This is a genomic window from Nesterenkonia natronophila, from assembly GCF_003595215.1.
GTDB classification, from domain to species: domain Bacteria; phylum Actinomycetota; class Actinomycetes; order Actinomycetales; family Micrococcaceae; genus Nesterenkonia; species Nesterenkonia natronophila.
In genome coordinates, this window is the sequence record NZ_QYZP01000003.1 from 57,672 (window position 1) to 173,014 (window position 115,343).

General features: G+C 62.0%; 105 protein-coding genes and 2 pseudogenes (2 of these 107 cut by a window edge). 80 read left to right on the forward strand and 27 right to left on the reverse strand.

The features are described from left to right. The 3 genes in view from D3250_RS09305 to D3250_RS09315 are tightly spaced (each overlapping or abutting the next) and all read left to right on the forward strand, a layout consistent with a single transcriptional unit that may run on beyond the window. On the forward strand, positions 1-192 hold the 3' portion of the coding sequence (locus D3250_RS09305; protein WP_119903125.1) for a glycosyltransferase. Its footprint begins 1,011 nt before the window's first position; only the last 192 of its 1,203 coding nucleotides appear in the window; its start codon lies off the left edge, out of view; its stop codon occupies positions 190-192. Beyond that, complete coding sequence (locus tag D3250_RS09310) at positions 189-1,922, forward strand: asparagine synthase-related protein (protein WP_119903126.1); 1,734 nt, start codon at positions 189-191, stop codon at positions 1,920-1,922. The genes D3250_RS09305 and D3250_RS09310 overlap by 4 nt, the downstream gene beginning before the upstream one ends. Next, positions 1,915-2,427 carry a hypothetical protein gene (locus D3250_RS09315; RefSeq protein ID WP_119903127.1) on the forward strand — a complete coding sequence of 171 codons (513 nt, stop codon included), beginning with the start codon at positions 1,915-1,917 and terminating at the stop codon, positions 2,425-2,427. The genes D3250_RS09310 and D3250_RS09315 overlap by 8 nt, the downstream gene beginning before the upstream one ends. Here the strand turns inward: D3250_RS09315 and D3250_RS09320 are convergent. Both D3250_RS09320 and D3250_RS09325 read right to left on the reverse strand, forming a co-directional pair. Further along, a complete protein-coding gene (locus D3250_RS09320) occupies positions 2,424-3,599 on the reverse strand; it encodes a sugar-transfer associated ATP-grasp domain-containing protein (RefSeq protein ID WP_119903128.1) in 1,176 nt (391 codons plus the stop codon). The two genes, D3250_RS09315 and D3250_RS09320, sit on opposite strands and share 4 nt — an antisense overlap. 59 nt (positions 3,600-3,658) lie before the next feature. Beyond that, positions 3,659-4,882: an MFS transporter gene (locus D3250_RS09325; RefSeq protein ID WP_119903129.1), complete on the reverse strand. Its 1,224-nt coding sequence runs from the start codon at positions 4,880-4,882 to the stop codon at positions 3,659-3,661. A gap of 183 nt (positions 4,883-5,065) precedes the next feature. On the opposite strand from D3250_RS09325, the gene D3250_RS09330 reads away from it, so the two are divergent. From D3250_RS09330 to D3250_RS11730, 4 genes and pseudogenes are all read left to right on the forward strand, one after another. Continuing rightward, positions 5,066-8,359, forward strand: a complete 3,294-nt coding sequence (locus tag D3250_RS09330; RefSeq protein ID WP_119903130.1) for a chromosome segregation SMC family protein — start codon at positions 5,066-5,068, stop codon at positions 8,357-8,359. A gap of 404 nt (positions 8,360-8,763) precedes the next feature. Then, a pseudogene (locus D3250_RS12205) lies at positions 8,764-9,003 on the forward strand (ATP-binding protein); the annotation flags it as partial. A gap of 1,050 nt (positions 9,004-10,053) precedes the next feature. Further along, complete coding sequence (locus tag D3250_RS12050) at positions 10,054-10,398, forward strand: hypothetical protein (protein ID WP_225973316.1); 345 nt, start codon at positions 10,054-10,056, stop codon at positions 10,396-10,398. A 73-nt stretch (positions 10,399-10,471) separates the two neighbouring features. Next, a complete protein-coding gene (locus tag D3250_RS11730; RefSeq protein WP_147383517.1) occupies positions 10,472-11,476 on the forward strand; it encodes a hypothetical protein in 1,005 nt (334 codons plus the stop codon). Positions 11,477-11,551: 75 nt separating this feature from the next. Here the strand turns inward: D3250_RS11730 and D3250_RS09345 are convergent, their stop codons facing one another. Together D3250_RS09345 and D3250_RS09350 are read right to left on the reverse strand one after the other, a co-directional pair. Beyond that, complete coding sequence (locus D3250_RS09345; protein ID WP_147383518.1) at positions 11,552-13,501, reverse strand: acylphosphatase; 1,950 nt, start codon at positions 13,499-13,501, stop codon at positions 11,552-11,554. Positions 13,502-13,565: 64 nt separating this feature from the next. Further along, positions 13,566-14,414, reverse strand: a complete 849-nt coding sequence (locus D3250_RS09350) for a hypothetical protein (protein ID WP_119903134.1) — start codon at positions 14,412-14,414, stop codon at positions 13,566-13,568. A 705-nt stretch (positions 14,415-15,119) separates the two neighbouring features. On the opposite strand from D3250_RS09350, the pseudogene D3250_RS12210 reads away from it, so the two are divergent. Beyond that, positions 15,120-15,917: pseudogene (locus D3250_RS12210) on the forward strand (CapA family protein); the annotation flags it as partial. A gap of 270 nt (positions 15,918-16,187) precedes the next feature. Then, positions 16,188-18,152: an acetate--CoA ligase family protein gene (locus D3250_RS09355; protein WP_225973305.1), complete on the forward strand. Its 1,965-nt coding sequence runs from the start codon at positions 16,188-16,190 to the stop codon at positions 18,150-18,152. Positions 18,153-18,351: 199 nt separating this feature from the next. Here D3250_RS09355 and D3250_RS09360 read toward each other — a convergent pair whose 3' ends face one another. Then, on the reverse strand, positions 18,352-19,791 hold the full coding sequence (locus D3250_RS09360; protein WP_119903136.1) for an ATP-binding protein: 1,440 nt from the start codon (positions 19,789-19,791) through the stop codon (positions 18,352-18,354). A 323-nt stretch (positions 19,792-20,114) separates the two neighbouring features. Here D3250_RS09360 and D3250_RS09365 point away from each other — a divergent pair, with 323 nt between their 5' ends. The 3 genes from D3250_RS09365 to D3250_RS09375 all read left to right on the forward strand — a co-directional run bounded on the left by D3250_RS09365 (position 20,115) and on the right by D3250_RS09375 (position 23,739). Continuing rightward, on the forward strand, positions 20,115-21,350 hold the full coding sequence (locus D3250_RS09365; protein ID WP_225973257.1) for an MFS transporter: 1,236 nt from the start codon (positions 20,115-20,117) through the stop codon (positions 21,348-21,350). A 189-nt stretch (positions 21,351-21,539) separates the two neighbouring features. Then, on the forward strand, positions 21,540-22,685 hold the full coding sequence (locus D3250_RS09370; RefSeq protein WP_158583119.1) for an ATP-binding protein: 1,146 nt from the start codon (positions 21,540-21,542) through the stop codon (positions 22,683-22,685). Next, positions 22,678-23,739, forward strand: a complete 1,062-nt coding sequence (locus D3250_RS09375; RefSeq protein ID WP_147383520.1) for an ATP-grasp domain-containing protein — start codon at positions 22,678-22,680, stop codon at positions 23,737-23,739. The genes D3250_RS09370 and D3250_RS09375 overlap by 8 nt, the downstream gene beginning before the upstream one ends. Before the next feature lie 135 nt (positions 23,740-23,874). On the opposite strand, the gene D3250_RS09380 is transcribed toward D3250_RS09375, so the two are convergent. Beyond that, positions 23,875-25,113 (reverse strand): ammonium transporter, encoded by a 1,239-nt coding sequence (locus tag D3250_RS09380; RefSeq protein WP_119903140.1) that lies wholly within the window; start codon positions 25,111-25,113, stop codon positions 23,875-23,877. Positions 25,114-25,469: 356 nt separating this feature from the next. On the opposite strand from D3250_RS09380, the gene D3250_RS09385 reads away from it, so the two are divergent. Then, complete coding sequence (locus D3250_RS09385; protein WP_119903141.1) at positions 25,470-26,792, forward strand: mechanosensitive ion channel; 1,323 nt, start codon at positions 25,470-25,472, stop codon at positions 26,790-26,792. Between the two features lie 109 nt (positions 26,793-26,901). On the opposite strand, the gene ftsY is transcribed toward D3250_RS09385, so the two are convergent. The 3 genes from ftsY to D3250_RS09400 are packed head-to-tail and all read right to left on the reverse strand — an operon-like array spanning position 26,902 to position 29,358. Continuing rightward, complete coding sequence (ftsY, locus tag D3250_RS09390) at positions 26,902-28,092, reverse strand: signal recognition particle-docking protein FtsY (RefSeq protein WP_119903142.1); 1,191 nt, start codon at positions 28,090-28,092, stop codon at positions 26,902-26,904. Between the two features lie 23 nt (positions 28,093-28,115). Beyond that, positions 28,116-28,805: a hypothetical protein gene (locus tag D3250_RS09395; protein ID WP_119903143.1), complete on the reverse strand. Its 690-nt coding sequence runs from the start codon at positions 28,803-28,805 to the stop codon at positions 28,116-28,118. Between the two features lie 10 nt (positions 28,806-28,815). Further along, the gene (locus D3250_RS09400; protein ID WP_119903144.1) at positions 28,816-29,358 is read right to left on the reverse strand and encodes a hypothetical protein; all 543 of its coding nucleotides are present in this window, start codon (positions 29,356-29,358) and stop codon (positions 28,816-28,818) included. A 107-nt stretch (positions 29,359-29,465) separates the two neighbouring features. On the opposite strand from D3250_RS09400, the gene ffh reads away from it, so the two are divergent. From ffh to trmD, 5 genes are all read left to right on the forward strand, one after another. Then, on the forward strand, positions 29,466-31,052 hold the full coding sequence (gene ffh / locus D3250_RS09405; protein ID WP_119903145.1) for a signal recognition particle protein: 1,587 nt from the start codon (positions 29,466-29,468) through the stop codon (positions 31,050-31,052). 202 nt (positions 31,053-31,254) lie between these two features. Continuing rightward, positions 31,255-31,677: a 30S ribosomal protein S16 gene (gene rpsP / locus D3250_RS09410; protein WP_119903146.1), complete on the forward strand. Its 423-nt coding sequence runs from the start codon at positions 31,255-31,257 to the stop codon at positions 31,675-31,677. Next, the gene (locus D3250_RS09415) at positions 31,674-31,931 is read left to right on the forward strand and encodes an RNA-binding protein (protein WP_119903147.1); all 258 of its coding nucleotides are present in this window, start codon (positions 31,674-31,676) and stop codon (positions 31,929-31,931) included. Before rpsP ends, D3250_RS09415 begins: the two co-directional genes overlap by 4 nt. 20 nt (positions 31,932-31,951) lie before the next feature. After that, positions 31,952-32,515, forward strand: a complete 564-nt coding sequence (rimM, locus tag D3250_RS09420; RefSeq protein WP_119903148.1) for a ribosome maturation factor RimM — start codon at positions 31,952-31,954, stop codon at positions 32,513-32,515. Positions 32,516-32,530: 15 nt separating this feature from the next. Beyond that, complete coding sequence (trmD, locus tag D3250_RS09425) at positions 32,531-33,259, forward strand: tRNA (guanosine(37)-N1)-methyltransferase TrmD (protein WP_119903149.1); 729 nt, start codon at positions 32,531-32,533, stop codon at positions 33,257-33,259. Here trmD and D3250_RS09430 read toward each other — a convergent pair. Then, entirely contained in the window at positions 33,247-33,687 is a 441-nt protein-coding gene (locus D3250_RS09430) for an SseB family protein (RefSeq protein ID WP_119903150.1), read from the reverse strand. The genes trmD and D3250_RS09430 overlap by 13 nt on opposite strands. Positions 33,688-34,076: 389 nt before the next feature. Here D3250_RS09430 and rplS point away from each other — a divergent pair, with 389 nt between their 5' ends. The 9 genes from rplS (at position 34,077) to D3250_RS09475 (ending at position 41,645) form a co-directional block, all read left to right on the forward strand. Next, positions 34,077-34,472, forward strand: coding sequence for a 50S ribosomal protein L19 (gene rplS, locus D3250_RS09435; protein ID WP_119903151.1), 396 nt, complete (start codon positions 34,077-34,079; stop codon positions 34,470-34,472). Positions 34,473-34,506: 34 nt separating this feature from the next. Next, on the forward strand, positions 34,507-35,208 hold the full coding sequence (gene lepB, locus D3250_RS09440; protein ID WP_119903152.1) for a signal peptidase I: 702 nt from the start codon (positions 34,507-34,509) through the stop codon (positions 35,206-35,208). After that, positions 35,205-35,924, forward strand: coding sequence for a signal peptidase I (gene lepB, locus D3250_RS09445; RefSeq protein WP_225973258.1), 720 nt, complete (start codon positions 35,205-35,207; stop codon positions 35,922-35,924). The genes lepB (D3250_RS09440) and lepB (D3250_RS09445) overlap by 4 nt, the downstream gene beginning before the upstream one ends. Beyond that, complete coding sequence (rnhB, locus tag D3250_RS09450) at positions 35,921-36,607, forward strand: ribonuclease HII (RefSeq protein WP_225973259.1); 687 nt, start codon at positions 35,921-35,923, stop codon at positions 36,605-36,607. Before lepB (D3250_RS09445) ends, rnhB begins: the two co-directional genes overlap by 4 nt. 160 nt (positions 36,608-36,767) lie before the next feature. Continuing rightward, complete coding sequence (locus tag D3250_RS09455) at positions 36,768-37,139, forward strand: YraN family protein (RefSeq protein ID WP_119903153.1); 372 nt, start codon at positions 36,768-36,770, stop codon at positions 37,137-37,139. Next, complete coding sequence (locus tag D3250_RS09460; RefSeq protein WP_119903154.1) at positions 37,136-38,692, forward strand: YifB family Mg chelatase-like AAA ATPase; 1,557 nt, start codon at positions 37,136-37,138, stop codon at positions 38,690-38,692. The genes D3250_RS09455 and D3250_RS09460 overlap by 4 nt, the downstream gene beginning before the upstream one ends. A 15-nt stretch (positions 38,693-38,707) precedes the next feature. Continuing rightward, positions 38,708-39,997 (forward strand): DNA-processing protein DprA, encoded by a 1,290-nt coding sequence (locus D3250_RS09465; RefSeq protein ID WP_119903155.1) that lies wholly within the window; start codon positions 38,708-38,710, stop codon positions 39,995-39,997. Between the two features lie 77 nt (positions 39,998-40,074). Beyond that, positions 40,075-41,001, forward strand: coding sequence for a tyrosine recombinase XerC (locus tag D3250_RS09470; protein ID WP_119903547.1), 927 nt, complete (start codon positions 40,075-40,077; stop codon positions 40,999-41,001). A gap of 140 nt (positions 41,002-41,141) precedes the next feature. Beyond that, positions 41,142-41,645, forward strand: coding sequence for a DUF3145 domain-containing protein (locus tag D3250_RS09475; RefSeq protein WP_119903156.1), 504 nt, complete (start codon positions 41,142-41,144; stop codon positions 41,643-41,645). A 57-nt stretch (positions 41,646-41,702) separates the two neighbouring features. Here D3250_RS09475 and fabF read toward each other — a convergent pair whose 3' ends face one another. From fabF to aceE, 6 genes are all read right to left on the reverse strand, one after another. Then, a complete protein-coding gene (gene fabF / locus D3250_RS09480; RefSeq protein ID WP_119903157.1) occupies positions 41,703-42,947 on the reverse strand; it encodes a beta-ketoacyl-ACP synthase II in 1,245 nt (414 codons plus the stop codon). Between the two features lie 123 nt (positions 42,948-43,070). Next, positions 43,071-43,316: an acyl carrier protein gene (locus D3250_RS09485; RefSeq protein WP_119903158.1), complete on the reverse strand. Its 246-nt coding sequence runs from the start codon at positions 43,314-43,316 to the stop codon at positions 43,071-43,073. A 56-nt stretch (positions 43,317-43,372) separates the two neighbouring features. Next, positions 43,373-44,425, reverse strand: coding sequence for a beta-ketoacyl-ACP synthase III (locus D3250_RS09490; protein ID WP_119903159.1), 1,053 nt, complete (start codon positions 44,423-44,425; stop codon positions 43,373-43,375). 24 nt (positions 44,426-44,449) lie between these two features. Next, positions 44,450-45,388, reverse strand: a complete 939-nt coding sequence (locus D3250_RS09495; protein WP_119903548.1) for an ACP S-malonyltransferase — start codon at positions 45,386-45,388, stop codon at positions 44,450-44,452. 108 nt (positions 45,389-45,496) lie between these two features. Further along, positions 45,497-46,672: a PucR family transcriptional regulator gene (locus D3250_RS09500; RefSeq protein ID WP_119903160.1), complete on the reverse strand. Its 1,176-nt coding sequence runs from the start codon at positions 46,670-46,672 to the stop codon at positions 45,497-45,499. A gap of 41 nt (positions 46,673-46,713) precedes the next feature. Then, on the reverse strand, positions 46,714-49,455 hold the full coding sequence (aceE, locus tag D3250_RS09505) for a pyruvate dehydrogenase (acetyl-transferring), homodimeric type (protein WP_119903161.1): 2,742 nt from the start codon (positions 49,453-49,455) through the stop codon (positions 46,714-46,716). Positions 49,456-49,628: 173 nt separating this feature from the next. Here aceE and D3250_RS09510 point away from each other — a divergent pair, with 173 nt between their 5' ends. The 8 genes from D3250_RS09510 (at position 49,629) to D3250_RS09545 (ending at position 56,790) form a co-directional block, all read left to right on the forward strand. Next, positions 49,629-50,063 carry a DUF3052 domain-containing protein gene (locus tag D3250_RS09510; protein ID WP_225973260.1) on the forward strand — a complete coding sequence of 145 codons (435 nt, stop codon included), beginning with the start codon at positions 49,629-49,631 and terminating at the stop codon, positions 50,061-50,063. Positions 50,064-50,074: 11 nt separating this feature from the next. Continuing rightward, complete coding sequence (locus D3250_RS09515; RefSeq protein ID WP_158583120.1) at positions 50,075-50,557, forward strand: redoxin domain-containing protein; 483 nt, start codon at positions 50,075-50,077, stop codon at positions 50,555-50,557. Positions 50,558-50,578: 21 nt separating this feature from the next. Further along, positions 50,579-51,580 (forward strand): DNA polymerase III subunit delta, encoded by a 1,002-nt coding sequence (gene holA, locus D3250_RS09520; protein ID WP_119903163.1) that lies wholly within the window; start codon positions 50,579-50,581, stop codon positions 51,578-51,580. A gap of 254 nt (positions 51,581-51,834) precedes the next feature. After that, the gene (rpsT, locus tag D3250_RS09525; RefSeq protein WP_119903164.1) at positions 51,835-52,095 is read left to right on the forward strand and encodes a 30S ribosomal protein S20; all 261 of its coding nucleotides are present in this window, start codon (positions 51,835-51,837) and stop codon (positions 52,093-52,095) included. Between the two features lie 92 nt (positions 52,096-52,187). Then, a complete protein-coding gene (gene lepA, locus D3250_RS09530) occupies positions 52,188-54,047 on the forward strand; it encodes a translation elongation factor 4 (RefSeq protein WP_119903165.1) in 1,860 nt (619 codons plus the stop codon). A 27-nt stretch (positions 54,048-54,074) separates the two neighbouring features. Further along, positions 54,075-55,361, forward strand: a complete 1,287-nt coding sequence (gene hemW, locus D3250_RS09535; protein ID WP_119903166.1) for a radical SAM family heme chaperone HemW — start codon at positions 54,075-54,077, stop codon at positions 55,359-55,361. 52 nt (positions 55,362-55,413) lie between these two features. After that, positions 55,414-56,037: a SatD family protein gene (locus D3250_RS09540; protein WP_119903167.1), complete on the forward strand. Its 624-nt coding sequence runs from the start codon at positions 55,414-55,416 to the stop codon at positions 56,035-56,037. Between the two features lie 24 nt (positions 56,038-56,061). Then, positions 56,062-56,790, forward strand: a complete 729-nt coding sequence (locus tag D3250_RS09545) for a type III PLP-dependent enzyme domain-containing protein (RefSeq protein WP_119903168.1) — start codon at positions 56,062-56,064, stop codon at positions 56,788-56,790. A gap of 10 nt (positions 56,791-56,800) precedes the next feature. On the opposite strand, the gene D3250_RS09550 is transcribed toward D3250_RS09545, so the two are convergent. Then, positions 56,801-57,202, reverse strand: coding sequence for a DUF4870 domain-containing protein (locus D3250_RS09550; RefSeq protein WP_225973261.1), 402 nt, complete (start codon positions 57,200-57,202; stop codon positions 56,801-56,803). 118 nt (positions 57,203-57,320) lie between these two features. Then, complete coding sequence (locus D3250_RS09555; protein WP_119903169.1) at positions 57,321-58,196, reverse strand: DUF3097 family protein; 876 nt, start codon at positions 58,194-58,196, stop codon at positions 57,321-57,323. 51 nt (positions 58,197-58,247) lie between these two features. Between D3250_RS09555 and hrcA the strand changes: the two genes are divergently transcribed. From hrcA to era, 7 genes are all read left to right on the forward strand, one after another. After that, on the forward strand, positions 58,248-59,282 hold the full coding sequence (gene hrcA, locus D3250_RS09560; RefSeq protein ID WP_119903170.1) for a heat-inducible transcriptional repressor HrcA: 1,035 nt from the start codon (positions 58,248-58,250) through the stop codon (positions 59,280-59,282). A gap of 12 nt (positions 59,283-59,294) precedes the next feature. Continuing rightward, a complete protein-coding gene (dnaJ, locus tag D3250_RS09565; protein ID WP_119903171.1) occupies positions 59,295-60,413 on the forward strand; it encodes a molecular chaperone DnaJ in 1,119 nt (372 codons plus the stop codon). Then, complete coding sequence (locus D3250_RS09570) at positions 60,410-61,192, forward strand: 16S rRNA (uracil(1498)-N(3))-methyltransferase (RefSeq protein ID WP_119903551.1); 783 nt, start codon at positions 60,410-60,412, stop codon at positions 61,190-61,192. Before dnaJ ends, D3250_RS09570 begins: the two co-directional genes overlap by 4 nt. Positions 61,193-61,253: 61 nt before the next feature. Next, complete coding sequence (locus D3250_RS09575; protein ID WP_225973306.1) at positions 61,254-62,279, forward strand: PhoH family protein; 1,026 nt, start codon at positions 61,254-61,256, stop codon at positions 62,277-62,279. Continuing rightward, positions 62,276-62,776 carry an rRNA maturation RNase YbeY gene (gene ybeY, locus D3250_RS09580; protein WP_119903173.1) on the forward strand — a complete coding sequence of 167 codons (501 nt, stop codon included), beginning with the start codon at positions 62,276-62,278 and terminating at the stop codon, positions 62,774-62,776. The genes D3250_RS09575 and ybeY overlap by 4 nt, the downstream gene beginning before the upstream one ends. Next, entirely contained in the window at positions 62,773-64,149 is a 1,377-nt protein-coding gene (locus D3250_RS09585; protein WP_119903174.1) for a hemolysin family protein, read from the forward strand. Before ybeY ends, D3250_RS09585 begins: the two co-directional genes overlap by 4 nt. 9 nt (positions 64,150-64,158) lie before the next feature. Beyond that, positions 64,159-65,151 carry a GTPase Era gene (gene era / locus D3250_RS09590; RefSeq protein WP_119903175.1) on the forward strand — a complete coding sequence of 331 codons (993 nt, stop codon included), beginning with the start codon at positions 64,159-64,161 and terminating at the stop codon, positions 65,149-65,151. Positions 65,152-65,207: 56 nt separating this feature from the next. On the opposite strand, the gene D3250_RS09595 is transcribed toward era, so the two are convergent. Further along, positions 65,208-65,924 (reverse strand): helix-turn-helix domain-containing protein, encoded by a 717-nt coding sequence (locus D3250_RS09595; protein WP_119903176.1) that lies wholly within the window; start codon positions 65,922-65,924, stop codon positions 65,208-65,210. Positions 65,925-66,149: 225 nt separating this feature from the next. Here D3250_RS09595 and cynS point away from each other — a divergent pair, with 225 nt between their 5' ends. From cynS to D3250_RS09630, 7 genes are all read left to right on the forward strand, one after another. Further along, positions 66,150-66,602 (forward strand): cyanase, encoded by a 453-nt coding sequence (gene cynS / locus D3250_RS09600; protein ID WP_119903177.1) that lies wholly within the window; start codon positions 66,150-66,152, stop codon positions 66,600-66,602. Beyond that, on the forward strand, positions 66,599-67,843 hold the full coding sequence (locus tag D3250_RS09605; protein ID WP_147383521.1) for an ABC transporter substrate-binding protein: 1,245 nt from the start codon (positions 66,599-66,601) through the stop codon (positions 67,841-67,843). Before cynS ends, D3250_RS09605 begins: the two co-directional genes overlap by 4 nt. Next, on the forward strand, positions 67,840-68,703 hold the full coding sequence (locus D3250_RS09610; protein ID WP_119903179.1) for an ABC transporter permease: 864 nt from the start codon (positions 67,840-67,842) through the stop codon (positions 68,701-68,703). Before D3250_RS09605 ends, D3250_RS09610 begins: the two co-directional genes overlap by 4 nt. A gap of 19 nt (positions 68,704-68,722) precedes the next feature. Beyond that, the gene (locus D3250_RS09615) at positions 68,723-69,544 is read left to right on the forward strand and encodes an ABC transporter ATP-binding protein (protein WP_119903180.1); all 822 of its coding nucleotides are present in this window, start codon (positions 68,723-68,725) and stop codon (positions 69,542-69,544) included. Between the two features lie 307 nt (positions 69,545-69,851). Next, complete coding sequence (leuA, locus tag D3250_RS09620) at positions 69,852-71,597, forward strand: 2-isopropylmalate synthase (RefSeq protein ID WP_119903181.1); 1,746 nt, start codon at positions 69,852-69,854, stop codon at positions 71,595-71,597. A gap of 168 nt (positions 71,598-71,765) precedes the next feature. Further along, on the forward strand, positions 71,766-72,515 hold the full coding sequence (gene recO / locus D3250_RS09625) for a DNA repair protein RecO (RefSeq protein WP_119903182.1): 750 nt from the start codon (positions 71,766-71,768) through the stop codon (positions 72,513-72,515). A gap of 21 nt (positions 72,516-72,536) precedes the next feature. After that, positions 72,537-73,355 (forward strand): isoprenyl transferase, encoded by an 819-nt coding sequence (locus tag D3250_RS09630; protein ID WP_119903183.1) that lies wholly within the window; start codon positions 72,537-72,539, stop codon positions 73,353-73,355. A gap of 4 nt (positions 73,356-73,359) precedes the next feature. Here D3250_RS09630 and D3250_RS09635 read toward each other — a convergent pair whose 3' ends face one another. Continuing rightward, positions 73,360-74,424 (reverse strand): alpha/beta hydrolase, encoded by a 1,065-nt coding sequence (locus D3250_RS09635; protein ID WP_158583121.1) that lies wholly within the window; start codon positions 74,422-74,424, stop codon positions 73,360-73,362. A gap of 60 nt (positions 74,425-74,484) precedes the next feature. Here D3250_RS09635 and D3250_RS09640 point away from each other — a divergent pair, with 60 nt between their 5' ends. After that, positions 74,485-75,576 (forward strand): quinone-dependent dihydroorotate dehydrogenase, encoded by a 1,092-nt coding sequence (locus tag D3250_RS09640; protein ID WP_119903184.1) that lies wholly within the window; start codon positions 74,485-74,487, stop codon positions 75,574-75,576. Positions 75,577-75,608: 32 nt separating this feature from the next. Here D3250_RS09640 and D3250_RS09645 read toward each other — a convergent pair whose 3' ends face one another. Continuing rightward, complete coding sequence (locus D3250_RS09645) at positions 75,609-76,229, reverse strand: DUF3043 domain-containing protein (RefSeq protein WP_119903185.1); 621 nt, start codon at positions 76,227-76,229, stop codon at positions 75,609-75,611. 108 nt (positions 76,230-76,337) lie between these two features. On the opposite strand from D3250_RS09645, the gene D3250_RS09650 reads away from it, so the two are divergent. From D3250_RS09650 to def, 5 genes are all read left to right on the forward strand, one after another. Beyond that, complete coding sequence (locus D3250_RS09650; RefSeq protein WP_119903186.1) at positions 76,338-76,742, forward strand: HesB/IscA family protein; 405 nt, start codon at positions 76,338-76,340, stop codon at positions 76,740-76,742. A gap of 244 nt (positions 76,743-76,986) precedes the next feature. Then, complete coding sequence (gene ctaC / locus D3250_RS09655; protein ID WP_225973262.1) at positions 76,987-77,880, forward strand: aa3-type cytochrome oxidase subunit II; 894 nt, start codon at positions 76,987-76,989, stop codon at positions 77,878-77,880. A 2-nt stretch (positions 77,881-77,882) separates the two neighbouring features. Beyond that, positions 77,883-79,607, forward strand: coding sequence for an aa3-type cytochrome oxidase subunit I (gene ctaD / locus D3250_RS09660; RefSeq protein ID WP_119903187.1), 1,725 nt, complete (start codon positions 77,883-77,885; stop codon positions 79,605-79,607). After that, entirely contained in the window at positions 79,607-80,008 is a 402-nt protein-coding gene (ctaF, locus tag D3250_RS09665; RefSeq protein WP_119903188.1) for an aa3-type cytochrome oxidase subunit IV, read from the forward strand. The genes ctaD and ctaF overlap by 1 nt, the downstream gene beginning before the upstream one ends. A gap of 67 nt (positions 80,009-80,075) precedes the next feature. After that, positions 80,076-80,687: a peptide deformylase gene (def, locus tag D3250_RS09670; RefSeq protein WP_119903189.1), complete on the forward strand. Its 612-nt coding sequence runs from the start codon at positions 80,076-80,078 to the stop codon at positions 80,685-80,687. Between the two features lie 6 nt (positions 80,688-80,693). Here def and trpD read toward each other — a convergent pair whose 3' ends face one another. Next, a complete protein-coding gene (gene trpD, locus D3250_RS09675) occupies positions 80,694-81,734 on the reverse strand; it encodes an anthranilate phosphoribosyltransferase (RefSeq protein ID WP_119903190.1) in 1,041 nt (346 codons plus the stop codon). A 203-nt stretch (positions 81,735-81,937) separates the two neighbouring features. Here trpD and ctaE point away from each other — a divergent pair, with 203 nt between their 5' ends. From ctaE to qcrB, 4 genes are read left to right on the forward strand one after another with little or no spacing between them, the layout of a single operon-like run. After that, positions 81,938-82,585: an aa3-type cytochrome oxidase subunit III gene (ctaE, locus tag D3250_RS09680; protein ID WP_438830146.1), complete on the forward strand. Its 648-nt coding sequence runs from the start codon at positions 81,938-81,940 to the stop codon at positions 82,583-82,585. A 60-nt stretch (positions 82,586-82,645) separates the two neighbouring features. Continuing rightward, positions 82,646-83,443 carry a cytochrome bc1 complex diheme cytochrome c subunit gene (gene qcrC, locus D3250_RS09685; protein WP_119903192.1) on the forward strand — a complete coding sequence of 266 codons (798 nt, stop codon included), beginning with the start codon at positions 82,646-82,648 and terminating at the stop codon, positions 83,441-83,443. Positions 83,444-83,503: 60 nt separating this feature from the next. Then, entirely contained in the window at positions 83,504-84,598 is a 1,095-nt protein-coding gene (gene qcrA / locus D3250_RS09690) for a cytochrome bc1 complex Rieske iron-sulfur subunit (RefSeq protein WP_119903193.1), read from the forward strand. Continuing rightward, the gene (qcrB, locus tag D3250_RS09695; protein ID WP_119903194.1) at positions 84,595-86,328 is read left to right on the forward strand and encodes a cytochrome bc1 complex cytochrome b subunit; all 1,734 of its coding nucleotides are present in this window, start codon (positions 84,595-84,597) and stop codon (positions 86,326-86,328) included. The genes qcrA and qcrB overlap by 4 nt, the downstream gene beginning before the upstream one ends. Positions 86,329-86,384: 56 nt before the next feature. Here qcrB and D3250_RS09700 read toward each other — a convergent pair whose 3' ends face one another. The 4 genes from D3250_RS09700 to hisS form a co-directional block, all read right to left on the reverse strand. Next, the gene (locus tag D3250_RS09700; RefSeq protein WP_119903195.1) at positions 86,385-87,758 is read right to left on the reverse strand and encodes a replication-associated recombination protein A; all 1,374 of its coding nucleotides are present in this window, start codon (positions 87,756-87,758) and stop codon (positions 86,385-86,387) included. Positions 87,759-87,821: 63 nt separating this feature from the next. Next, the gene (locus D3250_RS09705; protein ID WP_119903196.1) at positions 87,822-88,499 is read right to left on the reverse strand and encodes a DUF4287 domain-containing protein; all 678 of its coding nucleotides are present in this window, start codon (positions 88,497-88,499) and stop codon (positions 87,822-87,824) included. A gap of 57 nt (positions 88,500-88,556) precedes the next feature. Then, the gene (aspS, locus tag D3250_RS09710) at positions 88,557-90,335 is read right to left on the reverse strand and encodes an aspartate--tRNA ligase (RefSeq protein WP_119903197.1); all 1,779 of its coding nucleotides are present in this window, start codon (positions 90,333-90,335) and stop codon (positions 88,557-88,559) included. A gap of 11 nt (positions 90,336-90,346) precedes the next feature. Next, entirely contained in the window at positions 90,347-91,693 is a 1,347-nt protein-coding gene (gene hisS / locus D3250_RS09715; RefSeq protein WP_119903198.1) for a histidine--tRNA ligase, read from the reverse strand. A gap of 96 nt (positions 91,694-91,789) precedes the next feature. Between hisS and D3250_RS09720 the strand changes: the two genes are divergently transcribed. The 21 genes from D3250_RS09720 (at position 91,790) to D3250_RS09820 (ending at position 114,884) form a co-directional block, all read left to right on the forward strand. Then, on the forward strand, positions 91,790-93,076 hold the full coding sequence (locus D3250_RS09720) for a DUF349 domain-containing protein (RefSeq protein ID WP_119903199.1): 1,287 nt from the start codon (positions 91,790-91,792) through the stop codon (positions 93,074-93,076). A gap of 93 nt (positions 93,077-93,169) precedes the next feature. Then, positions 93,170-95,065, forward strand: a complete 1,896-nt coding sequence (locus D3250_RS09725) for an endolytic transglycosylase MltG (protein WP_147383523.1) — start codon at positions 93,170-93,172, stop codon at positions 95,063-95,065. Continuing rightward, positions 95,065-95,994: a shikimate dehydrogenase gene (locus tag D3250_RS09730; RefSeq protein ID WP_119903201.1), complete on the forward strand. Its 930-nt coding sequence runs from the start codon at positions 95,065-95,067 to the stop codon at positions 95,992-95,994. The genes D3250_RS09725 and D3250_RS09730 overlap by 1 nt, the downstream gene beginning before the upstream one ends. Positions 95,995-96,004: 10 nt before the next feature. Then, the gene (gene aroC, locus D3250_RS09735) at positions 96,005-97,252 is read left to right on the forward strand and encodes a chorismate synthase (RefSeq protein WP_119903554.1); all 1,248 of its coding nucleotides are present in this window, start codon (positions 96,005-96,007) and stop codon (positions 97,250-97,252) included. Further along, complete coding sequence (locus D3250_RS09740; RefSeq protein ID WP_119903202.1) at positions 97,252-97,770, forward strand: shikimate kinase; 519 nt, start codon at positions 97,252-97,254, stop codon at positions 97,768-97,770. The genes aroC and D3250_RS09740 overlap by 1 nt, the downstream gene beginning before the upstream one ends. Next, the gene (aroB, locus tag D3250_RS09745) at positions 97,767-98,897 is read left to right on the forward strand and encodes a 3-dehydroquinate synthase (RefSeq protein ID WP_119903203.1); all 1,131 of its coding nucleotides are present in this window, start codon (positions 97,767-97,769) and stop codon (positions 98,895-98,897) included. Before D3250_RS09740 ends, aroB begins: the two co-directional genes overlap by 4 nt. A gap of 91 nt (positions 98,898-98,988) precedes the next feature. Continuing rightward, positions 98,989-99,552 (forward strand): elongation factor P, encoded by a 564-nt coding sequence (efp, locus tag D3250_RS09750; RefSeq protein ID WP_119903204.1) that lies wholly within the window; start codon positions 98,989-98,991, stop codon positions 99,550-99,552. A 4-nt stretch (positions 99,553-99,556) separates the two neighbouring features. After that, positions 99,557-99,964 (forward strand): transcription antitermination factor NusB, encoded by a 408-nt coding sequence (gene nusB / locus D3250_RS09755; RefSeq protein WP_119903205.1) that lies wholly within the window; start codon positions 99,557-99,559, stop codon positions 99,962-99,964. A gap of 83 nt (positions 99,965-100,047) precedes the next feature. Further along, positions 100,048-100,611 carry a bifunctional pyr operon transcriptional regulator/uracil phosphoribosyltransferase PyrR gene (gene pyrR, locus D3250_RS09760; protein WP_119903206.1) on the forward strand — a complete coding sequence of 188 codons (564 nt, stop codon included), beginning with the start codon at positions 100,048-100,050 and terminating at the stop codon, positions 100,609-100,611. Continuing rightward, a complete protein-coding gene (locus tag D3250_RS09765) occupies positions 100,608-101,603 on the forward strand; it encodes an aspartate carbamoyltransferase catalytic subunit (protein ID WP_119903207.1) in 996 nt (331 codons plus the stop codon). Before pyrR ends, D3250_RS09765 begins: the two co-directional genes overlap by 4 nt. Positions 101,604-101,651: 48 nt before the next feature. Continuing rightward, a complete protein-coding gene (locus D3250_RS09770; protein WP_119903208.1) occupies positions 101,652-102,992 on the forward strand; it encodes a dihydroorotase in 1,341 nt (446 codons plus the stop codon). Further along, the gene (locus D3250_RS09775; protein WP_225973263.1) at positions 102,989-103,552 is read left to right on the forward strand and encodes a PH-like domain-containing protein; all 564 of its coding nucleotides are present in this window, start codon (positions 102,989-102,991) and stop codon (positions 103,550-103,552) included. Before D3250_RS09770 ends, D3250_RS09775 begins: the two co-directional genes overlap by 4 nt. Continuing rightward, positions 103,549-104,790 (forward strand): glutamine-hydrolyzing carbamoyl-phosphate synthase small subunit, encoded by a 1,242-nt coding sequence (gene carA, locus D3250_RS09780; RefSeq protein ID WP_119903209.1) that lies wholly within the window; start codon positions 103,549-103,551, stop codon positions 104,788-104,790. Before D3250_RS09775 ends, carA begins: the two co-directional genes overlap by 4 nt. Further along, entirely contained in the window at positions 104,783-108,085 is a 3,303-nt protein-coding gene (gene carB / locus D3250_RS09785) for a carbamoyl-phosphate synthase large subunit (protein ID WP_119903210.1), read from the forward strand. The genes carA and carB overlap by 8 nt, the downstream gene beginning before the upstream one ends. Further along, complete coding sequence (gene pyrF / locus D3250_RS09790; RefSeq protein WP_119903211.1) at positions 108,082-108,921, forward strand: orotidine-5'-phosphate decarboxylase; 840 nt, start codon at positions 108,082-108,084, stop codon at positions 108,919-108,921. Before carB ends, pyrF begins: the two co-directional genes overlap by 4 nt. Before the next feature lie 117 nt (positions 108,922-109,038). After that, positions 109,039-109,359: an integration host factor, actinobacterial type gene (mihF, locus tag D3250_RS09795; protein ID WP_119903212.1), complete on the forward strand. Its 321-nt coding sequence runs from the start codon at positions 109,039-109,041 to the stop codon at positions 109,357-109,359. After that, positions 109,359-109,943 (forward strand): guanylate kinase, encoded by a 585-nt coding sequence (gene gmk, locus D3250_RS09800; protein ID WP_119903213.1) that lies wholly within the window; start codon positions 109,359-109,361, stop codon positions 109,941-109,943. Before mihF ends, gmk begins: the two co-directional genes overlap by 1 nt. Positions 109,944-109,952: 9 nt before the next feature. Continuing rightward, positions 109,953-110,219, forward strand: coding sequence for a DNA-directed RNA polymerase subunit omega (gene rpoZ / locus D3250_RS09805; protein WP_119903214.1), 267 nt, complete (start codon positions 109,953-109,955; stop codon positions 110,217-110,219). A 14-nt stretch (positions 110,220-110,233) separates the two neighbouring features. Beyond that, positions 110,234-111,520, forward strand: coding sequence for a bifunctional phosphopantothenoylcysteine decarboxylase/phosphopantothenate--cysteine ligase CoaBC (gene coaBC, locus D3250_RS09810; protein ID WP_119903215.1), 1,287 nt, complete (start codon positions 110,234-110,236; stop codon positions 111,518-111,520). A gap of 72 nt (positions 111,521-111,592) precedes the next feature. Further along, on the forward strand, positions 111,593-112,786 hold the full coding sequence (metK, locus tag D3250_RS09815) for a methionine adenosyltransferase (RefSeq protein ID WP_119903216.1): 1,194 nt from the start codon (positions 111,593-111,595) through the stop codon (positions 112,784-112,786). Between the two features lie 115 nt (positions 112,787-112,901). Then, on the forward strand, positions 112,902-114,884 hold the full coding sequence (locus D3250_RS09820; protein ID WP_119903217.1) for a primosomal protein N' family DNA-binding protein: 1,983 nt from the start codon (positions 112,902-112,904) through the stop codon (positions 114,882-114,884). Positions 114,885-114,909: 25 nt separating this feature from the next. Here the strand turns inward: D3250_RS09820 and D3250_RS09825 are convergent, their stop codons facing one another. Next, on the reverse strand, positions 114,910-115,343 hold the end of the coding sequence (locus D3250_RS09825; RefSeq protein ID WP_158583122.1) for an alpha/beta fold hydrolase. Its footprint extends 469 nt past the window's final position; the window shows 434 of its 903 coding nt (coding positions 470-903); the start codon falls outside the window, past its right edge — the gene reads right to left on this strand; it ends in the stop codon at positions 114,910-114,912.

Below are 115,343 nucleotides of genomic sequence, written 5' to 3' on the forward strand. Positions count from 1 at the left end.
GGTTATCTGAGGGAGATCTTCGGCGACGCCGCCCTCTACGCCGAACCGGAAGAGATCAGGGATGTGGTGGACCAGTATTGGCAGGACAGGGAAGGATTCTTGGAGCAGACGCGGCGCGGCCAGCAATTCGCTATCGACCATGGCCCGGGCAGGCATGTGGAGCGTCTGCGCTGGCGCGGAGTCACCCCATGACAGGTGAGCAGATGCTGCAGCCCACTGCCGTGTGCGGGGTCCTCGGACGGATGACGGAGGCGCACCGGCGCCGCGCGGACAGCATGGCGGAACTCGCCGAGGAGGAGGGCATTACATGGCAGCCCTCGTACCTGTTGCCCGGCCTCACTTTGCGCGTCACCAACACTGCGGTGGTCCAGCGCGCCGAACGCAGCGTCAGCGCTGCGTGGAACGCCGCCGGACAGATCGCCCCCCAGCTGCTCGACCAGCCGTGGACGAGCACTGCGCGGGAGGCTGATGCCTGCGGACTGCGCACCAACGCCCGGGGATCCGGCACGGTGCACGGCAGCGTCTCCGGCTGCCAAGTGCTCTACGTCCACACCGCCGAATCCGCAGTATTCTTCTCCACCCGGCTGCGATGGTTGGCTGAGACAGCCGAAGAACTCACTCCGGACTGGCAGGCATGGAGCGAGATCCTGGCCTTCGGGGCTCCACTGGCCGGGCGAACAACATTCACCGAGATCCGCCGCCTGATGCCCATGGAGTACGCCGAAGTCACCGACTCCGGCGCCGTGCGCGTGAGTCAGCAGCACTGGCCGTGGGAGGACTACACGCCGCAGGCTCCTCCGAACCTCGCTGAGGTCACCCAAGAGACCATTGCGGTGATGGCCGATCACATGCGGCCTCATCTGGACGGTACACGCGCTGGCGGTGCTGCCAACCCGATGCTATCCGGAGGCCGCGACTCGCGGATGCTCACCGCTCTGGCCGCTCGGGAGAGCGCGCATCCGCAGCAGCTGACGGCATGGTCCACCAGCTCCGACGCCGGCTCAGCCCTGGAAGAGCTTGTCGCCGCAGAGGTCGCGGAAACCCTGAGTGTAGAGCACCGCATCATCACCGGACGCTACAGCGCGTTCGGAGAGGACTTCGCTGACTACGCCGAGGCGGTGGACTTTCAGGCCTCATTCCACTTCTGGCTGATGCCGGTGGTCCGCGCGCTGCGCACCAGCCCCGGGGCCATCTTCGACGGCATTGGCGGGGGAGTGCTGCTGGGGGGAGGATTCGCTGACCCAGCGGACGCTCGCCCCAGAACCCGACGCGACCTGCAGCTCAGCCGCATCCAGGCGCGCTCGCGGTACCTCACTGAGGCGCGGAAGGTCCTGCAGGACAGCGTCTCCGTCGCCGTGGAAGAACGCGCCTACAGTGGGGCATGGCCGACCGCCGAGCGATACGCGGACCACCCCAACGCCCACACACTCACCTCCTACCTGCTCAGGACGGTGCCGGGAATTTCGCCAGCACCAGCCAAAGTGCTCGGCAGCGCACAGCCGACCGTCATGCCGATGGTGACTGACCAAGTCGCCCAGCTGGCCTTGAAGCTTCCGCATCAGGCCAAAGCCGACGGCGCCTGGTACCCTCGCTTGCTGACCGCCGCTGACCCTGCGCTGAGGGGAATGCCCACCGCTGATGATCTCACCGGCACCCGGCACCACAAACGGCGCATCGCCAGCCGGGAGGGTGCGCGGTACCTGGCGAATCTGATCCGCAGCGGTCCCGCAGCGGGGCTGCTCTCAGCCGAGTTGGCCGCCGCGGATCCGGCCACCGCTCACGGGGTGGTCGTGTGGCAGAAACTGCTCAACAGTCAGCGCTCGCAGCACCTGATCCGCGGTCTGGCACTGCTCACCCTGTGGTTGGAGCAGTACGGCACCAGGGTCACAGCCGCCGACCCGCTAAGGATCCAACATGCCTGATAAGCCCCTGGACAACACGTGGGTCGGCACTCGGGTGCTTCCCGCGGCCCGGCGAGCCAAGCGAGCCGGTCGGCGGATCGGCCGCAGAGCCCGCAGCGCTGTTGCACCGCGCATCGGCGCCCTGGGCGCTGCGGCGTTGAACGCTGCCACCACTGATCTGACCATCCCCAGCTCCGGCGCTGAGCAGGTACGGCGGTGTGGCGTCGTCGTGCTGGGAATTCCAGACTATCCCCGGATTCCTCCGCTGTGGCGGGAGAAGCTGATCCAGGCGGAACGGCACAGTGTCCCCACCGTGCTGATGGTGCGCTCACCGGAGGACATCGAACACCCATTAGCCGCTGTGGTCACACACCTGGTGACCACAGACCCGCAGCTCCTGGCGGCGGTGCGGGATTTCGCCGGTGCGGAACGCACTGGGATGGTGGATTCGTTGGCGAGCGGGCGCGAACAGACTTCCGCGCTGTTCGCCCTCACCCGGGTGCACACCCCGGTGGAGAAAACCTAGACCACGCCTCGTGCCCGGTAATATGCTGCGGCGCGCGGATCAGCCAGCAGCGGCCCATGTACCTGGAGGACGTTCATCCCTGAGTTGATGTTGGCCTCCAGAATGACCGGCCCGTCTTGGGTGATGATGATGTCCCAGCCGATGTACTCCATGAATGCCAGTCGCTGCGCAGCGTCCAGCACCAGTTGTTTGGTCTCTTCCCAGAACGGCACCTGATGGCCCTGGATGCGCGCCCCGGAGTCGGGGTGCTCGGCGTACCACTGGAGGTCATTACCCTCGGGCAGCTGCGCGGCGGCGGAGAGTTTGCCCGTTTCCAGATCCACGTTGGCCGAGAGCCCGCCCTTGGTCCAGTTGTCGATGTGACCGGAGCGGACAGAACCGATCCGCTGCGAGGCGCGGGCGATGAATGGCGTGTGGTCGTCGGTGACGTCCGGCATGGTCAGCAGCCGGATGGTGTTGGTGGAATGCGGGTTGAGGTAGGCCTGGGAGTCGTGCTGGGTGATGGCGGCCTCGAAGAGCACCGGGCGGGGGAAATCCCGGACCCACTGGGCCATCTCCTCGATACTGCTGGGTTGCCCGTCCATGCGGTATTCGCCGTCCGCGATTTTCATGGAGCGCACCCCGTTGGCCTCAGCGCCGTGCAGAGGCTTGACGAAGATGTGCTGGCGCTCACTGAGGATTTCGGCGAGGAACTGGTCGACGGGAATGCGCCTGCTCTGCGGGAACGGGTGGACATGGCCGCGGGTGTGCAAGCCCAGCAGGTCCACCACATCGGTGTCGAGTCCCAGATTCTTCACCAGCAGGAAGAAGGAGAACTTATTGTTCAGCACTTCCTGCAGGTGCGGGTTGACCATCCGCTTGGTGCGGAAGTAGCGCTGAACGTCGTTGATGTAGAGCGAAGGGTCATTGTCGGGCAACTGGTAGAGGGTCACTGACCGGGACAGGAACCCTCGGCGCCACCAGTCGGGCTTCCGGTTTCCCCATTCGGTCTCCCAGCGGAACTCCTTGCGCAGGAACCGGCGCGCGGCACCAAACTGACGCCGGCGGTACCGGTAGGTCTTAGCGGTGCGTTCCGGTATCCCCAACGGGTCTTTGGCATTCCGCAGCAAGCGCTGGGCCAGCCGAACCGGGTAGATGGGCTTCTTCGGTGAAGGGGCCTGGTCAAGAGACATATGAGCGATGGTACCGGGCACACACTGCAGTTCCGGTCCCGGACTCGCGGGAGCTAAGCTCAACGCCGCCGCTGCACCGCGAGCAGCGCTGCGGCCAGGACTGTGCACGCCATGTACACCAGCGCCACCGCGCCCCACCCCAGGGGAAATCCACCGGGGGAGCTCACCGCGGCACCCATCACCGCTGGGCCCAGTGCGAAGCCTGCAAACATGCCTGCAGTGGTGATCCCACTGGCTGAGGCCATCAGGTTTGACGGAATCGAGCGCACCAGGGCGCTCATCACCACCACAGAGACGCCTAACGCTGCGGTGCCGTGAAGGCAGACCGCCAGCCACAGCAGCGCGGCCCCACCGGTTGCCCAGGCCCCATAGAAGGCTAGTGCTCCCAGCAGAGCCAAACTGGCCAGAACAATCAGCACCAGCGGACCCGAGGCTCCGCGGGCCATCACTCGGGCCCACCCGATGCGTGCGGCGACACCGACGACTCCGGCTACTGCAGCGGTGACACCACCGAGCACCAAGGAGAAGTCCAGCTCACGCACCGCGAACAGCGGCATGTACACGTTGGTGGCCTGAACACCGATGCCGTTGAGCATCCCGAAGGCAGTCAACCCCCACACCATCCCTGGGTAGCGTCGCCTGTTCGGGGCCGCCGCCGAATCGGAGGCAGCGGTTGCAGCCGTGGATGAGGCCTGCGCCTCGGGAAGCAGCGGAACCGTTCGCAGTGACCGCCAGCTGAGTACCAGCAGGACCAGCGGCAGCAGGGTGATGGCTGCAGCGGCTCCGCGCCACCCCACCGCCAGTGCCAGAAGGGGGAAGGTCAGGCTTGCGGTGAGCTGACTGACCTGCACGCCGGACTGCTTGATGCCGACCCAACCGATCCGTCGCTTCCAGGTGACTCGTTCCAGCAGGATCCTGTTGGTCACGCCGTTGGGGAAGGACTGCGCCACCCCGGAGATGCCTACCGCGATCAGCAGCAGCCCGTATCCGGCGGGCACGGCGGCCAGCAGCAGAGCCGAGGCCGCCAACAGAAAGACCACCGTCATCAGGAAGACGTCGGAGTGCCGGTCCGCCATACGGGCCAGGGTGGCATTGCCGATGGCAGCGGAGGCAAAGCACACGGTGGCCAGCAGGCCGAACTGTGCTTCGTTTATGCCCAGGTCCAGGATGACCCGGTCACTGGTGGCGCTGAGCCCGTACAGCAGGAGGGGGCCCACGCCCACCGCTCCTAGGAGGACGCTTAACAGACCGGGCCCTGCCTTGCCCTCAGGTGCACTGCCCATGGATGTCCCTCCGTCAACTCGCTCCCGATCAGCGAGTTTCCGCCGCCGACTCCACCAGAACCTTATGGCATGTGCTGGGCATTGGTGTCTGTGATTCCCACCAGGTGAGATGTGCAGGACCACGGGCTAAGCTGATCGGGTGAACCGGCAGCCCGCAAGCAGCCGAGAGGAGAAGCCCGCAGCATGCACCTGAAGACGCTGACTGTGCGCGGGTTCAAGTCATTCGCTTCGGCGACCACGTTTGAGTTCGAACCTGGGGTGACCGCCGTGGTGGGTCCCAACGGGTCGGGAAAGTCCAATGTGGTCGACGCCCTGGCCTGGGTGATGGGGGAGCAGGGCGCGAAGTCGCTGCGCGGTGGGTCTATGGAGGATGTGATCTTCGCCGGGACCTCCGCCCGTCAGCCGCTGGGCCGTGTCTCGGTGAGCCTGACCATCGACAATTCCGATGGCCTGCTGCCCATTGACTACACCGAGGTCACCATCTCGCGGACCATGTTCCGCTCGGGGGGTTCGGAGTACACCATCAACGGCACCAAGTGCCGGCTGCTCGACATCCAAGAACTGCTCTCTGACTCCGGGTTGGGCCGGGAGATGCACGTGATTGTCGGGCAGGGTCAGTTGGACCAGATTCTGCAGGCGACACCCGAGCAGCGGCGCGGTTTCATTGAAGAGGCCGCCGGAGTGCTCAAACACCGCCGCCGTCGGGAACGGTCCGTACGCAAACTGGAGTCGATGCAGGCCAACCTGGAGCGCCTCGAAGACCTCATTGGGGAGATCTCCCGACAGCTGGCACCCTTGGGTCGTCAGGCGAAGGTTGCACGCCGGGCGCAGCGGATCCAACACGATGTGCGCGATGCGCTCTCCCGTCTGATCGCTGACGATTTGGTGCAGGCAGCCACCGCACTGCACTCCTCTTCGCAGGGTGAGCACGCCGACCGTGCGGACGCGGACCGGCTGAAAGCCGCGCTCGCCGACTGTGACGCCCAGGTAGCGGCACTGAACTCCCAGGTTGAGGAGCATCGGTACCGTGCCGAGCAGCTCTCCGACGGCCACCACCGCCTGTCCCAAATCCAGGAGCGACTGCGCTCGGTGGTCTCGTTGGCCGAGGAGCGGACCCGCAGCCTGCGCCGTGACAGCGCAGTGGAGCACACCGGAGGGCGGGACCCACAGCAGCTGCGCACCCAAGCCGAACGCCTCGCCATGGAGGCCCAGGAGAAGCAGACGGGGGTGGAGGGCGCCAAGCAGCGACTTGGGGCGATAAGTGACGCCCGGGCTGGTGCGGAGCGGGACCTGAAAGCGGAGGAAGGACGCATTACCGACCAGCTGCGCGCAGTTGCTGACCGCCGAGCTGGACTGGCGACCCTGCAAGGCCGGAAAGAGACCGCCCAGGGACGGGCAGATGCGGCCGCCTCACGGCGGCGTCGCGCTGCTGACCAGCTGACCGCAGAACAAGTTTCCTTGGAGAGCACCCAGGCCGAGCTGGGTCAATTGGAGCAGCACATTGCCAGCGTGGAAACCGGGGACCCGGGTGTTAGGGAAGAGCTGGCACAGGCCCAGCAGCATTACCAGGAGTCCAAAGTGGCTCATGACGAACGGCTGGCCCGGCAGCGGGCATTGGAGATTTCCGTCAGTGAGACCCGGGCCAAGATCTCCGCGCTTCAGGACGTGATCGAGGCTGCTGAAGAGCCGGTGAAACTGGGAGAACACGGTGCGGCGTTCAGCATAGAGATCGTCGAGGTATATCGGGAACGAGCCCAATCAGTGCAGGAGGCGCTCTCCGGGGCGGTGTTGGTGGATGAAAAAGCCTTCGGCGCGGAACTGGTGAAACGGGGCGAGGTCACGGCAGCACTGGCCCTGAACAAGGCTGTGATCCGGCAGGGAGAGCGGATCAGCGGTGACTCGACCGGAGATTCTGGTACCACTCTCACCGGTCAGGTCGAGAAGCTGCAAGAGCAATTGGCCGAAGCCACCCAGAAACTGGAGGCAGCTGATGCCCGAGTGCGGCGCGGTCAGGATGAAGTCGCTTCCACCGAGCTCCGAGTCAGTGAAGCATCCGACGCGGTCCAGTCCAACCAGGCAGCTCTGGCATCTGCGGCAGAGCAGTTGGCCCGCCTCAAGCGGGAGGCCAGGCGTTCCCAAGAACGCATCGATGGCTTCTCCAACGAGATCCAGGACGCGGAGACCGCCGTAATCGATGCCCACGAGCAGCTGGCGGAAATCACCGCCCGGCTGGAGGCCGCGGAAAGTGACCAGACCGTCGAGGAGCCCTCCACGGCACAGCGTGACCGGCTCGCAGAGGAAGCCTCCGCTCAACGGCGCCATGAAGTCGACGCTCGGCTGGAGCTGCGTGCTGCGGAGGAGGAGCATAAGCAGCTGCTGGATCGTGCCGCGGCGCTTCGGCGCTCCGCTGAGGCTGAGGAGCACCGCCAGGATCAGGCCCGTCGGGCGGCCGAGGCGCGGCAGGAGCAGGCTGGGCAGGCTGAACAGATCGCGGAGGAAGCCCAGGGTGCGGTGGAGCGTATTGCGCAGCAACTGGAAAGCATCGAGACAGCCCGTGCCGCAGCCCAGCAGCACCACCGCGAGCTGAAGTCCCGGGTGGCCGAGGTGGCAAAGACGCGGGCGGGGGAGTCCGCGCAGTTAGAAGAAATCACCGCACGGCTGCATCAGGCGGAGTTGCGACAGACTGAGATGAGACTAGCTCTGGAGGCCGCGGAGACTCGGGCTCAGGAGGAGCTCAGCCTGACGGCGGAGTACCTTATTGAGCACTACGGCCCTGATCAGGGCGTACCCGACTCGGACGCAGATGATGATCCCGAGCCGGCGCGGCCCTATGTCAGAGCGGAGCAGGAGCAGCGTCTGACTCGCGCGCGGCGAGACTTGAAGGCGCTTGGCAAAGTAAATCCACTGGCTTTGGAGGAACATGCCGCGTTGGAGGAGAGACACACCTATCTGCAGGACCAGCTCACTGACCTGAAGTCGTCGCGCCAGGACCTGCTGAACATTATTGCTGAGGTGGACTCCACGGTGCACAGGGTGTTCTCGGAGGCGTGGGAAGACACGCGAGTTCAGTTTGAGCGGGTGTTCTCCCGATTGTTTCCTGGGGGTGAGGGTCGGCTGGAGCTGACCAACCCGGAGGACATGCTTAACACCGGTATCGAGGTCCAAGCCCGGCCGCCGGGGAAGCGGATCCGCAGGCTCTCACTGCTTTCCGGAGGAGAGCGGTCGTTAACAGCAGTGGCGCTGCTGGTGGCGATCTTCAAAGCGCGGCCTAGCCCGTTCTACGTGATGGATGAGGTGGAGGCGGCGTTGGATGATACGAACCTCTCCCGCCTTCTGGTGATTTTCGAAGAGCTCCGGGAGAGTTCCCAGTTGATCGTCATCACCCACCAGAAACGCACAATGGAGATTGCTGACGCCCTGTACGGGGTGTCTATGAGGCAGGACGGCTCGACTCGTGTCGTCTCGCAGCGATTGTAGAGCTGACTGTGGCCGGAACAGGCAGGGCGGTGTGTTAGCGTCAGCGCACCAACTCGAGAAAGCGAAGCACGAAAGTAGGTCTTGGAGGGCACCTTTATGCGTTGGTGCGAACCTACACAAGTCAGCATCGAGCGTTGCGGTGCACGATGTGGTTTACAAGACGATAGGTGAGCAAGTAAGTGACTATCACTGACCAGTTTCCCCCCATAGTTCCCGACCCGCCGAACACCTACGACGACTCTGAGTCACAGTTCCTTGTTGCGGAACAGATCGAGCGTGGAAGAAATATTGGCACTCTGGTTCTGGCCCGGTCCGCTGAACGCGATGGCGCGTCGGTGCGATGGTATGGAGGGTATACCGCAGTTGCAACCAAGGGAAGCCGCCAAGTCCTCCTCCGCGGCCATATGTGCACCGATACAGCGACGAGTGGCCTGCTTGTAAAAGATAAGGTACTCACTAAAGGGATACTTCGAGATGCTGGGGTGTCCACCCCTAAAGGAGGGCTCGCTCAGACACCAGAAGACGCCATTGACATTCAGCGCCGCCTGGGTTGCGCCGTTGTCGTCAAACCGCGATTCGGCGGTCAAGGTAAGGGAGTCACAGTCAACGTTGAAACCCCTCCCGAGATTACTGAAGCATTCCGACAAGCGAATTCCGGTCGTCGCGGAGTTCTCGTAGAAGAATTTATTGAGGGCGTTGAGTTTAGGATTATAGCGAGTCCCGAAGAGAGTTTCGGTGCGATTCGTCGTCTTCTGCCTCACGTAGAGGGGGATGGAATCTCCACGATTCGCGCGCTGATCGACTCCAAGAATCACGTCCGACGATTGAATCCGAATAATTGCAAATTGATGATACCGGTAGACAACACCACAAGAAGACATCTCGGTCGTCAGGGCCTGGAACTCGAGACGGTCCTTCCAGCGGGGACTCGCGTCACAGTGCGAAATGTGGGAGGGATCAGTAGTGGAGGAGACGCAAGTGAATGCTTAGATCTACTCGATTCTGCGACGAAGGAACTCGCTTCTCAAGCAATAGGAGCTGTCCCCACTATGGACTGGGGGGGAGCAGACATCCTAGTTTCAAACGAGACGGGATGGGGATACGTACTTGAGCTCAATACCAACGCAGCAATAAGCAACTCAACGTTTCCTGTCTATGGTGAGCCCAAAGATGTGGGCACATCGGCCTGGAAGCGAATGCTCAGCCGAGCGCCTCTTGATCTTCATGACGCTTCGACCGCCTCCCCAGTTCGTAATACCGTCGCTGTCTCCAGTTTGTTTTCGCCTGAGAGCGGCCCTCCTCGTAAGCGCCTGGGGAAACAACTGGCAATCGAATTGGGTCACTTCTTGCAAGACAGGGGATGGCGCGTCGAGCGTAAATCGGCGCGTATCATGCGTGCCCAACGAGTCGGAAACGATGATAAGTGGTTTAACGGACTGATGGACGAGCGTTTCCCCGCTAGTGTTAGTTCCCTATTGCGCCGACACCATACCGTGCGGCAAGTCCTTCGCGGAGCAGGAATCTCAATACCGCGGGCAATTTACATGAGCGATCCGGGTAGCGTTCATGAGTACTGGGACAGGTCACAAGATGACCTAGCGCTAGTTCCACGTGATCGAGGGTGGGCCAGGCGCGATCTTTATCAAGGCTCCCCGGCCAACTCGGACGTGCTGTCCGGAGAATCAGGAGCTAAAGTGCTAGCTCAACAAGTGGTATCGGGAGTGCACCTCCAGGTGTTTGCCGCGCGTTCGCGAGTTATGGCAGTTGTCAGTGCAGACTCCAAATTCATACTCAGTGCTGACCAAGCCCACAACGCAGGTATCGTTGCCACGGGTGCAGTACGAGCAATCCCCGGCCTCCCCTGGGCCGTTGTGGACGTCGTCATCCCAGCAACCCATCACAGGCCAATTATGGTGGAGGGAATGACCGTCACACCACGGGCTTCTGAATTCGGATACCTGCACGCTGGATCGCTCGAAGCTCTTCTAGAAGAGATTGCTGGAGTCGAACCATCCCGCCAGGTTGCCTCAAGTCTTTAAGTGCACGACCAGACGTCTTCGATGAGGTTGAGCATAAAAAGTGTTCAAATGTGTAGATAAATGGAGTAAATATATGGGTATTACGGCGAATATTGATAATCTAAAATATGCCAAAAAAGTGATACATGACCAAGGGATTAGAGCGGGTATTGGGAACGCTCTCATTGTTAATGAAGCTATAAATAGGGGATTGTCGGTGTCCGGCACTCCTAGCGGTAAAGCTCTATTGTCCCGAGGGAGTGGTCGATCGTTCTATTGGCGAAACGGTGTTTCTAGCATTAATCATAAGCTGGCGAGGAAAATTGTTCCTCAAAAAGAGGTCACGAGTCGCATCCTCAGGGCTTCTGGAATTCTTTGCGGTGAAAGCGTGGTTTTTCAGGCAAACAGTGTGGAGAGGGCTTGGGCGTGGGGTCAGTATGCACTACCTCTGGTAGTGAAACCGTTCAACGCATCTCAAGGGCGGGGCGTGCACATAGGTGTTGAATCCAAGGAAAGCTTCGTAAAGGCTTTTGAAGCCGTCGCGAGAGACCACGGTGATGTACTCGTAGAGAACTTCATGTCAGGCACTGAACATCGCGTTCTGTCGGTAGATAATGAACTTGTCGCCGCTACTCGGAGGGAACCAGCTCATGTCATCGGGGATGGACGCAACAGCGTGAAAAAATTGATTAGATTGAAAAATAAAAATCGTGGACCTGTACACAAGAACATAAAAATTGATGAACGGGTTCATGAAAACTTGAATTCAGGGGGACTAGCCATCAACTCTGTGCCGGCCGATGGACAAAAGGTGTATCTCAGAAAGACTAGCAACCTGCACACTGGGGGCGATGCGGTCGATGCTACTGATGAGCTTTCGCCGGATGAAAGGGAGTTCGTCGTGCGGGCAGCGCGAGCGATTCCAGGGTTGAGGGTTGCGGGGATTGATGTGTTGCTTCCGCGCAGAGAGACTGATGAGGCTCCGGCGATCCTGGAAGTTAACCCTTTTCCCATGATTTCAATGCATCACTTTCCCGCCGCGGGGCGTCCCAGAGATGTAGCCGGTCCGATCGTCAGGGCGATGTTTCCGAGCACGTGATTTCACGTGGTGAAGGACTCTTACAATAACTCGCGGAACCCCAGCGGGCAGTGCGTAGCCAAGAACAGTGGACAACTAGGCAGGTCCGAGACGTTGACGGGAGCTCTCCTCATCTGTTCGAAACCGTGGCAGAGCCAGGCTCATACCTCTTGGAGTTCCGAGGCGCAACGTCTTCCGGACCTTGCGCCTCATTCTAGACACAACCCGCTTAGCCTTTCTGACGGCTCTGACCTTGAAAGGGTCAGAGATAATCTCGAAAGCGGAACGGTGAAGTCCTCCCACATGCCGCATCGTAACTGATGTAGGAACAGCCCTGTGTGGCCCGGTCATGGCGAGATAACCGAGTGCTGCCACGGCGTCCGCATCACCTTCGATGTGGGCCAGAACTCCACTTTTTCCGTGGTTTCTGACGAATCCGGTGAGGCCGAATCTTACAGCTTTGCGTTTTAGCCACTGGCGATAGCCGACGCCGGTGACACGGCCGCGAATCGAAAGCTCAACAGATAACCTTTCGCTCTGCGCAACAGGCAAAGATATGTCAGCGTTGGCACACGTGGCCTCAAAGAAATCTTTGGCCACTGGGGCAGGGGTTCCCCACATGGGGTATTGCGCACTACCTATCGCAGCGTGAGCATTAAGCTCAATCACTGTGACCCGCTGTTCCCACACAGGCTTCGTGTGATCCTCAATCAACATGTCCAGACCGCAGAAACCTAACCCAGGGACGGCCTGTACTGCTTTGACAGACAACTCTTTGATTGACGGATGCAACTCATCGGCGATCTCAAAACTGTCCCCTCCCTGCGAAAGGTTCGCTGAGTTGGCAAGGAGGACGACCTGACCCCGAGCAGGGACGGAAGTGTACTTGAGGCCTGCCAACTCAAGCTGGTACTCCAGGGATTCGCTCAGCTTGATGGGCCGAGAGCTGAGATGCGGGTTCGCTTGCCGGGCCTGGTTCTTATGCTCAATCAGGTCAGCTACGGTATGCAACCCGTCACCCGTGACAGATGCTGGTGCACGTACTACGGACGCGACCACTCGATCGCCAATCACCACAATTCGGTAGTCCTCGCCCGGCACGTGCTCCTCGATAACGAAATCGTCAGCGCCAAGTTCGCTGTGTTTGTACAGCCTCAGCGCATCCTCGAGCTCGTTGCGGTTCTTAATATTGGCCACCACACCGATACCACGTAACCCTGCTACCGGTTTGCAAACCACAGGGTAGCCAATGCGATCGGCATACTGTATAGCCTGTGCTTCGTCGGCAATGGAAAAAACGCGTCCATTGGGGACGGGTACATCCACGCGATTGAGCAGTCGCCGGGTTGCTTCTTTGTAGCTGCAAATGGATAGCGCGACGCCGCTGGCCAAGGGAGAACGACCCCACTTAAAGCCCATCCGTTGTTGACTCTGTGAATCTGTCACCACGAAAGCCCCGTTGGGATACCGTGTGCTAGCCATTCCGTACTTCAGCGCTTCTCGCTCAAGTAAGTGCCCTTTGGTGCCATCTTTGGGCAACGGTTCAATGTATGGCGCGTCGCTGAAGACGTTAGCCGGAGTTCCGTTGTATGTAGGCGCCGGGGGCGGCGGAGAAACAAAGTAGCGGGAAACCTTAGGCATCTTGCCATCGAGCAAAGCTCCAAGCTCATCTTCGACCGGTGAGTCCGCGGTGCAGAAGGCCAGAAACGCTTCCCTAATGGCTCGGAAAACCACGTGGTAGGCAGCGTGCGCAGGCTCGTCATCCTCTGTTGGCATCGACGATTCGACTGAGTGGATCAACCCGTCGATGAGTGAAGTCGATTGGCGGATGTCGCCCAGCGGGACCTGCTTACTTAGCAGAGCTTCGAGTACGGTTTCGCCGCACTTCCATGCATTGGCAGGAAGGATGAGGTGCTCACCATTCTGGAAGAGCTCGGCCTGACCTATACCTCGGACTTCTTTGTCGAGATGACTTCCCACAACCTGGGCGTAGATCCTGCTGGGCTGGGATTTGTCGTCATTACGGCGAAATCTGACAAGCCTCACGAGAGCCACTGGGCGATTCAGCTTAGTCGTGTCCTCAGCAACACTATTTTCAGACGTGTGGAGTTCAGTCACTTGGCGCTTCCTTCGAGAAGTTTACTGCGGCAGCTTTGTCGTCAACGAGGTAGCCAGCCATGAGGAGCTCGACCAGAGCAGCGATAGCCGCAGGGGCTCCGGAGGCCCAGGCGTCGATGTCACCAGCCACTGAGTCAGCCCTATGAACCTCGAGTGTGATTCCGTGCGCTTTCGCAACCTGTGGCAACTCATCGGCAACCTTGTCGGCATGACGCAAGCCTTCGATTTCTAGGGGACGGGCAATGGTGTCAACCACGGGCCCCAACGAAAGCCCGGCCTCAAGAGCTTGGAACCCCAAGAGGGCGTCTCCTAGGACATCGTCAAGATCAGTACTTGCTGTTAGGTAGGTCTCGATACGAGGGCGTTCCGAGATCCCTATGACAACGAAGTCCTGAACTTGTGTGGAGTCGGCGTCACGACGGTGTATTGCATCTACAGTTGCACAAGCCAGTCCGGGTATGGCCTCCGCTGCTCTTACTAAAACCTGAGTCAATTCCGTTGGGAGATCATTGGTTCTGTCCTTCACCCCAGTAGCCTGCGTCTCATCAAGTTCGACAGCTGCCACTAGTTCTCCGCCCACGACAAACGCTCGGATGGTGCTTCCAGGAACGTCTTCCTCAACCATCATGCGGGAGCGCAGGGGAGCAACCTCGTTGCCCTCCTCGTCATGCGTGAACGTCAGACGCGTTGTGGCATAACCAGCGATGTGCGGGTTGCTGCCGGGGGTCCGGTCAGCCTTGTCACGTCTGCGAAGTTCGGCGAATGCCGCGCGGAGCTCTTCGCCCGAATTAATGTGATGGATGGCTCGCACCGGGTTTTCGCCTACCCCCTCGCGGAGCACGACAGGGTAGCCCAACTTATTCGCATAACGTCTTGCTCTGGATATGCTGCGCCAGGAAAACGACGCGCCCGCAGATTTTGGCACTGCTGCTCGCTCTAGAAGCGCTCTGGCTAATCGGCGATCCTGCGCGAAAGTGACTGCCGACAACCCTGAGGCTTCAGGAACGCCATGGGCAAAAGACACTTCCGCCGGTACAGCACCTGATGTACCTGCCAATAGGACCTGTCTTGGCAGGGATAGGACGTCAAAATCTCGCGACAGTGCAGCACGATGGACCTGGTATCCGTCGATGAGCCTCGAGGGCACCTGAAACCCGGCGACCTCTACGTAAGGCTCTCCCGTACTGTTCACTACCAATTGGTCCCCTCTTGGTCCTAATTTGCACTGTTGCCTGTGTAGTCTCATTGCGTCGACTTAGCCGACGTTATGCTGAGACGCCCCGAACGCCTGAATAAGTGTAAGTGACCGACCAACAATGTTCGACTACCGCCGCGTGTTGAAGCTATGCTCAACGCAGCCTTGCTCAAAAATCAGTCCTTGTGGCAGCCCCTTACGTTGATGGAATCTACGTTGGGACCAAACCTTGTGCCACTCTTGGGAGAGAGGGTTTCTTATGGGAACTCAGCCTGAGGCCTCGCCTCGAACCCCATTCAGCCTATTATTGGCTCCAATGGGCGTGACCCTTCGAATTCCTCTCAGTCCATGATGCTTGAGTCAGGTAGCCTACCAAGGAGTGAAAATCGTAGTGAGACGCGAGCGTCTATCGTGAACAAATTTCGGGTCCTGATCTTGGGTAGTTATGGCTTAGGTGACAGGTTCGTTGAGCACTCGAGGGACACCAACGACCCGCGGCGTAGTCCGCACCGTCGTTACATCCAGGCGTTTGCCGACGCAAGTGACGCAGTTCTACTAAGCCTCGAAGGACCGACGGTGCGCACGTCCCCCTCGCATGGGACATCCATGATGCAGCCCCCACACAGTGAGACGGAGAATGCAGCGGGCACATTACGGAGTCTGGGGGTGCAAGCCGTAAATTTGGCGAATGCCTCGCCACTCGGGTCAGCAGATACGACCCTAAAGCAAACGCTGGGCCGCTTGAGGGAGCTCAACATTTCCTGGTTCGGTGCGGGTGATAACACCGATGAGGCACGAGCCCCTTACCGACTGGTGTTGCCTCCCGAGGTTGGCGGCGGTGAGATACATTTCCATGGCACTCACCGAGGTCCAGGACGAGGCGAGGGAGACACCCCGAGGTACGCCCGCCGTAACTCGGCCGGATGTGCCTTGCTGGAACGACATGATGTGCCCCCTGCCCGAGCTGCCTCTGCTCCAGAAGACTCGCTACACGTTGCGGTCCCGAGTTGGAGCACTGGCTTTTCGTGGCGAAGTGCAGAGCAATACGAACTAGCGCACCGGTTCCTAGATAAGGATTACGACCTTGTACTAGGGCATGGTGGTGACGTCATGCAGGAGGTTCACCGCAAACGGGAGCGATGGATAGTCTATGGAGTCGGTCGGGGCAACTATGCGAATAGGGTCGGGGAGACGGGAATAACTCCAGGATCAACCCCGCCGCCTCTCAGCGCTTGGGCAATGCTGGATATCACTCTCGTAGACGGTAGACGGTTCGTTACTTTGCGCCTCTATCCTGTCCGGCCAGACCCGCTGGCCCGCAGTTCTGAAGCCGTACCAGTTGGGAAAGACGAATTCGACAGGCTCGTGCACGTACTAGCGGAACGGCCTATTCGACCCTGGCGGTTCAAGAACTCTGCAATGGGTTTCGGAGAAGACGATTTGGGGCATTTCCTGGAACTTCAAATTGGTGAATGGCCGCTGAAGGAACGTCCCTCGCGACTAAAAGATCTTCCTGTCAAGAGCGATCCCGGAGAATGGCCATTGCGCGGGCCGACACGAGAGTTCGAAGACAAGATGCTCGCCTTGAACAAGCATCGGGGCGCATCTTTGGTCTCGCTCGCAGCCGAAGCCGACGGGGGTTCGACGGAATGGCTAACGAATGCGGTGGCCCGGATTGAGTCACACGGCCGACAGATTCTCATCAAAGGATCGGCCGCACATGAATCAGCCGTAGGGTCCAACATCGTCGGTGACAAACTTCTGACTGCGGAGCTTCTCGAAGCAAATGGTGTCGCCACACCGTCTGCAGCTGTTGTTGGCTCGCCGGAAGAAGCCGTGGAGGTGGCCGCATCCATTCCGGGCCCAGTCGTCGTGAAGCCTCGCAATGGTAACAAGAGTAAAGGAGTATCAACTGGCTTAACGACGGACCAGGAAATCCGCGATGCGTTCCACTTAGCGCGAGAACATCGCGCGGAAGTCATGGTGCAGCAACACATCGAAATCGAAGCCGAAATGCGTGTTCTTGCTTCCCCAGACGAAGCGGTCGCAGTAAATACTCGCGTTTTTCCGCACGTGACTGGTGATGGTGTTTCGACCTTACGGCAGCTCATTGAAGACAAGAACCTTCAGAGATCGCTGAACCCCGCACTAGCGGGCTCGCCCATACCTATCGACGGGCTTACCTCCCGGGCGCTGGAACGTCAAGGTCTCGATCTCGAAAGTGTCCCTGAATTAGCACAGACCCTCACAGTCCGCGAGGTCGGCGGTCTAAGTGTCGGCGCAGACATTGAACAGACCCTTGAGGTTACGAGCGAGGATCTCAAAGCTACGGCTAGTAAGGCTATCGCTGCTATTCCGGGCCTTGGCTGGGGTGGTGTCGACTTAATTGTTGAAAAGGGCACTGGCAAACCCTACGTAATTGAGGTGAACACCAACGCTGGGTTCGCCTCAGCTACATTTCCAACCTATGGAGAGCCCCGTGACGTCGGGGCACACTTGTGGAAGCTCCGCCTTGAGGCCGCGCCTGCGCAAGTTAGCTTAGTGCCTGAGGTCCCAGAACAGACAGTCCGTCCCATCCCAATGTTGGCACATGCTAACGGTAAGGCTGAGATCGGTGACACAAGTTTTGGAGAAGTGTTTATAGAGTCGCTGGGACGTCAAAACTACAGCTTTCAGTCTAAGAACGCCGTGATCGGTGTGGTAACGGCACCTGACGGTTCTCGAACCTGGATCACGAAGTCTGGAATGACGCCCGCAGACCGGTTTGCTGTTCGACATATCATTCGACGGCACGAATGGGTCATGCAACTCTTAGGTGACGCGGACGTCCCTCGGGTTCGGGCCCGCGCTGTGCGATCCCCGCAACAATTGCGACGTTTCATTGACGGACGAGTCACCAGCGCCGTTCTGATGCCTATTCAAGCGTCATGGGTGGGACCTGACGCACACTCCCTAGCCGCCGAGGAAGCTTTGGGAATCGAATCCATATCAGAGAAGTTGTGGGTTCAGGCGCGGCCGCCGGGTTGGCGTGTGCGCATACTAGCGACGCCCACGGGAGGATGGGTAGTCACGACAAAGGACCTTCAGCGGTCCTTGAACGCAACGCTTCTGAGAAAAGCAACTAATGCAGCGGTAAAGGCAGTTCGAGCAATTCCCGAGTTACGTTGGGCGGCGGTCGATCTCGTGCTTCGTCCTAAACGAGTCGAGGCGAACCGTGTGGGCGGAGTCCTTGTGGAAGGTCTGATGCAACAGCCAAGGTACACAACGAGTGATCACGTCATTGCGGGGGATTTTGATGAATTCTGTCGCGCTCTGATCACAAGCGGTGACTCGATCCAACAAAGAGCCGAAGGCCCCACAGTATGGGCATTATCGAATGCTTGACGAAGCACTTGGCCGTTAAAGGTCGATTGCCGCGAATGTATAAATTTCCCGCGTACGGGGCCCGGCACCGCCGGGCCCCGTGCTTCGACGGCGCACGGTCAATTATCAGTGTGAGAGGTAGGCTTCACACTTGTCGCTACTAAAATTCCGGTAACCCAAGCTCGAGAGAATCTTGCGCAGGGATCCTTGTGGCAGAAGTTCATGATTGAGGAACTCTCGAGCTGGCCTGTAGGGGGCCCGCCGTGCTGGAACTTTGTTGCGGCACTTCGCCTGAGATGTGCGTGAAACTTGCTAGAAAGTCATTCAGGGATGCTGTGTCGCCAGCTCCGAGCGTCATCCACGATGAACCATTAGAAGTAGTCACGTCGCAGACGATACTGAACTTTCGTGCCATTCTGTATATCTGATTTACGAACCGTCTGCTGATAAATTTAGTCGTATTTAAAGTGTAAATTCTTCGTATAGGAAATCCATGTTCTGCGGGTGGGTACAGCGTAACTGATTGCGCAGTGCCATTAGAAAGTAGGTCATTAATGCTTTTCAAGTCGAAAATGAGGTTAGCGAAGTGTTGCCCACTAGGCCTCGGATTCCTTGGAAAGTATGAGTCGATAATCGCTTTGGGGACATCCTGGCCTCTTCCAGACGTTGGATACATGTTGACTCCGATATGCGCCCGAGAGTTCATTTCGATGACTACAAAGTCATTGCTTTCTGCAGTTGCCGGATTACTGTCCCAAAGGATATCCACGCCGGCTGCCGGCAAGCCGGGCACAGCTTGAACAGCTGCAATCGCAGCTTGCCTGATCCGCGCGGGCAAGGCGTCTGTGACGTCTTCAACGTCACCACCCGCACTGGCATTCGCTTTCGAACGCAGAGGCAAGTGTTCGCCGCTGGGCAGAATACTTCCAAGCGTGTAACCAGCAGCGTATATTTTATTTTTTACTTCGTAGTCAACTTTAATTGTTGCGCCTGAAAGAAATGGATTAAGTCTCCTCTTTGAATTCTTTATTTCGATCAACTCTGCAACCGTTGACGTGCCATCTCCTATGACATTCGCAGGGATTCTTTTGCAAGCCGCGATGTACTGGTCTCCGACCACATAGACGCGGTAGTCATGGCCGAAGTGGTGACGCTCTAGTAAGAGGGGCTTCCTGTCGAACTCGTCTCTGAGGTGACTATATGCAGCTTGAAGGTCTTCGGAATTCTCGATATGAGAGAGCACCCCGCGACCGCGGCTTCCTCGTACTGGCTTTAACACCACAGGGAACCCGAAACGCTGAGCTGTCTTCAGGACCGAACCAAAGTCCGAAGCACTATCGAAGACTTGGGAGTCTGGGACGGGGACGTTGTGGGCGCGGAGCCAGTCAGTCGTCTCCCGTTTGTTATCGACTATTCTCTGGGCTTGGTTTGTTATGAGATCCGATCGTGACCGGTCGAAACGCCGTGTTGTTTCGCCATCTGTGACTTCGAGCGCCGTGGCGTTAGGAGCAAAGAGTGTTACATCTAGACCCCTACGCCATGCCTCGAGGGCAAGGCAATAGCTGCTGAGCTTCCCTGCGTGCCGGAAAGCATGCCGGACTACATCGGGTTGAAAATGCTCTGGCCATCGAGGCTCGGCGGAACTTGACTGCTCATACATGCGGGTCCTTCACATTGGTTTAGGAGCTGGCTCGTGCCATGTTATCGCGCGCTTCTGCTGTCAATGCGCAATCTTGCCGAGTCAAGAGCGGCCGTTCACCATCCCGGGGCAGGTGCCTCTAAGCCCTGCATGACCTGGATCTTCATCATGATTGATCTGTTGTTCGTCGAGTCGGCTCCATTCCCGTGAAGACTGGGGAGGTTTGGTTTTGGCTCCGGGGTCGGGTCCGTCCAGCCCTGGGTTCTCACGTTCAACAGACATGAGCGGAAGCTCTGTGTGCTCGATGGGAAGATATGGGTAGAGGGTTATGTTGGGAATCCCATGTGAGCACTTTCGTTGAACATCCCTCTGCGCCCCGCATCCCGGGTGAGCTGAAGGTCCTCATCGTGTCGGCTTTCGTCATCGCGATTGGCTTCGGCATCGTTGCTCCGATCCTGCCGCAGTACGCAGCAGACTTTGGGGTCTCAGCTTTGGCTGTCTCCGCCGTCGTCTCTGCCTTCGGTCTGTTCCGTCTGCTTTTTGCTCCAGCCTCCGGCAAGCTGACTCAGGCTCTGGGGGAGACCCCTGTGTATGTCATCGGACTGCTGATTGTGGCAGCCTCCATGATTGCCACCGCTTTCGCGCCGACGTTTGAACTTCTCCTCGTGTTTCGTGCATTGGGCGGAATCGGCTCTACGTTCTTCACCGTTTCCGCGATGACGTTCCTCGCGAGGAAAGCTCCGCCTCAGATCCGCGGGCGGGTGTCTGGTGCCTACGCGTCTGCATTTTTGATCGGCAGCGTGGCTGGGCCCCTGCTTGGGTCTGGGCTCCTGGTGTTCGGGCAGCGTGTACCGTTCTTGGTTTACGGCGGAGCACTGATCTTTGCTGCCGCGTTCGTGTTCTTCATGTTGCGCAGGTCCCGGTTGGAAGACCGCCAAAATGGAGACCAGCGTCAACGGGCCACTTTGGCAGAAGCATGGCAGCACACCAGCTACCGCGCGGCACTGGTGTCTGCGTTCGCCAACGGCTGGGCCACTTTCGGGGTCCGAAACTCCATTGTTCCGCTGTTCGCCGCCTCTGCCTTTGTTGGCGGGGGTTGGGTCATCGATTCTGGACAATTGGCAGGCGTTGCCCTTGCCACGTTCGCTGTGGGAAACGTGGCAGTGGTGCTGACTTTGGCTAAGCGCTCGGATCAGTGGGGACGCCGGCCTCCGATCATGATCGGCCTCACCGTGGCAGCGGTCGCCACCGGGCTCCTGGGACTTTCACCTGAGCCTTGGGTGCTGTTGGGCCTCAGCCTGATAGCTGGTGCGGGGACCGGCCTCATAGTGCCGGCCCAGCAAGCCGCGATTGCTGACGTCGTCGGAGAGGGACGTAACGGGGGCCCGGTGGTCTCCACCTTCCAGATGACCCAAGACCTCGGCGGAATTCTCGGCCCGCTGTTGGCGGGATTCCTCGTCGACCACCTCAGTTACGCCTGGGCGTTCGGCATCACCGGCCTGATCATGCTCATCGGCGCGGCAGCTTGGACCACGGCACCGGAAACTCTGCCCTCAAAGAACGAGGACGGCCAAGGCTGAGTTCCTACCCCTACTCCTGAGCCACAATGCAGAGCTGAAGGGTACGGTGGATACGTGGAGGAGCCGAACGAGTACCCCCTCGCGGACCAGATGCGTGACCTGGGTCATGCTGGTTTGAGCACGGTGTTGCTGGAGCGGGAATGTTTGACATTCGGGCTGTCTACTCTCAGGACGTCGGAGCAGACCTTCATGGCGTTCAGCACAGATGGACCGAGTCTCCCATTCAACAAGTCTGGCACAGTGCTCAATTCACGGCCTGCCGGCCCTCTGACCACCGACAAGCACTCCACCCGCATGCTGCTGCAGCAGAGTGGCCTACCTACACCTCGCGGAAAGTGCTTCGGCCACGGCAACCTCAGAGCAGCCGCCGCCTATGCAGAAGAGCTGGGATACCCGGTCGTGCTCAAACCGCTCCACGGCGCCCAGGGCCACGGGGTCGTGACCGGCATTTCCAGCACCGAGGATCTGCAATGGGCCTTCCGCGATGTGGCCGAAAGTGCCTATGCTCACGACGACATCATTGTCGAGGAGCAGATCGAGGGCGAGGCTTACCGGATCATAGTGGTGGGGGATCGAGCCGTATCTGCGCTGATCAGCCGTCGAGGTGCGATCACTGGTGACGGCAAGCACACTGTGAGTCAACTCATCGAAAGGCGTCAAGAACTGCGCCGACGGAATCCCCACCTGATGGCTCGACCCATCCGCATCGATGAGCGTATGCGGCACTTGTTGGCCCGGCAGGACGCCACTCTGGACAGCGTGCTGCGTAGCGGCCGAGTCGTTACGTTCACCTACGGCTCCAACACTCACTTGGGTGGGGAACCCGCTCAGGTGCTGCCCGAGGTGCATAGCTCTATCTTGGAAGCCAGCGTTCGCGCCGTCCAGGCCCTTCCGGGACTCGGGTTTGGGGGCGTCGACTTCCTGGTGCCCGACATCAGCAAGCCGCTGACCCAACAGCGCGCGGGCATCTGTGAGATCAACTCCTTGCCGGCCATCGATTCCCACGAGTATCCGCTATACGGTGCACCGATGCCTGTGGCGCGCGAGATGGTGGCCGAATCCGCGGCACGCAGTGGCCTCCCGTTGGGAGAGTACCGGGAAGTTCTGGACCTTGAGGTCACCATAGAGGCACCCGAAGCCACTTGGCGCTACCGCTCCTGGCTGCGCGCCAAAGCTCGAAGAATGGGGTTGCGATGCCGAATGCGCCGCGCTGGCCAGGGTCGCGTATCTGCAGAATTGCAGGGCGGCGCGCGCCACGCTGCCGTTTGGCTGGCACTCATCCAGCACAACCGCCTCAGAGTCCCCGTCCGGCAGGTGGAGACCATTCATGCCTAAGCCGACAGTGCAACGAGTCCACAGCGCAAGGTCGTTGACCCGAGCCCAATATGATTCGATGTGCGTTCGGGCAGCACTGGTGTCGCGGCAGCTGCCCACCACCAGTCTCCCCGGACAAGTGGTCTTCAGCTCCGGTCACCCTGGACAGCCGCTGGCGTTCACCCAACTCAGTTCCTACGGAGCCACCTACGGCGGGTTAGGGCTGGTAAAGACCTCGCGCAGAACCTGGCAGGTGCTCCGCCGCTCCGGAATCCCGGTCCCACAGTCTCAGGCATTCGCACCAGGGGCCCAGTCCAGCGCGGCAGCCTACGCCCAACGGGTCGGCTTCCCTGCCGTGGTCTCCTCACTGTCCGGCGTCCATCGCCGCACCGCCTACGACGTCGCCACCTTCAAGGGTGAGTTTGTCGCGGTCGCGGAGCGAGTCGATGACCAGGTGCTTGTCCACAGCACAGTCCCCGGAGAACTGCTCCGGTTCATGGTGCAGGGCGAGCAGGTACTTGCAGTCACCGGCAAGGGCCACCGCGGCGCTATTGAGCCGGAGGACCTCGACCCTAGCCTGCTTCAACTGGCTGTGGACGCAGTGCAGGCCATTCCAGGGCTGGACACCGCAGCGGTGACCATCTCGACGCGCCGGTTCACGGACACCGACGTCCGGCGAAAGGCGCTGGTGGAACGGGTGATGCGTTCGCCACATCTGCGCGACTACGCTGGGGGCTCCACCAGGGCCGCACTGCGACTGGCCGACAAGCTGGTGCAGGCCACCGCCCAGAACCTTGGCGTCGAATTGCCACCGCCCACATCCCCTGTGGTGGTGAGACTGCGATTCACCGGCGTCCCTGACCCAGAGGCTTTCACCCCACCCCTGAGTGCGATGATTACTGACCTGCGGAACACCACCCCTCTGCAGGGCCTAACCACGATGACCGACGGTGCCGAACTGCACCTGAAAAGCACAGCAGCCCAAATTGGGTTCATTATTACTCGCGCCATCCTCGGGTTCGACGACGCCGCAGCTTACATGGTCCAAACCATGCCCTCAGCCAGAATTGGGTGAACACACCGGAGGATCTCCTGTCCGACCCGAGGCTGGGTGGGTTTGCTTGGCACAGAGAAGCCCCGAACCCTGATGTGGGCTCGGGGCTTCTTGATGTTCAAGTGACCATCCCAAGGATGACCTGTGAACGAGGGGCTACCTGGTGGCTGGCTCCTCTGAAGTGATGATGTAGGCCTCCGTCTGGTGAGCAGCTGAGTCGATGCCGGTCTCTTCCACGGTGTCCTCCACCCGGAATCCAATGGTCTTATGAATGGCCATCCCAATGAGGTAGGTGGCGCCGAAGGCGAAGACCAGGGTCACGACGACCGCGACGATCTGAGCGATCAGCAGTTCGAAGCCGCCACCGACCAGCAGGCCGGTGCGTCCCTCGCCATAGATGTCCTCGTAGCCGAACAAGCCGATTGCCACTGTGCCCCAAAGGCCGGCCACGAAGTGCAGACCCACTACGTCCAAAGTGTCGTCATACTTACCGTACTTGAAGTCCACCGCAAAGCAGCAGATAGTACCGGAGATGGCGCCGAGGATGATCGCTCCGATGGGCTGCACATGAGCCACAGCCGGGGTGATGGCTACCAGACCGGCGACAATACCGGAAGCAGCACCCACCGGGGAGGGTTTCTTGCCTCGTGCCCACTCGGTCAGCAGCCAGGCGGTCAACGCGGCCGCCGGTGCGAGCATGGTGTTCAACCAGTTCAGTGAGATCTCGTCAGTGCTGCCTGCCTCACCGAGGTTGAAGCCGAACCAGCCGAACCACAGAATCGAAGCGCCCAACAGCACGAACGGCACGTTGTGCGGCTTGGTGGGGGCGAAATTGCTGCGTGGACCGATCACGAGAACCAGTGCCAACGCTGCCAATCCAGCACACATGTGCACTACCAGACCGCCCGCGAAGTCGACTGCCTCGCCCACCGCGTCACCAATCAGGCCTCCCTCCACGAGTAGGCCTCCGTCACCCCACACCCAGTGGGCCAGGGGAGCGTAAACCAGGGTCAGCCAGATCGGCACAAAGATCATCCAGGCTGAGAACTTCGCCCGGTCGGCGATGGCGCCGGAGATCAGTGCTGTGGTGATGATGGCGAAGGTGCCGCCGAAGCCTACCCAGACCAATTCATCGCCAGCGGCCTCGAACGAGGCCATAGCAGCAAAGTTGTCCGCCGGGTTTCCGAACAGCCCCCCGATAGAGCTGCCGAAGGAAATCGCATCACCCCACAGCGTCCACGTGATCGCTACCAGACCCATCGCCGCGAAACTCATCATCATCATGTTGACGGCGGACTTCGTCTGCGTGAGTCCGCCGTAGAAAAGTGCAAGACCGGGGGTCATGAACAGGACCAACGCCCCGGCCACCACGACCCAAATAACATCAGCTTCCATCAGGTTCCCTCCAGGAAACGTCACTCACCGATGACCGTCACCGGCGTGAACTGTGCTCCATGCTCTCCCTGACGTGTTTCACCTCGAGTGCCCGAATGTTTCAAGAGCGTTAAATCTCTCCGGTGAAATCTCAATATCTTGATGACAGCCCCAGCCTGACACCCCCGGAACCAGGGGAGTGGTTCTCCATCGAGATTTAGTGATGAATTGAATAATTCTTTCCGCTGAGCGGGCACAAACGATTCCGTGACTCTCAAGTAATCCCTGACTGAGCCATAGACCACCGATTTCTAGAGAAGTAATATATGTGATATGCGTCACGCGCAGTGCCGCTTCTGGGGATTGAAGGAGGAGCTATGGACGTTCAGGAATATGACTGGTTGGGTCTCGTTGAGAGGGTGCTGATAGCGCTGGTCATTCTTGTAGTGACCTGGTTGTTAGCAAGAGCTGTCAAGTGGGCCATCACCAAACTGTTTGAACGTATTCCCGCGCTTCAGCGCGGCGATGGAAGCGGGGCCTCCCTGGGAGCGGCGATCGGCCAAGTTGCGGCGCTGGTGATTTGGCTGCTCGGCCTTGTCGCCATCCTGCAGCTGTTTGCGATGGATCAGGTGCTGCAGCCGGTCCAGCAGATGCTCAACGTCGCACTTGGGTACCTGCCGAACATCATCGCGGCAGGGGTGATCTTCTTCATAGGTTGGGTACTGGCCCGGATAGTCAGACAGCTTATTGAAGCCACATTGGGCCGAGTGAACTTCCACGGGTTCTTCCAGCGTGCTCAGTCCGCAGGTCAGCGCGCCGGCAGGGCGGCGGAGGGTTCACGCTACGAGTCTTCGACCGGTAGCGACACTGATCCGGCTGACATCAACCAACGCATCACATCCACCGTAGCCAACATAGTGTTCGCGATCATCGTGATCCTGGTGGCCATTTCCGCCCTGCAGGTCCTAGGCATCGCCGCGATTTCGGATCCTGCCACTGGCATGCTGGACATGATCCTCAACGCCGTACCGGCCATCATTGCCGCGGTGCTGATTCTCACAATTGGTGTGGTGATCGCCAAGTTCATCGGCAACCTGCTGGGCACCACCCTGGAGAACATCGGCACAGATCGCTTTGCCGCCAACCTGGGAGTGGAGCCTCAGCAGGCCAGCGTCTCGACCATCCTCGCCAAGGTCGGTCAGATCGCTATCATCCTGTTCTTTGCGATCATGGCCGCCCGGGCGCTGAACTTCCCAGAGATCACCAACCTGCTCAATGAGGTGCTCACACTGGGTGGACGGGTCCTGTTCGGCGCCGCCATCATCGGTGTTGGTTTCTTCATCGCCAACCTGCTTGCCCGCACGGCCGGATCCGGCTCGTTGAGCACTGTGATCCGCTACGGCACACTGGCTCTGTTCGTGGCCATGGGCCTTCAGTACATGGGCATTGCCGATTCGATCATCAACCTGGCCTTCGGTGCGGTCGTGGTTGGCGGCGCACTGGCAGCCGCTCTGGCATTCGGCCTGGGCGGCCGCGACGCCGCCGCCCGCCAGCTGAACAGAATGGAGAAGAAACACACCGGACCAGGAACTCCAGCCTCCACGCCAGGCAGCTCCACGCCGGGCGAGACCGAGACGCCACGGCCTCCTGGTGGACCGGGGACCCCACCACCGCCAGCAGGTGGGCCCGCGACAGGCTGAACTCAGACTGCTGAATTGACCAGATCCTAGACCATACAGCGAAGGCGCCCCGCTGGTTCCTGTGAGACAGGTCAGCGGGGCGCCGCTACGCGCCGCGGAGAAACCCGCATCACTCTTCCAGAAGGGCGTCCACGAATGATTCAGTGTCGAAAGGAGCGAGGTCGTCGGGACCCTCACCGAGCCCAATAAGCTTCACCGGCACACCCAGCTGCTTCTGAATAGCGACTACGATGCCGCCGCGCGCAGTGCCGTCGAGTTTTGTCAGCACGATGCCGCTGACATCGACTACTTCCGAGAATATTTTTGCCTGGCTCAGACCGTTCTGTCCGGTGGTGGCGTCCAGGACCAGCAGCACCTCATCCACCTGGGACTTCTTCTCGATGACGCGCTTGACCTTGCCAAGTTCGTCCATCAGGTTCGCCTTATTCTGAAGCCTGCCCGCAGTATCGACCATCACCACATCAGCCTCCAGCTCGGTGGCCTTGTCCACCGCTTCAAAGGCAACCGAGGCTGGATCTGCGCCCTCGACATCCGAAAAAACCGTCGGCACACCGACCCGGGAACCCCAGGTGGTCAACTGTTCAGCGGCGGCCGCACGGAACGTGTCAGCGGCACCGAGAAGGACATCTTTGTCCTTGGCCACCATCACACGCGCCAGCTTGCCCACTGTGGTGGTCTTGCCCACACCGTTGACCCCGACCACCATGACGACGGCCGGCCGGCCTGACACATCTACCGCGAGGCTGCGGTCGAACTCTGGATCGACAAGTTCGATCAGCTCTTCCCGGAGGATGGCCTTCACCCGGGCGGGATCCTTAGAGCCTTCAACCTTCACGCGTTCGCGCAGCGTGTCCACCAGCTCAAAGGTGGAGTCCGCACCGAGGTCTGCGCTGAGGAGGATCTCCTCAATCTCGTCCCAGACGTCGTCGTCGATCTCATCCTGGCTCAGCAGGGCCAACAGCGACTTGCTGAAGATGTTGTTTGACTTTACTAACCGGGCGCGCAGGCGAGCCAATCGGGTCTCTGCCGCCTCGGGCGTATCCAGGACCGTCTCGGCGGGTGCTTCCGGCGCCTCGACATCGAGGTCAGTAGGCGTGCCCTCGGGGCGGTCCGCGACCAGGGTGGCCCCGTCGGGCTCATCGGGAGCCCCGGGGGGAAGGTCATCCGCATCCCGGGTCTCCGGGAACTCTTTGAGCCTCTTTCCGGGGGAGAGCGGGCGGCCCTTGACCAGGAACAGCCCAAGGAGGGAAAGCAGGACGGCGCTGAGGACTATGAACGTAATAAAGACTGAGGTTTCCACGCACTCCAGTCTCGCACAGGAGGTTATCTCCTGAAGCGGCCGCGAATCGTGTTCAGCGCGTTCCGTGCCTGTTGAGCGGCGGGGGAGACACGCTCACCCATCCGGTACAGGAGGCTGGACTCGGTCTCCTTAGCCAAGACCTCCAGCTTGTCATGAGCGGAGTCGCCGGACTCAGCCGCCGCTGTGATGGCAATCTCAAGCTGGTCTATCCGAGCGTTCTGGGCCGCGATCCCCGCATCCCGCTCGGCCAGCTGCGTGGCATACGCACTTTCGGCCTCACGCAGAGTCTGCTCGAATCCGCTCTGCCGTTCCTCCTGCTCCTTCAGCGACGACGACACGCTCTCCAACAGGGTCAGCAGTTCTTGGAGCTCGCTCGAGGAGGGAGCGGCTGAGACGGTGGCCTCAGCATCTTGAACTCGCGACTCAAGGGCCGTGTACTCCACCTGGCGCACCTGCTCGAGCTGCTCGTAAACACTGCGCAATTCTGCCACCAGGTCCTGCTGGTGGCCCAGCAGGGCGGTTACCACCTGGTGGGCGTTATCCCCCAGGTCACTTGGGGGCAGGATCTCATCATCCGTGGGCTCCTCGGCTGAGTCACCCTGGGGGGCACTATCCGTCGTCATACCATCCGTAGCGGCCAGCTCGAATTCCGCACCGTCGTGTTCGAAGGCATCGGCGAGGTCGAGGCTCTCGGGCTGGGTGTTCTTAGTCATATGCTCGATCCTACTTGCGCCGGAGGAGGTCTCCGAAGCTGCGTCGGAACCAAGGGCCCCTGCGCTCGGGAGGTCCAGGATCAGGCTGCTCATTCCCGCCCGAAGACCAGTCAGAAGGTGCCGCCTCAGCCTCTGCGGAATTCTCGGCCGTGTGTCCGGCCGGACGAGTGGCGGGTTGTGCGCCGGCCAGCCGGGCCGCAACCTCACGATCGGCGATCGCCTCAGCGAGCGCGGTCGGCACGGCGGTGGCGCCAATATGCGCAGGCACCTGCAGGCTGCGCATGTCCCCGGAAGTCAGTGACCGGAGTCCCGAGACCGGAAAGTCCAAGAGCTGCTCGACGAACTCTGCACGCTGGCCGAAAGACGCTCCGCGTGCCCGGTGGGCTGCGGAGCGCGCGATAGGGCTGCGCTGTTGTGTCACCATGTGAGAGAGCTGAGGGTGATGAGAAAGTGCACGTCCGGCCGCGCGGTGACCGATTTCGGCTGCGCGGAGGTACGCCAGGTGGGTGCCCAGCGCCGACTTGATGACCTGTGCATCCTGGTCTTGGCTCACGTTGTTACTCTAGAGCTTTGAAAGTTTCGAGTCCGGGGACAGCTTCAAGCTGGGGCTGAACACCCTCGACTGACAGCACAATGAGTCTTTAAGGAAGCGCACCCGACGTGTTCAACTCGCTCTCAGATCGCCTCACAGCGACGTTCAAGAACCTCCGCGGCAAGGGCAAGCTGACCGAGGCTGATATTGACGGCACTGCCCGGGAGATTCGGCGCGCCCTGCTCGACGCCGACGTCGCCGTGCCCGTGGTCCGCGAGTTCATCGCCCGGATCAAAGCCCGTGCGCTGGGATCCGAGGTAGCCCAGGCGCTCAATCCCGGCCAACAGGTGGTCAAGATTGTTAACGAGGAGCTCGTCGGCATCCTCGGTGGGCAGACTCGGCAGCTGGAGTTCGCTAAACAGCCGCCGACCATCATCATGCTCGCTGGCCTCCAGGGTGCGGGTAAGACCACCCTTGCCGGGAAGCTGGCCCTGCACCTGAAGAATCAGGGCCACGCCCCTGTGCTAGTCGCGTGTGACCTGCAGCGACCTAATGCCGTAAAGCAGCTGCAGGTCGGCGGTCAGCGCGCCGGGGTGCCGGTCTACGCTCCGCACCCGGGTGTGAGCTCGGAGACGGAAGCAGCCACCGGGGACCCGGTCGCCGTGGCCCGTGAGGGCCTGACCCACGCCCAGGACAAACTCCACGACGTCGTCATCATCGACACCGCCGGCCGATTGGGCGTGGATGAGGAGCTGATGCGCCAGGCGGCGGATATCAAGGCTGCCGTCAACGCGCACGAGACGCTGTTTGTGATCGACGCCATGATCGGTCAGGACGCGGTCAAGACCGCCCAAGCATTCAACGAAGGTGTGAACTTCACCGGGGTGGTGCTCACCAAGCTCGACGGTGACGCCCGCGGTGGCGCGGCATTGTCAGTGGCCTCGGTGACCGGCAAACCCGTCATGTACGCCTCCACCGGAGAAGGGCTGAAGGATTTTGAAGTCTTCCACCCGGACCGCATGGCCCGGCGAATCCTGGATATGGGGGACATCCTTAGCCTGATCGAACAGGCCGAAGCCTCCTGGGACAAGGACGAAGCGGCCAAGATGGCCCAGAAGTTCGCCGACCAGGAGGACTTCACCCTGGAAGACTTCCGTGCCCAGATGCAGCAGATCAAGAAGATGGGCTCCATGAAGAAGCTGCTGGGCATGATGCCCGGGGCCGCAGGAATGCGTCAGCAGCTCGAACAGTTCGATGACTCGCAGCTGGACCGCGTGGAAGCCATCATCAACTCCATGACCCCCCATGAGCGCAACGCACCGAAGATTATCAACGGGTCCCGCCGGGCCAGGATCGCCCGCGGCTCTGGGGTGCATGTATCGGAGGTCAATCAGCTCCTGGAGCGTTTCGGTCAGGCCGCCAAAATGATGAAGAAGATGGCTTCTGGTGGCGGAATGCCTGACATGCCGGGGATGCCCGGTGGTGCTATGCCGGGCATGGGGGCACCCGGAGCGGGCCGGAAGAAGGCCAAGGGCAAAGGAAAAAAGCCCAAGGCCAAGTCGGGCAACCCGGCAAAGGCCGCGCAGCAGGCCAGAGAGGCCGAGCTGCGCAAGACGCAGAAGCAGATGGACGGTTCGAGCTTCGGCGCAGGTGCCGCAGACTTCAACGCCGAAGACCTGGACCTGCCGAAAGGTTTCGAAAAGTACCTCAAATAGGCGCGCAACCCGCCAGCGGAGAGGATATGCGTCAGGCGGGTTTATCTGGCAGAATACACAGGTACCTTGCGCAGATTCGGTGAGTACCCTCTCATCTCGCCGACCTGTCCAACGTTCAAGTGCACGGCAGAGGCTGTTTGCATCACCCCACGCAGCAGATGTTTCAGTGCGCGCCCCAATACCTACAGGAGTAACCACACAAGTGGCAGTCAAAATTCGTCTGAAGCGAATGGGCAAGAAGTTCGCCCCCCAGTACCGCGTTGTTGTCGCCGATTCCCGCGTCAAGCGTGACGGCAAGAGCATCGAGGAAATCGGCAAGTATCAGCCCACCGAAGAGCCTTCGTTCATCGAGATCCAGTCAGAGCGCGCCCAGTACTGGCTCTCTGTGGGTGCTCAGCCCACCGAGCAGGTCAAGCAGCTGCTCACCATCACCGGTGACTGGCAGAAATTCAAGGGCCTGGAGGGCACCGAGGGCACCTTGAAGACCCGTTCCCCTAAGGAAGAGTTCACCGCTCCGACCAAGGGCTCCGTGGTGAGCGACAAGAAGAGCGCCGCGAAAGAGTCACCTGCCGAAGCTGAGCAGCCCGCGGCCGAGGACTCCTCCGAGGAGAAGACCGACGCATGAGCACCGACGCTGCGCTCACAGACGCCCTGGAGCACCTAGTCCGCGGGATCGTTGACTCACCCGAGGAGGTCGACGTCCGCCGCAAGTCCGGGAGGCGCTACGACACCCTCCAGGTGCTGGTCAACCCGGAAGACTTGGGACGCGTCATCGGGCGCGCCGGCCGCACGGCCAAGGCTCTGCGCACCGTGATCGCAGCGTTGCCCGGCGGTAATGACGTCCGCGTAGACGTCGTCGACACTGACCGTCGCCGCTGAACACCCATAGGGCCCGCCCCGTGGAAAATACCGAATACGATTCCGACCCGCAGACTCCGCCCGCACCGGGTGAGCGTCTGCGGGTCGCTCGCATCGGTAAACCCCACGGCGTTCGGGGAGAAGTCACGGTGGAGCTCTTCACCGACGAACCCTCCGAGCGGCTCGCACCCGGAGCGATTCTTCAGCGTGCCTCAGCCGCGGGAGCGCCGCTGAACGCACTAACGGTCGCCACACAGCGCTGGAACAAGAAGATCTGTTTGCTGGGTTTCGAAGAGGTCCGGGACCGCAACGGCGCCGAGGAGCTCCGGGGCTCCATACTCTTCATCGACATCGGAGACCAGGACGACGATGCAGCCGAGGGTTGGTACTCACATCAGCTCGAAGGATTTCGCTGTGTCAGTGAACAGGGAGTTCCGCTCGGCACGGTCGCTGCACTGCTCACCGGCCCCGCCCAGGACCTACTGGTCGTGACCGCAGCGGGTGGCGAGGAGGTCATGGTGCCATTCGTCGATGAGCTGGTGCCTGAGATCGACCCGCAGCAGAAGCTGGTCACCCTCACCCCGCCCGCCGGCCTCTTTTCATGAGGCGGGTGAGTTGAGTTGAAAATCGACCTGATCTCAATACTTCCCGAATTCTTCGACTCACTCGACCTCTCTCTGATCGGCCGCGCCCAGCAGGACGGCTTGCTGGAGATCCGCCGGCACAATCTGCGCGACTTCACTTCAGACAAGCACCGCAGCGTCGACTCCCCACCGGCCGGAGGTGGGGCGGGGATGGTGATGAAACCCGAGCCGTGGGCCCTTGCCCTGGAGTACGTCCTAGCTCAGCCTGGCGAGAACTCAGTAAATCAGTCCGCCACCGAGCGGCCTGTGCTCATCATCCCGACACCTTCTGGAGAGCTCTTCACCCAGCAGGCAGCACAGGAGCTGTCCGAGCAGACTCACCTGGTCTTCGCCCCTGCCAGATTCGAAGGCATCGACGAACGGTTCACCGACTGGGCCAGCGATCTTTGTGAGGTGAGGCGGCTGAGCATCGGTGATTATGTCCTCAACGGAGGGGAGTCCGCCGTCGTTGTGATGGTGGAAGCCATAACGCGACTGATCCCCGGTGTGATAGGCAACGAAGCCTCACTGGAAGAGGAATCACACAGCGACGGTCTGCTCGAATACCCCGTCTACACCAAACCGGCCCACTGGCGGGGCCAGCAGATCCCGGATGTGCTGCTTTCCGGCAACCACGCCAGGATCGAGGCGTGGCGCCGGAGCCAGGCGGAGGAGCGGACCCAGCGGATCCGCCCCGACCTGTGGGAGCGGCCTCAGTCCTGCTGAGGTGTTTCGCTCTCCGCCAGGCGCTCCTCTACAAAGCTGCGCATGGAGCCCATCTGCTCCGCAGGGATCAAGAACTGGTGATCACTCATAGGATCCAGAACCACCCCTACGTCCTTCAGGGACTGGACCAGGATGATGCCATTGGTCTCCACTACATGCGGTGCCTGCTCCTTATGCTCACCAGCGGCCTCAGGCGTAGTGAACAGCACCGGCAGCGCGTTGCCGTCGTCATCCTGCACCATCAGCAGGTTGGTGCCCTTGTCCCCTTCGGGGTCCTCAGAGCTGGCGACGTAGACCGAGCTGTTGAGGAAGGCGTTAAGCACGTTGGTGACATCATCCTGCAGGAAGCCCTCGTCGGTGCGGTTCTCCGTGGCGTCCTTCAGGGCCTGCTGCAGCTCTGGAACGGTCTCTGTGGGTGTTTCAGTCATGATCTCTCTCTTCAGTCTCGACTCATTCGTCCGGTCATCAACGGCTGTGCCGCTCCCACCTACGCTACGGGAGACCCCGCAGCGGGTGCGAGGGCTGAGAGCTCCGAAGTGGGGTTTTTGGGCGCTGAGCGAAAATCGGCGCCGGAGGTGCTCCCGGTCAGAAAAGTGGAGAAAACGTTCGACACCGCATATGATGGAGTGCTGTGCCTGCTGGGCGCCGACTCTGCCGCAGGGGAGAGGCGTCACACAGACAGGACCCGGTGAGTGAGCATTCCGCTCGCACCGGCTCACAAAGCCTTATGACCAGTGCTGCCCGCGCTTCACGCGCAGGCGGACCGCGTCCCTGATATCGGGGTGTTGACCTGTGGCAGCCCCCTGGAGGAGAAACAATGCAGAAGCTTGACTTTGTGGATGCCGCTAGCCAGCGCAGTGACGTTCCAGACTTCGGCCCCGGTGACACCGTCAATGTTCACGTGAACATCGTCGAAGGCAAGACCACCCGTGTTCAGGTCTTCAAAGGTTACGTAATGGGCCGCCAGGGCTCCGGTCTGCGCGAGACATTCACCGTTCGAAAGGTTTCCTTCGGCGTGGGCGTAGAGCGTACCTTCCCGGTGCACTCCCCAGTGATCGAAAAGATCGAGGTCACGGCCCGCGGTGACGTGCGCCGCGCCAAGCTGTACTACATGCGCGACCGTCACGGTAAGGCTGCCCGCATCCGCGAAAAGCGCGAGTCCCGAGTTGCCCGCGCTCAGGGTCAGGACGTGGAGGAAGCAGTCGAGGCCTGATCCTCAGCGCTGACGCACCCCAAAGCATTTCAACGTGCCCGAGAGCCCCGAGACTTCTGAGCCCTGCTCGGAGTCCCGGGGCTCTCGGCCTTTAACTCTCCGACGGCGCTGGGTCTACGGTGCTGGCGTCGTGGTCATAGTGGCGCTGATCCTCAGCACCCTGACTCGGGTTTTTGCGGTGGACTTCTACGCAGTCGACCAGGACTCTATGGACCCCACCCTCAGCGACGGTGAGCGGATTGCAGTGGCGAAGAGCTATCCCGATGAGGCCGGTGTCCAGCGCGGTGACATTGTGGTCTTCGACGGGGAAGGTTCTTTCACCCCCTACCGGGGCGGTCCCAGTCTGACCCGTTCGATCGAGACCATGGGGCACTGGATCGGTCTCGGCTCGGCCCCGCACGTCTACGTCAAACGAGTGCTTGGGGCTGAAGGCGACCTGGTGGCATGCTGTGACGATTCGGGCGAACTCACCGTCAACGGTGAGCCCATAGCTGAGCCCTACCTCTCCCATGAGGTCAGCCCCGAGAAGCCGGCCTCCGAGTTGAGCTTCGAGGCCGCGATTCCCGAAGGCCGATTCTGGGTCATGGGCGACAATCGCGACGCCTCAGTTGACTCCCGAGATCTCTTGGGGGCGCCCGGCGGCGGTATGATCAGCGAAGAGCGAATCATCGGGCTGGCCACCTCCGTGGTCTGGCCGTGGGAGGACCGACGTGCACTTGAAGGAGGCCTACGGTGAGCGCTGCAGAGAGTCACGCCGAGGCATCCGGCCCTGAGCAGAAGCCCGAGCGTAAGCGTCACTGGGCGCTGTCATTCTTGATCGAGCTGACAGTGATCGTGGTGATGGCGGTCGTCATCTCCTTCGTCATCAAGACGTTCCTGCTGCGTGCCTTCTACATCCCTTCGGAGTCCATGCAGCCCACCCTGGAGGTCGACGACAGGATTGTGGTCAATCTGTTGGCCCCCGGGGTGATGGACGTCCAACGCGGAGACGTGGTGGTTTTCGAGGACACCCGCAGCTGGTGGGGCGGACCGACCCCGGAGACCAGCCCGGTCCAGGATGCGCTCATGTTCATCGGCCTCACTCCAGACACGTCCAGCCACTATGTAGTCAAACGGGTGGTCGGACTCGAGGGTGACCTCGTTGAATGCTGCGACGATGAGGAACGCATCCTTGTCAATGGTGAGCCCATCGACGAGCCATACCTCTACCCCGATATTAAGCCCTCAGAGGCGACCTTCGACGTCACCGTGCCGGAGGACCACGTCTGGCTGCTGGGCGATCACCGCGCCGCCTCCGCGGACTCCCGCTCCCACGTTGAGGAGCCTGACCAGGGTGCAGTTCCGGAGGAGGACATCATCGGCCGCACGCTGACCATCGTCTGGCCGGTGGAGCGCTGGGGCGGTGGAGGAACTGATCGGGACCCCTTCGAGAACGTGCCCGAACCGCAGTGAGCCGCACCGTCAACGCCACTCTGCTTCCTGAGCTGCAGCTTGCTGCCCAGACCGGCAGCCGATACATCGCCGGGATCGACGAAGTCGGACGCGGCGCCCTGGCAGGTCCGGTGACCGTGGGAGTCGTGGTCATTGATCTGCACATGCTCCCACCGGCGGTGAAGTCCTCAGGTACGGGGGTCTGGCAGCCGCTGAATGGGGTGCGGGATTCGAAGCTGCTCTCAGCCGCGGCCCGCATGCGATGGCAGCCCTCCATCTGTGAACACGCAGAAGCCTACAGCGTGCAGCATTCCACGCCGCAGATTATCGACGCTGCAGGCCTGAGCGCAGCTCTGGGAGCCGCGGGCCGGGCCGCACTCTCCGCCGTTCACGAGCAACTGCGCAGGCCGGTGGACTACGTCATTCTCGACGGAGTCCACGACTGGCTCCACGCCGAGGTTCCGGTACGCACGATGCCCCAGGCCGACACTCAGGCGCTGAGCGTGGCCTGTGCCTCCGTGTTGGCCAAAGTGAAGCGGGACGCACTGATGACAGAGTTGGCTGACGAGCACCCTGAATTCGGATGGGGTTCCAATAAGGGGTACGGTTCAGCAGCTCACCGTGCGGCCATTAGCGCCCAGGGACCCACCGAGCACCACCGAAGATCATGGAACCTGGGCCTGGAACCCCTGCCCGGACTCTAGGCTGCTCGCCCACCCGTCCGTTGGGGAGGGCTCTACCGCTGTCCACACCTTTCATCCTCCCCACCTGACGCGCCGCAGCATCCACACCAGGGCGGCTTGGGACGGCCTGTGAGCCTCGCTCCATGCAGTCTGTTGACACAGACCGGCGGAAGGAGCATATATGCGCAGCAATGACCACACGGGGCTGCTGGGCGAAGAGAAGGCCGCTGAGTATCTCCTCCAGAGCGGACACCGCATATTGGAGCGACGCTGGCGTACGCCCACAGGAGAGCTTGACCTTATCACCATGGATGGTCAGGACCTGGTTGCCGTAGAGGTCAAGACCCGGCACGGGCTGGGTTACGGACACCCCTTTGAAGCCATCACCGAGCAGAAGCTCCGCCGTCTGCAGCGGCTGCTGATTGAGTATGCCGCCGGGTCGAGACTCCGTCCGGCCCGCAGGCGCGTCGATGCGATTGCCGTGACGCTTCCACCGGGGTCCGCCGCCCGCGCTAGCTCGGCCGCTGTGGAACATCTGAAGGACCTTCCATGAGCATGGGGCGAGCGCGTTCTGTTGTTCTGGTCGGCATGGAAGGTCGGCTGATAGAGGTCGAAGCAGATATCGGCCAGACTCTGCCGGCCTTCGTCCTGCTGGGACTGCCGGATGCCGCCCTTCGCGAAAGCCAGGACCGCATCCGTTCCGCGGCGAAGAACACCGGGCTTGACCTGCCGCGGCGTCGACTCACCGTCAACCTCTTTCCGGCCTCACTGCCGAAGTCCGGGTCAGGTCTGGACTTGGCGATCCTGATGAGCGCCTGGGCGGCCGATGGGTATGTGCAAGGGACCGACAAGGTGATCTTCCTCGCTGAGCTCGGTCTCGATGGACGGCTCAGGCCCGTCAAGGGCGTACTGCCCTCCGTGGCAGCCGCTGTGGAGGCAGGGGCGCGCACTGTGGTGGTCTGCGCTGAGAACGCAGCTGAAGCCGCATTGGTGCCCGGAGTCCGCGTTCTGGCAGCCGACCATGTGCTTCCCATAGCTCATCACTTCTGTTCGTACAAGGCCGCGCGGGCGCTTCGCCCTAGCCAAGAGACGGTCCAACAGCTCACGGGAGGTTCGCGGAGCAGCGGCCGCCCGCACATCGACTACGGACACGATCTGGCCGAGGTGCGAGGTCAGCAGGAGGCACGCTTCGCTCTCGAGGTCGCTGCTGCTGGAGGCCACCACTTGCTGCTGATGGGTGCCCCCGGCGCAGGTAAGACCATGCTGGCCGAAAGGCTGCCCTCGATCCTCCCCCCGTTGGACGAGGCAGAGTCTATGGTGGCCACGGCAATCGCATCGATCAGTTCCGGGGCCACAAGTGTGACGCGCCTGCAGAGCCGCAGGCCGTTCGAAGCGCCGCACCACAGCGCCACCGCGGCGTCGATTCTCGGCGGCGGCAGTAGGATTCCGGGTCCTGGAGCGGCCACACGTGCCCACCTGGGCGTGCTGTACCTCGATGAGACTCCAGAATTCCCCCGGCACGTGTTGGACTCGCTGCGACAACCACTGGAAACAGGGGCCATCACGCTGCACCGCTCCGCCGGCCAGGTTACGTACCCCGCCAGATTCCAACTCGTGCTGGCGGCCAACCCATGCCCGTGCGGGATGAACGTGGGCAACGGAAGGCAGTGCATCTGTTCGGTGGCGCAGCGCCGGAACTACCTCAGCCGGATCTCCGGGCCACTGCTGGATCGCGTGGACGTGCACGTACAGGTCGACCGTCCGCAGTCTGCCGCGCTAGCTCTTGCAGATTCTGGAGAGCCTTCGGCAGCGGTGGCGAAGAGGGTTCAGCATGCTCGGCAACAGCAGGCTGAGCGTCTGTCCCGCTACGGTTTGAAGCTCAACAGTGAAGCACCGTTGAATCTCCTGTCCCACCAGCTGCGGCTGCCGCGAAGAAGTCTGCATTCTCTCGACGCGAGTCTGGACCGGGCTCAGCTGTCACTTCGTGGCTACGTCCGGGTGCTTCGGTTGGCTTGGACCATTTCTGACTTATCGCTCAAAGACCGCCCGGACCAAGACGACGTCGACATCGCTATGCATCTGCGGCATGCGACTGCCAGGCGTTGAGGAGAGGAGCAGCGCATGTGCGACACTTCAGGCTGGGCTGCTACGAGCACCAGACATGCCCGGGCAGGTCTGAGCCGGCTCATCGAACCAGGAGACCTGCTCGGTCCGCTGACGGTCGAGGTCCTGGGGGCTGAGCAGACACTGGAGCTGATCGCATCTGGAACTGGCCCGACCCCCCAGGAGCAGCAGCGGGTAGGAGAAGCAGCCGAGGCATCCGGGCTCACCGCACGGCAGCGGAGGCTCCCGGCGGCGCTGCAGCGGTGGCGAACCCGCCTGCCGCAGATTCGTGACACACAGATGCTCCGCTCCCTGTACCGCTGCGGTGGCGGACTGCTGATCCCTGAAGATGCCGCGTGGCCGAGACAGCTCAATGACCTGGGGCCCGCCCAGCCCCTGGCACTCTGGTTCCGAGTCGCGGCAGGGGACTCAGATCCGTATTCGCTGGCGCCTGCACGCCTTCCGCAGGCAGGGCGCAGCGTCGCCGTGGTCGGCTCGCGTGAGATGACGGACTACGGGGGGAAGGTCGCCTGGGAGACCGCTCGGGAGCTTGCGGCTCACGGGGTGAGCATCATTTCTGGCGGGGCCTACGGGATTGACGCCGCGGCACACCGTGGCTCGCTGGATGGGGCACAAGAGGATGGCTGGCCGGCACTGGCAGTGTTGGCCGGGGGTGTGGACAGGTTCTACCCGGCAGGAAACGATCGACTGCTGCACGCCATACTGGACCGTGGCATCATTCTCAGCGAAATGCCACCAGGTTCCGCCCCGACGCGGCACCGGTTCCTCCAGCGCAATCGCCTTATCGCGGCCCTGGCCGCGGGCACTGTGGTGGTGGAGGCCCGGTGGCGATCCGGCGCGCTGTCCACTGCCCATCACGCAATGGATATCGGACGGCCTGTGGGCGCAGTTCCCGGCAGTGTGTACTCTGCCAGTTCCGCAGGCTGCCACCGGTTGCTGCGCCACACCCCGGCTCAGCTGATCACCGATGCCGCCGACATTATGGAGCTCGTCGCAGCAGACGGAGCCGATCCCGGGTGGCCACCTGGTCTCCGGCCCGCCGCCTCGGCAGCTGTGACCGGCGACGCTGAGAGCCGGTCCGCTACAGACGGGCTCGGTGAGGTAGACCGCCGGATCTTCGAGGCCCTGCCGGTGCGCAGCACCACGACCCCGAGCAGACTTTCCGAAGCCGCCGGCCTACCGATGCCCCAAGTTCTCGGCGGACTGACCAGATTGGAGAGGAAGAGGTTGGTTCATCGCACTGGTGGAAGGTGGGGGCGCACCGGCCATCAACTGGGCCGCACGTGATCTTCGCTGAGGAGTCTTGCCGTCCCGACCGGCGCGCTGGGCGTGCAGACGCCGCGGGTGTGCCTAGACTTCGAAGCATGGATGAACCGACGGATCCGCTGCTGGAGGAGTTTGTGGCTCATCTGCGCCATCAGCGGCGGCTCTCCGAGCACACAGTGCGCGGCTACACCAGTGACCTCCTGCAGCTCAGTGCACACTCCCACGGTTTGGCCAACCTCCGGCTGGCTTCGTTGCGGACCTGGTTGGCCGACCTGCACGCTGCAGGCCTGGCCCGCAGCACATTGAACCGCAAGACGGCCTCCGCGCGTGCGTTCACCGGGTGGGCCCATAAGCGCGGCCATCTGAACGAAGATCCCGCCGTGAGGCTCCGATCGGCCCCCCGCGGAAACCACCTTCCCGATGTGCTCCAAGCTGGCCACGTTCAGGAGCTGACTAAGGCCGCCCAACACCTCCGTGAAGCTTACGAGCGGATCAGAGAGAGTGACCCCGTCGGGTGGGCCGTGGCGGTCCGTGACGAGGCCATCATCGAGGTGCTCTACGCTACCGGGATTCGCGCTTCGGAGTTGGTGGGATTGGACCTCGGGTCAGTGGAACCGCAGCGCCGCATGCTGCGGGTACTCGGCAAAGGGCGCAAAGAACGGATGGTCCCCTTCGGGATCCCGGCTGAAAAGGCACTGCATAGGTGGTCCCATGAAGCTCGGCAGGTGCTCGCGCACCAGGACAGCGGGATGGCCCTGTTTGTCGGTCGGCGGGGGGCTCGAATTGATGTCCGGGTGGTGCGCCGCGTTGTCGATGCCTCCTTAGCGGCTCTCGGCACCACAGCAGCGCGGGGCCCGCACGCCCTGCGGCACAGTGCTGCGACACATCTGCTAGACGGGGGAGCGGATCTGCGAACTGTGCAGGAAATGCTCGGGCACGCATCCCTGTCCACCACCCAGGTTTACACCCATATATCGGTCGATCGCCTGACCAAAGCGTATGCGCAGGCTCATCCCCGCGCCTGAACAATCCCCGCGGAGGAACCCGCGATTGGCGGTCCCGCAATCGCTCCTCACCTGTTAAGATGTGACAGACGTGCCTTCACAGGTCCAGCAGTCCCGGTCGTAGGGGAAGACGTACCGAGACGCACATGTGGAGGTTGGAAATGTCAGATTATGTGGCCAGGGGTGTCCTGCACATCCACTCGGCGCCCAGCGCGCTCTGCCCTCATGTTGAGTGGGCAGTAGCGTCAGTTGTTGACGCCCGAGTCGATTTCGCGTGGGTTCCGCAACCCGCTGCGCCCGGGACCCACCGTGCCGAGCTGACATGGCAGGGCTCACAGGGGTTGGGCGCCAAACTCGCCTCCGCGTTGCGCTCGCTGGGGCATCTGCGCTTCGAAGCGACAGAGGAGCCCTCCCCTGGTTGCGACGGCTCCCGATGGTCGCACACCCCTGAATTGGGTATCTTTCACGCCACGGTGGACACGGCCGGCAACATCATGGTCTCCGAAGACCGGATTCGTTATGCCTATGAAATGGGGATCGGGGATCCGACAGTGATGTACCAGGAGCTGTCACTGGCTCTCGGTGAGGCGTGGGACGAGGAGCTCGAACCCTTCAGGCACGCTGCCGAGGGTGCTCCGGTGCGCTGGCTCAGTCACGCCGTCTAGGCGCATACTTCGGCCGGCTTCCATGCGCGGAGACCCGCAGCCCCCCAGAGCTGAATCTCAGGCGCTGCGGAATGCGGCGACTGCGTTGTGGCCACCGAAACCGAAGCTCGAGCAGATTCCGACCTGTTGTCCGCTGCCGAGGTCACGTGGGCTGCCCGAGACCACATCGAGCGGGATCTTCGGATCTTGGTTCTCCAAATTAATAGTGACCGGGGCTTTGCGATCTGCCAGAGCCTTGACCGTCAGCACCGACTCCACCGCGCCGGCAGCACCCAACAGGTGGCCCGTCTGCGACTTCGTGGCGGAGACGCAGACAGAGTCCAGGTGCGCGCCGAAGACTGCTTTCATGGCCGTGTACTCGGGGACGTCGCCCAGCGGTGTCGAGGTCGCATGTGCGTTCACATGAGTCACATCTTCTTCGGAGGCCTCAGCTGAAAGCAGGGCTCGGCGCAGCGCGCGAGTAGCGCCCCGGCCCTCCGGATCGGGAGCCGTCAAGTGGTGGGCATCAGAGGTGACTGCACCACCGGCCAGTTCCGCGTACACAGCGGCCCCGCGCGCCTCGGCGTGCTCCTGAGTCTCAATGATCAGCGCCCCGGCACCCTCGCCCATGACGAACCCGTCGCGATCCACATCATAGGGCCGGGAGGCCGCACCGGGATCATCGTTGCGCCGCGACAACGCCTGCATATTGGCAAAGGCTGCGAGTGGCAGCGGATGGATGGCAGCCTCAGTCCCGCCCGCCAGGACCACGTCCACATCGCCGGCGCGGAGCATATCCATGGCCATAATCAGGGCCTCCACGCCGGAGGCGCAGGCCGAGACAGCCGTACGAGCCCCCGCTTGGGCACCGAAGGCCAAGCTGATCGCGCCGGAGGCCCCATTGGGCATCAGCATCGGCACGGTCATCGGGAGCACGCGTCGGGGCCCCTTCTCCCGCAGAGTGTCCCAAGAGTCCAGCAGCGTCCACACTCCACCAATACCAGTGGCGAAGCTGACCCCGAGGCGCTCTCCGTCGAGTTCGACGTCGGTCAGGCCAGCGTCCGCCCAAGCTTCACGGGCCGCGATCATGCCAAGCTGCGTGGAGCGGTCCATCCGCCGGGTCTCCGGACGGGAGATTACCTGTGCAGGTTCCACCGCCACTTCAGCGGCGAACGTCACCGGAAGCTGATACTGCTCGACCCAGTCGTGCTCAAGCGTCTTGGCACCGGCTGTTCCGGCCAGTGCTGCGTCCCAGGTGCTGGTGACATCGCCACCCAGGGGAGTGGTGGCACCGAGTCCGGTGATAACGAGACGTTTCGACATGCAACTTTCCTACCTGCTGAGGATGGAGCGGTCTGCCCGGCGGCTGGGGCGCCATGGGCGTTAAGTGGAGGGTGTGGGGGCCATGGCCCCCACACACCGTGCGACTGAGTGAAAGGAGCGAACTCAGCCGGCAGCGTTGGAGATGTAGTCCACGGCGTCGCCGACGGTGGTCAGGTTCTTGACCTCCTCGTCGGGGATCTTCACGTCGAACTTCTCTTCAGCATTGACCACGATGGTCATCATGGAGATGGAGTCAATGTCCAGGTCCTCGGTGAAGGACTTGTCCAACTGGACTTCGTCAGTCTCCAGGCCGGTCTCCTCCTCCACGATCTCTGCGAGTCCGGCAAGGATTGCGTTCTTGTCAGCCACTAGGGGCTCCTCTCATCTGTGTTTGGTTGGATGTGCGATAAACGTGCGTGTCTAACTTACGGGATTCGGATGACTTGTGCGCCGTAAACCAGGCCCGCTCCGAATCCGATCTGCAGCGCTAGGCCACCGGAAATCTCAGGATTCTCGGCGCGCAGGCGATGCAGTGCCAAGGGAATCGACGCCGCCGAGGTGTTCCCTGCATCTACGATGTCCCGTCCGACCAAAACATGCTCGGGGAGCTTGAGCTGTTTGGAGAGCTCGTCGATGATCCGGATATTGGCCTGGTGGGGAACGAATGCGGAGAGGTCATCTGCTGAAATCCCAGCCTTGTCGAGCGCCTCACCGGCCACCTTCGCCATCTCCCAGACTGCCCAGCGGAAAACGGTCTGCCCGTCCTGCCGCAGGGTGGGCCACCACCGCTGTTCTTGGTCCAGCAGCGTTGTGGCGTCTCCCGAAGTATGAGCATCGAACAGCGCATCACGGAGTCTCAGCAGCGAACTGTCCATGGACACCGCATCCCACTTCTCCCCGTTGGAGCCGATGACTGAGGCCGCGATACCGGGCGTCGAAGAAGGTCCGACGACGACAGCGCCGGCGCCGTCGCCGAGCAGGAAACTGATGGAGCGCTCGTGGTTGTCGATGATGTCTGAGAGTTTCTCCACGCCGACTACCAACACATGCTCAGCGTGGCCGGAGCGTACCAGGGCATCGGCTTGTGCGATCCCATAGCAGTAACCGGCGCAGGCTGCTGAGATATCAAAGGCCGCTGCCGGAGTGGCGCCGATGCGGTGAGCCAAGTCCGCTGCGGCTGAAGGAGTCATGAACGGGTGTGTCACCGTAGAGACGATGACCGAGTCAACCTGCGACCCCTCAATGCCGGCGTCCTTCAGTGCCTCGGCAGCAGCGCCTTCGGCCATGTCCACCACGGAAACGTCGGCGGGTGCTCGACGGCGTGTCACGATGCCGGTCCGCTGGCGAATCCATTCGTCCGAGGAGTCGATCCACTGACAGATCTGCTCATTGTCCACGACGATCGATGGGCGGTACACGCCTAGGCCGAGAACGGTGGTGGCCTCGGCTGCTGTGGTGGGGTTCAGGGTGGCGGTCACTGTGTGTCTCTTCAGTCGGGGGCTTCAGGCGGTGTGTTCTGCAATGAATTCAGTGGCGGCGCTGATGTCCTCGGGGGACTTCACAGCGCAGGTCTTGGTACCTTTCAGGCCGCGTTTGGCAAGACCTGTGAGAGTTCCACCCGGGAGCAGTTCAAGGATGCCGGTGACCCCGGCATCCTGCATCGATTTCATGCAGGCGTCCCAGCGCACGGGCCGGGTGACCTGGTCGGTGATCCGATCCAGGATCTCCGCAGCGGAGTGAACCGCGGCGCCGTCCCGATTAGAAAGCAGCTTCACCGCGGCATCTGCGGCGCCGGTGGACTGGGCTGCGGCGGCCAACGCTCGCTGAGCCGGGGCCATGTATTGGGTGTGGAAAGCTCCTGCCACTTTCAGCGGGATGGCGCGGGCACGCGGAGGAGGGTTGGCGCAGAGGTGGTCAATGGCATCCTGCGCGCCAGCGGCCACAATCTGCCCTGCACCGTTGATGTTTGCCGGTGTGAGGCCAGCGGACTCAATGGCATTGAGCACGTCTTCCTCCGCGCCACCGAGCAGCGCGGCCATCCCAGTGGACTCTGCGGCGGCAGCATCAGCCATTGCCGCGGCGCGTACGGAGATGAGCTCCAGCGCCTGCTGGGCAGACAGCGAACCGGCCAGCGCAGCTGCCGGGATCTCACCCACAGAGTGTCCGGAGACCAGCACCTTCTCGCCCATCTCCGACAGCCGTTCCGATGTCAGGCCGAGCGCATCAGCGCTGAGCAGCGAGCAGGCCACAATGAGCGGCTGCGCCACCGCCGTATCGCGCAGGGTTTCCCCATCAGAGGTGGTGCCGTGGGCGAGCAGATCCGTGCCCGCGTACCCGGAATATTCGGCAAGCAGCGCAGAGGCGGCGTCGTCGTTCTCCAACCACGGGGTCAGAACCCCCGGAGTCTGGGAACCTTGTCCCGGGCATACGATAGCTAGCACACGGTCCACCTTTCCATCACCTGGGCTTTCCTGCCCCCATGCAGGCAGACGACATCGCCGGGGCGAACTTGTAGGTACTCTACAACGGCTGCGATGGGGCGTTCTTCCTCACAGCCGACCGAGTGCGAGTGCCGTGTGGAGAACATAGGCGTCCCGGGGCTCCATGGGGTCCCAACCGGTGACTTCGGTGATGCGCTTAAGGCGGTAGCGGACCGTGTTGGTGTGGACGAACAGCTCGCGGGCCGTAGCTTCTAAAGAGTGCCCGCCGGTGACATAGGCATCGACCGTCTCCAGCAGACCGTGCCCGGCGGCCTGCAGAGGTGCGCAGATCCCCGTGGTGAGTGCTTCCTTGGCGTGCGGGTCGCCCGCAAGCGCCCGTTCCGGAAGAAGCTCCTCCGCTGCTGCCGGCCGGGGGGTTCGGCTCCAGGCAGGCGCCGCGGAACAACCCGCAAAGGCAGACTGGGCGCATCGGGCAGCCTTGGCGATCGGACCCTCATGCTGTGCGTAGACCACTGGGCCCTCGCCGAAGTGCGACAGGACTCGGGACAACCCCTGTTCTAAGCTGGTGACCCCGCCCAGCAGCAGAATCAGTCGGTCACCCTGAACTCCCACCACGGCGTCTCCGGCGAAGCGGACGCACTGCCGCCGCAGGTGAGACAGGAAGACGGCATCTGCCGGCTCGGGAGCAGGCCCCACCACGACGACGACGCCGGCTCCAGACTTCCAGCCCACTGCCGCGGCTCGGGAGGCGATCTGCTCGGCAGGTTCGGCTCGCAGTACAGCATCCACCAGCAGAGCCTCCAGCCGGGAGTCCCAGGCGCCGCGGGACTCGGCCGCTCGGGCGTAGACGTCCGCGATTGCGAACGCGACCTCGCGTGAGTAGCGCAGCACAGCTTCCAGCATGGGAGGCTGGTCGGGCTCCGGCATCAGGCCAGGGAGTCGCGCTTCCACGGCGTCGACGATGGTGCGAATCAGTTGCAGTGCGCGCTGCAGGCTGATGGTGCGCATGAGATCCGTCGGAGCCGGCCCCAGCAGTTCGTTGACCAGTGGGAGGGACCGGGCGGCAGGGTCCTGTAGCCAGTTGGCCAGCCCAGCAATCCCGCGCTGGGCGATGAGCCGCAGGGAGGCGCGCTCTTCGGTGGAGAGCTGGTTGTACCACGGCAACTTGGACTCCAGGTGCTGCCCCACCTCAGTCGTCAGCTGACCGGTGTGTCTGCGGAGCACCTCTAGCGCCTCCTTGGAGACGTGCACTGTTTTGGGCAGCGACCCGGTGTCAACACTCATATCGTCACACCCTACGTTGTGGGGTGTCTACAATCCGAAGTCTACGCGTCTCCTCCTGTGGTGCCGGAGGTTCCAGCGTTAGGGTCGGCCAGGTTGTACTTCTCCATGGCCTCGGTCGCCTCCTTGGTCTTGCCCAGCATCTGCAGGGCCCGGACCACCATAGAGTGCGCATCGATCTTGAAGTGTCGGCGTGCCGCCGCCCGAGTGTCTGAGAAGCCGTAGCTGTCAGCGCCCAGTGTGGCGAACGGGTTGGGCAAGAACTGGCGGATCTGGTCCGGGACTGCCGCAATATAATCGGTGGTGGCGATGATCGGACCCTCGGCGCCTTCCAGCTGCTGAGCGACGAACGGCACCTCCGGCTCCCGCTCGGGGTCCATCATGCTGTCCTGTTCGACCTGCAGTGCTTGGCGACGCAGCTCACTCCAACTGGTCACCGACCACACATCCGCTGAGACGGACCAGTCCTCAGCCAGCAGCTGTTGGGCCTCCAGCGCCCACGGCACAGACACTCCCGAGGCCAGCAGCTGGGCCTTGTTGTCTGCGCCACTGTCAGCGCTGAGCTCGGAGGCCCTCAGCTTGTAGATGCCTCGCTTGACGCCTTCGAGGTCCAGATCCTCGGGCTCTGCAGGGTGCGTGACGGGCTCGTTGTAGACGGTGATGTAGTACATGACGTTGGGATCGCCGTCGTGATCTCCATACATCTCGTATAGACCGTTCTCCACAATATGGGCGATCTCGTAACCGAACGCCGGATCGAAGTGCTTCACGGCGGGGTTGGTGCTGGCCAGCAGGGGGGAGTGGCCGTCTGCGTGCTGCAGCCCCTCTCCAGTCAGGGTGGTGCGCCCAGCGGTGGCACCGATGATGAAACCGCGCGCCATTTGGTCCGCGGCGGCCCAGAACGAGTCACCGGTGCGCTGGAAACCGAACATCGAATAGAAGATGTAGAACGGAATCATCGCCTCGCCGTGGGTGGCATAGCTGGTTCCGGCTGCAGTGAACGCTGCCGTAGCCCCGGCTTCGTTGATCCCGGGGTGCAGCAGCTGCCCCTGCGCGGACTCCTTGTACGCCAGCATCAGCTCTCGGTCGACCGACAGATAATTCTGTCCCTTGGGGTTGTAGATCTTCGCGGTCGGGAAGAACGAGTCCATTCCAAAGGTGCGGGCCTCGTCGGGCACGATCGGTACGATGCGGTCGCCGAAGTTCTTCTCCCGCATCAGATCCTTCAGCAGCCGAACGAAGGCCATGGTGGTGGCTGCCTGCTGCTTGCCGGAGCCCTTCTTAGCCCCAGCGTAAGCTTTCTCGCCAGGCAGCTTGAGGGTGTTGGTCGGCACTCTGCGCTCCGGAATGGCTCCGCCGAGCTTCTCACGCCGCTGGCGCATGTACTCGATCTCGTCGGCGTCCTCCCCGGGGTGGAAGTAGGGGACCTGATAGGGATCTTCTTCAATCTGCTCATCCGAAATCGGGATGCGCAGCGTGTCGCGGAAACGCTTGAGGTCATCCACCGTCAGCTTCTTCATTTGGTGGGTCGCGTTGCGACCCTCGAAGCTCGGACCCAGTCCGTAACCCTTGATGGTCTGGGCCAGAATCACGGTCGGCTTGCCCTGAGTCTCCACCGCGGCCTTGTAGGCGGCGTAGACCTTCTTATAGTCGTGCCCTCCGCGCTTGAGCCCCCAGATCTCATCATCGGACATCTCTGCGACCATCTCTTTGGTCTTAGTGGAGCGTCCGAAGAAGTGCTCGCGCACAAAGGCGCCGGATTCGGCCTTATAGGTTTGGTAGTCACCGTCGAGCGTCTCGTTCATGATCCGAACGAGCTCGCCGCTGTCGTCCTGCTCCAGCATGTGATCCCATTCGCGACCCCACAGGACCTTGATGACGTTCCAGCCGGCGCCGCGGAAGAAAGCCTCCAGCTCCTGAACAATCTTGCCGTTGCCGCGAACCGGGCCGTCCAGGCGCTGCAGATTGCAGTTGATGACGAAGTGGAGGTTGTCCAGCTTCTCATTCGCAGCAAGCTGAAGCAGGCCGCGCGACTCCGGCTCATCCATCTCACCGTCGCCCAGGAACGCCCACACATTCTGCTCTGAGGTGTCTCGGATCCCCCGGTTCTGCAGGTACCGGTTGAACTGCGCCTGGTAGATCGCGTTCATCGGTCCCAGGCCCATCGACACTGTCGGGAACTGCCAGAACTCGGGCATGAGGCGGGGGTGTGGATACGAGCTGAGCCCATACGGGGCCTTAGAGACCTCCTGACGGAATCCGTCCAGGTGTTTCTCCGTCAGCCTGCCCTCCAGGAAGGCGCGGGCATAGTTGCCGGGTGAGGAGTGCCCCTGGAAGAAGATCTGATCGCCGCCGCCGGGATGGTCGACGCCGCGGAAGAAGTGATTGTGACCGACTTCGTAAAGCGTCGCGACGCCGGCATAGCTGGAGATGTGCCCGCCGACACCGATGTCCTCGCGCTGAGCCCGGTGCACCATGATCGCGGCGTTCCAGCGCAGCAACCGCCGATATTTGCGCTCCATCTCCTCATCACCGGGGAACTCCGGCTCCTGATCCACAGGAATGGTGTTGACGTAGTCGGTAGTGGTGACCATCGGCACGCCGATGGACTTGGCCCCGGCTCGCTGCAGCAGCGCGCGGATGATGTACTCTGCTCGCTCAGTGCCGTGGGCCTCCACCAGCTGATCGAGCGAGTCGATCCATTCGCCGGTCTCTTCTGGGTCCATGTCCGGAAGCTGGTCGATCAGACCGCTTCGAATGTGGGATGTCTCTTCGCCAGCGCTCACAGTAAGCACCTTTCTGACGTTGTAGTACCGGCCCCGCGGTGGCAGAACCAATGTTCGAGGTGATGATCCGTGCCGCGTGGGTGGCGGACAGACCCAGTGTGGAATTGCAACTCTACCGGTTCATGATGTGTCGCACTTTCCGCTCAAGGGGAATCCCGCGTAACGTTGGCATCGTGGGACTGAACAAGGATGCCGCCACCAATGTTGTCGACAACAAGAGCCTGCTGGAGGAGCTCGGCCTGAAGGCCGATGCCCTGGTGCAGGAGATAGGTGTCGACAGCGACGTTGACGATGCCCTCCGGGATGCTTTGGACGACCTTCTTGACGAGCCTCTCATCGATGAGGACGAGCAAGAGGTCGTCGATGCTGTGCTGCTGTGGTTCCGCTCCGGTGAGGACCTCACCGACGCGCTGCTCGACGCACTGACCACCCTGGAGGAGGGCGGGTCCGTGTGGCTGATGACCCCACGCTCCGGGCGTGAGGGTTATGTGCCGCCGGTAGAGATCCAAGATGCGGCGACAGACGCGGGACTCCACGTCACCTCCTCCGCCGGTGTCAGCTCTGACTGGTCGGCCAGCCGGCTGGTGCACCGCAAGACCTGGTCCTAGGCGGCACTGCCGTGGATGCCGCATCATGCGGCCCGGCCCCGGGGGATGAGGTGCCCGATTTCGCTCTGCGTAACCAGTACGGGGAGACCGTGCAGCTGGAGCATTTGAGCGGTACTCCCAGCGTGCTGATGTTCTACCCCTTCGCGTTCAGCCGCGTCTGCAGTGCTGAGCTCACTGAGATCCGCGAGGGCTGGTCAGAGATCTCCGCGCTGGGAGTCAGGTTCTGCGCTATCTCCAGCGACAGCGTGTACACCCTGCGGGCCTACGCGGAGGAACTGGGGGAGGTGCACTTCGATCTGCTCAGCGATTTCTGGCCCCATGGGGCTGTGGCGAAAGCTTTTGGAGCCTTCGATTCCCAGAAGGGCTGTCCGCGCCGAGTAACGTTCGTCCTGAACGACCAGCTTCACCTGCACCGGCGGATCGCCGCAGACTTCACTCAGTCCCGCGACCTGGCCGAGGTGCTGACCGCGGTGCGTGAGATCCACCAGCTCTGAGCACCCCGGTAGGATCAGACCATGCCGCCCAGAGCTTCCCGCCGCACGCCCTCTGAAGGGCCGGACTTCCGCACGGTGGAGCCGGCGGCGCTCATCTTGCTCAAAGGCGCTGAAGACTATGTGGCCACCCGCGCTCTGGACCGCGTTCGGGCTGTGCTGAAAACCCAACATCCCGACCTTGAGTACACCAGGATGGACGTCTCGGAGGCCACCCGCGGGGAGTTGGCCACCCTCGCTTCACCGTCGCTGTTCGGCGAGCCGAGACTCATTTTGGCTGAAGATCTTGCTCATATGAACGAGATCTTCCTCGAGGACATGCTCCGTTTTCTGGAGGAGCCGGCTGACCCGGACGTGACACTGGTTTTCCGTCACAGCGGAGGCAACCGGGGCAAGAAACTCACTGATGCGCTCAGTGCACTGGGCGTCGTCGTGGACTGTTCAACGGTCAGGAGCGACAACGACAAACTCGACTTCGTTCGTAAGGAGTTCCGCGCCGCCCAACGGACCATCCATCCTGAAGCAGCGAGGGCCCTAGTATCAGCCGCCGGCTCCACACTGTCTGACCTCGGCAGCGCATGCCAGCAGCTGATGCGAGACGTCCCTGAGGACATCACGGCCGAGCACGTCGACAAGTACTTCGGCGGTCGTGTGGAGGCCTCAGCGTTCAAGGTCGCTGACGCCACCTTCGCCGGCCGGGGAGAGTCAGCGCTGCGACTCTACCGCCACGCCATCGCCACTGGTGTCTCACCTGTGGCTGTGACTGCCGCATTGGCTATGAAGGCCCGGCAGGTGGCCGCTCTGGTGGATCACCGTGGGGCCCAAACAGAGTTGGCCCAGACGCTGAAGATGGCGCCGTGGCAGCTGAAGCAGGCCGCTGAGATAGCCCGCCGGTGGGGCCCACGCGAAGCCGCCGATGCGGTGGAGGCTGTGGCTCAGGCCGACGCCGAGGTCAAAGGCGTCTCAAGAACCCCGCAGTACGCAGTGGAGAAAGCCATCTCACGCATCACGACCCACCTGTCCTGATGTGGGGGAGCGAAACCGCCGAAATGCGGTGTGTCTGCTAGGATATGGTGCTAGTGTCCGGGGTCGATGAAGGCCCCTGCGCTGTCCGGCGACGGCAAACAGCACGCTGAGCTCATGGGCCCCTCTACCTGAAGAGCCCAGCGTGAATCGCCAAGGTGCCCCACACCACTGAAGACTTCCGTCGTCGCCGCGCCCCTATCGGGCGTCAGGACAGTGCTCGCCATAACAAGCACAAGAAGCTAAGGAACTCATTCGTGGCAAATATCAAGTCTCAGAAGAAGCGCATCCTCACCAACGAAAAGAGCCGCCAGCGCAACCAGGCGGTCAAGTCAGACATCAAGACCGCGATCAAGAAGGTCCACACCGCCGTTGAAGCCGGCGACAAGGACGCAGCTGTGATCGCCAACCGCGAGGCTAGCCGCAAGCTGGACAAGGCTGTCTCCAAGGGCGTCATTCACAAGAACCAGGCCGCCAACCGGAAATCCGGCATCGCGCATCTGGTGCAGTCGGTCTGACCCGACACTCCAGCAGGGGCCTCGCACGTGAAACCGTGCGGGGCCTTAGCTTTATGATGGACTGACCCCTATGCGAAGGACGGATTGAACACGTGAGTCCGAAGGCCAGCACGCCACTGGTGCCCGCTCAGACCTCCCCCCGCGCGATCCGCAACTTCTGCATCATCGCGCATATCGACCACGGCAAATCCACCCTCGCCGACCGGATGCTGCAGCTCACCGGAGTCGTAGAGCCCCGCCAGATGAAGGCCCAGTACCTGGACCGGATGGACATCGAGCGTGAGCGCGGCATCACCATCAAGTCGCAGGCGGTGCGCATGCCCTGGGATTACCATGGCGGCACCTACGCCTTTCACATGATCGACACCCCCGGGCACGTTGACTTCAGCTACGAGGTCTCCCGATCCTTGGCCGCCTGCGAAGGGGCCGTGCTGTTGGTCGACGCAGCCCAGGGCATCGAGGCGCAGACTCTGGCGAACCTCTACTTGGCCATGGAGCACGAACTGGCGATCATCCCGGTGCTCAACAAGATCGACCTCCCGGCGGCGATGCCGGACAAGTACGCCGAAGAGCTGGCCCACCTCATCGGTTGTGAGCCGGAGGACGTTCTGCGGGTCTCTGGGAAGACCGGAGAGGGAGTCGAGGAGCTGCTGGACCGGATCGTTGACGAAGTCCCCGCGCCAGTGGGCGAGGCTGAGGCCCCGGCGCGGGCCATGATCTTTGACTCCGTGTACGACACCTACCGCGGCGTGGTCACGTTCGTGCGCGTCACCGATGGAAAACTCGGCCGTCGCGAAAAGATCAAGATGATGTCCACCGGAGCAACCCACGAGCTTCTTGAGATCGGGGTTTCGAGCCCTGAGCCGGAAGCTACTGACGGTCTCGGCGTCGGCGAGGTGGGCTACCTGATCACCGGCGTGAAGGATGTGCGGCAGTCTAAGGTCGGTGACACCGTGACCTCAGCGGCCAAGCCGGCGTCGTCGATCATCGGTGGTTATCAGGAGCCCAAGCCGATGGTTTTCTCGGGGCTCTTCCCACTTGACGGCTCAGACTTCCCAGTGCTGCGTGAGGCGTTGGAGAAGCTTCAGCTCAACGACGCCGCACTGAACTTTGAGCCCGAGACCTCAACTGCTTTGGGCTTTGGATTCCGGGTAGGCTTCCTGGGACTTCTGCACCTCGAAATCACCCGGGAGCGTCTGGAGCAGGAGTACAACCTGGATCTGATCTCCACCGCGCCGAACGTCATCTACCAGGTGAAGGACGAATCCGGAGAGTCGCATGAGGTGACCAACCCGTCGGAGTTCCCAGACGGAAAGATCGACGAGATTCGCGAACCCATCGTGGACGCCACGATAATCGTGCCCGCAGAGTACATCGGTGCAGTGATGGAACTGTGCCAGGCTCGTCGCGGTTCGATGGACGGGATGGACTATCTCTCAGAAGAGCGCGTGGAGATCCGCTACACCATGCCGTTGGCGGAAATCGTGTTCGACTTCTTCGACCAGCTGAAATCCCGCACCAAGGGGTACGCCTCACTGAACTGGCAGGCTTCCGGGGACCAGGCGGCCGACCTGGTCAAAGTGGAGATTCTCCTGCAGGGCGACAAGGTCGACGCCTTCAGCGCCATCACGCACCGGGACCACGCATACGCCTACGGGGTGAAGATGGCCTCCAAGCTCAAAGACCTCATTCCTCGTCAGCAGTTTGAGGTCCCGATCCAAGCAGCTATCGGGTCCCGAATCATCGCCCGGGAAAACATCCGCGCCATCCGTAAGGACGTCCTTTCCAAGTGCTACGGCGGAGACATCAGCCGCAAGCGCAAGCTGCTGGAGAAGCAGAAGGAGGGCAAGAAGCGGATGAAGATGGTCGGCACCGTGGAGGTTCCGCAGGAAGCCTTCATCGCCGCCCTGAGCTCGGACGAGGGCAAAGCCAAGGAGAAGGCCAAGAAGTGACCCGGTTCGTCGCGCCATTGAGGGGCCATGCCGTCCGCATTGCCGCTGGGTGATCCCGTCCCCACAGATGGCAGCTTCCCTTCCGAGGTGCGGGCAGCGCTGCCCTCCCGGGCCCATAGGCCCTTTGGGCTCTACGTGCACATTCCCTTCTGCGCGGTGCGCTGCGGGTACTGCGACTTCAACACATATACGGCCGCTGACCTGGGCCCCGGGGCGTCTCGCCAGTCGTACCCAGAGACCGTTGTGGGTGAGCTCGAGTTTGCGCGAAGAACGCTCGACACGGCCGACGCACCGCAGCGGCCGCTCTCCACAGTGTTCTTCGGAGGAGGCACCCCCACGCTGCTGCCAGCCGAAGATCTGTCGCTGATTCTCCGGGCGGCACAGGAGCTCTTCGGCTTCGCCCCTGAGGCTGAGGTGACCACTGAGGCGAACCCCGACACCGTCACCGCAGAATCAGTGCAGGTGCTTGCTGAAGCCGGGTTCACGCGGCTGAGCTTGGGCATGCAGTCGGCCGTGCCCCACGTGCTGAAGACCCTTGACCGCACCCACGATCCGCAGAACGTGCCGACAGCGCACGCGGCTGCGCGTGCAGCGGGGCTGGAGACCTCTTTGGACCTCATCTACGGCGCTCCGGGAGAGTCGCTCGAGGACTGGAGCCGCAGTCTTGAGACCGCCGTGGCGCTCCAGCCGGACCATATCAGCGCGTACTCGCTGATAGTGGAGGACGGAACGGCCATGGCGGCGCAGATCCGGCGCGGCGAACTGGCTGACATCGACCCTGATGACCAGGCGGACAAGTATCTGCTGACAGACCGGCTGCTCTCCGCGGCGGGCTACCAGTGGTATGAGGTCTCGAACTTCTCGCAGGGAGTCCAGACCCGGTCCAGACACAATCTCAACTACTGGCAGGACTCCGACTGGTGGGGCGCGGGGCCCGGGGCGCACTCGCATCTCGCGGGGATGCGTTGGTGGAACGTGAAGCACCCGGCGCCCTATGCCCAACGAGTGCAGCAGGGAGTCTCGCCCGGCCACGGTCGGGAGATTCTGGATGCCGAGGCGACGGTCTTGGAGTACCTGATGCTCCGGCTGCGGATCGCAGAGGGGCTCGACGTGGCCGAGTTCAATGCCCTGCCGCAGATTGGCCAAGGCGGCGGAACACCCATTCAGGACCGTCACGTGCGGCAGCTCGTCGATGAGGAGTTGGCGGATGCCGCTGCCGCGCGCCCGTCGGAGAAGTTCCCTCAAGGAAGAATTGTGCTGACCTTGAACGGGCGGCTGCTTGCCGATGCAGTGACCCGCCGCCTCGCTGCATGAGAACAACCCTATAGGGTTATATTCGCCTCTTATAACCTGTTATGGTTATTTCATGTCCTACACCGCACCTGTCGCTCTGATTGTTGATGTCATCGGTTCCCGAGGCCACGCCGATCGGAATGAGGTACAGCGCTCCGTAGAGGACGCACTGGAACACATTGGCCAGGCGGTGCCGCCCACCCAGGAGTTCCGCGCCACGGTGGGAGATGAGTTCCAAGCTGTGTACGCCTCACGCAATGCAGCACTGCGTGCCACACTCTTTGCAGGTCTGCTGCCCCAAGACGGCCCGCTGCTGCGCTTCGGCCTGGGGGAGGGTGAAATCGGTGGGGTGCCAAGTCGGACCTCCGAACGCATCGAAGACGGCCCAGGATGGTGGAATGCGCGAGAAGCTATAGAGGCCGTGGCCTTCCAGCAGCGACGGTTCTCCTTTCTGCGCAGCTGGTACATCAGCGGCGCTCCTGAGCAGGATGTGGCGGTGAATGCCTACCTGCTGACCCGGGATCAGCTGCTGGACGGGCTCAGTGTCCGTGCCCGGGACTATGCTCGGGGTGTGGCTCAGGGCGCGAACCAGAAACATATCGCAGCTGAGCACGGGGTCTCACAGCCCGCCGTGTCCAAACTCCTGCGGGAGTCCGGGGCAGCAACTCTCATCGAAGGCTTCAGAATGCTGTCGTGAACAGCGCGGAAAGGGGGCACGGCAGTGCTGCTGTTGGCGACGACTCTGATCATCATCGGCTTGGGCGACATTCTGAGGTCGCTGCTGCGCGGAGGTGCCTTCCTCACCCTGGCAGGGCTCGTCGGCGTTTCCGCTCTGGTGATTCTGGGCACAGGGGCACTGACCGGCCTTCCCTGGTGGGCAGTGGGGCTGAGTGTGCTGCCGGCCCTGCTGTGGTTTTGGACGGTGTCAGTGCAACCAGATGCCCCCACACGATCCGTCCGGGAGACGGCACCTAAGGTCCTGGGCTTTGTGCTGATCAGTGGGGTCATCACCGTAATGGGCGACACTGAGGCTATTGCCGGAGAGGCGCTTCGAGTGCCCACTGTGGGGCGGTTCGACACGGAACTCGCAGTCTTGGCGGCGGGCCTGACACTGTTTCATGTGGTCAGTGCCAACGCACTGGTGCGCTTGGCGCTCAGTGCAGAGCAGCACGGCCGCAGCGCGCCAGAGTCGGAAATGCTGGTCCGCAAACCACAGCTCAAAGGGGGGCGTTGGATAGGGCCACTGGAGAGGATCACGCTGACCGGTCTGCTGGTGGCCGGGGCCTATCCGGTCGTGGCTGGCCTGATCGCGGCCAAGGGAATCGTAAGGTTCCCTGAGATGCAGGAAGATCGTGCTGAAGGCAATAAGGCGGAGTATTTCCTCGTAGGCAGCTTCGTGAGCTGGACCATTGCGATCATCGCAGCCGGTCTGCTCTGGAGCGTAATCTGACCCGGTTGGTTCAGCGCACCAGGCGGAGGTTCAGCGGGTACCGGTACGGACGCCCCTTATTGCACTCTGAGCCGCCGATCAGCCCGGAGATTGCCATATAGGCCCAGACAATCACTCCGCTGATGCCAGCCACGGCAGCGATAGCGGGAATGAACGCCAGGCCGTAACAGATCAGCACGATGATAGTCAGCGGGAGCGTAAAATTCAGCGCCTCTTTGGACTCTTGGGCGGTGAATGGTCCACGCTCTCGCAGCAGCAGGTAGATGATTAGCGAGGGGATACAGCCGGCCACAGCGCCGAAGTGCGAAATCATCGCCCAACGGCTGTCTTCCTCGCGGCTCAGCATGGGCGCTGGCTCGGAGGGTCGAGTGCCGCCGGCAGCGGCCCTCTGTTTGCCGTTCTGTGTTGTCACTGGGCTTCTCGTGCCTTTCTGGGGTTCCTAGTGTCGCGATCCAAGTGGTCTCATCATAGGGCGCACACCTTAAAGCAGGCTGACTCTCCCGGGGTGTGTTCCTGCCGCTGTGGCGGATTCAGGGCACCGTGACAAAGTCGATCAGTTCCTCCACTCGGCCCAGCAAACTCGGCTCGAGATCGGCGTAGCTGCGGACTCGGCCCAGGATCCGCTTCCATCCGTGGGCAATGTCCCGCTGGCTCGATGCCGGAAGCCCAAGGGCCTGCAGTATGCCGATCTTAATGTCGGTCCCACGCGGAATATCCGGCCAGGCACGCAGCCCCACCCGCTCGGGCTTAACCGCCTGCCAGACATCCACATATGGGTGTCCCAGCACCAAGACATTGCCGGCCGCCCCTGCCTGCTGGATCGTCTCCGCTGCAATCCGCGACTCCTTGGAGCCAGGGACTAAGTGATCGAGGAGAACGCCGATCCGGCGTTCGGGGCCGGGCTGGAATTCCCGAACCGCAGAGACCAGGTCATCGGCACCGTGCAGGGGTTCCACCACAATGCCTTCCTCCCGGAGGTCCTCACCCCACACCTTCTCCACCAATTCAGCGTCATGGGTGCCTTCCACCCAGATGCGTGAAGCGCGGGCGGTACGCGCCCGTGGTGGAGTGGCGGCTGCGAACGAGCCCGAGGCGGTGCGCTGCGGACCCGTTCGGCGCGCTGTGCGGACCGGGGCAGTCAGCTCCACCGGCTCCTCATCGACCACAAAGCCGAAACCCAGGGGGAAGGCCCGTTCTCTGCCGTCGTAGTCACGCAACCGCACCACCTTCATGCCACCGGAGGCTTCGACACCTACGACGACGCCGACCCAGCCCGAACTCCGCTCTTCGACCTCCATGCCCGAGGCTGCGGGGACTTTGCGAAGCGCGCGCTGTTGGGAGCGTCGCCGTGCTGAAACGTCCTGGGCTCCCCAGGAGCCCCAATCGGTGGGAAAAGGTGTACTCATGACTGACATTGTAGAATTAGCAGTCGAGTGTTGAGAGTGCCAGGAGGTTCCATGTCCGATACCAGTACCAGGCGACTGCAGGTGCTGCGCGCGATCGTGGAGGACTACGTCCAAACTCGGGAGCCTGTGGGCTCGAAAGCGCTCGTGGAGCGGCGCAGCCTGGAGGTCTCTCCGGCGACCATTCGCAATGACATGGCGCAGCTGGAGGAGGAGGGGCTGATTGTGGCGCCCCACACTTCCGCCGGGCGCATTCCCACCGACCGCGGTTACCGGTTGTTCGTGGACCGCATCACCGAGGTTCGTCCACTGTCTCGAGCAGAACGCCGTGCCATGGACATTTTGGCTGAGACCGCAGATGATCCCGACGCCACCATGGAGCAGACCGTTCGCCTGCTCGCGATGCTCACCAACCAGGTGGCAGTCATTCAACACCCGCAGCACACCTCGGCCACTATCCGGCACGTTGATGTGGTTCCAATGTCCGCACAGAAAGCATTGGTCATTGTGATTCTCTCCACAGGGAAAGTGGAGCAGCGGATGGTCACACTGGCGGAGACGCCGGACGAAGACGCGCTGCACCGAATCGGTCTGAAGGCCTCGGAACAGCTCTACGGGCGCTCAGCGTCGGCGGTGCCGATAGAGGTGAAGACTCTGATCTCCGTCGTCGAACCAGCCCTGCAGCCAACTATGGCCGTGGTCGCCCACGCGGTGGAGACCATCTTGGAGAGTGGACGTGTGGATCGCATCATCATGGCTGGTACTGCTAACCTCGCCAAGTCGGGTGGCGACCTGGGGCCATCAATCGGACCGATCCTCGAAGCACTTGAGGAACAAGTTGTGCTGCTGCGGCTGCTGCACGAAATGCAGCATGACAGGCGCGGACTTTCAGTGCGGATCGGCCAGGAGACCTCCCACGAATCGCTGCAGGACACTGCGGTGGTGGCCGCCGAGTACGCTACTGGGAAATCCGGCGGCGACGGTGCCAAGCTCGGCGTCGTCGGTCCCACCCGCATGGACTACGGCTCCACGATGTCTGCCGTGCGCGCCATGGCACGCTACCTGTCCAGAATACTTTCCGAAGGATGAGAACCGCACCAAATGCCAACTGACTACTACGAGGCGCTGGGCGTTGACCGCAGCGCATCCACTGAGGACATTAAGAAGGCCTACCGCAAGAAGGCGCGGCGGCTGCACCCCGACGTCAATCAGTCCGACGACGCCGAAGAGCAGTTCAAAGTGCTCGGGCGTGCCTACGAGGTGCTCTCCGACCCACAGAAGCGGCAGAGCTATGACACTACCGGTGACCCCAATGGGCGTCCGGCTGGCTTCGGCGGCGCAGGCGGCGGCTTCGGCGGATTCGGGGACATCTTCGAGACATTCTTCGGCGGCGGTTCCGCCGGGCCGGCCTCCCGCACACGCCGCGGACAGGACTCGCTCATCCGCGTGCGCATCGACCTGCGCGACGCAGTTTTCGGCGTCACCAAAGAGGTGGAGGTGGAGACCGCCGAGACCTGCTCGGTGTGCAACGGCTCATGCATGCGGCCCGGCACCTCGCCAACCACCTGCCCCGACTGCCACGGAGCCGGTCAGACCCAGCGGCCGATGCGCTCCATCCTAGGGACCGTCATCCAGACCCAAACCTGTGCGCGCTGCTCCGGTTTCGGCGACATCATCGAGGACCCCTGCCAGGAATGTGACGGCCAGGGGCGTGCCCGTGAGCGGAAGACGCTGAAGGTCAAAGTCCCCGCCGGGGTGGACAAGGGCAACCGGATACACCTGGCCGGGGAGGGCGAGGCTGGCATCGCCGGAGGCCCCGCCGGTGACCTTTTCATCGAGATCGACATCCGATCGCACAGCGTGTTCACACGGCGAGGCAACGACCTCCACGCCACCGTCAACGTCCCCATGACTGCTGCAGCACTGGGCACCCACGTCACGCTGGAGACCTTCGACGGTGACGAGAGTCTAGAGGTAAGGCCGGGCACCCAGTCCGGCGAAGTGCTCACACTGCGGGGCAAGGGCGTGACCCACCTACGGGGTATGGGTCGCGGAGACCTCAAAGTCCACCTCAAAGTGGAGACTCCGAGCAAGCTTTCCGAGAAGCAGAAGGAGCTGCTGCGGATGCTGGCAGAGGAGCGGGGCGAGAAGCAGGGTCAGTCCAGCACTGAGCACAAAGGAATGTTCGCCAAGCTTCGCGAGGCGTGGGAATCGGTGTGACCGCACCGCTGTTCCACTTGGATCCGGGTTCACTCGATGCAGCAGAGCCTGGATCCACCATCCGGGTCGCGGGACCTGAGGGGCATCACGCAGCGACCGTCATGCGGCTCGGTGCAGGAGAGGCTGTCCAGCTCTCCGACACCCAGAACCGCCGAGTCGGCGGCGTCGTCCTCAGCGCCGATGCCGGGGAGCTCAGCGTGCAAGTGCGGACTGTGCATGACGAACCCGTTCTGCGGCCGAAGCTGGTGCTGGTGCAGGCTCTGGCCAAGGACAAGCGAGACCTCCAGGCCGTGGAGTCCGCCACAGAGCTCGGAGTGGAGGCGATCATCCCCTGGGAGGCTGACCGTTCCGTGGTCAGGTGGAAGCCCGGCCGCGAGGCCAAAAAGCATGCCGAATGGCTCAGCACTGTGCGCAGCTCCGCCAAGCAGACGCGCCGCACAGCGATCCCTGAGGTGCGAGACCTGCACACCACCGCCCAGTACTGCCGGCTGGTCCAGCAGAGCCCGGGAGTGGCAGCAGTGGCCCTCCACGAAGTCGAAGAAACCTCGCTGCGCACCGCGCTCACCAGCGCCGGGGTGCTCGACGCTGACCCTGGCATAGAGGAGCTTCACCTGGTGGTGGGTCCCGAGGGTGGAATTAGCGACCAGGAGCTCACACAGCTGGCTGATGTCGGAACACTGAGCGCGCGTCTGGGGCGGACGGTGCTGCGTACCTCCACGGCCGGGCCCGCTGCGGTCGCGGCAGCCCAACTGCTGCTGGGCCGGTGGGACTGGCCGTAGGCAGGTCGAGCGAACCCACGTATCCTAAGAGGACCGACACAACAACCAAGCGAGGCATCACATTAGCGAGACTGTCACCCCCACATTCGTTGAGCGCGAGGTTCACTTCGCAGACGCCGAGACCATGTTCCGCACTCTCGGAGTCCAGGACATGGCGCTTCGGATCCTCGCCGGTCTCTACCCGGAAGCGAGCATTGGTCTCCGCGACCAGCTCATCACCGTCTCTGGGGCGGCCAACGATGTCCATCCGATGGTGGAGATTCTCACGCAGCTGAAGACTCTGGCCGCCTCCGGTAACACGGCCACCGAGGAGATCGTCGAACAGATCGCGACCATGGTCCGCGCACAGGATGCGCCGACCAGTGCCCGCATGGTGGCCACGAACATCCTGTCCCATCGCGGTCGCACGATCAGGCCCAAGACCAGCAACCAGCAGACGTACGTGGAGACGATTGACGAGTCCACCGTCATCTTCGGAATCGGCCCCGCAGGCACGGGAAAGACCTATCTGGCGATGGCCAAGGCGGTGCAGGCGCTGCAGGCCAAGGAGATCAAACGGATCATTCTCACCCGCCCCGCCGTCGAGGCGGGTGAAAAGCTCGGATTCCTCCCCGGGTCGCTCCATGACAAGATCGACCCGTACTTGCGCCCGCTCTACGACGCGCTCTACGACATGATCGAACCCGAATCGATTCCGCAGCTGATGGCTGCCGGGACGATTGAGGTCGCCCCCTTGGCCTATATGCGCGGTCGTACGCTCAACGACTCGTTCATTATTCTGGATGAGGCGCAGAACACCACCGCCGAACAGATGAAGATGTTCCTGACACGCTTAGGGTTCAACTCCAAGGTCGTGGTCACTGGCGACATCACCCAGGTGGACCTCCCGCGCGGCACCGATTCGGGTCTGCGCACCGTCTTGGACATCCTCGAAGGTGTAGACGATATTTCAATTACCCGGTTCGGCTCCCAGGACGTGGTCCGTCACGAGCTCGTGGGACGGATCGTCGATGCGTATGAGAAGCACCAGAACGCCCAGCTGTCCAAGAGTGCACCGGCACACAGAGGCGGTGGCAAGCGCCGATGACTGTGACCGTCGACGACGCCTCCGCCAGTCCGTTCATCACTGCCGAGCAGTGTGCTGAACTGGTGGACCTCGCAGCATTTCTCTACGCCGAGCTGCATCTCGCAGCCGAGGTCGAGCTCGCTGTCCGACTTGTGGACCAGCAGGAGATGGAGCAGCTGCACCGTCAGTGGATGGGCTTTCCCGGGCCCACCGATGTGCTGAGCTTTCCCATGGATGAGCTCACTCAAGGTTCAGCTGAGGCTCCAGTGCGCACCGGAGTGCTGGGTGACGTCGTCCTCTGTCCCGCGGTGGCCGCAGCTCAAGCGCATGCGGCGGGCCACTCCGTAGCCGATGAGCTTCTCTTGCTCACCACGCACGGAATTCTGCATCTGCTCGGATACGACCACCACACCGCGGGGGAGCGGGCTGAGATGTTCGGTCTGCAGGCTCAGCTGTTGGAGAAGTACCTGGGCCGGCCCGGACCCGTGCCGACCGCTGCGGAGGAGACTCAGGCGTGATCACCGCACTGCTGATCAGCGGCGCCGTCGCTGCAGCGGGTCTGGTCTTTCTGTTGTCCACGGCAGAGGCCGCATTCATCAGGCTGACCCGCAAAGAAGCCGAGGACATTGCCGCGCGGCACGGGTCCCGCTCGGTGGAGCACATACTCGAACAGCCGGTTCCACATACTCTTGCTCTCCAGATTTGGCGTTGGGTTCTGACCACGGTGGCCGTCGTGCTCGTCACAATCTCGGCTGTTCAGCTGACAGGTGACGTTGGATTCGGTGCGGTGCTGGCAGGCACGGCGCTGGCGATGATCGGCGTGCTATCCGCGGCCGTGTCGCCGCGGAAGATCGGGCGGGCCCATCACCTCAGCCTGGCCTCAGCGACGGCCCGCATGGTGCGCGGGTTGCGGCTCTCCTTGGGGCCGCTGCCAGCGTGGCTGGCAGCGGTGGGTGCAAAGATCATTCCCGGCACGGCTGGCGATCAGGGCTTCTTCGACGACGACGAGCTGCTGGAGTACATCGCTCGGGCCAATGAGTCGGATGTCATCGAAGACTCAGAGGCGGAGCTGATCGAATCCGTGTTGGACATGTCCACTACGCGAGTTCGGTCGGTGATGGTACCGCGCACAGACATGGTGACCATCGAGGCTGAGGCGGACCTCGATGAGGCGATGACACTTTTCCTGGGCTCAGGGTACTCGCGCATGCCGGTCACCCGGGGCTCGGCAGATGACATCACCGGCATGGTGTACCTCAAAGATGTGGCCTACTTAGAGCACATGCTCAGGATAGGGCGCGCCCCCTCCGCCTACGCCGGAAGGACCTCGTCCTCGATACGGGTGGAGGAGCTGCAGCGAGACGTTCGCTACGTTCCGGAGTCCAAGTCAGTGGGAGAGTTTCTGGAGGAGCTGCAGCGCGAATCTACCCACGTTGCGATCGTCATCGACGAATATGGTGGGACTGCCGGTCTGGTGACCATGGAAGACCTCATCGAAGAATTGGTGGGTGAAATCGTTGACGAGTACGACCGTGAGGATGCGGAAGTGGAGACTCTGGAGGACGGTGTGCTTCGGCTGTCCGCGCGAATGAGCATCGACGACTTCGCCCAGGAGTTCGGACTGGACCTGGACCATGAGGAGGACGTAGACACCGTCGGTGGTCTGTTGGCCAAGATGCTGGGCCGCGTGCCAATCGCCGGCTCCGAGGTGGAGATCGACGGGGTTGTCCTGCACGCAGACCGGCTCGGTGGCCGCCGCAACCGCGTCACACATGTGCTCGCCTGGGAACATGAAGATCGCCGCGGCGCCCGCGGCGGGGTCGGAACGGGAGATGAGGATGATGCCACCCGGGATGACCCTGACCGAGAGACCGCCGAGGCTTCCAGATAGGTGGATGCGATGACTGATGATCTGCTGAACGAATTCCCCGAGTACAACGACGCCTATCGGGCCGGATTCGTCTCCTTCGTAGGCCGTCCCAATGCCGGGAAGTCCACGTTGACAAACGCTCTGGTGGGGGAGAAGGTGGCCATCACCAGTTCCAAGCCGCAGACCACCCGGCACACGATTCGCGGCATCGTGCACCGCCCGCAGACAGAGGGCGCTCCGGGCGCTCAGCTGGTGCTGGTGGACACCCCGGGACTGCACCGGCCCAGGACGCTGCTGGGGTCCCGGCTGAATGACCTCGTGATCGACACACTCAGCGAAGTGGACGTGGTCGGCTTCTGCATCCCCGCGGACGAAAAGATCGGCCCGGGGGATCGGTTCATTGCTGGCCAGCTCCAGAAGCTACCGCATAAGCCCGTGGTCGCCCTGGTCACCAAAACAGACAAAGTCCCGCGGGCTGACCTGGCGGAGCAGTTGATGGCGGTGGATCAGCTCGGACGTGAGCACCTCTCGGGGGATGGCCGGAAGACAGCGGGTTTCACTGCCATCATCCCTGTCTCAGCCGCCCGTGGCGAACAGACCGATGTGGTCACCGACGAGCTTATCGCCATGATGCCTAAGTCCCCTCCGCTCTACCCCAGCGGAGAACTTACAGACGAGCCGGAACGGGTGATGATCGCAGAGCTCGTCCGGGAGGCCGCGCTGGAAGACGTGCGCGATGAGCTGCCGCACTCGATCGCGGTCACGGTCGAAGAGATGCTGCCCCGCGATGGCCGCCCAGAGGACAAGCCGCTGTTGGATATTCATGCGACCATCCACGTGGAGCGCAACTCACAGAAGGCGATCATCATCGGCCGGGGCGGCTCTCGCCTCAAGCAGATCGGAAGCGCGGCCAGAGAAGGTATCAAGAAACTTCTCGGCACACCGGTCTATCTGGATCTCCACGTCAAGGTCACTAAAGAGTGGCAGCGCGATCCCAAGAAGCTCAACCGGCTCGGATTTTAGCTTGGGGGGCTTTCCGAAGCGAGGGGGTTCTCCTTGAGCGCAGTTGCCTCGGCGAGTTAGTTCGAGGGGTTGCCTTTGGCAGCTGCCGGAGATCGTTGGAAAGTGCGACGGTAGGCCCGACTGAACGTGCTGACGTCCTTAAATCCGCAGGAGAACGCGGCTTCCGCGACGTTTTGGCCATCCGACAGCATGCGGTGGCCCCGGTGAAGTCTCGCTTGGCGGATTTCCCGAGCAGGGGAGGTGCCCTCAGCCGCAAAGAGTGACTGCAGCTTGCGGAGCGAAACACCGGCGCGTGCCGCAAGATGCTGCGGGCTCAATGTCGGATCCTCGCAGTGTGAGTCAATATAGGCTTTGATCTCCTCAAGTGTGACTGTCGGCGCCGAGGCGCGCGGCGAACCCTGAGGTGAATGCGAAGTTGTGGGAGAGAAACTCAGCAGCTTGTAGTGTGAGTCTTCGAGCTGCCGAAGTGTCCAACGAACACGAACGTGACGGCCTCGCCGATCGATGAACTCCTCGGCATGACCTTGGCGCACGGAGCCAGAAGCGTTCACGATGGGGCATGCATGGCTCGGATAGGGTGATCCATCTCTTCGCCTGGGATGCAGTGTTTCATGGCTTGAGCGTCCAATAAGCTTGTGACGCTGCCGGTGGCCAAGCACCGTTGCGGCGGCCTCGTTCACCAGAGCCACGGTTCCGTCTGGTTCGATGAGCCACAGGGGCATTGGAGCAGCATCAATGACAGAGAGCCAGAGTCCTTCTTTCTCGAGGTTCATTGCAGAAGCATCGCCTTCCCCACCTTGCCGATTTCTGCCCAGGCTAGGGAGGTGCTGTTTCGCGAAAAGTACCTGAATATTTCAGTAGCGTTAATTCGAATACGTAAGCGCGATTTGCCCGATAGATCGCGCAAATTGTCTTGTTAGTCAGCTCCTGGCCGCTCTAGGTTTGGACCTGCGCTGGAGCCACACTGCTCCAGAACAGCTGACAAGGAGTCTGAGACCGTGGAACCAATCATTAGCAAGAGAGACGCAGCCCAACATATTCGAGTCGCCCGGCACCGGGCTGGCTTGAGTTGGGCACAGATCGCCGAGGAGCTAGGTGTCGACAAAGAGTGGAGCACGGCTGCCCTACTTGGCGGCCATCCCCTGTCACTGAGCCAAGCGACGAAAGTCCAGCAGCTCCTCGGACTGGATGATGCTGTCGTTGAGGCGCTGCAAATGCAGCCCTACCGCGGGCCACTGAACCATGATGTCGCGACTGATCCAACAATCTACCGCTTTCAAGAAGCACTCACCGTTTACGGGCCCGCGCTGAAGGAACTCATACATGAGGAGTTTGGAGACGGCATCATGAGTGCGATCAACTTTCAAATGAATGTCCAACGCCGCGCAGACCCGGCTGGGGATCGCGTCGTCGTGACCTTTGACGGCAAGTTCCTCGACTATCAGTGGTGACCGTGGGACACCGTCACCTCTCACGGCGCAAACTGCTCGCTTTTGGGGGTGGAGCTCTGGGCGCTGGTCTGCTTTCAGGGTGTACGCCGACCGGAGGCACCCCAAACACGAACCCAATGGGGATCGACTTCAGAGCGTCGATGCAACCCTCTGGGGAACTCGAGGTTCGCGACGTCACGATCGGCTTCGTGCCCATCACGTGTTCTTCTCCCCTCATCAACGCAGCCGCCATGGGTATCTTCGGGCAGTACGGACTGAACGTCACACTGCAGCGGTACACAGGTTGGGGTGAGCTATGGATCGCCTATGTCGCGGGCGAGCTCGATGCCACCCAAATGCTGATACCGATGCCCCTGGGAATCCACCACCAATTCGCGGCTGGCCAGCGCGATTCACGACTGCCTTACATCACCAATATCAATGGTCAGGCCATTACGTTGGGATCGCAGCACATGGGGCGTGTGCATAGTGCTGAGGACTTTCGGAACCTGACCATAGCGGTGCCATTCGACTACTCCGGTCACAACCTCCTTCTACGCGACTACCTCGCCCTCGGTGGGCTGGATCCGGATTACGACGTAGGTATTCAGGTCATGCGTCCCTCAGATATGGTCGCATCGCTTAACGTCGGTGATATTGACGGCTTCCTCGCGCCGGATCCTTTTAATCAGCGAGCGGTTGCCCTCGGAGCCGGCTACCTCCACATGCTTTCGAAAGATCTATGGGACGGCCATCCCTGTTGCAGCTTCACTGTGGCTGATGAGTTTGCCACCGCCTACCCGAACACCTACACCACCTTGCTGCGTGCCATAGGTGACTCGGCGGTCTGGACAGACCAGGCCGACCACCGGGCAATGGCAGCGGAGACGATGGCTGGACGCGCGTTCCTCAGTCAGGATCCGGAGGTGATCGCGGCAGTTCTCACCGGCGAATTCGATGACGGGCAAGGCACTCACCATTCGGTAGACGACCGCATTGCCTTCCGGCCGTATCCCCACGAGACCTACGCAATTTGGTCCCTGACTCAGCTGCAGCGCTGGGATCTTGCACCAAGGGAGGGCTATCACTCAGCCGCGGACTACCAGTCTGCAGTGCGTGAAGTGCTCGACCCTGAGGCGGCGACTCCCATTCTCCAGGCACTCGGCGCCAACACCACACAGCGGAAGACCGAGACCATCATCGGAAGAACCTTTGACCCGGCGGATCCCCTGCCATGGACTGAAAAACAGGTGAACTCATGAGCAGCCAGACCACACAATTCACGAGACAGCCGACTGACACAGGCTCAGCCCCTGAGGCACTGCAGCAACGGTCCAGGGCTCAGCGCAGCCGGAACCGAGTCCGGACCACCGCGCTTTTCGTCATTTTCTTTGCAGTGTTCATCGTTGTTTGGCACTTGGCCACGGTCGGGTTTGACGATGGTGGGCTGGCTCCCACACCGGGAGCCACCTGGGACCGGTTGCTTGAGATGCTGTCGGATGCTTTCCTGCTAGACGGGCCCAACAACGTGGGAATCTTCTACCACCTGCTGGCTTCCATTCAACGAGTTCTTCTAGGCTTCGGGCTGGCTGCGCTCATCGCCGTGCCGTTGGGCCTGCTGCTGGGAACATCTCGAGTGATCAACGACGGTCTTGACCCATTCATCCAGGTGCTGCGACCTGTCTCGCCCTTAGCGTGGCTACCCCTTGGTCTGGCCCTGCTGCGGGACTCGCAGATGACAGCCATATTCGTCATTTTCATGGCAGCCATTTGGCCCATTCTGATCTCCACGATCGACGGGGTCAGGCGGGTCAATCCACTCTTTCTAGACCTCGCAAGGTCACTCGAGACGGATACGAAAACGCGGGTTCTCAAAGTCTTGCTGCCCGCCACACTCCCGGCGATCGTAATTGGCCTGCGCACCGCATTGTCCACAGCATGGCTTGTCATCGTAGCCGCCGAGATGATTGTTGGGGGTCGTGGAATGGGCCATTTCGTCTGGAACGAGTGGAACGCCTTGAACACGCCCAGCATTGTGGTGGCAATTGTGATCATCGGCGGTGTCGGCTTTCTGCTTGACCGTTCAATCGCCCAACTGCAACGTCTTGTACCCAAATCCTGAAGACAGAGGAGATACCCATATGAGTCAGACCATAACTGCCCCTCACGCCGCGGAGCCCACTGCCCCCGAACCCGTGGTCAAGATCGAGGGAATCACTAAAGGGTTTCCTGATCGGAAGAAAGGATTCCAACCTATTGTCGGCCTAACAGACGTCGACATTCAAGAAGGTGAGTTCATCACGATTATTGGGCCTTCAGGATGTGGAAAATCCACCATTCTGAAGATGATCGCCGGTCTGGAATCAGCCGATGAAGGCTCGATCAGACTGGCTGGTAAGCCTATTGACGCCCCGAGCAGGGAACTGGGGATCGTGTTTCAGCAGCATGTCCTGCTTCCGTGGATGTCAGCTCGGCAGAATGTGCTTTTTGCGCTGGAGACCGATCCCCACAACACACGCAGCAAGTCGCAGTTAGAGTCCCTGGCGGATGAGTACCTCGAGCTGGTGAATTTGAGCCATGCGGCCGACCGGCGCCCTGCACAGTTGTCCGGAGGTATGCAGCAGCGCGTAGGTATCGCCCGGGCCTTCGCTCTGGAGCCGAAGGTCATGTTGCTCGATGAACCGCTCGGCGCGCTAGATGCGCTCACACGCCACGAACTGCAGCTCCAGCTTCTTGAGCTTTGCGAACAGCAGAAACGTACCTTCATTATGGTGACGCATGATGTGGACGAGGCGCTACTACTCTCCGACCGGATACTTGTGATGGGCACCGGGCCCAGGGCGCAGATTGTCCATGACATCGCGGTGCCGTTTTCGAGGCCGCGCGATGTGGAAAACCTCGAGCAGGACCCGAAGTGCCACGAGCTTCGCGGCTTTCTGCTGAACTCCCTCACCGGGCACTGAGGCTTCCGGGTTGTGAAGGTGCAATAGCGCAGTACTCGAAGGCCTCCGGCCTCTCTTGGGCCGTAGGCTAAGTGAGCAAAGATGGGGTCGAACGTACATGTGCTAACTTTGAATGGTGCAGGTTATTAGGCAGCGCGCGCTACTTGAGCTACTACTTCTCCGCCGCAGCGGGGAAGAGCTTGCGCCGCGCTGAGTCTCGGGCAAGAGCTTCCCAAGGTCGAATCCCCGCTGCGGTGTCACCCTGGTAACTGAACCGGACCGCTCGGCCTTCATTGCAAAGCACACCCAAGACTGAAGGAAGTTCGCCATGCGCACTATGCAGAAACCCTCACCGATGCCCCACCACCGGTATCTCCCGTTCAAGGACCAGATCACAGTGTCTGTGCCGGACCGCACCTGGCCCGACCAACAGATTACGACGGCGCCGCGCTGGTGCGCCGTGGACCTGCGCGACGGCAACCAAGCACTGATCGACCCAATGAGCCCAGAACGTAAGCACCGGATGTTCGACCTCCTGGTGAGTATGGGCTACAAAGAGATCGAAGTGGGGTTTCCCTCCGCGTCGCAGACCGATTTCGACTTCGTCCGGCAGCTCATCGAACAGGACAAAATTCCCAACGACGTCTACATCCAGGTTCTCACCCAGTGCCGAGAGCACCTGATCGAGCGGACCTTCGAGGCCATTGCGGGAGCCCCTCGAGCCATTGTCCATCTCTACAACTCCACCTCAGTGCTGCAGCGCGAGGTGGTCTTTAAGCAGGACCGCGCTGGCATCGTGGACATCGCCACCAACGGGGCACGGCTGTGCAAGAAGTTCGAAGAACAGCTCATGGCGGATCAGCCGGACACGGAGATCGTCTACCAGTACAGCCCCGAGTCCTTTACCGGAACTGAATTGGATTTCGCGGCGCATATCTCCAATGAGGTGGTGGAGGTTCTCGGTGCCACTGCGGAGAAGCCCGTCATCGTCAACCTTCCTGCCACCGTGGAGATGTCCACCCCAGACGTGTATGCAGACTCCATCGAATGGATGCACCGCAATCTGCACCCCCGTGAGGCGATTGTCCTCTCGCTGCACCCGCACAACGACCGCGGCACCGGCGTGGCCGCCGCCGAGCTGGGCTACAAAGCGGGTGCTGACCGGATCGAAGGCTGCCTGTTCGGCAACGGTGAGCGCACCGGAAACGTGGACCTGGTCACTCTGGGCATGAACCTCTTCAGCCAGGGCGTCGATCCGGAGATCGACTTCCGGAATATGGATGAGATCCGGCGCACCGTGGAGCACTGCAATCAGATGCCGGTGCCGGAGCGTTCCCCATATGGCGGCGACCTGGTGTTCACCGCATTCTCGGGATCCCACCAGGACGCCATCAACAAGGGCTTTGCACATATGGACGCCCGCGCCGCTTCCGAGGGTCGCCCCCGCGAAGAGATCACCTGGGGTGTTCCCTACCTTCCAATTGATCCGAAGGACATCGGCCGCAGCTACGAGGCCGTCATCCGCGTCAACTCACAGTCCGGCAAAGGCGGGGTCTCCTACGTTCTGAAGGCTGAGCGGGGCATCGAACTGCCGCGCCGCGCCCAGATAGAGTTCTCCGGGGTCATCCAGCGCCGGGCCGACGTCCAGGGTGGCGAAGTCACCCCAGCCGAAATCTGGCAGATGTTCCAGGACGAGTACCTCCCAGCCGAAGACGGCGGCAAGCAGTGGGGGCACTATCGACTGGGCACCGTGGAGACCTCCTCAACAGCGGACGGAGGGTTCTCAATGGACCTGGAGCTGCAGACCAACGGCACCCTGCGCAAGGTCACCGGAATCGGAAACGGCCCGATCGACGCGCTGCTGCGGATCCTGGAAGCGGACGGCGTCGATGTGCGTCTGCTGGACTACACCGAACATGCCATGAGTTCAGGCGGTGATGCCCAGGCGGCCAGCTTCATCGAGCTTGCAATGGGTGAGCGCGTGCTCTGGGGTGTGGGGATCGATTACAACACCACCCTTGCCTCCCTCCAGGCGGTTTTCTCCGCAGTCAACCGCGCACTTCGCGACGCCTGAGCGCCACCAGCTCCGCACCGCTTTGCCAAATGTCAATTTGAGGCGTTCTGACGTCCGAATCAGCGTCCCAGAGCGTGGAATCTGACATCTTTCGCGGATGCGCCGGGGACATGAGCGGGCAGCGCAGCATCGTGCCCAGGGCCAGGGTGCGGGCATATGCTGAGAGGTATGGTCGGCTCCACCTTCGCGTCTCGCAGCTATCGTGACCTCGGCATTGTGCTGCGCACCCAGAAGCTGGGCGAGGCGGACCGGATCATCACCGTACTCACGGCCTCTAACGGCTTAGTGCGCGCAGTGGCCAAGGGCGTGCGGCGCACCTCCTCGAAGTTCGGCGCCACTCTGGAGCCGTTCATGGTGGCGGATGTGCAGTTTGTCCATGGGCGGAACCTAGACATCATCACTCAGGCCCAGGGCCGCAGCTCCTATGGCACCATGATCGCGGCGGATTATGACAAGTACACCGCTGCCTCAGCCATGTCGGAGGTCGCCGAGCGGCTGACCGACACAGGTGACAGCGCCGAACGCGCGCAGTTCGACCTGCTCCACGGGGCCTATTCGGCTCTTGCGCGCGGAGTGCACAGTCCCGACCTCGTCCTCGGGTCCTATCTGCTGCGCGCCCTGAGCGATGCAGGTTGGGCGGTCACCTGGACAGCCTGCGTCAGCTGCGGGGAACCGGGCTCACACTCCGGCTTCCATGCCTCCTCCGGCGGTCCCGTATGCCGCGACTGCCGGCCCCCCGGAACTCGGAGCATGCCAGCTGGGACCGTTGAGTTCCTCCACGCGCTTCAGTACGGACAGTGGAGCGCCACGGGATCGGCCGCGCCGGATATCCGCCATGAGGCGGTCGGAGTGGTCACCGACTATGCCCAGCATCATCTGGAGCGTCGGCTGACGTCACTGCGGGCATTCGCGCACTGAAGGCCTAGGAACACTGGCACAATGAGCACTGTGACTTCCCGCGGACCCCAGCACGACGACGCCCGCTACCAGGACCCCTGGCCGCACCCTGGGGGAGCCACCGCGCCTACACTGCCTACCAGGCTGATCCCGCGTCACGTTGCCGTGGTGATGGACGGGAACGGACGCTGGGCCAATCAGCGAGGACTCCCGCGCACGGAAGGTCACCGGGCGGGGGAACACAGCCTGATGGAGGTGATGGCCGGTGCTATAGAACTCGGCGTCGAACATGTCAGCGTCTACGGGTTCTCCACGGAGAACTGGAAACGGTCTCCTGAAGAAGTGCGCTTCATCATGAGCTATTCCCGTGACGTGCTGCGCCGCCAGCGCGATGTGCTCAACTCTTGGGGAGTGCGGATCCGGTGGAACGGCAGACAGCCCAAACTCTGGCGCTCGGTGATCAAGGAGCTTCAGGCCGCCGAGGAGCTTACGCGGGACAACACCCGGGTGACACTGACCATGTGCGTCAACTACGGCGGCCGCGCCGAGATCACGGACGCTGTCCGGCGCATTGCTGAACGGGCGGCCAGCGGAGAGCTCGACCCTAAGCGTATCCGCGAGTCCACGATCAGCGCGCACCTGAAGCAGCCCAATGTGCCAGACGTAGACCTCTTCCTGCGGTCATCGGGGGAGCAGCGGCTGAGCAACTTTCTGCTCTGGCAGTCGGCCTACGCGGAATTCGTCTTCATGGATACGCTCTGGCCCGATGTGGACCGAACCACATTGTGGAAAGCAGCGGAAGTTTATGCCCAGCGGGACCGGCGGTACGGCGCAGCCGTGGACAGAGTGGGCGACTCCTGAGGGCTCACCCCACGTACCCTCGCAACCACTTCGAGGTCTCCTGAAAGGCAGCATTTCGCACCTGCTCGGCCGAGGCAAAAATGTCGTGCATAGCCCGCGGAATCCGCACGATCGTGACCACGCGGCTGAGCTTATGAGATCGGCGCGCCAGCAGATCCACGTCTAAGACGCTGTCACTCTCCTGGAACTGTTCGTTCCACTGCGTCCTGAATGCCGACTTCTCAGCGAGCAGCACCAGGACCGGAACGTCCAGGTCCAGTCCCTGACGTACACGGCGGTGGCCAGCGAAGACCGCTTTCAGCCAGCCCATCGTCATGGGAAAAGACACGCGAGGCCGCCAACGGGGGTGCAGCTCCCATTCACCGTGGGCCTGTGAGGACATCGACTGCCAATAGTTCTCAGGTCGAGGCACTTTCAACTCGGCGGTCGGGTTAACCCGATTCAACGGCGTCACGATGCCTTCTGCTGCGGCTCGGGCGGGAGACTGTCCGGCCAGCTCTAGCCATGGGGAGTTCAGCACCAGCGCGGAGGCTCCCCGCGCATGGCGTTCAGCCCACAGCGTCGCCACGAGTCCCCCCGTGGAATGGGCGCTGATCACTGGCGCAGGTAGTTCGGGGTTCTCTGCTGCGATCACCGCGCAGGCAGCATTGATTTCGGCGTCGTACTCGGTGAGGTCTTCGATATGTCCGGGCGTCTGATGCTCGCGCAGGCTCCGCCCATACTTACGGAGGTCCAAGGCGTAAAAGCGGTGACCGCGTTCGATCCACTGATAAGCCATAGGGAGGTTGTAGAAGTAGTCGGTCCAACCGTGGATCTGCAGCACCGGCGGAAGGGCCGACCCCGGCTCAGGGTCCTGATCGCAGCGCACCAGCGTGGCGCTCACGGGGCCCTCGAAATCCTCGCCCAGCGGCAACGTCATCCGCGAACAGTGCGGCAGATAGTCCGCGACCCATTCCTCCGGGGGAGAATCAGTCAGCAGCTCCTCACTCAGCTCTTCCAGGTCAGACTCTGCTGCATCTGCGGAGCTGCTCTGGGAGGCCGGCGTTTTTCGCTCATGCTCAATTGTCATATGAGCTAAGTCTAGCGAAGCCAGGGTGGGTCGCAGGTGGGTGGACGATAGGATCTGTCCATGCCGGTTCCCGTATATAAGTCTGTCTTTCGCCACGTATTCTCTCGCATGGACCCCGAACAGGTTCATCACGGGGTGGTCACCGGCTTGCGGATTGCTCACCGGTGTGGCGCAGGGGTGCTGCTGGAGAAGCTCACGGCCCCTGATCCCGCGCTTCGGACGCAGGCGCTGGGAATGACGTTCCCCTCACCGTTCGGTCTCGCGGCAGGGTTCGACAAGGGAGCGTGGTCGGTGCTGCCTCTGGCCGCGCTGGGGTTCGGCCACGTCGAAATCGGAACTGTGACCGCTCAAGCACAACCGGGCAATCCCACACCCCGGCTCGTTCGACTGGTGAAGGACAGAGCCCTGATAAATCGGATGGGGTTCAACAATGACGGTGCTGCACGTGTGCGGCGTCGGTTGGAACGCACCACAAGGCGAATCGCCCGGCTCAAGCGTGCAGGGAGGCACGCGCCGGTGGTCGGGGTGAATATCGGCAAGACGAAAATTGTGCCACTGGAGGGCGCGGTGGATGATTATCTGCGCTCTGCCAGCATGCTGGCCCCCGTCGCCGACTATCTGGTGGTCAATGTCTCCTCACCCAACACGCCGGGTCTGCGCCAGCTGCAGGATATTGAAGCGCTGCGCCCTCTGTTGCGTGCCGTGGGTGACGAGGCTGACGCCGCGGCCGGACGCCATGTGCCGCTGCTGGTCAAGATTTCCCCCGATCTGGCTGACTCCGACGTCGACGCCGTCGCCGATCTGGTCAGTGAGATGCACTTGGACGGCATTATTGCCACCAATACGACTGTTTCCCGCCAGGGTCTGCGCAGCCCAGCGGCTGAAGTGTCAGAGGCAGGTGCCGGGGGACTCAGCGGACCCGTCCTCGTGGAAAGATCCAAAGAGGTTTTGGTGCGGCTGCGGGGACGTCTGCCCCAGGAGGTCGCGGTGATCTCAGTCGGCGGAGTGGTCACGGCGGAGGAAGTCGCTGAACGACTTCGACTCGGAGCGACGCTGGTCCAGGGTTACACAGGTTTCGTCTATGAGGGGCCGCTGTGGGCGCGGCGCGTCAACGCGGGGCTGATGGAGCTGCGCCGCATGAGTTTGGTGTGAGAAGACTCCGTACTAGCAGAACCTGAGGACTGCTAGCTGGGGAACTCGCCTCGGTTGACCATCGGTTTCGGCAGTCGCAGCCGGCGCATCTGCAGGGCCCGCATTGCCGCGTAGAAGCGCGAGCCCTTCTCCACGTTTCCGACTCCGAACTTGGCCTCCAAGCCCCGGCGAACCTTTCTACCCACCCAGAACAGCTCAGTGAAGACTGCGATCATCAGGATGAAGAGTAGGTATGAAGTCAGTGCACGCGTCTCATCGGTGAGCAGGAAGGATGCGAAGAGGAAAACTAGCACCAGAATGAGGAGCCACTCGCCGATTCCGTGCCGGGCGTCCACATAATCGCGGACCCATCGTTTCTGTGGGCCGCGGTCCCGGGCGGGGAGGTACCGCTCCTCGCCGGTTTCCATAGCCTGACGCATCTTGGCCCTCTGCTCCTGCATAGCCTTACGCTGCGATGCTCGGGCAGCCTTGCGGTTATTGTGCACAAGGGGACGCCGGCGGGCGGCTTCCTGATGCCGGCGCTTCGGGGTCGGCACCCCCTTCTTCTCCGGCGTACCTCTGCGCTGAGCCGCGGCAGCCTCATCTGCTTCGCGGGAGGCAGCAGCCTCTTGGGCCGAGATGTCCGTCTGACTCTTCTTTCTGAAACCAAGCACCTGACCAGTGTACTGGCGCGCTCGAGCGTCCGGGAATGACCCGCTGCAACCCGACGTTGGTACTGTGCATAGAGGCACTGGCTGTAGACCATGATGTAAAGGGAGACAATGAGCACTGCCACACCAGACACAACTGAGTCCAACAACGGCGCCGAGCTCCGAGGTTCTGAGGTTGAGGGTTTCACTCCCCACAAGGTGGAGCTCTCGGAAACTGCCAGTCAGAAGGTTAAGTCTCTCCTGGAGCAGGAAGGACGGACTGATCTCCGACTGCGAGTCGCAGTGCAGCCTGGAGGCTGCAGCGGTCTGATTTACCAGCTCTACTTTGATGAGCGCACACTCGACGGTGATGCGCTCCGCGAGTTCGACGGCGTTGAAGTCGTAGTGGACAAAATGAGTGTGCCTTATCTAGAGGGAGCCTCGATCGACTTCGAGGACTCCATCTCCAAGCAGGGCTTCACCATTGACAACCCCAACGCCGGGGGCTCGTGCGCCTGCGGCGACTCCTTCCACTGAGAGCACCGCCTTCTACTACGTAATGTAGAAGTCATATTGAAACCCGCGTCCCGCAGAGAGACGCGGGTTTCTGCATGCCTGGAGGCAGGGGCGCGGTGTCTTGGTCCAGCGCCGGCTCTACAACTCGTAGTAGTCTTATCTCCAGCGTAAAGATGTCGCTGATCACTGCCCTGTCAGCAGTGGTTGAGACCCAAGTGATAGTGCGCGAGTCACTCGCACACAACTGAAAGAGGAAGGGCCGTCTGTGAGTTCTTCGCAGAAACAAACCGGCAGCTTCAGCCGCACGGCGAAGTCGCTGGCCCTGGCTGGTGTGGCGCTTCTGGTGCTCACCGCATGTGCAGAGGATCACCCTGCACGCCGCGGCTGGCTGCCCGGTGAACGCGACACCACGTCCAATACCGCGGAGGTGACCGATCTCTGGGTCAACTCGTGGATCGCTGCACTGGCTGTTGGCGTGGTGACCTGGGGACTGATGCTGTGGTGCATGGTGGCCTACCGCCGTCGCAAAGGTGAGACCGGTTATCCGCGCCAGCTGGCTTACAACATCCCGCTGGAGATCATGTACACCCTGGTTCCGCTAGTGATGGTCGGGGTCCTCTTCTTCTACACCGATCAGGTGCAGCGCTCCATCGATGAGCCTTATGAGGACCCGGACATGACTATCGAGGTCTACGGCAAACAATGGTCCTGGGACTGGAACTACACCTACACGTCGAATGATGGCACCGAATACGTGGTGCACGACACCGGTGTTCAAGCCCACCTCACGGGAGAGGAGGGAGTGCAGGAAACTCTGCCGACCATCTATCTGCCGGTCGATCACGACATCACCTTCGAACTCAAGTCCCGCGATGTCATCCACTCCTTCTGGGTCCCCGCCTTCCTCCAGAAGCGCGATATGGTCCCGGGGCGCACCACTTACATCTACCTCAACCCGCAGGAGACAGGCGTCTTCGACGGCAAGTGCGCAGAGCTTTGTGGTGAGTACCACTCGGAGATGCTGTTCAATGTGGAGGTCGTGGACGAAAGTACCTTCACGGACTACCTCGACGGACTCGAAGAAGGCCACCTGGGTGACGAGTACAACCGCAATCCTAATCTCCACGACTCCGACGTTCTGACCGGAGGGGACGACTGATCATGACCACTATGGAATACTCTTCCGACGACACACGCGAGGTCTCGCGGTCGGTCCCGGTCTCTAAGGGAAAGATCGTGGTCAGCTGGTTGACGACCACAGACCACAAGACCATCGGGTACATGTACCTGATCGCCTCTTTCATTTTCTTCTGCCTCGGCGGTGTGATGGCACTGATCATCCGCGCCGAACTCTTCGAACCAGGGATGCAGTTCCTGCAGACCAAGGAGCAGTACAACCAGCTGTTCACCATGCACGGCACGGTGATGCTGCTGATGTTCGCGACCCCGCTCTTCGCCGGGTTCGCCAACGTCATCATGCCCCTTCAGATTGGCGCACCCGATGTGGCGTTCCCCCGTCTGAACGCGCTGGCCTTTTGGCTCTTCCTCTTCGGGTCAACAGTGGCGGTCGCTGGGTTCCTGACACCACAGGGAGCCGCCTCGTTCGGCTGGTTCGCATATGCTCCGCTGTCGGACACCACCTACTCACCGGGAGTGGGCGGTGACCTGTGGGTCTTTGGCTTGGCGCTGACTGGTTTCGGCACTATTGCCGGCGGTGTCAACTTCATCACCACCATCATCTGCATGCGAGCACCGGGTATGACGATGTGGCGGATGCCGATCTTCACCTGGAATACGTTGGTCACCTCCATTCTAGTGCTGATGGCGTTCCCGCCGCTGGCAGCTGCCCTGTTCGGCCTGGGACTGGACCGTAGGTTCGGCGGACACATATTTGACCCTGAATCTGGAGGCGCAATCCTCTGGCAGCACCTCTTCTGGTTCTTCGGTCACCCTGAGGTGTACATCATCGCCCTGCCGTTCTTCGGCATTATTTCTGAGATACTTCCGGTCTTCAGCCGGAAACCCATCTTTGGCTACAAAGGGCTGGTGTACGCGACCATCGCCATTGCCGCCCTCTCAGTCACCGTCTGGGCGCACCACATGTACGTGACCGGTGCAGTGATGCTCCCGTTCTTCGCCCTGATGACGATGCTCATCGCTGTGCCGACAGGTGTTAAGTTCTTCAACTGGATAGGCACCATGTGGCGTGGGTCGATCACGTTCGAAACGCCGATGCTCTGGAGCCTCGGCTTCCTGGTGACGTTCCTCTTCGGAGGACTGACTGGCGTGATCTTGGCCTCCCCGCCACTGGACTTCCACCTCTCTGACACCTACTTCGTGGTGGCACACTTCCACTACGTCGTCTTCGGCACCGTTGTCTTCGCCATGTTCGCAGGCTTCTACTTCTGGTGGCCCAAGTGGACCGGCAAGATGCTCAACGAGCGCCTGGGGAAGATCAACTTCTGGATGCTCTTCATCGGCTTCCACGGCACCTTCATGATTCAGCACTGGCTCGGTGTGTTGGGCATGCCCCGGCGTTATGCTGACTACATGGTCGAGGACGGTTTCACGGCCATGAACCAGTTCTCGACAGTGTTTTCCATGCTGCTTGGCGCATCCCTCATACCCTTCTTCTGGAATGTGTGGATTACCCATCGCAAGGGCAAGAAGGTTCTTGTCGATGACCCATGGGGCTTCGGAGGCTCCTTGGAGTGGGCGACCAGTTGCCCGCCACCGCGGCACAACTTCTACTCGCTGCCGCGAATTCGTTCAGAACGTCCCGCTCTGGATCTCCATCACCCGGAGCTCTCCGAACGGCACAGTGTCAGCACTCCGGCCGGCAAGGTCTTCGGACCAGCGGACCAGAAAGATAAGGCGGGTATCTGATGAAGACCAACGTCGTGATCTTTGGTGGGATCGGGCTTTTCTGCCTCGTCGTAGCCTTCATCTACGGATTCCTCACGGGATTCGGCGAGCTGGCCGGTTTCCCCCTGCTCCTGCTGACGGCAGGGCTCGGGTTCATGCTCTGGTTCTACCTGCGGTCGGCGGGCAAGCACCATGGGCCTATGGACAGCGACAATCCTGAGGGTGAAGTGGCACAAATGGCCGGCAATTACGGCGACTTCTTCCCGTGGAGCTGGTGGCCCCTGGGGCTCGGCTTCAGTCTGGCCTTCCTGTTCTTCGGCCTCGCAATCGACTGGTGGGTCTTCCTGCTGGCATGCATCCCGGCACTCTTCTTCGTCACTGGCTGGGTCATGGAAGGAAACCGGAAGACCTACGCTCACTGACAAGCTGACGATTGAGAGGGAATAGTTCCCTGTCAATCGTGCCTGTCCACCGAGAGGAATTGGCCGCATGGCGGTACGCCCCATTGTGATTCACGGTGAGCCGGTTCTCCATCGTCGGGCTGAGCCGGTGCGCACCATTGATCAAGATATTCATCGGCTGATTGCTGACATGGATGAGACTCTTGAGGCTTCCCGCGGAGTAGGCTTGGCCGCCCCACAGATCGGGGTCAGTCTGCGCATCTTCCACTGGAAGTACCCGGACACCGGCGATGTCCCCCAGCAGGGGGTGCTCATCAATCCCAGTCTTCGTCTCATTGGGCGCATTTCGCAGGAAGCTCCGGATCCCGATGAGGAGGTGGAGGGGTGCCTGTCCGCTCCTGGATACAGTTTCCCGCTGAAGCGCAGCGACCATGTGGAGATCTCCGGTCTCGACCCACGCGGTGAGTCCATGAAGTTCGAGGCGACCGGTTGGTTCGCTCGCATCCTCCAGCACGAGTACGACCACCTGGACGGTTACCTCTACGTCAATCGCCTGCGCGAACGTTACGCAAAGAAGTGGAAGAAGGTCGTCAAGCGCGAAGGATGGAACGTGCCGGGCCACTCTTGGCTCCCAGGTGTCGATCCCGATCCCTTCGGGCACGACGATGACGGTCCCGGAAGTCCTGAGAGCGCTGCCTGAATGAACTTAGGTCTGTGAGAACGCCACCCACTCGTGCAGGACTTTGGCGGCTGCGCCTGAGTCGATGGACTCTGCAGCCCGCTCCATGTGTGACCTGAGCCTGCTCACCAGGTCATCCTCGGCCGACTCATCGAACGCAGCCAGTCCCGCTGCCGCATTGAGCACTACGGCGTCGCGGACGGGGCCGTGCGCGCCGTCAAGCACCTCGCGAACAATCTGGGCGTTGTGCTGTGCCCCGCCGCCCTGCAGATCTGAGACGGCGCTGCGAGCAAGACCGACATCCTCCGGGCGCAACTCTGAGTGCGTGATCGAGCCATCCCGCACCTCCCAGATGTCAGTTGCCGCCGAAGTCGTGATCTTGTCTCGACCGTCCTGTCCACGGAAGACCAGCGCACGGGTGCCTCTGGCTGCTAGCGATTGCGCCATCTGCGGGGCAAGAGTGTCGCTCGCGCAACCAAGAGCCTGTGCTGTGGGACGTGCCGGGTTAGAGATGGGACCCAAGAAGTTGAACACTGTGCGAATGCCCAGGGACTTGCGCGTACCCATGACATGGCGCATCGCGGGGTGAAATTTCTGGGCGAAGAGAAACGTGATTCCCAACGCCTCGGCAGCAGCTGCGACTCGCTGTGTCGAGACATCCAGATTCACGCCCAGGGCCTCAATCACGTCTGCAGCTCCAGCTGTGGTGGAGGCCCCACGATTGCCGTGCTTGATGACCTTCGCTCCGGCGCCGACCGCCACCAGAGAGCTCATCGTGGAGATATTGACGGTTCCCAGTCGATCCCCGCCGGTGCCCACGATGTCCAGGGTAGGCCCCTCGACAGAGATCTGAACGGCCCTGTTCATCATGGACTCAGAAAGCCCCAAGAGCTCTGCCCCGCTCTCGCCCTTGGCACGCAGCGCCACCAAGAACCCGGCGATCCGAGTGTCATCGAGTTCACCGCTCATGAGGTGGTCCATGGCCCACGCGGCGGTCTCCGAAGTAAGGTCATTGCCCGCTAACAGAGTCTCCAGAAGTTCCGGCCAGGTCATGTGCTCAACAGTCATATGCACCACAATAGCTAGGTCTCGAGCTCCGGGTTTCAGTCGTATTTCGACACGCTGTAGAAATATTTGCGAAACTTTCACCGCTCCTGTTCACCTCCGATCCCAGGAATCACGCGGGAACAGCAGAATTCCAAGCATGACCGCGTACGCCACACCATCGGTGCCGCATGCGAACGGCGACAATTTCAGTCCATAATGGGTCTGTGACGTCTGCAACCCAAGCCCCCGCCGCGCCGGTAAGAACTCTGCCGAACCGCCCAAACATGGTCTCCGTGGGAACCATGGTGTGGCTGACCAGTGAGCTCATGTTCTTTGCTGGCCTCTTCGCCATGTTCTTCACCCTGCGCTCCAGCCAGCCCGCGATGTGGGCTGAATACAGTGGGCGCCTGGACATTTTCCTGGCCACGATCATCACCGTCATCCTGGTCGCGAGCTCTGTGACAGCGCAGTTCGGCGTCTTCGCCGCTGAACGCCACCAGCCTCGCCGCACCGGTGGTGCTCTGAGCATGAAGTCTTGGGGCATGGTCGAGTGGTACATCTTGTCCTTCCTGATGGGTTCCATCTTCATCGCTGGTCAGTCCTACGAGTTCGCTGTGCTTGTCTCGCACGGGGTCTCGATTCAGACCAATGCTTTCGGCTCAGCCTTCTACATCACCACCGGCTTCCACGGCCTGCACGTCCTGGGGGGCCTGTTCGCGTTCCTTTACGTGATCGCGCGGGCGTACTTCAGTGTGAAGTTCACCCACAAGGAAGCTGCAGCCGCAGTTGTCGTCTCCTACTACTGGCACTTTGTTGATGTCGTCTGGATTGCTCTGTTCGGCGTCGTCTACATCCTCCCGCTCCTGGTCTGACCTGCCTGTGGGACACCCAAGTCTTTTGAATCGCACCGAGAAGAAAAGGAACCGGCTGAAGTGAAGGCACTCTCTCAGAAGCGCCGCCACCCGTTCGCGTTCGTGGCGCTGCTCCTCCTTGGCCTGCTGCTCACAGGCGGGCTCTACGCCGCCGCAACAACGGTGAACCAGGCCCAGGCATCCAACACCCCCGACGGTTTCAGCTCGGAGCAGGTAGAGGAGGGCGAACGGCTCTTCGTCGCCAACTGTGCCTCCTGCCACGGCATGAACGCCGAGGGCTCAGACGCCGGACCATCGTTGGTGGGCGTCGGTGCGGCCTCCGTCGAGTTCCAGGTCGGAACAGGGCGCATGCCTATGCAGATGCAAGGCCCGCAGGCTCAGCAGAAGCCGCCGCAGTTCAATGAGGAGCAGACCTCGCAGCTGGCAGCATATGTGGCGTCACTGGGAGCCGGACCCGGGATTCCCGATGACGAATGGCTCGACGTCGACCAAGGAGACCCGGCACGCGGTGGGGAGCTCTTCCGCATCAACTGCGCAATGTGTCACAACGCAGCAGGTGCCGGAGGTGCGCTCACCGAAGGCAAGTATGCACCCAGCCTGCACGGGGTGGACGAGGTCCACATCTACACTGCTATGACCACCGGCCCGCAGAACATGCCGGTATTCAACGATGCCAACATCCCGCCCGAGGATAAGCGAGACATCATCGCGTTCCTCAAGACCTATGAGCAGCAGGGTTCACCGGGAGGCTTCTCTCTCGGCTTCCTGGGGCCTGTGTCTGAAGGCCTGCTCATCTGGACCCTTGGTCTAGCCCTCCTCATCGGCTCCATGGTCTGGCTGACCTCACGGTCCTCCTAGGTCATAGATCCACACAAGCACCCATACCGCACTTGAGACACAGCAAAGGACGAAAACCATATGGCCGAGCACGGTAACGGTGATTCAACCGCCGTCGTCAAAGCCGGTGAAGGGGCGTCGAACGGCTATGCCATCGACAACCCAGGTTTGCCGCCGCACCGACCTCGTTTGGCCGATGTCGACGAGAAAGCCGCTAAGCGCAGTGAGCGCCAGGTCGCCGCACTGTTTATCGTCTCCATCATCGGCACCCTCATGTTCTTCGTCGGATATTTCGCCATCGCGAGAATGGACCAGTTCGACGACTACTTTGAGGGCATGAGCGCCTTGCGCGTGCAGAACACCTTGATCGGTGTCGGCACAGCGTTGGCGATGCTCGGCATCGGTCTGGGAATCGTCCACTGGGCCAAGACGCTGATGCCGGATCACGAGGTGACTGAGGCGAGGAAGCCGCTGCGCACCGAAGCTGACCGTGCTGAGGCGGAGAAGATCGTCACCGACGTCGTTGAGGAGACTCAGATTAAACGACGTCCACTGTTGCGCAACACCATGATTGCGGCAGCTCTGCTGGCACCGCTGCCGGCGGTCGTGGTGTTCCGTGACCTGGATCGCACTGCCGATTTCGGGGTTGAGCGGATGCGACACTCCCTCTGGGACGAAGGCGTACGCCTGGTCAGGGACCCTACGGGGACTCCCATCCGGGCGGCGGACCTAACTATCGGCTCGGCGATGCACGTGATTCCTGAGAATCTCCGTGAGGTCTCAGGACACGGTGATCGGCTGGCCGAGAAGGCAAAAGCCGTGGTTCTTATCATGCGGCTGAACCCTGATGACCTTCACGAGCCGACCCCCGGGCGGGAAAACTGGAGCCACGAAGGCATCATCGCCTGTTCCAAGGTGTGCACCCACGTGGGTTGCCCCGTGGCCCTGTATGAGCGGCACACCCACCACCTGCTGTGCCCCTGCCACCAATCCACTTTCGACGCTTCCGAAGAATTCAAGGTGACCTTCGGACCCGCTGGTCGTGCGCTGCCTCAGTTGCCGATCACTGTTGATGATGAAGGCTTCCTCATCGCCCGCAGCGACTTCACCGAACCTGTCGGGCCGACCTACTGGGAGCGCGGCCACACTGACCCGGAAGGTGACTTTCCAGCATGAGCGCCTCAAATGAGACATATACCGAGGACCAGTACCTCGAGGTCAATAAGTATCAGCCCAAGTCGAGCTCCGGGAAGATCGCCAACTACGTCGACACCCGAGTCGGCGGTACCGGGATTGTCCGCGAGTTCGGGCGTAAGGTCTTCCCGGACCACTGGACCTTCATGTTCGGTGAGGTTGCCCTTTACAGCTTCATCATCACCGTCATATCAGGTGCATTCCTGACCTTCTGGTTCGACCCCTCCATGGCGACGACTCGCTATTCCGGCTCCTACGCCCCACTGCAGGGGCTGGAGATGTCGATGGCTTACGCCACCTCCCTCGAGCTCAGCTTTGATGTGCGTGGCGGCCTGTTCATGCGCCAACTGCACCACTGGGGCGCTTTGATGTTCGTCCTGGCGATGAGCGTGCACATGATCCGCGTCTTCTTCACAGGAGCGTTCCGCAAGCCGCGTGAGCTGAACTGGGTGGTCGGCGCCACGCTTCTCGTGCTCGGTCTGGGTGCCGGCTTCACCGGTTACTCCCTTCCCGACGAGGTTCTCTCAGGCAACGGTCTGCGGATTATCGACGGAATGCTCAAAGCTATTCCGGTGGTGGGTACGTACATCTCCTTCTTCCTGTTCGGTGGCGAGTTCCCCGGCAATGAAGTCATCCCCAGGCTGTATGCCCTGCACATCTTTGTGATCCCGGCGCTGATTCTGATTCTCATCGCTGTTCACCTATTCCTGGTGGTGACGCACAAGCACACGCAGTACCCAGGTCCTGGGCGCACCGAACGCAATGTGGTCGGCTACCCCGTGGGCCCGGTCTACGCAGCCAAAGCCGGCGGTTTCTTCTTTATCGTGATGGGTGTGCTCAGCCTCCTAGCGGGCACATTCCAGATCAACGCCTTGTGGAACTATGGGCCATACGACCCGTCGCCGGTTCAGGCCGGCACTCAGCCTGACTGGTATATCGGGTGGTTCGACGGCGTCCTACGCATCATGCCAGGGTTTATCGGGAACATACCGCTCGAATTTGTCATACCCACTCCGTGGGGAGGCAATTCAATAGCGACCCCTGTCCTTGTGCCCATGATTCCGATTACCCTTCTGTTGCTCGGAGTGTTCGTCTGGCCGTGGCTGGAGAATTGGATCACTGGTGACAAGCGAGAGCACCACTTGTTGGATCGACCCCGCAATGCGCCCACTCGCACAGCATTCGGTGTGGCTATGGTGGTCTGGTACCTGGTGATGTGGGGTGCTGCCTCTTCCGACCTGATGGCCACCCACTTCGCACTGTCGCTGAACGACGTCATCTATTGGCTGCGTGCGGCGTTCTTCCTCGGGCCGATCATCGCCTACCTGTTGACCAAACGGATCTGTCTGGCTCTTCAGCGCAAGGACCGAGAGGTCGCCCTCCATGGACATGAAGCCGGTGTCATCGAAGTCAGTGCTGAGGGAGAGTTCCACGAGAAGCATAAGCTGCCCAACGAGCATGAGCTGTGGACGCTGGTCTCCTACGAGGCGCCAGCGCCGAGCGGCCCTCAGCCGAATGCCAAGGGCAAGATCACAGCACTTGAGAAGCTCCGAGCTCGCCTGAACCGTATCTGGTTCGAGGACCGGGTGGAGCCTGTCAGTCGCGAGGAGTACCTCGAAGTGATGCGGCATCACGGGCACGGCCCGTCAGCGCTGGAAGCTGCGGAGTCACGCCAGGCGATCACAGCGGGGACGGGATCCGACAGCCGTTGATCGGTAGCTGACGCTGCGGGCCTTCTCCGACTCGGGGAGGGCCCGCAGCGTCTCCGTCAGCCCTGCGGGCCGCGGACGATGTCGCGTAGGCGAAACAGTCGCTCCCCGACCGAGCGTTCGTTGCCGTTCTGCGTCGGGGAGTAGTAGTCCACCCCAACCAGATCATCGGGGGCATACTGCTGTCGAGCCACATGGTGCGGCTGGTCGTGGGCATAGACATAGTCCTTCCCATGACCGAGCCGAGCCGCCCCCGCGTAGTGGCTGTCTCGCAAATGCGGCGGGACGGAGTGACCTCTACCGGAGCGCACATCTGCGATGGCAGCATCGAGTGCCTTATAGGAGGCGTTGGACTTCGGGGCTGTCGCGATGTGCACTGTGGCCTGAGCCAGTAGGATCCTGGCCTCAGGCATACCGATGCGCTGGACCGCATCTGCTGCTGCTACTGCCGTCTGCAACGCTGAAGGATCCGCCATAGCAACTTCCTCGCCCGCTGCGATGACGAGCCGACGGGCTATGAATCTTGGATCCTCTCCAGCCACAATCATGCGGGCCAAGTAGTGCAGGGCGGCATCCACGTCCGAGCCGCGCAGGGACTTTATGAAGGCCGAAATGACATCGTAGTGCTGGTCACCGTCCTTGTCGTAGCGCTGCACTGCGAAATCGGCTGCCTGCTGCGCATCCTCCACACCTATTCGGTCCGAGTCCCGGCCCCGAGCCACTGCTGCTGCCGCTTCCAGCGTGGTCAGCACCCTTCTGGCGTCACCTCCAGAGACACGCAGGATATGATCCCGAGCCTCAGCTTCAAGGTCGAAAGCTCCGGCCAATCCGCGTTCGGATTCAAGCGCTCGATCAATGAGACCGGAGAGGTCCTCCCGGCCCAGTGATGTCAGCGTCAGCAGGAGTGACCTGGACAGCAGCGGCGCCACCACGCTGAAGGAGGGGTTCTCGGTGGTCGCGGCGATCAGTATGACCCAACCGTTCTCCACTCCCGGAAGGAGAGCGTCCTGCTGGGCCTTGTTGAAACGGTGGATCTCGTCTAGGAACAGCACTGTCGTCAGCGAACGCAGGTCCCTGTCCTCAAGGGCCTGATCCATGACCTGCCTGACGTCCTTTACGCCAGCGCGGATGGCGGAGAGTTCCACGAACTTCCTGGCCCCACCACGTGCCACCACATGGGCGATCGTCGTCTTCCCAGTCCCCGGCGGCCCATAGAGAATGACTGAGCTGGCCCCAGCAGGGCCCGTGTTGCCCTCGGTCAGCACCCGCAGGGGGGATCCCCCTTTGAGAAGATGCTGCTGGCCCACCACCTCATCCAGGGTGCGGGGTCGCATTCGTACTGCGAGTGGGGTGTGGCGGCGGGGCTCACGGGTCTGGGACACTCTGTCGGCGTTGTCCTGATCCTCAGGTTCGGTGAAGAGGTCGCCTGTCATAGGTCCCAGATTACCGGCCGGGCGGGCCGTCCGACGTGGAGGCGCTTTATGCTGGTCTGTGAGTCAGCTCGCCGTCGCCAATTCCTCGAGCCATGCCGACCAGAACTGCTTCCATGCCTCTGCGACATCGGGGCCGGGCAGCTTCTCATGTGTCACCACGAGCCTGCAGCCTGTGTTGGCCGGTTCACCGCGAAACTGCAGGACCCCCAGAGCTGCACCGGTATCGGGGTCCGAGAGTGAGAACTTTGGTGCTCTCACGCCGGGTCTGGACCGCTCGTTGGACGTCATCGCCGGCAACAGGGCTGCTCTGCCTTGTGGGTTGGCCAGGAGTTCGCGCAGTTGCACCCACTCGAGACCGAGTGTCTTGGAGCGAGAAACGGAAAAGGTCCCGTCCGGCATCTGGCCGGGGAGGCGCAGCCCGGTGAGGCGTTCATAACCAACCGTCACTCCCTGAGCCCACCAACCGTCCACACCATGCTCCTCGGTGACCCATGCTGCGATGGCTGCGTGACCAGCGGCCCGTCCCGGCCCAGCATCGATTAGTGCCACCCACTCATCCCATCGGCGTCCAGTCTTGGCCCGGATGGTGTCGTCGCTATGCTCGGGAGAAGCGGCCCTGCCGGTACCTTCTCGACTCGGTGCGGACTCGGCGAGCACCAACGGCCGCAGGTCAGCATAGCGCTGACCACTCATTTCCATCCGCCGGCGGATGCTGGTGAGGTCAGGCTCTCTCTCGAACATAAAGTCCTCGGATCTCCTCAGCAGAGTCTCGGGATGAGGTGCAGCCTCCGCTCCATTCTAGGCGGGGGCCCCACCCGTGGGCTCGGGTTTGGCGTCCACCCCAGCCTCTTTTCGCTGCTGTGGCGTAATGGGAGCGGGAGCGGCAGTCAATGGGTCATACCCGGCTCCAGTCTTCGGGAACGCGATGACTTCCCGAATAGACTCTTCGCCGGCCAGCAGCGCGACGACGCGGTCCCAGCCGAACGCGAACCCACCGTGTGGAGGGGCGCCGTACTTGAACGCATCAAGCAGGAATCCAAACTTCTCCCGGGCGTCCTCCGGAGAGAGGCCCATCACTTGGAACACCCGCTCCTGCACATCCTGTCTGTGGATACGGATGGAACCACCGCCTATCTCGTTTCCATTGCAGACCAGGTCGTAGGCGTAGGCAAGGGCCTCGCCGGGGTCCGTGTCGAACGTCTCAGCGAATTCCGGTTTCGGTGCCGTGAACGCATGATGAACGGCCGTCCAAGCACCCGATCCGACTGCCACATCTCCAGCGGCCTGGGCATCGTCCGTGGGTTCGAACATGGGTGCATCCACTACCCACACGAAGGACCAGCTGCCGGGTTGAATCAGCTCCAGGCGCTGGGCGATCTCATTGCGGGCCGCGCCCAAGAGTCCGCGGGCAGCGGCCGGCTTATCGGCTGCAAAGAAGATGCAGTCACCGGGCTTAGCGCCGACGGTCTCTGCCAAACCGGCCTTCTCTGACTCTGAGAGGTTCTTGGCCACAGGTCCGCCGAGCTCGCCGTTGTCCTGGACCAGAACGTAGGCCAGCCCTTTGGCGCCGCGCTGCTTAGCCCACTCCTGCCAAGCGTCCAGTGTCCGCCGAGGCTGTGACGCTCCACCGGGCATGACGACCGCACCCACATAGGGTGCTCTGAAGACGCGGAAGGGCGTCTCCTTGAAGTATTCGGTGAGTTCGGTCAGTTCAAGACCGAAGCGCAGGTCTGGTTTGTCTGTGCCGTACCGCGCCATCGCCTCTCGGTAGGTGATGTGAGGAATGGGGGTGTCGATGTCTGCGCCAATCAGAGACCATAGTTCCCGGGTGACTTCCTCAACGAGGGCGATCACATCTTGCTGCTCAACAAAGCTGGCCTCGATGTCCAACTGCGTGAACTCAGGCTGGCGGTCGGCCCGGAAGTCTTCGTCCCGGTAGCAGCGTGCCAGCTGGTAATACTTCTCCACTCCGCCAACCTGCAGCAGCTGCTTGAACAGTTGAGGTGACTGGGGCAGGGCGTACCATGAGCCCGGGCTGAGGCGTGCCGGCACCACGAAGTCCCGGGCCCCTTCTGGGGTGGACCGGGTCAGTGTGGGAGTCTCGACCTCAAGGTAGCCCTGGCTGTGGAGCACGTCGCGTGCGACTCGGTTGGCTTCCGAGCGAAGCCGCATAGCCTTGGCCGGGCCTTTCCGCCGCAGGTCCAGGTAGCGGTGCCGCAGGCGGGCTTCCTCACCGACTTCCACGTGATCATCGATCTGGAAAGGCAGTGCGGCAGCCGCGTTGAGCACCTCTGTGGTCTGTGCGATGACCTCGACCTCACCGGAGCTGAGATTGGGGTTCTCGTTGCCTTCAGGTCGGCGCTCAACCACACCAGTAATCTTGAGCACAAACTCATTGCGCAGGGGATCGAAGTCTTTCTCATCGCGAACTACCACCTGTGCCACGCCCTGAGCGTCGCGCAGATCCAAGAAGGCGACACCTCCATGGTCGCGGCGGCGGGCTACCCAGCCGGTCAGCGTGACGGTCTGGCCTATGAGCTCGGCGTTGATCTCGCCGGTGGTGTGGGTGCGGAGCACAGCGTCCTTCCTTAAGGGTCTTCAGTCTTGCGAATGATTTGGGGGGTCAGGTCCTCAGTCGGGGGAGCCCAACTGCTGGGATCGGTTTCTTCCTGGGTTCCTGAACGAATGTCTTTGACCTCATGGCGGCCAAGATCGTCAGTGAACCACACAAATGGGATACCTCGCCTGTCCGCGTACTTGATCTGTTTGCCGAACTTCTCCGCGCTCAGCGCGACCTCAGCGCTGATGCCCCTGCTGCGGAGCTGGTCAGCGACATCCTGGGCTGCACCCCAATCTTCTGAAGTACGGAGGGTGACATACACCACGGTGGGCACAGAGCGCGACGCCGCCAGTTCCCCGGAGCTGAGCAGGGCTGAAAGCAGCCGTGTCACACCAATGGAGAGTCCCACACCGGGGAAGACCCGTTTGCCCTTGGAGGCAAGTGACTCGTAGCGGCCGCCCGAACAGATGGAACCGAGATCCTCATGACCGTGCAGCAGGGTCTCAATGACGGTTCCGGTGTAGTAGTCCAACCCGCGCGCGATAGAGAGATCTGCCATGGCACGCCCGGGCACGCGCGTGTTAAGCACGCTCATCAGCTCAGACAGTTCATCCAGGCCCTCTTGCAGCAGAGCAGAGGGCTCATCACCAACCAGTGCGCGGACCTTCTCCGCGAAGGAACCGTCACCGGTGCGAATCTGGGCCAGCTCCAGCGCCCGCTGCGCCTGCTCCGCGGATGCACCGGCGGTACGGCGCAGCTCCTCCGCGACTTGGCTGGGCCCAACCTTCTCCAGCTTGTCGACGATTCGGAGCACTGCCGCAGTGTCAGTGAGTCCGATGGATCGGTAGAACCCCTCTGAGAGTTTCCGGTTGTTGACCCGCAGACTGAACTCACCGATCCGCAGAGCCTCGAGTGCCCTTGCCATGACTATCGCGATCTCAACATCACAGCGGAAGGGCAGCGCGCCGTCGCCCACGATGTCGATATCGGCCTGAGAGAACTCCCTGAACCGACCGGCCTGAGGGCGCTCGCCACGCCAGACCTTCTGAATCTGATACCTACGGAATGGAAAAGCCAGGTGCCCGGCATTTTCCGTGACATACCGGGCAAACGGAACCGTATTATCAAAGCGCAGCGCCAGCTTGGCTTCCCGGCCAGCCCCCTCATCCTCGTGAATCCTGGAGATGGCGTAGATTTCCTGGTCGATCTCCCCCTTCTGCAGCAGGGTCTCAACCGTCTCAACAGCTCGGGTCTCCAGTGGTGAGAAGCCGTGGACCTCGAAGACTTGACGAAGTGTGTCGAGCATATGCAGCTCAGTCAGCCGCTCAGCCGGCAGCAGCTCGAGGTAGCCCGAGAGAGAGGCTTTGCGTGCCATAGGTGCTCAACGACTCCTTCTGAGGTGGGTCTTGCCAAACCACACCATCATACGGGTACGGCACAGAGTAATGGTCTGTCGCGGTAACCTGGTGGGATGAGTCCAGCTATCAAGCCGAACTACCATCAAACCCCCTTGGATGAGGTGCGCGAACGTACCCGGGTGGATGAAGAAGGCCACGTGTACGTGCGCTCCGCGTCGGAGGGTGGGGAGGAAGCGTATGTGGGGCAGTTCTCCGCAGGTGATGCCGAGGCCGCCCTGCAGTACTTCACCCGCAAGTTCGACGACCTCTACAACAGGGCTCTGCTCCTGCGGGCCCGGGTAGCCACTCAGGCTGACTCCGCCGGGGCCCTGCGCTCCAGCCAGGCCACACTGAGCAAGGAACTGGAGAACGGAACCTGGGTCGGTGACGTGATCGGGCTGCGTGGAATCCTGCATGAGATTGAGCGGGGAATAGATGGCATCGCTGCTGCGGAGAAGAAGCAGAACGAGGAAGCTCTCGCAGCCAAGGCTGCGGTGCGCGAAGAGATCGTGCGAGCCGCAGAGGACCTGGCCGCCGTCGACCCGGACCGTCAGCATTGGAAGTCCGCCCAGGAACGAATGAATGAACTGTTTGATCAGTGGAAGACTGAACAGCGCAACCCGCCCAGGCTGCCAAAGTCGCAGGAAGACCCGCTCTGGAAGCGGTTTCGGGAGGCGCGGAGCACTTTCGAGCGTCACCGCAAGGCATTCTTTGTGCGCCGAGACAAAGAAGCCGCTGACATCAAGAGAGCCAAGGAAGAGCTGATCGCTGAGGCGGAGAAGCTCCAGGACTCTAAGGATTTTGGGTCGACCACCAAGGCATACCACCGGCTCATGGACCGGTGGAAGGAACAGGGGAGAGGCCCTCGCAAGACGGAAGACGCCCAGTGGGCGAGGTTCCGTGCCGCTCAGGACGTGTTCTTCTCAGCACGTGATGAGGCAAATGCGAAGATGGAGGCCGAGTACAGGGAGAACCTCAAGAAGAAGGAGGAGATTCTCGGTAAGCTTCGCGGCCTCATGCCTTTCACTAAGCCCGCAGCGGTGCGTGAGCGGTATTTTGCGCTCATTGAGGCGTGGGATGCCGCCGGGAAAGTTCCCAGGGCAGATATTAAGCGTATGGAGCGCGCCATCGGTGAGGTGCAGGACGCTTTCCGTGAGGCCGAGGGTGCTACCCGCAGTCCACGGGAGTCAGCCCGGAATGACCGACAGTCTGAGATGATCGATCAGCTGGAGGAGACCATTTCTCAGTTGGAGGTCGAACTGGCGCAGGCTGATTCAGACGGCGATGCTCAGCGCAGGCGTGAAGCTGAAGAGGCTCTTGCGGCGCGCCGCAGCTGGCTTAAGATGCTCACTTCGAGCTGAAATAACAGATAGATTACACTTGCTGGGTCTGCGAACTAGACTGTCGTCCTGCCCAGACCCGTCCTGCCGTCAACATGTTCAGCGAGGAACTGCGTGAGCGATGAACAAACCCCCGACGTGGGGTCTCGCCGTCGTCGCCGCGAGATACGCGAATCCCGCGAGAGGGAACGCGCTGCGCAACGGGAGCGCGAGTCGGCGGTTCGTCGAATGAGCAGCTCCTCGACAGGGGCTGTCACGCCTCGCGGGTCCGCTGAGAGTTCACCAAACTTGTTCGATCAGGAAACCACGACTCCCAAGGATGAACGCCGCAGCGTCGCGTCGCGGGTGACCCCTGCAACTTCGGCCGGGAGCCCAGCGTCTGCGGGCACGAGTCATCCAGGTCAAGGGTTCCGCTCCCGCAGAGAGCGTCGACTCAAAGCCCAGCGCGCTGACTACCCCCAGACAGGACACGGCCACCACGAGCCTGACCGCCAAGCGGTCGCTGTGCCTCCCACGGTTGCCACCACGGAGGAAGAACAGACTCCGCTGGGGAGTGATAGTGCAGCCCAACCCGTCCAAAGTGCAGCACCCGCAGCGCCCACCGGATCCCCGTCCACTCCGTTCGAAGAAGTTGTGGCTCCGCGTTCCGCCGCCTCACCGGAGTATGAGCAGCCGGAGCCGGAATATGAGTATGACGACCACGATGAGCTCGACTGGGACGGCGTCTATGACGATGAGCACTTCGACGATGACGAACACTTTGATCATGATGAACACGGCGCGCCGATCTTGGTTGGTGCGTCAGACTATGGCCGCGGGTATCAGACTGTCGCTCCTGTGGAAGGGCGAGTGAATCGCAACCTTCTGTTGAGGCGCAAAGCCAAGCGGCGCCGGCGTAACATCACGTTGGCAGTCGCAGTGCTGGGTTTCGCGACACTCATGGTTGCCTTTGTCATGATCGTGCAGTCACTGCTCGGGGGCGACGAGGTCGCCGACTATGACACGGTCGCGGGGGACGAGGTCGAGTTTGAGATCTACCCCAATGAGGGCCTCGCCTCTATCCAGAACCGTTTGGTGGATGAAGAGATCATTGCCGGAACTGAGGCGTTTCAGGAGGCTCTGGAGGAGCTCGACCCCGAGGCGAGTTACCACGCAGAAACGTTGACGATGCGTGAGCAGATGCCCGCCGCTGACGCGGTGGAAGTTATCTTCGGAGACGGCGAGCAGGTGGGTTACATCAACGTGAACGCCGGGTTCAGGCTGGATGAAACCTTGGACGCCATCGCCACGGGAGCCCAGATTTCCCAGGAAGAACTGCAGGAGCTCAATGAGAATCCTCAGCAGTTCGGGGTTCCGGACCAGGCAGAGGACCTCGAAGGCTTCCTTGCCGCTGGCGAGTACGAGCCGGCCGTCGACGCCTCCGCCGAAGAGATTATCCAAATGATGGTGGACCCCACTTTGGAGCGGCTTGAAGAGGTAGGCGTCACCGACCCCGATGACCAGTGGGACGCCGTCATCACAGCCTCGCTGATCACCGCTGAGGCCAACAACACCATCAGCGAGGAGCGCAGCCGTGACGAGCGGCTCGAGGACTATCGCATCATGGCCGGCGCCATCGAGAATCGTCTGGAGCCGGACCAGACTGAGACCGACGGTCTGTTGCAGATCGACGCTGCAGTGAACTACGGCATCGGTCTCTCCGGTGACCTGCACTTTCCAGAGGAAGAGCGGCTGAACGCGGACAATGAGTACAACACTTACGTCCACACGGGTCTCCCGCCCGGCCCCATCGCAGTGCCGGTCTCGGATACGATCACCGCTGCAGCAGATCCGGCGGACACTGATGCGTTCTACTGGGTCACCGTCAACCCGATCACCGGAGAGACCCGGTTCAACGACGATCTCGCCGGGCACGAGGAAGACACCGAGGAATTCCTGGAGTTCTGTAGTGAGAATGAAGGAGCCTGTGGCCCTGGGGATGTTGACGCGGCAGAGGATGAGTTTGACTGATGAATCTCTCCGCTGCGTGGCGGAGGGCGGCGGTGCTCGGTTCACCCATCAGCCACTCCCGATCTCCTCAGCTGCACACCGCCGCCTATCAGCACCTCGGTGTGGACATCAGTTACACGCGGTTCGAGGTTGAAGAGGAAACGGTCGAGGAGTTCCTGAGCGAGCGAGCAGCAGAGCCTAACTGGGTCGGATGGTCGGTCACCATGCCCCTCAAATCGGCCATGGTGCCGCATATGAGTTCCGTCTCCACGCGGGTACAGACGCTGGGAGTGCTCAACACCGTGCTAGTTGGGCAGGACGCTCAGGGCAGACGGACTCTCCACGGTGAGAACACCGACGTCGACGGGATTGTCAAAGCCCTGAAGCAAGTGGGGATCACCGGCGAAGAGCCCGCCGCGGCGACTTTCGCCGTCCTCGGTTCGGGCGGGACCGCAGCAGCCGCGCTTGCCGCCGCGGCGGAACTGAACATGGCAGAAGCTCGCATCTACGCTCGCAGTGCGGCGCGCGCTGCCGGCGGTTCGCTGATCGCCGAGCGTCTGGGCCTACCGTTGAGCATCCGCCCGCTCAATGCATTGGGGGAAGACCTCAGCGCCGGGCTCTTGGATGTGGTGGTGTCCACGCTGCCGCCACGGGCTGCAGACCCTCTGGCGTCACAGATGCCCACTGACTGCAAGTCAAAGCCTGTGCTGCTCGACGTCGCTTATGACCCCTGGCCCTCGGCATTGGCCCAGGCATGGTCACAACGCGACTGGCCGGTCACCAGCGGGCTGGAGATGCTTCTGCATCAGGCGGTGCGCCAAGTAGAGCTCTTCACGGAGAACACCCGCAACCCAGCTGCGGTCCAGAACGATGCCGATCATTTGCTGATGGTGCGGAAGATGCGCTCCGCGGCCGGTCTCCATGAGGGAGCGGAGGCACTGGACCGTTAGGATGAACCCCATGTTGCGTTGGCTCACCTCCGGAGAATCCCACGGCAAGTCCCTGGTCGGCATCATCGAAGGGCTGCCTGCCGGGATAGACCTGAACACCACTCACGTGCGGCGCGCCCTGGCCCGCCGAAGGCTCGGCTATGGTCGGGGGGCTCGGATGAAGTTCGAGCAGGACCAGGTTCAGCTGCTCGGCGGTGTGCGGCACGGGCTCACCATGGGCGGACCCGTGGCTATCGAAATCGCCAATACGGAGTGGCCCAAGTGGGACAAAGTGATGTCCGCCGACCCTGTGGATCCTGAGGAGATTGAGGGTCTGGCCCGTAACGCCCCGCTGACTAGGCCCCGACCAGGCCACGCTGACTTCACGGGTATGCAGAAGTACGGTTTCACCGAAGCCCGTCCAGTCTTGGAGCGTGCCTCGGCCAGGGAAACAGCGACCCGAGTGGCGCTCGGCGCCGCAGCCAATCAGCTGTTAAGCGCGCTGGGTATCACCACTGTCGCTCACACAGTTGCCATCGGCACGGTTTCGTCACCGGAGAGCTCACCGGTGCCCTCTGCCACTGATATCGAGGCGCTTGACGCTGATCCGCTGCGCTGCTTCGACGCGGAAACCTCCCAATCCATGGTGGCTGAGGTCGACGCGGCCCATAAAGCCGGTGAGACCCTGGGCGGTGTGGTGGAGGTCGTGGTGGACGGTCTACCGCCGGGACTCGGCAGCTATGTGCACTGGGATCGTCGACTGGATGCGCGGCTTGCCGGGGCGTTGATGGGTATTCAGGCAATTAAGGGTGTCGAGGTGGGCGATGGGTTCCGTACGGCGGCCCGCCGAGGTTCCGAAGCCCACGATGAGATTGAGCTCAACGCCGAAGGCCAGGTGGTTCGAGCCACCAACAGGGCCGGGGGCATCGAAAGCGGCATGAGTATTGGCGGAACACTCCGGGTTCGAGCCGGAATGAAGCCCATCGCTACGGTTCCGAAGGCCCTGCGGACCGTGGATGTGGCCAGCGGAGAGACTACCACCGCGCACCACCAGCGCAGCGACGTCTGCGCGGTGCCCGCAGCCGGTGTCGTAGCGGAAGCTATGGTCCAACTGGTCCTGGCTCAAGCCGTCTTGGAGAAATTTGGCGGCGACAGCCTCGCAGAGGTCTCCCGAAACCTGCGGTCGTACCTCGAATCGCTCCCTGACATTGGCGCAAATCCGGAGGCCAGCGGGCACCAAGGCGACCCGATGCAGGCTCCGGCGGCTATGCAGCCCTGATGAACAATATTGTCCTAATCGGCCCGATGGGGTCAGGCAAATCAACAGTCGGAGCCGTGCTCGCCCGGCGCCTGGGCCGACCACACGTGGACACGGACCAGTTCTTCGTGGCCCGACACGGTCCCATCCGTGAGTACTTTGCCGTTCACGGAGAAGAAGCTTTCCGCGCCGCCGAGGAACAACTCGTGGCGGAGCTGCTCGACTCGCCCCGCCCCTCAGTGGTGAGTCTGGGCGGTGGATCCGTCACATCAGCAGCTACGCGCGAACTCCTGAAGACCCAGTTCGTGGTGATGCTCGATGTCACCGAGGCCCAGGCGAAGGCCAGAATCGGAGACGCCGCGACACGCCCCGTGCTCACCGCGGGCACCTCGGCACCACCGATCGAGCGGTGGAAAAACATCTACGCCGAACGGGAACCGCTCTACCGCGAATGCGCCGACCTGATCGTCAGCGCCGCCGAAGCAACGATCGAAGACCGAGCCCGACACATTATTGAGGCTATGAGGAGAGAACGATGAGTACAGAACCCACTGTCATCACAGTCGGAGAAGGAACAGGTGCCGGGGGGCAGGAGCTCGGCTACAGCGTTGTCGTCGGGGAGGGTCTGTTGGCGCAGCTGCCCGGGCTCGTGGGCCCGCAGGCCGAGCGTGTCTTGGTCATCCATCCCCGCGCGCTGCGCGCCACCGGCGATGTGGTCCGGGAAGACCTCGAGAAGGCCGGCTACCAGGCTGTCACCGCTGAGATTCCTGATGCCGAAGAGGGCAAACATATACAGGTTGCCGCGTTCTGCTGGCAGGTCCTGGGGCAGAATGACCTGACCCGCTCAGACGCCATCGTCTCTGTCGGGGGAGGAGCCGTCACCGATGTGGCAGGCTTCGTCGCCGCTACCTGGCTCCGCGGGATCCGCATTGTTCACATGCCCACCACACTGCTGGGCATGGTGGACGCCGCGGTGGGAGGTAAGACGGGGATCAACACCGCTGAGGGTAAGAACCTCGTCGGGTCGTTCCACCAGCCCGCAGGTGTGCTCGCTGACCTAGAGACGCTGGCCACACTGCCCCGGAACGAGCTCGTGGCAGGACTGGCTGAGGTGGTCAAATGTGGGTTCATCGCCGATGAGGAGATTCTCCGCACCGTGGAGCGCTCCCCGGAAGAGGTCCAGCGGTGGGACTCCGCTGAGCTGCGGGATCTCATTGAGCGGTCTATCCGAGTCAAAGCCGGCGTGGTCGGCCGGGACGTCAGGGAGTCGGGGGTCCGTGAGTCGCTGAACTACGGACATACCCTGGGGCACGCGATCGAACTTGCCGAACGGTACCAATGGCGCCATGGCGCCGCGATCTCGGTAGGCATGGTGTTCGCCGCTGAATTGGCCCGGAGTCTGGGCCGCCTTTCCGACGTCGAGGCGGACCGGCACCGTGAGATCCTCACCAGCCTAGGTCTGCCGACTACCTACCGCGACGACCGCTGGAACCAGCTCTTGGAAGGCATCCGACGGGATAAGAAGAATCGAGGCGAGACCCTGCGGTTCGTTCTGCTTAACTCGATCGGTTCTCCGGCTACGGTCGAGATCCCCGATCCTTCAATCCTGTTCGCGACCTACCAGGAGATCGCGGAGCCGGCCTCCAGCACCACCATCTCCCTGTAAGGACTGACGAGGGTGCAGCCTGTAGGATGGGTCGCCGGTATCCGGTTGACCGAGACCATCGCACCGTGACAACAGAAGGTAAGACGAACCTGTGGCAACTTCCAATGACATCAAGAACGGCTCTGTGCTCAAGCTGGAGGGCCAACTGTGGAACACACTTGAGTTTCAGCACGTCAAGCCTGGCAAAGGTGGAGCGTTCATCCGCACCAAACTGAGGAATATCACCTCAGGCAAGGTCGTGGACAAGACTTTCAACGCTGGGGCCAAAATCGAGTTGGCCACGGTGGACCGCTCCGATTACCAGTACTTGTACCAGGACGGTGAAGACTTCGTCTTCATGGACCTGCGCGACTTCGACCAGATCAGCGTCCCGGCTGCGACAGTCGGCGACGCAGCGAACTTTCTCTTGGAATCCCAGAAGGTCTCAATCGCGATCAACGAGGGCACCCCGCTCTACCTAGAGATGCCCCCTTCAGTGGTCCTGGAAGTGACGCAGACTGATCCCGGTCTGCAGGGCGACCGCTCGAAAGCTGGGACCAAACCTGCAACTCTGGAGACCGGGCACGAGATCCAGGTGCCACTCTTCGTTGAGCAGGGCACTAAGGTGAAGGTGGATACTCGAAGCTCTGAGTATCTCGGCCGAGTCAACGACTAGCACTGTGGCGAAACGAAGCAAAGCCCGGCAGCGGGCATTAGAGATCCTCTTCGAGGCCGAGCAGCGCAGCATGGACCCCCAGCTGGTGCTGAATACTCGCGTGGAGAAGGCGGAACTGATCGTCAACGACTATGTGCGCACACTCATCCAAGGAGTGGCGGAGCATCGCGACGAGATCGATGAGCTGCTGGCGACCTACGCACGGGGGTGGACCCTGGAACGCATGCCTCCGGTGGACCTGATGGCACTGCGCATCGGCGCCTGGGAACTGCTCCATAATGAGGAGATCCCCGACTCAGTCGCCGTCTCCGAGGCGGTGACGCTGGTCCGGAAACTCTCCACCGACGAGTCGCCGGGCTTCGTCAACGGAGTGCTCGGCAGGCTGCAGAAGCTCAAACCCACACTGGGCTGAGCTGCTGCGACCACCTGATAGGCTGACGCAGACAATCCTGCTCCTTTAAAGATCGTCCTGTGAGGCGAGGAAGGAGTCACAGCGTGACCCGCTCACCTGAGACCGCAACGGTCATGACCGCGGCCGATATCGACCGCGCGCTGACCCGCATAGCCCACGAAATTGTCGAGGCCCAACGTGGTGCCGACGAACTGATCATATGCGGGATTCCGCGCCGCGGCGTCCCGCTCGCACGCCGGTTGGGGGCAAAACTCGCTGCCATTGATTCGGCGTTCGACCCGCTCACCTCGGTAGGTTCCCTGGACGTGACCATGTACAGGGATGACCTGCGGACCTCCGTAGCCCGTACCCCTGAGCCTACCCAGCTTCCCGCCCGGGGCATCGACGGTCGCACCGTGGTCCTGGTGGACGACGTGCTCTATTCGGGGCGCACTGTCAGAGCCGCCCTCGATGCGCTCTCCGACTATGGGCGGCCCCAGGTGGTTCGATTGGCTGTGTTGGTGGACCGCGGACACCGGGAACTGCCCCTGCGTGCTGATCACGTCGGGAAGAACCTCCCCACCTCCCGGAGTGAACGGGTGGGTGTGCGCCTGGCTGAGATTGACGGCCTGACAGCCGAGGAGGAAAAGGTGGTGATCATCCGGTGAAGCACCTCCTGGACACCCAGGGCCTCGCCTATGACGACGCCCTTGCGATCCTGGATACCGCAGATGAGATGACAGCTGTCTCTTCCCGGGAAGTCAAGAAGCTCCCCACACTGCGCGGACGCACGGTGGTCAACCTGTTCTACGAGGACTCCACCAGGACTCGAATCTCCTTTGAAGCCGCAGCCAAGCGGCTCTCAGCCGATGTGATGAACTTCTCCGCCAAGGGTTCCTCGGTTTCCAAGGGTGAGTCGCTGAAGGACACGGTGCAGACCCTCGACGCGATGGGCGCCGATGCCATTGTCATCCGACACAGCGCCTCCGGCGCCGCGGCCCAGCTTGCAGCATCTGACTGGTCAGAAGCTGCCGTGATCAACGCCGGTGACGGCACGCACGAACATCCCACCCAGGCCCTCCTGGACGCGCTCACCTTGCGCCGCGGCTGGAGCGCTGCCCACGCGAGCAGCCCTCGGGGCAGCGACCTCTCAGGAATGAGGGTGCTCATCGTCGGTGATATTGTCCACTCGCGCGTGGCGCGTTCCAATGTGTGGCTGCTGCGAACCCTGGGTGCCGATGTTCACCTGGCAGCACCAGCGACCCTTCTTCCCTACGGCACGGACTCGTGGCCGGTGACGATCCACTACAGCCTCGACGATGCGCTGAGCGCAGCGCCGGACGCCGTGATGATGCTGCGGGTTCAGGCGGAACGCATGGGGGGAACCTTCTTCCCGACTGCGGCCGAGTACGCAAGGCGCTGGGGACTCACCGATGAGCGGCTCGCGGTCGTAGAGCGGCTCCGGCAGGGCACCACGGACGCCGCGGCGCTGATCCTACACCCTGGTCCCATGAACCGGGGTGTGGAGATATCATCCGCAGCGGCAGATTCGCCCCAGGCCAAGATCCTTGATCAGGTCGCGCACGGAGTCGCTGTGCGTATGGCTGTGCTGCACCTCCTACTGTCCCAACGTCAACCCGACGGGAGCCACGATGAGTGAAGACACAACCGGTCGTTCAGGGTCCGACCCGTGGAAAGCGAGAGTCTCATGAAGGACTATCTCATTCTTGGTGCCAGCATCCTCGGAGACGCCCCTACAGACGTAGTCGTCCGCGATGGGAACATCGCTAGTATCGGCTCCGGGAACGCGGAGCCTCGGGCGAACGTGCCCATGGAAACCATAGATGGCACCGGGCTGATAGCACTCCCCGGCATGGTGGATCTCCACGTTCATCTGCGCGAGCCAGGTCGTGAGGACGCCGAGACGGTCGAGACGGGTAGCCGGGCAGCCGCCAAAGGCGGATTCACCGCTGTGCACGCCATGGCTAACTCCTCCCCGGTGGCTGACACAGCCGGAGTCGTGGAGCAGGTCCACCGGCTCGGGCAGGACGCCGGGTGGACAGAGGTGTATCCGGTGGGTGCGATCACTAAGGGTCTCGGTGGGAAGGTGTTGGCTGAACTGGGGGCCATGGCAGAGTCCTCAGCCAAGGTTCGGATGTTCTCCGACGACGGGCACTGCGTGAACAACGCGCAGCTGATGCGCCGGGCCATGGAGTACGTCAAGACCATCGACGGGTTCGTCGCCCAACATGCCCAGGATGCAGATCTCACCGGCTGGGAGACCGAGAGCCCCGCGCAGATGAATGAGGGAAGAGTCTCCGCCACACTTGGTCTCCCCGGTTGGCCAGCTGTCGCGGAAGAGGCGATCATCGCCCGGGATGTGCTGCTGGCTGATTACGTCGGGTCCAGAATCCACATCTGCCACGTTTCCACCAAGGGCTCGGTGGAGATCATCCGTTGGGCTAAGGAGCGCGGCATTCAGGTCACAGCAGAAGTGACTCCGCATCACCTGATGCTCACAGACGAGCTGGTGAAGTCTTATGATCCGGTCTACAAGGTCAACCCACCGCTGCGGACCGAAGCTGACACTCAGGCGCTGCGCGAGGCCCTGGCTGAAGGCGTCATTGACGTTATCGGTACGGACCACGCCCCGCATCCCGAGCAGGCGAAGGAATGCGAGTGGGACCAAGCCGCCATGGGAATGACGGGACTGGAGACGGCCCTGCCGGCAGTCCAGCATGCCATGGTCGAGACCGGGCTGATCGGCTGGCGACGCTTTGCCGAGATCACCTCGATTCGTCCCGCTGAGATTTACGGCCACACTCACCAGGGTCGGCCCATCGCGGCTGGCGAGCCCGCCAATATGATTCTCATTGACCCTTCGGCTGCCACCACAGTTCACCCAGGCACCCACGCCAGCAAGGGCCGGAACTCACCGTTCAGGGGCATTGAGCTCCCCGGAGAGGTGCGCCATACATTCCTTGGCGGCCTCCCTGTGATGCTTGACGGGGAGCTGGCCACCCCGCGGAGCACGGGGAGCGCTGCATGAACCCTTTGCTGGCTTATGTCCCTCCCACACTGACTCGGGCTCCGGAGATGACCGGAACGTATCTGAATTTCCTGTGGGCGGCTCTGGCAGTGGTGGCCGTATTCTGTGCGCTCATTTGGCTGGGGTGGCGAAATCGCAAGCGCCGACAGGCTGGGGTGCCGGAACCCAGAGATGTACCGCCAGAACTGCTGGAGGCGACTCCTCAAGCAGCGGCCGAAGGAATGGTCATCGGTACGGTCAAAGGCGGCCAATACTTGGATCGCATCGCCGTCCACGAGCTGGGTCTTCGCACCACTGGACGGGTTGAGGTGCACCCGGCGGGAGTGGCCGTCTTCCGCTCCGGGGTGCGCAACATCTTCATTCCGGCCGAAGATCTGACCTATGCACGAACGGACCGAGGAATGATCGGGAAGTTTGTTGAAAAGGACGGAGCCGTGATCCTTGGCTGGCGACTAGGTACGACCGACGTTGATACCGGGTTCCGGCCACGCCGGGCCGATGAAGGCCGCGCCCTGGTCCAGGCGCTGAACGACCTGACTGAAGGAGAGACCACCCTATGAGCGATTCGTCCACTCACGGAACGCAGCCAGGCACAGCTCAGCCCGGCTCAGACCGAGCCCGTTCCACCGCGGATGACAGCCTTGCCCTGCTCGTCCTCGAGGACGGTACAACCTTTGAGGGCACCGCCTACGGCGCACGCGGGACCACACTGGGGGAGGCCGTGTTCTCCACCGGAATGACCGGGTACCAGGAGACCCTCACGGACCCCAGCTACGCACGCCAAATCGTGGTCCAGACCGCACCGCATATCGGCAACACCGGCATCAATGACGAAGATCCAGAGTCCCGCCGTATCTGGGTGTCCGGCTACGCCGTCCGTGACGCAGCGCGGCTTCCCTCCAATTGGAGATCGGTGCGGACACTGGCTCAGGAGCTCATCGATCAGGGCATCGTCGGAATCAAAGATATCGATACCAGGGCCCTCACTCGTCGGCTCCGGAGCCGGGGTTCAATGCGAGCAGGCATCTTCTCAGCCGAAGCGCTGTTTGACGAGGCAGGTCACCGCCGCGCTCCGGCGGACTTGCTGCAGGCTGTGCGTTCTCAGCCTGACATGCTCGGCGCCCGCTTGGCTGAGGAAGTCACTTCCGCCGAGCCTTATGTGATCGACCCCGGGGATCACGGTTGGGAGAACGAGCCCATCGCCACTGTGGCGGCGATCGACCTGGGCATCAAAACGATGACCCCCGTGCGGATGGCTGAGCGGGGACTGCGGGTCCACGTGTTGCCAGCGACGACCAGCTACACAGACATCGAACAGCTCAAGCCGGACGGGGTCTTCATCTCCAACGGCCCAGGAGATCCCGCCACCGCAGACACGCAGGTTGGCCTGCTGCGCGAGGTGCTTGATGCTCGGATGCCGTTTTTCGGCATCTGCTTCGGCAATCAGATACTGGGGCGGGCCCTGGGCTTCGGCACCTATAAGCTGCCTTTCGGTCACCGTGGCATCAACCAGCCGGTGATGGATCACGCCACAGGAAAGGTTGAAATCACCAGTCAGAACCATGGCTTCGCCGTAGACGCCCCCGTGGGGGAGACTATCTCTGCGCCAGAGTCTCGATACGGACGGGTTCAGGTCAGCCACTCGAGTCTCAATGACGGGGTGGTGGAAGGCCTGCGCTGCATGGACCTCCCGGCCTTCAGCGTCCAGTATCATCCGGAGGCGGCGGCCGGCCCACACGATTCCGCCTACCTCTTCGACCGCTTCGTGGACTTGATGAAGGAGCACCAGAATGCCTAAACGCACTGACCTCAAATCCGTGTTGGTGATCGGCTCCGGCCCGATCGTCATAGGTCAGGCCGCCGAGTTCGACTACTCCGGAACTCAGGCGCTGCGGGTGCTCAAAGAAGAGGGCATCCGAGTGATCCTGGTGAACTCCAACCCCGCCACCATCATGACCGACCCAGAGTTCGCTGACGCCACCTACGTTGAGCCGATCAGCCCCGAGGTGATCACCAAGATCATCGCCAAGGAGCGGCCCGACGCCCTGCTGCCTACGCTGGGGGGACAGACGGCGCTCAACGCGGCTATCGCGCTCGATAAACAGGGTGTGCTCGAGGACTATGGCGTCGAGCTCATCGGCGCGAACATCGCAGCGATCGAGCTCGGGGAGGATCGGCAGAAGTTCAAGGGTGTCGTGGAACGCTCCGGGGGAGAGTCAGCCAGCAGCCGCATCGTCCACTCCATGGATGAAGCCCTGGAGGCAGCCGAGGAGCTTGGGTACCCCATGGTCGTTCGACCGAGCTTCACCATGGGCGGCCTGGGTTCCGGCATGGCCCACAACGAGCGAGACCTGCGGCGGATTGCAGGCGCGGGACTGCAGTACTCACCCACCACGGAGGTCCTCCTTGAGGAGTCGATCCTGGGGTGGAAGGAGTACGAGCTGGAGATGATGCGCGACGCCAACGACAACGTGGTGGTCGTCTGCACCATTGAGAACCTGGACCCAGTTGGGGTGCATACCGGAGACTCCATCACGGTAGCCCCAGCAATGACGCTCACCGACCGGGAATACCAGAAGCTCCGTGACATCTCCATCAATGTGATTCGTGAAGTGGGTGTGGCCACCGGTGGTTGCAACATCCAATTCGCAGTCGACCCGGAGACCGGGCGCGTGGTGGTCATCGAGATGAACCCCCGAGTGAGCAGATCCTCCGCACTGGCTTCCAAAGCAACCGGTTTCGCCATCGCAAAGATCGCCACCAAACTCGCAGTGGGGTACACCCTGGATGAGATCCCCAACGACATCACCAAAAAGACTCCCGCGAGTTTCGAACCGACGCTCGACTATGTCGTGGTCAAAGTCCCGCGCTTTGCTTTTGAAAAATTCCCCGCCGCCGACCCCACACTGACCACCACAATGAAGTCGGTGGGTGAGGCGATGGCAATTGGCCGAAACTTCACGGAAGCTCTACAGAAAGCACTGCGCTCGCTGGAGCAGCGCGGCAGTGAGTTCAGCTTCGCCCAGAGCGACGACGCTGCGGTGGCTCAGTTCCTATCCGGCATGGCAACTGCCACCACCGACCGTATCTATCAGGTCCAGCAGGCGCTGCTGGCCGGAGTCGCGCCGGAAGAGGTCCATCGGATCACTGGTATCGACCCGTGGTACCTGGATCAGTTGGCGCTGATCAATGAAACGGCCCAGCAGGTCCAGGCCGCCGAGGACCTCGATGTGCAGGTACTGAAGACCGCAAAACGGCACGGGTTCTCAGACGAGCAGATCGGTCAGCTGCGCGCCATGGACCCTGCTGTGGTGCGAGGAGTTCGGCACGCACTCGGGATCCGGCCGGTTTACAAGACTGTAGACACCTGCGCTGCGGAATTCCCCGCCTACACCCCGTACCACTACTCCAGTTATGACCAGGAGGATGAGATAGCCGAGCACGAGAGCCCGTCGGTGATCATCCTCGGCTCAGGCCCGAACCGGATCGGTCAGGGAATCGAGTTCGACTATTCCTGCGTGCACGCCACGATGGCTCTGCGTGAGGCCGGCTATGAAACGGTCATGATCAACTGCAATCCCGAGACCGTCTCCACTGACTACGACGTCTCCACCCGGCTCTACTTCGAGCCGCTGACACTCGAGGACGTCCTCGAGGTCATCGCCGCTGAACAGCGTACTGGGGGCGTGGCAGGGGTGTTTGTCCAACTGGGAGGGCAGACCCCGCTCAAACTGGCCCAGCAGCTGGCCGACGCCGGGGTGCCCATCCTGGGCACCAGCCCAGAGGCTATCGACTTGGCAGAGCACCGCGGCGCCTTCGACCAGGTGTTGCAGTCTGCGGGACTGATCGCTCCTAAGAACGGCACAGCGGTCAGTTTCGAGGACGCCAAGAATGTCGCAGACTCGATCGGGTACCCAGTATTGGTGCGCCCCAGCTACGTGCTGGGTGGACGCGGCATGGAGATCGTCTACGATGAGCCCGGTCTTGAGCGGTACATCGCCAACGCCACCGAAGTAACTCCGGCGCACCCTGTGCTGGTAGACCGATTTCTGGAAGACGCCATCGAGGTGGACGTCGACGCCCTCTATGACGGCGAAGATCTCTACCTGGGCGGCATTATGGAGCACATCGAAGAGGCCGGGATCCACTCCGGGGACTCGGCATGTGTGCTGCCGCCGATCACCCTAGGACCCGATATGCTGGAGCGGGTCCGCGAGGCCACCGCGGCGCTGGCCGCCGGTGTCGGAGTGCGCGGTCTGATCAACATTCAGTTCGCCGTCGCCTCCGACGTCCTCTACGTCATCGAAGCTAATCCGCGGGCTTCACGGACTGTGCCCTTCGTCTCCAAAGCCACCGGCGTACAGCTGGCCAAAGCTGCCGCGCTGATCGGCATGGGGGTCACTGTGAAGCAGATGCGCGGCGGACTCCTCCCCGCCCACGGCGACGGCTCGCTGCTGCCGCCCTCGGCGCCGGTCGCTGTGAAGGAGGCTGTGCTGCCGTTCGCGCGTTTCCGGACGCCCGAGGGTCGCGTGGTGGACTCACTTCTGGGGCCGGAGATGCGGTCTACGGGTGAGGTGATGGGCATCGATACCTACTTCGACACGGCGTTCGCCAAGTCCCAGCTCGCGGCGAACAATCCGCTGCCCACCTCGGGCAAGGCCTTCGTCTCGGTGGCCAACCGCGATAAGCGTGGGGTCATCATGCCCGTAAAACGCCTCGCTGATCTCGGTTTCTCCATCGTGTCAACGGGCGGTACAGCTGATGTGTTGCGCCGTAACGGAATCAGTTGTGACGTGGTGGACAAGATTGCGGCCACACCGGAGAGCCAAGGGACCGTGTTGCCCCTGGTAGAGGCTGGAGAGATCGCGCTGATCATCAATACGCCTTCCGGCGGAGATGCACGCACAGACGGTTACGAGATTCGGGCCGCCGCCACCAGTCTCGGAGTTCCGGTCGTGACCACCATTGCGGAGTTTGGGGCGGCTCTGCAAGCCATTGAGGCCCAGCGCACGCACAGCTGGTCGGTATCCTCCCTCCAGGAGCACGCAGCTGCTCTGCACCGTGCAGGCTTATCTGTCGCCGGGGCCTCATGACCACGTTTGGCACGCGACTGGAACACGCCTTCAACACCTTCGGTCAGCTCTGCGTCGGCATCGACCCGCATCCTGATGTTCTCTCCGACTGGGGGCTGCCCGACGACGCCCGCGGATTGCGGGAGTGCGGTATGCGCGTGGTCGAGGCCTCCGCGGGCCGCGCCGGGATCGTCAAGCCCCAGGTCGCGTGCTTCGAGCGCCACGGCGTGGCGGGCCTCCAGGTGTTGGCGGAGGTCATAGCTGCGGCGAAGAGTGCGGGTCTGCTGGTCATCGCCGACGCTAAGCGGGGAGACATCGGTTCCACGATGGAGGCCTACGCCGAAGCGTGGCTCAATCCCCAGAGAGACTTCGGAGTGGACGCTCTGACCGTCAGCCCGTTCTTGGGGTTTGCTACTTTGCAGCCGGCCGTCCAGGCCGCTGCACAATACGAGGCCGGACTGTTCGTCTTGGCCTTGACCTCGAACGCCGAGGGGCAGCAGGTTCAGCTGGCCCGTGACGAGGACGGGCAGACTGTCGCTGGGCGCATCGTACGCTCGGTAGCGGCGTCCAACGCCGCAGCAGCGGACCAGGGAAAAATGGGCAGCATCGGTCTGGTGGTCGGAGCCACCACGGCGCATCTGGCTGAGCAGAATGGGATTGACCTGGTCGCGGGAAGCCCCCCACTTCTGGCACCGGGATACGGCGCCCAAGGAGCGACTGCCCAGAGCATCCGAAGTGGCTTCGGCGCAGCCTGGGGTCAGGTGCTGGTCAATTCGTCCCGAGCCATCCTCGCCGCAGGGCCTGAAACCCATGGTCTCGTCTCAAATATTGAGCAAGCGCGCACTGACTTGCAGTGACACCGCCTATTGACGGGCTGCTCATGTCACGTCCTATTGCCCCTGACGCAAATTGCGGCTACATTCAGGCCTAAGAAAGAACCAAAAGGGGAACGACGCATGTGAAGGAGGGGTCCGGTGGCACTGCGAGAACTGACCCAACAGGAACGTGACACCGCCCGGCAGAAGGCACTGGCAGCGCGCGCAGAGCGCGCTGAGGTGAAGCGCGGCTTCGGCGCTGGAACACTCAGCTTCGCTGAAGTGTTGGAGCGTGCCGGATCCTCCGAAGCGGTGGCGAGACTGAGGACTATTGAGCTTCTGGAAGCGCTGCCGGGTGTTGGCCGGGTGACTGCCACCAGGATCCTTGAGGACCTCGGTGTCTCCACCTCGCGGCGGCTCGGAGGTTTGGGCGTCAAGCAGCGCAAAGCACTGACGGAGCATCTGGCAGAATTGGACTGATGTCCTCAGAAGCCTCTGCCCCACAGGTCACTGTTCTTGCTGGTCCTACATCTGTTGGCAAGTCCACACTGAGCCGCTACGTCCGAGAGACGTATCCGCAGGTCCATTTCTCCGTCTCCGCGACTACCCGCCCGGCGCGCCCCGGCGAAGTCAATGGAGAGGACTACCTGTTTATCAGCGACCGACGCTTTGATGAGCTCCTTGCTGAAGACGCTTTCCTGGAATGGGCCGTGGTTCACCAGAAATACCGATACGGCACGCTTACTGCCACTGTAGAAGAGGCCCTCTCCGAAGGAAAGAACGTTCTTCTGGAGATAGATCTCCAAGGTGCGCGCCAGGTTCGAGCGAAACTGCGTGCGGCGCAGTTCGTGTTCCTGGCTCCGCCGAGCTTCGATGATCTGGTCCAACGACTCATCGGTCGGGGAACCGAATCCGAGGAGGAACAGCAGCGCAGGCTGGAAACCGCTAGAATAGAACTCGCGGCAGAATCGGAATTCGATGTCACCATCATCAATGACGACATCGAAAGGGCCGCGCGTGAACTTATTGCCTGTATGGGCATTGAACTGACGACCAACGCATAAGGAATCTGAGTGACTGAGAAGCTCGAAGGCATCATTAACCCGCGGATCGACGACCTCACGAAGAAGGCCGATTCGAAGTACTCGCTGGTGCTCTTCGCCTCCAAGCGCGCCCGCCAGATCAACAACTACTACGCGCAGCTCCACGAAGGTCTCTTTGAGCACATTGGGCCTCTGGTCGAAACCAAGCTCAATGAGAAGCCTCTGTCGATCGCCCTGCGTGAGATCAACGAAGACCTGCTCGTCCAGAAACCGGCAGCTGAGGCGCCCGCAGCCTGAACCGGCGCACCAAAATGCGCATTGTCCTCGGAGTCTCGGCAGGCATAGCCGCCTATAAGGTGGTGCACCTCGCCCGACTGCTCAGAGAAGACGGACACCAGGTCGATGTCATCCCTACCCCGGGTTCGCTGGAGTTTGTCGGGCGCGCGACGTGGGAAGCCATCAGTGGACGCCCCGTGAGCACCAGCGTGTTCGAGGGCGTCGCTGAGGTGCGCCACGTTCGGATCGGTCAGGACGCAGACCTGATTGTCGTGGCCCCCGCCACCGCAGACCTGCTTGCCCGGGTTCGCGCGGGAATGGCTGATGATCTGCTGACCACCACGCTTCTCGCCACCGAGGCGCCGACCCTGCTGGTGCCGGCCATGCACACCGAGATGTGGCGCAACGCCGCTACCGCGGACAACGTTGCAGCACTCCGGAACCGCGGCATGGACGTCATGGAACCAGCCGTGGGGAGACTCACGGGGCAAGATTCCGGACCGGGGCGGATGCCTGAGCCGGAAGACATCTACGCTCGCGTTGACCAGCTCCTCCACTGCCGGGGGGCAGCCCGGGACAGCGGTCCAACTTCGCAGTCACCGCCTTCACTTACCGGGCGGAGGGTGGTGGTCACCGCGGGCGGTACACGGGAGCCGCTGGACCCCGTGCGCTACCTGGGCAATCGTTCTTCCGGAAAACAAGGGTTCGCGCTGGCTGAGCGAGCCGTTCACTGGGGAGCGCAGGTGCACCTCATCGCAGGAATTACAGATGCCGAGCCCCCGTCGGGCATCAGCAACCTCACCCTGGAGCGCATCGAAACCGCTGCACAACTCCACGAAGCAGTGCTGCGGGAAAGCGTGCACGCCGATGTGCTGGTGATGGCCGCCGCGGTGGCCGATTTCCGGCCCGCTGACTATGCGCAGGCGAAGATCAAGAAAACCGACGACGACGCAAACCCGGTGATCCCCCTGCAGCGCAATCCCGACATACTCGCGGACACTGTCCGACGTCGCGCGGGCACTGGCACCGGCCCGAAGGTGATCGTTGGATTCGCCGCTGAGACCGGCGACGACGCTCACGCTCCCGTTGCCCTCGCCGAGCAGAAGCTGCAGCGCAAAGGCTGTGACCTCCTCGTACTGAACCAAGTGGGAGAGAATCTAGTCTTCGGACAAGACTCCACCGAAGTTCACATCCTGGCTTCCGAGGCAGCCCAGCGGACACTCGGTTCGGCTGAGCCAGTCCACCTTCGCGGCAGCAAAGTCGAGGCAGCGGAGGCAGTGGTCTCGCAAGCAGCTCGACTGCTCGAGGGCCCCGAGGACTAGGTCCGGACGCCAAGCGTTGCGCCATATGACGGCTGCACAGTGCAGGTGTGCCCTGCGCGTTAGGATGAGCCGGTGACCACTACCAAACCGCTGCGCCTTTTCTCTTCCGAGTCAGTGACGATCGGACATCCGGACAAGATTTGCGACCAAGTCTCTGATGCCATTCTTGATGCGCTGCTGACCGTAGACCCGGACGCTCGGGTTGCCGTTGAGGCGCTGACCACTACCGGTCTGATGCAAGTCGCTGGCGAGGTCACCACAAAGGGTTATGTCGAGATCCCCCAGATAGTGCGATCGACCCTCTTGGGCATCGGCTATGATTCCTCGGCCAACGGTTTCGACGGCGCACGCTGCGGGGTATCAATCTCCATCGGCCAGCAGTCTCCCGACATTGCCGGAGGAGTGTTCAACTCTCTGGAGGCGCGATCCGGAGCTGACGACCCGCGTGAGGCGCAGGGTGCCGGAGACCAAGGAATCATGTTCGGCTACGCCACGAATGAGACCGACACCTACATGCCGACCCCGATCGCGCTTGCTCACCGGTTGTCGGCACAACTGACCGAAGTGCGGCAGGACGGCATTTTCGACTATCTACGTCCGGACGGGAAGACCCAGGTCACCATTGGTTATGACGGTGACAGGCCGGTATCGCTGGAAACGGTAGTCGTGTCGACCCAACACACCCAGGAGACTGCTCAGCAGCAGCTCCACGCCGACATCTCCGAGGGAGTGATCGCTCCCGTGATCGCTGACTCAGGGTTGGAGGTTGGTGGTCTGGAGGAGATCATCAACCCGTCAGGTCCGTTCGTTGTGGGCGGTCCCGTAGGTGATGCGGGACTCACCGGACGGAAGATCATTGTCGACACCTACGGAGGATTCGCCCGGCACGGTGGAGGCGCTTTCTCCGGCAAGGACCCTTCCAAAGTGGACCGCTCCGCGACTTACGCCATGCGCTGGGTGGCGAAGAATGTGGTCGCCGCAGGTCTTGCCGACCGAGCCGAGATCCAAATTGCCTACGCTATAGGCCGGGCTCACCCGGTGGGAATCTACGTCGAAACCTTTGGCACTGAGCACGTGAACCCCGACGCCATCTCCACGGCCATCCGTGAGGTATTCGACTTGCGTCCGCTCGGCATCATTGAGGACCTCGACCTGAAGCGGCCCATTTACGCAGAGACGGCGAAGAACGGTCATTTCGGTCGCTCGGAGTTCCCGTGGGAGCAGCTCAATCGCGTCGACGCCCTGCGTTCGTACTTCGGAGCCTGAGCTTCCCCTCCCACCGGTGCTGAGCCTCGGCGCCGAGTCCTACAGGGCACACCACAGCCACCAGCAGTTCAGCGCATCAGGATACGATCGCTGACGATGGAGGAGGTGAGCGGACGTGACCGATCGTGAGGGTGATCAGCCCGCCCTCCTGGACGCTCTCGCGCCAGCTCCGGCGGCGCGACTGCCAGCAGGAACAGCGGCAAATGTGCCGGTCGCGCAGGTGCTTCTGGAATCTCCGGTGCCACACCTAGACCGAGTCTTCGACTACGCAGTCCCCGCGGATCTAGACGATCAGGCGGTCCCCGGCTCCCGGGTTAAGGTGCGGTTCTCCTCGCGTGACATGGCAGGCTACCTGCTGAACCGCACTGAAAGCACAGCTGCGCCCCGGCTTGCCCCGATCAGCAAGGTCGTCACGCCGCTGCCGCTGCTGTCCTCCGAGATCCTCACGCTCTGCCAAAAAGTCGCTCAGCGCTATGCCGGGGTGACCGCAGATGTGCTGCGCGCAGCCATCCCGCAGCGAGCAGCCCGCGTAGAGCAGGAGTTCACTCGCTTCGCCGCACCTGACTCCCCGGAAACTGTGGCGAGTCCGGGACCACGGGAGGCAGCCCTGGCCCTGCAGTCTTTCGGCCCTGAGGGATGGCCGAACATGGTCGTCAGCGCGGTGCAGGAAGCCCGTTCCGCAGACCGGAGTGTGATCGTCGCCGTGCCTGATCAACGCGACGTCGACCGCCTGCTGCCAATGCTGCAGGAACAGCTCGGGGACTCAGCTGTGGCCCAACTGACCGCTGAGATGGGCCCCACCCCTCGGTACCGGTCGTACTTGCGGCTGCGCTACGGTCACGCGCAGGTAGCGCTCGGGACACGCTCGGCAATATTTGCGCCGGTTGCGGGACCGGCGCAGATCCTCGTGGTCGATGACCACGACTCCAGCCACCAGGAGCCGCGAGCACCGTATCATCACACTCGTGAGGTAGCTCTGCTGCGCAGCGTGCACACGGGCGCCGGACTGCGGTTCATCTCCACATCTCGAAGCCTGGAGATTCAGCGACTCGTCGAACGTGGGTGGCTCAGCGACCTGGGCCCTGCGCGAACGCAACGCACCGCCATCGCGCCGCTGGTGACGGCCTCAAGGGACTCTTACCAACAGGAGCGCGACCCAACACTTCAGCGGGCACGCCTCCCAGGCGTGGCGTACCGGACCGCACGGAAGGGCCTCGAGCTCGGCCCCGTGCTGGTCCAAGTGGGCCGCACCGGATTCATACCTGCGGTGCTGTGCGAAAGCTGCCGGTCACGCCAAACGTGCCCCGAGTGCCACGGGCCGCTGTCTTTGCCTGGCCACTTCGGCCAGTCGGACACTCTGCGCTGCCGTTGGTGCGGACTGCACCAACGCGGGCACAGGTGCCCCGCGTGCGGGGTGACCAGATTCCGGGCTGGCGCTGTAGGAGCTGACCGTACGGCCCAAGAGCTGGGCAGGGCGTTTCCCAACATCCCGGTCGTTTCCTCCACCAGTGACCATCCGGTGACGGAGGTCCCAGACAAGCCCGGCCTGATCATCAGCACCCCGGGGCTCGAACCTGTTGCACCTCAAGGCTACACAGCGGCACTGCTCCTCGACGGTGACGCCCAGCTCGCCAGGGAGGGCCTCGACGTTCCCCGCGCTGTGCTGTCTCGATGGTTTGCCGCGGCCTCCCTCGTCCGCTCCCGCGCCCAGGGAGGCGCTGTGGTCGTTACCGCGGAGGATCCTGAGCTGACCGGCGCGCTGATTCGTTGGGACCCGGTGGGTTACGCGCGGCGTGAACTCTACCGTCGGCTGGAGTTGCGCCTGCCGCCTGCAGTTCGGATGCTCACCATCACCGGAGAGTCGCAGGAGGCGGAGAGTTTCGTGACCCAGGTGCAACTAGCTGAGGGTCTCGAGTGGGTGGGGCCCGCACCGACAGACGAGGGCGCTCACCGCTGGATGTTGTTCTTCAGCTATGCGCAGGCCGCCGAGGTGATCGCGGAGGTCACTCGAGTCCGACGAACCGGCTCTGCCTATTCCGCGGGTCAGGGGAGAGCTCTCCGCATTGCGGTCGATGACACTTCTGCCCTGCAGTTCTAGCCCACCCAGGGCGCAGGGGGGTCCTTCATTGTCTGTGTGGGGTGACGCAGCTGACGAACTGTCGTACCGCTCGCGCCAGTTGAGCCGGCTTCTCGTAGTGCACCAGATGCCCCGATCCGCGAATGATCTCCAGGTGGCCTTGGGGCAATGACTCCCGCAGGAGGCGACGCCCCTTAGGGGTGCTGAGAGTGTCCTGGGACCCGGCCAGCAGAAGGGTCGGAACACGGACATTTGAGGCGTACTCTTTGACGGTGTGCCTGCTGGAGGCATGATACGACTCGAGAAGGTTCTTGCGGTTCCAGTAGCCGCCGAAGAACTGCCGGTGCTGATCCTTCACGAAGGCAGTCAATTCACGGTCCCACCCCACCCCCAAGGTGAGGTTCATCACCTCCAGCACCGTCGGCGAGCGCAGGACGGCGTTGGCCGCAGCCTCCGGAAGCACCTGACAGAGACGGTAGT

Bases quoted from the DNA above. Each gene is read 5' to 3' on its own strand.
- D3250_RS09385 (WP_119903141.1), top strand. From the start codon at position 25,470: ATGGACGTTCAGGAATATGACTGGTTGGGTCTCGTTGAGAGGGTGCTG.
- pyrF (WP_119903211.1), top strand. From the start codon at position 108,082: ATGACCACGTTTGGCACGCGACTGGAACACGCCTTCAACACCTTCGGT.
- ctaF (WP_119903188.1), top strand. From the start codon at position 79,607: ATGAAGACCAACGTCGTGATCTTTGGTGGGATCGGGCTTTTCTGCCTC.
- D3250_RS09310 (WP_119903126.1), top strand. From the start codon at position 189: ATGACAGGTGAGCAGATGCTGCAGCCCACTGCCGTGTGCGGGGTCCTC.
- def (WP_119903189.1), top strand. From the start codon at position 80,076: ATGGCGGTACGCCCCATTGTGATTCACGGTGAGCCGGTTCTCCATCGT.
- D3250_RS09395 (WP_119903143.1), bottom strand. From the start codon at position 28,805: ATGACTAAGAACACCCAGCCCGAGAGCCTCGACCTCGCCGATGCCTTC.
- D3250_RS09740 (WP_119903202.1), top strand. From the start codon at position 97,252: ATGAACAATATTGTCCTAATCGGCCCGATGGGGTCAGGCAAATCAACA.
- leuA (WP_119903181.1), top strand. From the start codon at position 69,852: ATGCGCACTATGCAGAAACCCTCACCGATGCCCCACCACCGGTATCTC.
- qcrA (WP_119903193.1), top strand. From the start codon at position 83,504: ATGGCCGAGCACGGTAACGGTGATTCAACCGCCGTCGTCAAAGCCGGT.
- D3250_RS09635 (WP_158583121.1), bottom strand. From the start codon at position 74,424: ATGACAATTGAGCATGAGCGAAAAACGCCGGCCTCCCAGAGCAGCTCC.
- D3250_RS09475 (WP_119903156.1), top strand. From the start codon at position 41,142: ATGTCAGATTATGTGGCCAGGGGTGTCCTGCACATCCACTCGGCGCCC.
- fabF (WP_119903157.1), bottom strand. From the start codon at position 42,947: ATGTCGAAACGTCTCGTTATCACCGGACTCGGTGCCACCACTCCCCTG.
- trpD (WP_119903190.1), bottom strand. From the start codon at position 81,734: ATGACTGTTGAGCACATGACCTGGCCGGAACTTCTGGAGACTCTGTTA.
- D3250_RS09705 (WP_119903196.1), bottom strand. From the start codon at position 88,499: ATGTTCGAGAGAGAGCCTGACCTCACCAGCATCCGCCGGCGGATGGAA.
- hrcA (WP_119903170.1), top strand. From the start codon at position 58,248: ATGTCCGATACCAGTACCAGGCGACTGCAGGTGCTGCGCGCGATCGTG.
- D3250_RS09460 (WP_119903154.1), top strand. From the start codon at position 37,136: ATGAGCATGGGGCGAGCGCGTTCTGTTGTTCTGGTCGGCATGGAAGGT.
- D3250_RS09650 (WP_119903186.1), top strand. From the start codon at position 76,338: ATGAGCACTGCCACACCAGACACAACTGAGTCCAACAACGGCGCCGAG.
- D3250_RS09640 (WP_119903184.1), top strand. From the start codon at position 74,485: ATGCCGGTTCCCGTATATAAGTCTGTCTTTCGCCACGTATTCTCTCGC.
- aroB (WP_119903203.1), top strand. From the start codon at position 97,767: ATGAGTACAGAACCCACTGTCATCACAGTCGGAGAAGGAACAGGTGCC.
- dnaJ (WP_119903171.1), top strand. From the start codon at position 59,295: ATGCCAACTGACTACTACGAGGCGCTGGGCGTTGACCGCAGCGCATCC.
- D3250_RS09470 (WP_119903547.1), top strand. From the start codon at position 40,075: ATGGATGAACCGACGGATCCGCTGCTGGAGGAGTTTGTGGCTCATCTG.
- ybeY (WP_119903173.1), top strand. From the start codon at position 62,276: ATGACTGTGACCGTCGACGACGCCTCCGCCAGTCCGTTCATCACTGCC.
- D3250_RS09700 (WP_119903195.1), bottom strand. From the start codon at position 87,758: ATGACAGGCGACCTCTTCACCGAACCTGAGGATCAGGACAACGCCGAC.
- D3250_RS09500 (WP_119903160.1), bottom strand. From the start codon at position 46,672: ATGAGTGTTGACACCGGGTCGCTGCCCAAAACAGTGCACGTCTCCAAG.
- D3250_RS09315 (WP_119903127.1), top strand. From the start codon at position 1,915: ATGCCTGATAAGCCCCTGGACAACACGTGGGTCGGCACTCGGGTGCTT.
- D3250_RS09555 (WP_119903169.1), bottom strand. From the start codon at position 58,196: ATGAGTACACCTTTTCCCACCGATTGGGGCTCCTGGGGAGCCCAGGAC.
- D3250_RS09720 (WP_119903199.1), top strand. From the start codon at position 91,790: ATGAGTCCAGCTATCAAGCCGAACTACCATCAAACCCCCTTGGATGAG.
- D3250_RS09320 (WP_119903128.1), bottom strand. From the start codon at position 3,599: ATGTCTCTTGACCAGGCCCCTTCACCGAAGAAGCCCATCTACCCGGTT.
- D3250_RS09615 (WP_119903180.1), top strand. From the start codon at position 68,723: ATGAGTCAGACCATAACTGCCCCTCACGCCGCGGAGCCCACTGCCCCC.
- D3250_RS09455 (WP_119903153.1), top strand. From the start codon at position 36,768: ATGCGCAGCAATGACCACACGGGGCTGCTGGGCGAAGAGAAGGCCGCT.
- carB (WP_119903210.1), top strand. From the start codon at position 104,783: ATGCCTAAACGCACTGACCTCAAATCCGTGTTGGTGATCGGCTCCGGC.
- qcrB (WP_119903194.1), top strand. From the start codon at position 84,595: ATGAGCGCCTCAAATGAGACATATACCGAGGACCAGTACCTCGAGGTC.
- D3250_RS09415 (WP_119903147.1), top strand. From the start codon at position 31,674: ATGAGCACCGACGCTGCGCTCACAGACGCCCTGGAGCACCTAGTCCGC.
- recO (WP_119903182.1), top strand. From the start codon at position 71,766: ATGGTCGGCTCCACCTTCGCGTCTCGCAGCTATCGTGACCTCGGCATT.
- D3250_RS09465 (WP_119903155.1), top strand. From the start codon at position 38,708: ATGTGCGACACTTCAGGCTGGGCTGCTACGAGCACCAGACATGCCCGG.
- D3250_RS09775 (WP_225973263.1), top strand. From the start codon at position 102,989: ATGAACCCTTTGCTGGCTTATGTCCCTCCCACACTGACTCGGGCTCCG.
- D3250_RS09380 (WP_119903140.1), bottom strand. From the start codon at position 25,113: ATGGAAGCTGATGTTATTTGGGTCGTGGTGGCCGGGGCGTTGGTCCTG.
- aroC (WP_119903554.1), top strand. From the start codon at position 96,005: ATGTTGCGTTGGCTCACCTCCGGAGAATCCCACGGCAAGTCCCTGGTC.
- D3250_RS09595 (WP_119903176.1), bottom strand. From the start codon at position 65,924: ATGAACCTCGAGAAAGAAGGACTCTGGCTCTCTGTCATTGATGCTGCT.
- ctaD (WP_119903187.1), top strand. From the start codon at position 77,883: ATGACCACTATGGAATACTCTTCCGACGACACACGCGAGGTCTCGCGG.
- D3250_RS09730 (WP_119903201.1), top strand. From the start codon at position 95,065: ATGAATCTCTCCGCTGCGTGGCGGAGGGCGGCGGTGCTCGGTTCACCC.
- D3250_RS09430 (WP_119903150.1), bottom strand. From the start codon at position 33,687: ATGACTGAAACACCCACAGAGACCGTTCCAGAGCTGCAGCAGGCCCTG.
- D3250_RS09360 (WP_119903136.1), bottom strand. From the start codon at position 19,791: ATGTATGAGCAGTCAAGTTCCGCCGAGCCTCGATGGCCAGAGCATTTT.
- holA (WP_119903163.1), top strand. From the start codon at position 50,579: ATGCCGCCCAGAGCTTCCCGCCGCACGCCCTCTGAAGGGCCGGACTTC.
- D3250_RS09610 (WP_119903179.1), top strand. From the start codon at position 67,840: ATGAGCAGCCAGACCACACAATTCACGAGACAGCCGACTGACACAGGC.
- D3250_RS09630 (WP_119903183.1), top strand. From the start codon at position 72,537: ATGAGCACTGTGACTTCCCGCGGACCCCAGCACGACGACGCCCGCTAC.
- rplS (WP_119903151.1), top strand. From the start codon at position 34,077: ATGCAGAAGCTTGACTTTGTGGATGCCGCTAGCCAGCGCAGTGACGTT.
- D3250_RS09355 (WP_225973305.1), top strand. From the start codon at position 16,188: ATGGGTTTCGGAGAAGACGATTTGGGGCATTTCCTGGAACTTCAAATT.
- D3250_RS09375 (WP_147383520.1), top strand. From the start codon at position 22,678: ATGCCTAAGCCGACAGTGCAACGAGTCCACAGCGCAAGGTCGTTGACC.
- D3250_RS09770 (WP_119903208.1), top strand. From the start codon at position 101,652: ATGAAGGACTATCTCATTCTTGGTGCCAGCATCCTCGGAGACGCCCCT.
- hisS (WP_119903198.1), bottom strand. From the start codon at position 91,693: ATGGCACGCAAAGCCTCTCTCTCGGGCTACCTCGAGCTGCTGCCGGCT.
- carA (WP_119903209.1), top strand. From the start codon at position 103,549: ATGAGCGATTCGTCCACTCACGGAACGCAGCCAGGCACAGCTCAGCCC.
- D3250_RS09330 (WP_119903130.1), top strand. From the start codon at position 5,066: ATGCACCTGAAGACGCTGACTGTGCGCGGGTTCAAGTCATTCGCTTCG.
- coaBC (WP_119903215.1), top strand. From the start codon at position 110,234: ATGCGCATTGTCCTCGGAGTCTCGGCAGGCATAGCCGCCTATAAGGTG.
- D3250_RS11730 (WP_147383517.1), top strand. From the start codon at position 10,472: ATGGGTATTACGGCGAATATTGATAATCTAAAATATGCCAAAAAAGTG.
- era (WP_119903175.1), top strand. From the start codon at position 64,159: ATGACTGATGATCTGCTGAACGAATTCCCCGAGTACAACGACGCCTAT.
- gmk (WP_119903213.1), top strand. From the start codon at position 109,359: ATGTCCTCAGAAGCCTCTGCCCCACAGGTCACTGTTCTTGCTGGTCCT.
- D3250_RS09325 (WP_119903129.1), bottom strand. From the start codon at position 4,882: ATGGGCAGTGCACCTGAGGGCAAGGCAGGGCCCGGTCTGTTAAGCGTC.
- hemW (WP_119903166.1), top strand. From the start codon at position 54,075: ATGCCGTCCGCATTGCCGCTGGGTGATCCCGTCCCCACAGATGGCAGC.
- D3250_RS09370 (WP_158583119.1), top strand. From the start codon at position 21,540: ATGGCGTTCAGCACAGATGGACCGAGTCTCCCATTCAACAAGTCTGGC.
- D3250_RS09540 (WP_119903167.1), top strand. From the start codon at position 55,414: ATGTCCTACACCGCACCTGTCGCTCTGATTGTTGATGTCATCGGTTCC.